The sequence below is a fragment of the Blastococcus sp. URHD0036 genome (assembly GCF_000701365.1).
Classification (GTDB): Bacteria; Actinomycetota; Actinomycetes; order Mycobacteriales; family Geodermatophilaceae; genus Trujillonella.
Window position 1 is genome coordinate 54,865 of sequence record NZ_JNIK01000017.1, and the last position, 115,343, is coordinate 170,207.

Genomic DNA, 115,343 nt, shown 5'->3' on the forward strand with positions numbered 1-115,343 from the left:
GAGCGGGCAGCCGCCGGCGTCGGCCTCGAACACCCTGCAGGCCCTGATCTCCCGGTTGCGCCGCGAACTGGAGCCCGACACCGCGCCCGGCGGCTGGACGCTGCTGCTGACCCGCGACCCCGGGTACCTGCTCGCCGTCGGTTCCGACGACGTGGACGCCGTCCGCTTCGCCCGGCTGCTGCGCTCGGCCCGGGAGCTGGACGCGCGCGGCGACGTCGAGGCCGCCCGCGCCGCCGTCGGGGAGGGTCTCGCGCTGTGGCGCGGCCCGGCCTACGCCGACGTGTCCGCCGCCTTCGCCGCCGAGGAGTCGGAGCGGCTGGAGCAGCTGCGGCTGGACGCCCGCGAGCTGGCCGCCGACCTGGACCTCCGCCTGGGCCGGCACGCCGAGATCGTCGACGACCTGAACGAGCTGGTGCGGGCCAAGCCGCTGCGCGAGGGTCTGCGCGCCTCGCTGATGCTCGCCCTCTACCGCAGCGGACGGCAGGCCGAGGCGCTGGAGTCCTACGCCGAGGGCCGCGCCCTGCTGGCCGACGAGCTCGGCGTCGACCCGGGCCGCGCCCTGCAGGACCTGTACGGCCGCATCCTCCGGCAGGACGGCGAGCTCGCCGCCCCGCCGCGGGCCGCCGTCCCCGCCCCCGCGGCGGCCGTCCCGGATCCCGCGCCGGCAGCCGTGCCGATCGCCCCCCTCCCGGTGCCGCTGACCGCGTTCGTCGGCCGCGGCGAGGAGCTCGGCGCGCTGGCCTCCGCCCTCGCCGGTCAGCGGCTGCTCACGCTGGTCGGGCCCGGCGGCAGCGGCAAGACCCGGCTCGCCCTCGAGGCCGCGCGCCGGCGCCCCTCCGGATCGCCACCGGCCGCCCTGGTCGAGCTGGCCGGGATCGAGGACCCGCAGCTCGTCGCCGCCGAGGTCGCCACGGTGCTCGGGGTCAGCCTGACCGCCGGCGACCCGCTCGGAGCCGTCGCCACCGCCGTCCAGGGGCGGCCGCTGCTGCTCCTGCTGGACAACTGCGAGCACGTCGTCGAGGCGGCCGCCGCCCTCGGGGCCGCGCTCCTCTCCCGCTGCCCGGATCTCCAGGTGCTCGCCACCTCCCGGGAGCCGCTGGGCGTCCCGGGCGAGACGGTGCAGCCGTGCGGGCCGATGCCCACCGGCGCCCCCGGCAGCGACGCCGAGCAGCTCTTCCTCGACCGCGCACGGCTCGCCGCGCCGCACCTGTCCACCCCGTCGGCCCAGGAGCTGCAGCAGGTGCGCGAGCTCTGCACCGCGCTCGACGGGCTGCCGCTGGCGGTGGAGCTGGCCGCCGCCTGCCTCACCACGCTGCCGCTGGCCGAGGTGGCCGCCCGGGTCGACGACCGGTTCGCGCTGCTGTCCGGCGGATGGCGGACCGCCGCGCCGCACCAGCGCACCCTCGCCGCCACAGTGCAGTGGAGCGTCGACCTGCTCACCCCGGCCGAGCTGGCCGTGTTCCGCGCGGTGTCGGTGCTGCCCGGCACCTTCGGGCCCGACGCCGTCGCCGCGGTCGCCGGCCCGGAGGTCGACGGCGCCACGCTGCCGCTGCTGCGGGTGCTCGTCGCCAAGTCCCTGGTCGAGCTGGACCACGGGACCGGCCGCTACCGGATGCTCGAGACCCTCCGGCAGTACGCCGAGCAGACGCTGACCCGGGAGGAGGGCCGGCGCCTGCGCGACCGGCACGCGGCGTTCGTCGTGGCGCTGACCGCCGAGCTCGAGACGACGCTGCGCGGGCCGCGGTGGAACGCCAGCGCCCGGCGGCTGGACGCCGAGCAGTCCGGCCTGCGCGCCGCGATGGCGCACGCCCTGGGCGCCGGCCAGGGCGAGGTGGCCCTGAGGATCGGCGGGGCGCTGAGCTGGTGGTGGTTCCGGCGCGGGCACGTCCAGGAGGGCCGCCGCTGGCTCGGCGCCGCCCTGGACGCCGCCCCCGACGCCCCGCGCGCCGTCCGCAACGCGGCGCTGCTCGGCGACGGCCTGCTCGCCTACCTCGTCGGCGACGTCCAGTCGATCCTGGCGCGCAGCGACGAGATCGCCGGCGACGGCACCGACCCCGGGGACCGGGCGCTCCCCCTTGCCCTGGTGCTGCGCGGCTTCGTGCACACCCTGTTCGGCGGGGACGACGCGGCGATCGCGGCCGACGTCGCCCGCGGGCAGGAGCTCGCGCGGCTGACCGGCCTGGAGTGGGTGCAGGCGGAGGTCGCGATGACGCTCGGGCAGCTGGCCCGCGTCACCGGGGACACCGACGGCGCCCTCGTCCAACTGGACCGCGCCGCCCGGCTGGCCGCGGACCTCGGACACACGTGGGCGCAGGTCTCCTCGCTGTGGATCGCCTCGAAGGTGCTCGTCGACACCGGCCGGCCACAGGAGGCCCTCACCTCGATGGTGGACATCCTGGCGCTGACGACCGAGGAGGAGGACGTCACCAGCACGATGGCCGGGCTGCTCACCTCGGTGGGCGCACTGGCCGCCGCCGGTCGGCCGCGCGACGCCGCCGTCCTGCTGGGCGCCGTCCGGACCAACGCGCGCCTCGTCGGATACGACCCGGTGCAGATGGACCTGCTGGACGGGCAGCGGTACGTCGCGTCGACCGAGGAGGCCCTCCAGGCCGACCAGCTGGCCGACGCGCTGGCCGAGGGGGCACCCCTGGACCTGGCCGGCGCCGTCGCGCTCGTGGGGCGGCTCGCCGCCGGCTGAACCCGGGACTCCCGACCCGCGCGTGTCGCTCCCCCGGTGGGGAACGCTGCTCGCATGGCCGAGAGCAGGGCGTCGCGGGGCGGCGATGCCCCGCCGTCCCCGCCCCGGCGCGGCACGGACGCGACGGGGCCGCACCACCTGCGGGCCGCCCAGTGGCGGCGGGTGCTGCGCCGGACCGTCCGGCACGTGCTGTCCGACCGGCTGCAGGTGGCCAGCGCCGGCATCTCCTTCTTCGCCGTCCTGTCGATCGCGCCGGTGCTGGTGACGGCGTTGTCGCTGTACGGCGCCCTGAACACGCCCGAGCAGGCCCTGGCCCAGTTGTCCGACATGGCCTCGTCGCTGCCCGACGACCTCGAGCCGATCGTGGCCGACCAGCTGACGACGATCACCACCGCCTCGGGCGACGTCCTGACGTGGCGCGGGATCAGCGGCCTGCTGGTGGCGCTGTGGACGGCGACGACCGCCGCGACCTACCTCGTCGACGCCCTCACGCTGGCCTACCACGAGACCGAGACGCGGGGCTTCCTGCGGCGCAGCGGCATCGGCCTGGTGCTGGTCCTCGGCGGGGCGCTGCTGGTGGGTGCCGTGATCGCCGGCGGCGGCCTCGTCTCGCGCGCGTTGTCCGGGGCGCCGGGTGCGGTCCGGACCACCGCGCACCTCCTCGCCTGGCCGGCCGCCGCCGCGGTGATGGCCGCCGCGCTGGCGGTCCTCTACCGGTACGCCCCGGACCGGCACGACGCGCGCTGGCGGTGGATCACCCCCGGGGCCGGGCTGGCCACGCTGCTGTGGCTGGTCACGTCGCTGGGGCTGTTCGCCTACGTGCAGAGCCTCGGCAACTACGAGTCGACCTACGGCTCCCTGGCCGGGGTGGCGATCAGCATGTTCTGGCTGTGGCTCAGCGTCTTCCTCGTCATCGCCGGGGCGGCGGTCAACGCCGAGGCGGAGAAGGAGACCGTCCGCGACTCGACCGTCGGCCCGGAGCGGCCGATCGGGCAGCGCGGCGCGGTCGTGGCCGACAGTGCTCCGCCCTACCCCGGCGAGCGGTAGCCGCCGCTAGGCTCGCCGACCCGGAACGACTCCTCCCACCGTCCTCGGGGGCGCGGGGGGTGCCAGCTGGAGGGACCCATGACGACCCCGACCGCCCTCGACGTCGGCGACCTGCGCCGGCTCGGCCTCTTCGACGGCACGACCGACGACCAGCTGCGGGAGCTCCTGGCGGTCGGTGCCGAGGTCCGCTTCTCCCCCGGTGACGTGCTCTTCTCGGAGAACCGCCCGGCCGACGACTGGCTGGTCCTCGTCGAGGGCAGCCTCGACCTCGTCCGCCACGTCGGGCGCGAGGAGCTGCTGCTCGGCGCCATGGACGTGCCGGGGCGCTGGGCCGGCGGGTTCCGCGCCTGGGACGAGCAGGGGGTCTACGTCGCCACCGGCCGGGCGACCTCCGCCGGGCGGGTCCTCCGGGTGCCGGCCACCGCCCTGCGGGCGTGGTCGAGCGACCGGTTCCCCCTCGGGGTGCACCTCATCGAGGGGTTCGTGCGCACGGCGCGCACCTTCGAGCTCGTGGCCCGGCAGCGCGAGTCGCTGGTCGCGCTCGGCACGCTGGCCGCCGGGCTCGCCCACGAGATCAACAACCCGGCGGCGGCCGCGTCGCAGGCGGTCGACGAGCTGTCGTCGGCCTGCGACGTCCTGCTGTCGACCCTCGGCCGGCTGGCCGCCGGGTCCGTCACGGCCGCCCAGTTCACCGCACTCGACGGCCTGCGCCGGGAGATCGAGGCGCCGGCGACCCCGCTGGGCGGCATCGCGCTGTCCGACCGCGAGGACGAAGTGGCGGACTGGCTGGCCGAGCACGGCGTCGGCCGGGAGTGGGAGCTCGCCCCGACGCTCGCCGGCGCCGGCGTCGACGTCCCGTGGTTGGACCGGGCGGCCGGCGCGCTCCCCGGCGCAGCCCTGGAGCCCGGCGTGGAGTGGGTGGCGAGCACGCTGGTGGCCGCCGGGCTGCTCACCGAGCTCAAGGAGTCCACCGGCCGGATCTCCGGTCTCGTGGGTGCGGTGCGCTCCTACTCGCAGCTGGACCGGGCGACGGTGCAGCAGACGGACGTCGCGGAGGGGCTGGAGAGCACGCTGACGATCCTCGCCTCCCGCATCCCGCCGGGGATCACGGTCGTCCGGGACCACGCCGACGACGTCCCGGCGATCGAGGCGGCGGCGGGCGAGCTCAACCAGGTCTGGACGAACCTGATCGCCAACGCCGTCGACGCCATGACCCGCGAGGACGCCGCCGACCGGGGGACGCTGCGGGTGTCGACCCGCCGGGTGCCGTCCGGCGTGCTGGTCGAGATCGGGGACACGGGCGGGGGGATGGACGCCGAGACGCAGAAGCACGCCTTCGACCCGTTCTTCACCACCAAGCCCGTCGGCGAGGGCATCGGGCTCGGCCTCGATATCTCCCACCGCATCGTCGCCCGGCACCACGGGCAGATCGAGATCGACGTCCGCCCGGAGGAGACGGTGCTCCGGGTGCGCCTGCCGTTGAGCCCCGGCCGCTGACCGCGCGCCTCCCGGGCACGGAGGTTACCGTCGAGTAGTAACCGGGGTCACACCCACCGACGGCACCGAGGACGGATCGACGCGATGCTCTACCAGGCCTACGAGCTGCAACGACGGGCCAGCACCCCGCTCCGGAGAGCCTCCGGGCTGACCGCCCGGGCGCTCGGTGCCCTGCCCGCGCCGGTGCCCGGCCGGCCGCCCCTGCGCCGCGTCCGCGCCGCCTGCGAGATCCTCGCGCACGCCGCTCCCACGCACACCCGGCCCGCGTGGGGCATCGACGAGGTCGTGGTCGGCGGCCGCCCGGTCGAGGTGCACCCGCGGGCGGCGCTGCGCACCCCGTTCGCCACCCTCCGGCACTTCGACCGGCCCGCGGTGACCGGGCAGCCCCGGGTGCTGCTGGTCGGACCGATGTCCGGGCACTTCACCACGCTGCTGCGGCCCACGGTCCGCACCCTGCTGGCCGACCACGACGTCTACGCGCTGGACTGGGAGAACGCCCGCGACGTCCCGGTCGGGCACGGGCCCTTCGGTCTCGACGAGTACGTCGACCACGTGCTCCAGGCGCTGCGGCACCTCGGCCCCGACACCCACGTGGTCGCCGTCTGCCAGCCCGCCGTCCCCGTCCTCGCGGCCGTGGCCCTGCTCGCCGCCGACGGCGACCCGGCCACCCCGCCCACGCTGACGCTGATGGCCGGCCCGGTCGACACGCGGGTCAACCCCGGGCCGGTCAACGACCTGGCGGCCCGCCGCTCGCTGGCGTCCTTCGAGCGGTGGGCGGTGCAGACGGTGCCCGCGCCCGCCCCCGGCGCCGGCCGCCGGGTCTACCCCGGCGTCACCCAGCTGTCGGCGTTCATGTCCCTCGACCCGCGGCGCCACCTCAAGGCCCACCTCGGGCTCTACCGCGCCCTCGTCGACGGCGACACGGAGGCCGCGGCCCGCACCCGGTCCTTCTACGACGAGTACGGCGCGGTCATGGACGTGCCCGCGGAGTTCTACCTGGAGACCCTCGAGCGCGTCTTCATGGACCAGCACCTGGCCACCGGCCGGTACACCCACCGCGGCCGGCCGGTCGACCCCGCGGCGATCACCCGGACGGCGCTGCTCACCGTCGAGGGCGGCAAGGACGAGATGTGCCCGCCCGGCCAGACCGCGGCGGCACACGACCTGTGCACCGGCATCCCGGCCGGCCGCAAGCGGCACCACCTCCAGCCCGGGGTCGGCCACTACGGCGTCTTCAGCGGCTCCGGGTGGACGACCGGCATCTACCCGGTGCTGCGCTCCTTCGTCGCGTCGCACGCCCGCACCGAGGTGGCCGCCGCCCGCTGACGACAGCGGGCACCTGTCGGTGCCCGCTGGGACGATGACGCGGTGCTGTTCGCCGAGGTCGTCGCCGCGTCGGGGGCCGTCGCGGCCACCCGCTCCCGCACCGCGAAGTCGGCGGCCCTCGCTGCACTGCTCCGGGTGGCCGGCCCGGGCGAGGTGGAGCCGGTCGCCGCGTGGCTCTCGGGGGAACCGCGCCAGGGCCGGCTCGGGCTCGGCTGGCGCACCCTCACCCGCGCCGCGTACGAGGCGGCCGCCGAGCCCGGGCTGACCGTCGACGCGGTCGACACCGCCCTCACCGAGCTGGCCGGGACCTCGGGCGCGGGGTCGGTCGCCCGCCGCGACGCCGTCCTGGCCGGGCTGCTGGGTGCCGCGACCGCCGACGAGCAGCGGTTCCTCATCCGGCTGCTCACCGGCGAGCTCCGCCAGGGTGCGCTGGAGGGGGTGCTGGCCGACGCCGTCGCCCTGGCCGCCGAGGTACCGGCCGCCGCCGTCCGGCGGGCCGCGATGCTGACCGGCAGCGTGCCCGCCACCGCGGCCACCGCGCTGAGCGGTGGCGTCGCCGCGCTGGAGGCGGAGACCCTGCGGGTCGGCCGGCCGGTGCGGCCGATGCTGGCCAGCCCGGGCTCGTCGCTGGACGCCGCGCTCGCCGACCTCAGCACCGACGTCACGGTCGAGCACAAGCTGGACGGCGCACGGATCCAGGTGCACCGCGACGGGGACGACGTCCGCGTCTGGACCCGCACGCTCCGCGAGGTCACCGACGGCGTGCCCGAGCTGGTCGAGCGCATCCGGGCGCTGCCGTGCCGCACCGCCGTCCTCGACGGGGAGACCCTCGCCCTGGACGACGACGGCCGCCCCCGCGCCTTCCAGGACACGATGAGCCGGTTCGGCAGCGACTCCCCGGATCCGGCCGTCGTCCTCTCGCCGTTCCTCTTCGACGTCCTGCACCTCGACGGCCGGGACCTGCTCGACGAGCCGCTGGCCGTGCGGCTCGACGCGCTGGCGGAGCTGCTGGCCGCCGAGGAGCACGCGCCGCTGCGGATGCCCGGCGTCCGCTCGCCCACCCCGGAGCAGGCGGCCGGCGTGCTGGACTCCGCGCTCGCGGCCGGGCACGAGGGCGTCGTCGTCAAGGCGCTGGACGCCCCCTACGCCGCCGGCCGGCGCGGGAAGGCGTGGCAGAAGGTCAAGCCGGTGCACACCCTCGACCTCGTGGTGATCGGCGCCGAGTGGGGGTACGGGCGGCGGACCGGGTCCCTGTCGAACATCCACCTGGCCGCGCGCGACCCCGACGGCGGGGAGCCGGTGATGGTCGGCAAGACGTTCAAGGGCATGACCGACGAGCTGCTGGCCTGGCAGACCGCGACCTTCCCGGAGTACGCCGTCGAGCGGCCCGACTGGGGCGTGCGGCTGCGGCCGGAGCTGGTGGTCGAGGTCGCCGTCGACGGGGCGCAGCGCAGCACCCGGTACCGCGGCGGCGTCGCGCTGCGCTTCGCGCGGGTGCTGCGCTACCGCCCGGACAAGACCACCGCCGAGGCCGACACGCTCGACGCCATCAGGGCACTGCTGGCCGGCGGCTGACGTCCGCGACGCGGCCGCCCCGCCCGGTCAGCGGGCGCTCGGGCTCCGGTCGCCGCCCGTGCGCCGCAACCGCGTGACCCGCCGCCGGACGACGGCCGGCCGACGTCGACGGCGGCCCGCCGACTCCCGCTCCCAGCGCGCGGTCGACCTCCGGCCCAGGGCGATCACCACCGCCGTGGCGGCCAGGAAACCGATGCTCGTGACGGCCAACCACTCCACGGCGACCACTCCCCCGGTCCGGCTGCGGGGCCCGGCCACGGTGCTCCGCCGCCGGTACCGGAACGGTCCCGGCGCGACTGTGGGAGCCGCAAGCGGGTGCGGCGCCGCTGCCCGAACCGTTACCGGACACGCCGACGCCGCGCCGTCGGGCGCTAGAGCAGCTCGGCGAGCAGCGCGGCCGCGCGAGCGGCGCCGTCGGTCTCCACCGGGCGGTAGTCGACCTCCCGGCCCAGCTCCGCCACGACCGCCGCCGCCAGCGCGTCGGGTTCGGCGGCCTGCTCGTAGGGCAGGCAGCGGCCGGCGCCGTACTGCTCCAGCCGGCGGCGGACGTGGAAGGCCTGCTCGAAGTGCCGGCGCAGCGGCACGAAGACGAACGGCTTGCGCAGTGCCGTCAGCTCCATGCACGTCGTCAGGCCACCCTGGACGACGGCGACGTCGCACGCGGCCAGGTACCGGTGCAGCTCCGGCAGGTAGCCCATCACCCGCGCGCCGTCCACCTCCGGTAGCGCGGCCGGGTCGATCCGGGGGCCGGCGACCAGCACGAAGCGGAGCGCGGGGGCCAGGCGCCGGGCCAGCGGGACGGCGTCCAGGACCCGCCGCAGGAGCGAGCCGCCCACGCCGGACCCACCGACGGTCACCAGGCACAGCCGTTCACCGGCCCGGACCCCCAGCTCCCGGCGCAGCTCCTCGGTGCCGCGCAGCCGTGCCGGGTCGAAGCCGGTGACGTACCCGGCGAAGTCATAGTTCTCCGCGGTCCAGTCGCGGATGCTCGGCAGGCCGGGTCCGAAGTCGCCGTCCACGACGTCGTCGGGGTTGCCGACGAACACCGACCGGTCGCGGACCCGCCGGAAGCGGGCCCGCTGCTCGATCATCTCGGCGTTGAGGTCCGCGGTCAGCGCCGCCTCCCGGCCGCCGCCCTCGGGCATGGGCAGCCAGCCGACGAAGTCGGTCATCCAGGCGAACGCGAACCGCTTCAGCTCCGGGTTCTCGTGCAGGAAGTGGTCGACGTCCCAGGCCTCGTCGGCGACGACCAGGTCGTAGCGCTGCTCGGCCACGACGTCGGTGAACACGGTGAAGTTCGCGACGAGGATCTCGTCCATCTGGCGGATCGCCTGGAACGCGTGCAGGTCGTGCTCCCCGGACTCTGCCTCGATGTGCCCGGACTCGTTCGCCAGCGCCGCCGACGCGGGGTGCACCGTCTCCCCGGCGTCGGCCAGTACCCGGGTGACCGGGTCCTGGGCCAGCCAGTCGATGGCGAGGTCGGGGTGCCGCAACCGCAGCTCCTGCGCGATGGCGACGTCCCGCCGGGCGTGCCCCAGCCCGATCGGCGAGGAGAGGTACAGGGCCCGCGGACCGCGCCGGGCGGCCCGCGTCCACGTCGTCCGCCGGGCCGGCGGGGGGACGACGCGGTCGACGAACTCCTCGATCAGCCGGTTGACCCGCACCGGGTCCCGCGCGGGCGGCCCGTGGCCGGACCCCTCCAGCAGCACCAGCGAGCCACCGGTCAGCGCGGCCAGCCGCTCCCCGATCTGCCAGGGGCGGACCCGGTCGTCGGTGCCGTGCAGCACCGTGACCGGGCAGCGCACCCGGGCGCAGAGCGGCTCCAGGGGCTCGGCGACCGCGCCGTCGAGACCGAGCCGGCCCGCGACGGTGTCGGCCAGGGTCTGCGGGGACACCTCGTGCCCCCATCCGACGCAGTCCTCGATCTGCTTCGTGGAGTGCGGCTCGGGGAACATCCGCCCGAAGAAGAAGTCGAGGAAGTCGGCGTAGCCGCCGTCGAGCCAGGCGTGCCGGTTGTAGGCCGCCCAGCCCTCGCGGGTGTCGTACCGGCCGTCGAACGCGTACCGCTCGCGGTCGGGCGCGGCGACCGACAGCCCGCACGAGGGCGAGATCGCCACCACGCCCTGGACCCGGTCCGGGTGCCCGGCGGCGACGTGCACCGACCAGGCGGCGCCGCAGGAGAAGCCCACCAGGACCGCGCGGTCGGTGCCCGTCGCGTCCAGGACGGCGACGGCGTCGGCGGCGTACTCGGCATCGGTGTAGGCCGCCGCCCCCTCCGGCCGCCCCGAGGCGCCGCTCCCCCGGCCGTCGAACGTGACGACCCGGAAGCGGCGGGCCAGGGGCGCGACCTGCGCCTTCCAGAACCGGGACGGGACGATGGACCAGGTGGGCAGCAGCAGCACCGTCGTCGCGTGCCCCTCCCCGACGACCTCGTAGGCCAGCGGGACACCGTCGCGCTCGACGACACCGGTGCGGTCGGCGTCGACCGCCCTGCCGGGGTGGTGGACCACCCCGGCAGTCTGCTCGTGCGGCGCCGTCCCGCGGGTGTCGTCGAGCGCCGTCACGGCCGGATCTCGAAGACGTTGTTGAACGGCGTCTGCGCGGCGGTGCGGAACCGGGTGAACCCCGCCGTGGTGGCGACGTCGCGGATCCGCGCCGGCCCGGCCTGCGTGCCCAGTGCCAGGCCGACGTCCTGCGACAGCGAGGCCGGGGTGCACAGCAGCGTCGAGAACCCGTAGTAGGCGCGGCCCACGGGGTTGAGGTTGTCCTCCACCCGGTCACCGGCCTGCGGCTCCACGACCAGCCAGGTGCCGTCGTCGGCCAGCGCCGCGCGGACCTGCCGCGCCGCCCCGACCGGGTCGCCCAGGTCGTGCAGGCAGTCGAACATGGTGATCAGGTCGTGGTCCCGGCCGGGGAAGCCGGTGGCCGGGGCGACCTCGAAGGTGACCCGGTCGCCGACGCCGGCCTCGGCCGCCCGGGCACGCGCGATCTCGATCGAGCCCGCGTGGTAGTCCGAGCCCACGAAGGTCGAGCGCGGGAAGGCCTGGGCCATGAGGACCGTGGAGGCGCCGTGGCCGCAGCCGACGTCGGCCACCCGCGCTCCTCGCTCCAGCTTCGCCGCCACGCCCTCGAGGGCCGGCAGCCACTCGCCGATCAGGTGGGCGTTGTACATCGTGCGGAAGAACCGCTCGCAGCCGTCGTGGACGTCGGCGTTGTGGGTGTGCCAGCCGCGGCCGTCGCCGCTCCGGGCCGCGGCGAGCACCTCGTGCGCGTCACGGGTCGTGCCGTGGGCGATCTGGAAGAAGCCGGGCAGGTAGGCGGGGCTGGCCGGGTCGGTGAGGGCGGCGGCCTGCTCGGCGGGCAGCGTGTAGCGGCCGGTCGCCGGGTCGTACGTCACGTACTCGCCGGCGGCCTGGGCGGCCAGCCACTCCCGCGTGTAGTGCTCGTCGGTGCCGGTGCGCTCGGCCAGCTCGGCGGGCGTCGTGGGCGTCCCGTCGGCCATCGCCCGGTAGTAGCCGAGCTGGTCGCCCATGACGACGAGCGCGGTGTTGAGCGTCGCGCCGACCTCGCCGACGGCCTTGAACACGAAGCCCATCAGCTTGTCGGGGTCGATGGCGCGGGCGGTGGGGATCTCGGTGGCGGTCATGCGACGGGCCTTCCGGTGAGGTGGTCTGGGAACGGCGACGACGCTCGTCCCCGGCACCGCGTCGTCGCATCCGGGCACCCCCCTGGGCTCTCCCTAGACTCGGCGGATGCTGGTCGGCCGCGACCGCGAGCGCGCCCTGCTGGGTGGGCTGCTGGCGGCCGCCCGCGTCGGCCAGGGCGGGGCGCTGGTGCTCGTCGGCGAGGCCGGGATCGGGAAGTCCACCCTGCTCGAGGACGCCGTCGCAGCCGCCCGCAGCGTCGAGCGACCGATGCGCGTGCTGCGCGCGGCCGGCACGGAGTCGGAGTCCGGGATCCCGTTCGGCGCGCTCCTGCAGCTGCTCCGGCCGGTGCTGGACCACCTGGACCGGATACCGGCACCGCAGGCAGACGTTCTGGCCGCGGCGCTCGCCCTGCGGCCCGGGCCGGCCGGGGACCGCTTCGCCGTGGGCGCGGCGACGCTGAGCCTGCTCAGCCGGGCGGCGGAGGACGCGCCGCTGGCCGTGGTCCTCGACGACGCGCACCTGCTGGACCAGCCGTCGGCGCAGGCGCTGGCGTTCGCGGCCCGGCGGCTCGCGGCCGATCCCGTGGCGCTCCTGGCCGCCGTCCGCCCCGACGAGCCGTGCGCCCTGACCGCCGCCGCACTGCCGCTGCTGCCGGTCGGCGGGCTCCCGCTGGAGGCGGTGGCGGCGCTGCTCGGCCCCGCCGGCTCCCGGCTGGACGGCGGGGTGGCCGAGCACCTGCACGCGGCCACCGGCGGCAACCCCCTGGCGCTGACGGAGCTGGCCGCCGGCGGGCTGGGCCTGCCGGCACTGCTGCCCGCCGCCCCGGTCCCCGTGCCCGCCTCACTGGCCCGGGTCTTCGCGCTGCGGGCCGACCGACTCCCCGCCGCGACGCGCACCGCGCTCCTGGTGGCCGCGACCGCCGGCGACGACGTGGACGCGGTCGACCGCGCGTGCCGGGCGCTGGGTACGTCGGCGGCCGCGCTCGAGGAGGCCGAGGCGGCCGGGCTGCTGACGATGTCCGCGGGGCGGCTGGCCTTCCGCCACAGCCTGGTGCGGTCCGCCGTGTACTCGGAGGCGACCCCGGGCGAGCGGCGCGCGGTGCACCGGGCGCTGGCGGACGCGCTCGACGCGGGCGACGCGGACCGGCGGGCCTGGCACCTGGCCGAGGCCGCACTCGGCCCGGACGAGCCGACGGCCGCCGCGCTGGCCGCCGCGGCGGGGCGGGCCCGCGACCGGAGCGCCTACGCCGTCGCCGCGGCCGCCGCCGAGCGGGCGGCCCGGCTCAGCCCGGACCCGGCCGACCGGGCCGAGCGGCTCGTCGCCGCCGCGGAGTCCGCGGAGCAGTCCGGAGCCGCCGGGGCTGCAGCAGCGCTGCTCGCCGAGGCCGACCGGCTGCCCCGCTCCCCCGCGCTGCGGATCCGGGTCGCCGCGCTGCGCGGCGCGGTCGCGACCCGCACCGGCGCGGTCGAGGAGGCCCGCGACGTCCTCCTGGCCGCGGGCGCGGAGGCGGAGGGGACCGATCCGGACGCGGCCGTGCTGCTGCTGGCCGACGCCGTCCTGGCCTGCTTCCTGCTGGGGGACGCGGCCGCGCTGGGCCCCACGGCGGACGCGCTGGACCGCCTGCTCGACGGCGGCGTCGGCCCGGCCGCGGCGTGGGTGGCCACCATGGCCAGCGGGGTCGCCGGGGTCCTGACCGGCCGGGGCGGCGCCGACCGGATCCGGACGGCGACCCTGGCCGCGACCGCGGACGGTGCGATCGCGCGGGACCCCCGGCTCGCGCCGCTGCTGGTGACCGGCCCGCTGTTCCTGCGCGAGCGGACGACCGGCCGGGACCTGGTGTCGGCCGTCGTCGAGGAGCTGCGCCGCCGGACCGACATCGGGCGCCTGCCGCTGCTGCTCTTCCTCGTGGCCCGCGACCGGGCCACCACCGACGCGTGGGACGAGGCCGAGGTCTCCTACAGCGAGGGCATCGCCCTGGCGCGCGAGGCGGGGCTGACGGCGGACCTGGCGATCTGCCTCGCCGGGCTGGCCTGGCTGGAGGCACGGCAGGGCCGCGACGCCGCCTGCCGGGCGCACGCGGAGGAGGCCCGGGTCCTCTGCGGGGAGCAGCACCTCGGCGTCTTCACCGCCTGGTCGCTGTGGGCCCTCGGCGAGCTCGACCTGGGCGCCGGCCGCACCGCTGCCGCGATCGACCGGCTGGAGGAGCTGGTCGCGCTGCTCGCCGAGCGGGGCGTCGACGACGTCGACCTCTCCCCCGTGCCGGAGCTGGTCGAGGCCCTGGTCGCGGCCGGCCGGCCGGATCGGGCGGCCGGGCTCGTCCCCGCGTACACGGCCCGCGCCGGGCGGAAGGGGCAGCCCTGGGCCATGGCCCGGGCCGCGCGGGCGGCGGGACTCACCTGTCCCGACGCCGAGATCGACGCCCGCTTCGCCGAGGCGCTGGCCCTGCACGTCCGGACCCCGGACGTCTTCGAGACCGCCCGCACGCGCCTCGCGCACGGCACCCGGTTGCGGCGCGCGCGGCGGCGGGCCGACGCCCGCGGGCCGCTGCGCGCCGCGCTGGCCGGCTTCGAGTCGCTGGGCGCCGGGCCGTGGGCCGACCGCGCCGCGGCCGAGCTGCGGGCCACCGGCGTGACCGCCGCCCGCCGGGCCGCCGGCCCGCTGCAGTCCCTCACCCCGCAGGAGCAGCAGATCGCCCGGCTGCTCGCCGCGGGGAGCACCACCCGGGAGGCCGCCGCGGCCCTCTTCCTCAGCCCGAAGACGATCGAGTACCACCTGCGGCACGTCTACACGAAGCTGGACGTCGGCTCCCGCGCCGAGCTCGCCGCTCGTCTCGCGCCCGAGGGGGGTGACCACGTGGTCAGCGCGCAGCGGCGGCGCCCATGATGGCCCCGATGTTCTCGGGTGCGAAGAAGTCCACCGGGGACACGGTCCCGGCGGTCACGCCCGCGAAGTCGTCCATCGCCCCCTGGTCCCGCGAGACCGCGGCCAGCAGCTGGGCCACCTCCGCCGCGGGCGGCTCCAGCGTCGCGAGCTGCGCGGTGAACTCGTAGATCGGCATCGCCCGGACGTCGCGCGCCAGCTGGTAGGCGGCCATCGCCTCGGCGAACGGCTGCACGCCCCGCAGGCTCTCGTCCACGGCGGCGGCACACAGCTCCGCGTCCCGGAAGGCGTCGCTGATGCCCTGGGCGGTGATCGGGTCCTTCGTGTACCCGGCGTCGCCGACGAGGCCCCAGCCCGGGCCGAAGGGCTTCCGGAAGGCGTTCGGCACGGCCGCGCCGAAGAACCGGTCCTCCCGGGTGGCACCGCGCACCCGCTCGGCGAACCCGGGGACCAGGTCCAGCGTGGCCAGGTAGTTCGCCTCGACGTCGGCCTTGTAGGCCGCGGCCTCGGCGACCGGCCAGCCGACGCCGACGAGGGTGAGCCCGTCGCTGGTGGGGATCGCGGCCCACCCGCGGCCCGGCCGGGACACCGTGCCGAAGTCCTCGACGGGCAGCCCGCTCCAGAAGGTATAGGCGGCCCACATGCCGGTGGGCCGGGTGAGGTACTCCTCCGCGCCGACCTCCCGGGCCACCCGCGAGTGACCGCCGTCGGCCCCGACCACGACCCGCGCCCGCTCGTGCAGCGGGCTACCTCCCGGCCCGTGCCCGCGGATGCCCACGACCGCGCCGTCGTCGTCCCGGAGGAGCTCGTCGACCGAGAACCGGTCCCGCACCTCCGCACCGGCCGCAGCGGCCGCCTCGGCCAGCACCCGGTCCAGGTGGGTGCGCCGGGGCGCGTAGGCGGTGGAGCCGCCCTCGTACGGCCGGGGGGTGCCGGCGATCGTGAACGGGCCGAAGTCGAAGGAGTAGGTGTCGATCGGCGGGCACCCGCCCGCGGTCACCGCATCCAGCAGTCCCCACCGCCGCAGCGCGGCGACCCCGGGCGCGTGGATCACCAGGGTGGACACGGTGTCGCTGCCCACGGCCGCCCGGTCCACCAGCAGCACTCGGTGCCCGGCCTGCGCCAGCAGCATCGCCGTCGGGGCGCCCGCGCACCGCGCCCCCACCACGATCACGTCGTACGGGTCGGTCCTGTCGGTGGCCATGTCGTCCTCCTCGCTCCGGTGGTGGGGACGACGGTGGCCCGCCGGGCGGGGGCCGGGATCGGTGAACTCGCCTATCTGTGCCCCGGGACCGTGCGCAGGGCGTGACCGGCGGCTTCCGCCCGGTTCCGCAGACCCAGCTTGGCGAGCACGGCGGCGACGTGGTGCTCGACGGTGCGCCGGCTGATGAACAGTCGCGCGGCGATCTCGGGGTTGGTCAGGCCGTGGCCGAGCATCTCCAACACCTCCTCCTCGCGCCTGGTCAGCCGGCCGTCGGCCCGTGCCGGCGTGGCGGGCCGGACCCCGAGCGAGCGCAGCAGGGCCGCGGCGGCCGCCGCGTCCCGCGACGCCTCCAGCAGGGAGAAGGCCGCCAGCGCCGCCCGGGCCTCGGCCAGCGCCACCGCCGGCCGGTCGGTCCGCAGGCTGCCGGCGAGCACCAGCCGGCACCGGGCCAGCTCCATCGGCATCTGCGCGCGGGAGAAGCCGGCCAGCGCCGCCCGCAGGCATGCCTGCGGGTCCCCGGTCCCCGCCGCGAGGCAGACCTGTGCCCTCGCCAGCGCCGCCGCGGCGCACAGGTGCGGGCTGCTGCCCGGTGGTGCGCACGCCGCCGCCCGCTCGGCCGCGGCAGCGGCCTCGGTCGGCCGGCCGGCGGCGAGGTGGACCTCGGCGAGCAGCGCCCACAGCAGGGTCGCCGAGGTGTGGGTGGGGTCGTCGGCCAGCGCTCGCTCGAGCACATCCGCCGCCAGCTCGGTCTCCCCCCGCGCCAGGTGCACCTCGGCGAGGGGACGCGCGGCGGCGGCGTCGACGCCCGGGTCGACCTCGGCGAGCAGTTCGGCGGCGTCGTCGATCCTGCCTTGCCGGACCCGCAGCTCGGCCAGCCGGACGAGGGCGCCGGTCCGCAGCCACGACCGTCGGCCGAGGCCCCAGAGGCGCACCGCCGCCGTCAGCGCGGCGTCGGCCTCCGGCCACCGGCCCGCCGCCGTGAGCACGCCGCCGTAGTGGGTCCGGCAGAAGGCGGAGACGGCGGGCAGCCGGCGCTGCTGGGCGATCTGCTCGCCGAGGCGTATCCACTCGTCGGCCCGGGCGACGTCGCCGGCGTACTCGCAGGCCGAGAAGAGCTGGCAGAAGACCTCCTCGACGACGAAGAAGTCGTCGACGTCGCGGCCGAGGACCGCGGCGAGCGCCTCGTCGAGCAGCGCCATGCCCGCACTCGTCCGGTCCGCGTGGACCTGCGAGGCGCCGAGGTAGGCGAGGGTCACCACCTCCAGGTCAGTGTCCTTCGTACGCCGGGCGATCGCGAGCGCCTCCCGGTAGCGGTCCTCTTTCCGGGTGCGGTCGCTCTCGAACATGCCCACGTCGAGGGCGACCCATCCGGCCTCGCGCGACCCCGGGGTGCCGGCCAGCAGGGTCTGCGCTCGGGCCAGCCAGCCGGCCGCGACCGACCGGTCCCCGAGCACCATGAAGTGCAGGCAGGACAGCGTCCGGGCCACCCGCACGGCGCCGACCGGGTCAGGGTCGCGCCGGTGCGCCGCGTACGCCCGCTCCCAGACCTCGACGGCGCGGGGGAAGTCGAGCTCGAGGTACGCGGCCCGCGCCAGGCCTTCGACGACGTCGCCGGAAGCGTCCTCGCCGTCGAACGGCTCCAGCGCCCGCCGCGCCCGCGCGGCGTCGCCGAGCCGCAGGGCGACCCGGCCCTCGGCGAGTGCGGCGGCTCCCGCGGTGGTCACCTCTGGGAGGGTCCTCGTCCGGTGCCGGGCTGCCCAGGGGCCGTCGTCCCTCCGCCGCTCCCGATGCCCGCGGCCCCGCGCGCGCCGACGCCTCCCGGGCGGCCTCGTCGTGTGCTGTGCTCGTGCCCTCCGGAGAGGAGCAGCCCATGCCCGTCCAGTTGAACCACACGATCGTCGGCGCCCGCGACAGGTGGGCCTCGGCGACCACCCTCGCCGAGCTGCTGGGGCGCCCGGCGCCCACCGCATTCGGGCCGTTCGCGGTCGTGGACCTCGACAACGGCGTCTCGCTCGACTTCCAGGACACCGAGAGCGTCCAGCCCCGCCACTACGCGTTCCTGGTGAGCGAGGAGGAGTTCGACCAGATCCTCGGCCGGATCCAGGAGCGCGGTCTGCAGTACTGGGCGGACCCCTTCCAGCACCGGCCGGGCGAGATCAACACGAACGACGGCGGCCGCGGCGTCTACTGGTGCGACCCCGACGGGCACTTCCTCGAGATCATCACCCGCCCGTACGGCGGCTGACTCCGCCGCGGGCGCGCGGACGCGACGCGGTCAGAAGGGCGGCGGGTCCTGCGCCCAGGGGCTGGGACTACCGGGCGGTCTCGGGCGCCATCGCCGGATCAGATCCAGGGTGCCCAGCCGCGGCCCGGGCCTCTCCGCCCCCTCGTCGGCGCCGGGCGGTTCGGGTGGCGCCTCGGGTTGGTCGGGTTCTGGTGGTGGTCGCATCCCGGGTGGTCGGGTGGTGCGGGTGACCCCGGACGGTGTGGTCACGGTGAGCACTCCGTCGTCGCTCATCTCGAAGCGCCAGCCGGGGGCGAAGGTCTTCAGCCGGTGGTGGCTGCGGCACAGGCAACAGAGGTTGCTGCAGTCGGTCGCCCCACCGCAGCCGTGCGGGATGACGTGGTCGGCGTCGGCCCACCCGACGCGCTGGCCGCAGTTGGGGAACCGGCAGGTGCGGTCACGCGTGTGCACGAACCGCTGCTGCGGCCGGCTCGGGCCGTAGGACTCGACCGCCGCCGGCCGGTCCAGCACCGCACACCCACAGTCCTCCTCGGGATGCGAGGGGCAGCCGCGCCGCGCCAGCTGCCGCAGCTGATCGAGCGTGCAGGTACCCAGCAGGACGCCGTCGTCGTCGGTGAGACCCAGCGTCACCGACCCGCCCCCCGGTGGCTGGACACCGAGGGCGTCCAGGCGGCGCAGCAGTTCGCGGAGGTGGCCGGCGGTGATCGCCAGCCCGCTCACCTCACCGGCCTCGGACGACGTGCCGGCGAGAGAGTTCAAGGACGCCATGACCTGCAGCTGCGCCGTCACCGGCGGCCGGGAGACGTCCCACGGCCGCAGCACCAGATCGGCGAACACCCGGGTCCGCAGCAGACCGATCGGCCGCACGTCACCATCGGACTTCTGCATCCCGGCATACCGGGTCAACGCGTCATGCACCGCCGCCGCCTCGTCCGCGGGCAACTCGACCGCGACCATCGCCATCCCCTGCCGCGTCGAGGGATAGATCCGCACATCCGCGGCCTTCTGCGTCTCCGCCCGCCGCTCATCGACCCCATCGGGATCGACCCCGGCCAGCAACGCCTCCGCCCGCTTCCGCAGCTTCCCCACCGACAACTCCACCGCCTGCGGCAACAGCTGCGCCTCCACCCGCCGCGCCACCTCCGGCGCCGCCTGCTCCAACACCTCGGCCAGGACCTTCGCCCGCGGCTCATCCAGCACCCCCGCGGCCAGCGCCGCGAACGTGCCCGGCAGCCCCTCGCGCCACGTGTGCGCCCGCACCGCCAGCTTCGCCGCCGTACCGCGACCGCAGTTCAGCACCATCGACAGCTCGGCAGGGAAGAACTCCGACACCCCCGGCAACCGCGTCTCCGCACCCCACGACGACCGCGCGCCCCGCGTGCCCGGTGGTGGATCGTCGTGCTCCGGGGACGCGTCGGCGAGGCTCAGGACCAGCTCCGCCTCGTACGCCGCGAGCATCGCCCGCTGGGACACGACCCGCTGCAACTCCGCCGCCGTCTGCACCCGGTCGAGAAGCTCCACCGGCAACCGCGGCAAGCTCACCGGCTTGCTGATCGACCAGTCGATCAGCGCTCCCTCAGCGAGGGAGGCGGTACCGGTCATCCGCGACATGGACCGAACATACGTTCGAGGTCTGACAGTTCTGCGGCCCGACGGGGAAGAACGTCAGGCGTTCGCGCCGCCGTCCACAACGGCCCGCCCCTCGAGACCGGTCACGGCGCGGCCCGGCGGGCGAACAGCCGCGCCGTCTGCTCGGCGGTCCCGACCAGCCGGCCGTCGGACCACATCGACACCCGGCCCACCCCCAGCCGCTCGTCCACCGCCACCAGCGACACCTCGAGCAGCACCCACTCCCCCAGCGGCACACCCGCCGACCGAAGCGTCGCCGCGACGGTCGCCACCCCGGCGACCTCCGGGAGCGCGCGCCGCAGCAGGTACGGCACGTGATCGCTCACCACCGCGAGCCGCACCTCGTCGGCGACCGGGCAGCGCAGGCTCGCCCACAGCAGCGCGCGGCCGCCGGCGCGCACGTCCAGCTGCTCGGCCGCCAGCCGGACGTCGAGCAGCACCGACGTCCCGGTGCCGGGCCCGGTCAGCCACGTCCGGGGCGGGCACTCCGCCGGCGGCGGGACCGACGGCGCGACGAGGCCCTCAGGAGTGGCAGCGACCGGCCCGGTGACCGCCGTGGCCACCAGCGCCGGGGAGCCGCCGGTCAGCGCCTCGATCCGCACCGACGCGAGCGATCCCGCCGGGCCCAGCACCTCGGCCCGCACGGTGAGGTCGCTCCCGGCCGGGGCGGGCCGCAGGTAGGTGAGCGAGAGGTCGCGCAGCCGGCGGCCGGTGACCTGCTGCGCCACCTCGGTGACCAGCCCGAGGCACCAGCCGCCGAACAGCGCGCCGCGCGAGTTCGACACCTCGGGGCCGATCCGGACCGTGACCGCGCCGTCCACGACGGCCGGCAGCGGGGACAACGGCCACGCTGCGGGCTCAGCCACCGAAGGCGGAGCGCAGCTCGCGCTTGAGCACCTTGCCGCTGGCGTTGCGCGGCAGGTCGTCGGCGAACTCGACCGACCTCGGCACCTTGAAGTTAGCCAGCCGCTCCTTGGCCCAGGCGATCAGCTCCTCGGCGGTGCCCTCGGCGCCGCGGCGGCGCACCACGTAGGCCTTCGGAACCTCTCCCAGCCGCTCGTCGGGGACGCCGACCACGGCCACCTCCGACACCAGCGGGTGGCGGGCCAGCACCTGCTCCACCTCGGCCGGGGAGACGTTGAACCCGCCGACGATGAACATGTCCTTGAGCCGGTCGGTGATCTTGAGGTTGCCGGCGGCGTCGAGGTGGCCGATGTCGCCGGAGTGCAACCAGCCGTCGGGGTCGATGGCGGCGGCCGTCGCGGCCGGGTCCTCCCAGTAGCCGGGGGTCACGTTGGCGCCGCGGATGAGAACCTCGCCGGACTCCCCCGGCGGCAGGTCCTGGCCGCCGGCGTCGACCACGCGCAGCTCGACACCGGGCACGGCGCGGCCGTTGGTGTTGGCGATGACGTCGTCGCCGTCGCCGTCCCGGCACATGGTCGCCGTCCCGATGCACTCGGTCATGCCGTACGCGGTGACGAGCCGCTCGAAGGGCAGGTCCACCCGCGACCGCTCGATGAGCGCGACCGGCACTACGGCCGCGCCGGTGGCCGCCCGCCGCAGCGACGACAGATCCGTCGACTCACGCTTCGGACTCTCCAGCAGCGCGTAGTAGATCGTCGGCGAGCCGTTCATGATCGACACCCGCTCGGTCTCGATCAGCCGCAGCGCCTCGTCGGCGTCGAACACCGCCATGGGGACGACGGTGAGCCCGTGCTGCAGGCTGACGATCATCCCGGCCTTGTTGCCACCGGTGTGGAAGAACGGCAGGACGACGAGGTACCGGTCGCCCTCCCGCAGGCCCCAGACCTGCGCGTACGTGGCGTAGAGGTCCAGCGCGGGGCCGTGCTGGATCAGCACGCCCTTGGGCCGGCCGGTCGTCCCCGAGGTGAAGATGATCTCGCTCGTGTCGTCGGGCTGCACCGCCTCCGCGGCGGCCCGGATGCGGTCCTCCGGAACCGTCGCGGCGCGCTCCCGCAGGTCCTCCCGGCCGAGCACCCGCCGGCCGGCGTCCCCGCGGTCGGCCGCCAGGTCGACGACGGTGAGGTCGGCGAGCACGTCGCCGGTCTCGTCCCCGTCGAGTGCCTCCAGCGCGGCGGTCGCGTAGTCGTAGCCCAGGAACCCCGACTGGACGACGACGAAGCGGGCGCGGACCCGGGCGAGGATCTCCCGCGCCTCCGACCCCCGGTAGCGGGTGTTCAGCGGCACGACGGTGGCGCCGGCCAGGTGCAGCCCGAGCGAGGCGACCATCCAGCGGTGCGTGTTGGGCGCCCACAGCCCGACCCGGTCGCCCCGCCGGACGCCCAGCGCGAGCGCGCCCCGGCCGAACTCCAGCGCCTGGTCGCGCAGCTGCGCGTAGGTCAGCCGGACGTCGCCGTCGGCCACCGCCACGGAGTCGGCGTACCGCTCCGCGCTGGCGAAGAGCATCGCCGGGATGGTCCGCTCCGTCGCCGTCAGCGCTTCCATGTCCGCCCTCTCAGCAGTGGTCATCGGCCGGTGAACTCCGGCGGGCGCTTGCCGACGAACGCGGCGAGGCCCTCCTTGAAGTCGGGGCTGCGCGAGGAGAGCTCCAGCGAGAAGCCCTCGGCCGCCAGCTGCGCGGCCAGCGTGGAGTCGGCGGCGGAGTTGATCAGGGCCTTGGTGAGCCCGAGCGCCACCGTCGGCCCGGCGGCGAGCTCGGCAGCCAGCGCCATGCCCCGGTCGACCGCCTCACCGGCCGGCACCGCCTCGTGCACGATCCCCCACTCGGCGGCGGTGCCGGCGTCCAGCCGGCGACCGAGCAGCAGCAGCTGGCGGGCCCGCAGCGGGCCGACGGCGCGCGTGGTGAGCCAGGTGGCGCCGGCGTCCGGCGTCATCCCCCGGCTGATGAACGGCTGCCAGAACGTGGCGGTCGCGTCGGCGACGACGAAGTCGCTGGCCAGCGCGAGCTGCATGCCGAGCCCCACCGCGTAGCCCGAGACCGCGCTGACCACGGGCACCTGCAGCGCACACAGCTGCGGGATCAGCCGGTGCGCCTGCGAGGGCAGCCGGCGCTGGATGGCACCCACCCGCGGCCGCTCACCGCCTCCGGAGTTCCGGCCGACGATGTCGAAGCCGCTGCAGAAGTCGCCGCCCTCGCCGCTGAGCAGCACCGCGCCGACCGACTCGTCGTTCTGCGTCGCCTCCAGCAGCTCGACGAGCCCCCGCATCGAGGTGTCGGTGAGCGCGTTGCGGCGCTTCGGGTTGCTCAGCTGCGCGTGCAGCACCCGGCCGTCGCGGGACACCACCAGGCCTTCGACGTCGGTCACGCAACGTATTAAAGATGAACGGATTACAGGAAGCCAGCGGCTCAGGTCATGTACGCGCCGCCGTTGAGGTGCAGCACCTGGCCGGTGATCCACGAGGCGCGGTCGGAGGCCAGGAAGCCGACCGCCCAGCCGACGTCCTCGGGCGTCCCGAGGCGGCCGACCGGGATCGCGGCGGCGTGCTCGGGCGGTGCCGGCTCCCCGCGCAGGTGCGACATCGTGCCCAGGGCGACCGCGTTCACCGTGACCCCGTGCGGCGCCGACTCCAGCGCGACGTGCCGGGTGAACGACTCGAGCCCCGCCTTGGCCGCGCCGTAGACCGCGAGCCCGTTGCGGCTGGCCGCCCGCGACGCGTACGAGGAGATCGAGAGCACCCGGCCCCACCCCCGCTCCCGCATGCCGGGCAGCACCGCGTGCGCCGTCTGCATCGGCGCGTAGAGGTTGAGGTCCACCCAGGCGTCCCAGTCGCCGCGGGCGGACTCCACGAACTGCGCCCCGTCGACGCCGACCGGGATGCCCGCGGCGTTGACGAGGACGTCGACCGGGCCGAGCCGCTCCGCCACCCCGGCCACCATCGCCCGGACGGCGGCGTCGTCGGTGACGTCCGCCGGCGCCGCGACCGCCTCGCCACCGGAACTGCCGATCCCCTCCGCGACCGCCTCGGCGGAGGCACCGTCGAGGTCGTTGACCGCCACCCGCGCACCGAGGCCGGCCAGGACCTCCGCGATCCCCCGCCCGACGGTCCGCCCGCCGCCGGTCACCAGCGCCACCCGCCCGGACAGGTCCAGGTTGTTCGTCGTCGCCACTCCGTGCCTCCCTTGACCGTCAATCATTAGGAGGATAGGCAGGGGTGTGCGCTCTTCCCGCGATGCCGAGCTCGACGCCCTGAGCCGGCGCTACGCCGCTGCCGCCGACGACGGGGACGCCGCGGCCTTCGCCGGGGTCTTCACCGCCGACGGCCGGCTGGCCGTGCACTACCCCGCCGACGGCGACCGGCCGTCGACCGACCTGCGGGGCGCCGAGGCGCTGGCCGCGGTGCCCGGGCGGCTCGCCGAGCGGTTCGACCGCACGTTCCACCTGCTCGGCCAGGTGGGTACCGAGCCGGACGGCGAGGAGGCGACCGGCCTCGTCTACTGCCTCGCCCACCACCTCTCGCGGGCCGACGGCACCGACACCGTCATGTTCCTGCGCTACCGGGACCGCTACCGCCGGGACGACGACGGGACCTGGCGGATCGCCGAGCGGATCGGCCGGGTCGAGTGGACCGAGACCCGCCCGGTCGACGCGCTCCCGGGCGGTGCCGCGTGACCGGCCCGCTGGACGGCCGGCGGGCGATCGTCGTCGGCGGAGGCAGCGGCCTCGGCCTGGCGAGCGCCCGGCTGCTCGCCCGCGACGGCGCGACCGTCACCCTCGCCGGCCGCACCGGGACGAAGCTCGAGGCCGCCCGCGAGGAGTTCGCCGCCGAGGGGCTGACCGTCTCCACCGCCGTCTGCGACGCCCTGGACGCCGGCTCGGTCCGGGACGCGGTCGCCGCGGCGGCCGACGACGAGGGCCGGCTGCACATCGCCGTCGTCGTCCCCGGGACGGCGCGGATGTCCTCGGTGCTCCTCTACGGCGACGATGACTTCAGCGCCGACGTCGACGGCAACGTGCGCCCGGTCTTCCTGCTGCTGAAGTACGCCGGCCAGGCGATGCTGCGCGCCGGCTCCGGGTCGTTCGTGGCCATCTCGTCGACCGCCGCCGCCTTCTCCGCGCGCTACCTGGCCGGGTACAGCGCCGGCAAGGCCGCCGTCGACCAGCTGGTGCGGGTCGCCGCCGACGAGCTGGGCCGGTACGGGATCCGGGTCAACTCGGTGCGGCCGGGGATGACGCGGACGCCGTCCACCGGACGGTCGTTCGCGAACGAGCCGCTGATGGCGGCGTTCCTGGAGGAGCAGCCGATCGCCCGGCACGGCGAGCCGGACGACGTCGCCGCCGCGGTCCGGTACTTCGCCGGCCCCGAGTCGTCGTGGACCACCGGCCAGCTGCTGGCCGTCGACGGCGGCAACACGCTGCGGTCGTTCGTCGACTACGAGGGGCTGATCCCGCTGGCCGATCCGCGCGTGGACATCCTGGGAGAGGCACCGTGACCGCCCAGCTCAGCCTGAACCTCCCCTCGTTCGCCGCCGAGCCGCCCGGCGACTGGGAGCACCTGTTCGACGTCGCCCGCGCGGCCGACGTCACCGGCGTCGACCGGGTGGTGCTGTCCGACCACGTCGTCTTCGGGGAGCACCTCGACGAGTACGGCCGCCCGGAGATCGGCGGTGCCGCGGGCGGGAAGCAGCCGACCGGGCCGGACGGGCTGTGGCTGGAGCCGCTGACCACGCTGTCGGTGGTCGCCGGGATGACGAGTCGCGTCCGGCTGGGCACGAACATCATCGTCGCGGCGCTGCGCCGGCCCGTGGTGCTGGCCAAGTCGACGTCGACGCTGGACGTGCTCTCCCGCGGCCGGCTGGACCTCGGGGTCGGGGCGGGCTGGCAGCGCGAGGAGTACGAGGCCGCCGGGCTGCCGTTCGAGGGCCGCGGGAAGCTGCTCGACTCCACCCTCGACGTCGTGCAGACCCTCTGGCGGGAGCAGCGGGCCTCGTACTCGTCGGAGTTCCTGTCGTTCGAGGGCATCCACCAGATGCCCAAGCCGGTCCAGGCCGGCGGCGTGCCGATCTGGGTCAGCGGCACCCTGCACGGCGCCGTGCTCCGCCGGATCGCCCGCTTCGGGTCCGGCTGGATCCCGTGGGGTCCGGACGCGGCCGACCCCGCCGCGATCGGCCGCATGCGGGAGGGGGTCGCCGCGCTCGGCCGCGACCCGTCCGGCCTGCAGGTGGTCGGTACGCTGCCCACCGTGACGACGCCCGACGGGCGGGTGGACGTCGCGGCCACCGTCGACGCGATCGGCCCGCTGGTCGAGGCCGGGTACACCGACCTGCGCGGCAAGGTGCCGTTCCCCACCGCCGGCCAGTCGGCGATCGAGGACGTCCTCGGCCCGCTGGTCACGGCGTTCCGGCAGGCGGTCGGCCGGTGACGTCAGCCGGTCGGGTCGTCGATCAGGGCCTGCAGGGCGCGGGCGTAGACCGCGAGGACCTCGGCCGTCGGTCGGCCGGCCAGCCCGGTGTCGGGCCGGCCGCGCAGGTCGAACAGCAGGCCGTTGACCTGCGTCGCGACGAGCCGCGCCCGCAGTTCCCGGTCGGGACCGGTCAGCCGCTCGGCCAGCGGTGCGACGACGTGCCGGTCGGCCGACGCCTCCAGGTAGCTGCGCACCTCCGGGCGGTCGATCGCCCCGATCAGCGCGGCGTAGGTGGAGATCGCAGCACCTCCGCGGACGGTGAGCAGCCGCTCGAGGATCAGCCGGCCGAGGTCCTCCAGCGGTCCCTCGGCCAGGCCGCGGAAGGCCTCGTCGACCGTCATGGTCTGCAGGAAGAGGGCCTCCTTGGAGCCGAAGTGCCGGATCACCAGGGAGGGGTCCACGCCGGCCGCCGCCGCGACCTCGCGCACCGACACGGCGTCGTAGCTCTTGGCCCCGAAGAGCCGCGCGGCGGCCGTCCGGATCGCCTCCTGGACGTGCGTGGAGGGCGGGCGTCCACGCCCGCGACGCACCACACCGGAATCGGTCACGGGGACGAGTATGCATTTCTGCCAACAGCGTTGACAGTTGTGTCCCCCGTCACGAGGATGAGCGCATGACCGCGACGATGGCCGGCACCGACCGGGTCGAGATCGACTTCTCCGTCTACAACCCGTTCACGCCGGAGTTCTCCGCCGACCCGTGGCCCACCCTCGACCGGCTGCTGCGCGAGTACCCGGTCGCCTACCACCGCGACATGGGCATGTGGTTCGTGACGCAGCACGACCTGGCCCAGGAGGTGCTGCGCAGCCCGCGGTTCAGCACCCGGATGTCGGACTGGAACAACGCCCCGGCGTCCAAGCCGGAGTCGGAGTGGACGCTGTACGAGGAGGTGCAGCAGTTCTCGATGCTCAACGTCGACCCGGGCGAGCACCAGCGGCTGCGCCGGCTCACCGCGCCGGCGTTCTCCCGCCGGGTGATGGACCAGATCGAGGCGCGCATCCGCGACAACATCTCCGAGGTCTTCGACGAGCTGCCCAGCCAGACGGAGTTCGACGCCTCCACCGGCATCGCGGACAAGATCCCGATCCGGGCCATCGCCCGCATGGTCGGCGTCCCCGCCGAGGCGGAGTCCCTGTTCGTGCACGGCCTGGGCTGGAACGCCGTCCGTGCCACCAACCCCATGTACGCCGCCGAGCGGGACACCTACATCCAGGGCACCCTCCCCGGGCTGGAGTACCTCTTCGAGAGCGTCGCCGAGCACCGCGCCGCCGCCGAGGCGGGCCGGGGCAGCGACGACTTCATCGGCACCCTGGTCGCCACCGAGGTCGACGGTCAGCGGCTGTCCGACGCGGAGATCGTGTCCGTGGTCATCGCCGTGGTGGTCGCCGGCGCCGACACCGCGGTCGACCTGCACACGCTGGCCCTGCAGGCCTTCCTGCAGCACCCCGACCAGTGGGCCCTGCTCGGTGAGCGCCCCGAGCTCATGGAGGACGCGATCCTCGAGATCCTGCGCTGGGGCGCGCACGGCAAGTTCGGCGGCATCCCGCGCTTCCCGTACGAGGACATCGAGATGGGCGGCCAGGTGTTCGAGAAGGGCTCCTTCGTGATGCCGCTGTTCGCCACCGCCTTCATCGACGAGAAGAAGTGGGCCGAGCCGCGCCGCTTCGACATCACCCGCAGCCACGCCGGCAACCTCGTGTTCGGCGCCGGGCCGCACCTGTGCATCGGCCTCAACCTGGTCAAGGTGCAGGGCAAGCTCATGCTCGAGGAGTTCCGCCGCCGCTTCGGCGACACCGCCCGCATCGACGGCGAGATCGAGTACGACGCCGGGCACTGGAACGCGCGGCGCATCACGAAGCTGCCGATCCGCACCGGCGCCTGACGGCACCGGCGACAACAGCAGAGGGAGGGCCAGATGCGGGTCGAGGTGCACCGTGACCGGTGCCTGGCGACGGCGGCGTGCGTCTACACCGCCCCGGGCGTCTTCGACGTCGGGGACGACGCGGTCGTCGTGGTGATCGGCGATCCGGAGAGCGACCCGGAGGCGGTCCGCAACGCCGTCCTCGAGTGCCCGGTGGCGGCGCTGGAGCTGATCGAGGACTGAGCGCCGCCGACCCCTCCGACGCCGTCCGGGAGCTGCTCATCCGGCTGGCCACGATCGGCGACCACGGCGATCCCGCCGACTACCGCGACGTCTACACGGACGACGTGGAGTGGCGGTGGGGCGCCGACGTGCAGCGCGGCGTCGACGCCGTCGTCGCGGCCGCCACGCAGCGGCGGGCCGAGGGCTCCAGCGGCCCGGGCAGCGGCACCCGGCACGAGGTCGCGCCGCGCGTCGTCCGGGTCGACGGCGACACGGCGACGGCGGCGTCGTCCTTCCGGTTCGTGCGGGCGGACGGCGAGGTGCTGGTGGCCGGCAGCTACGCCGACGACCTGGTGCGCACCCCCGCCGGCTGGCGGATCCGCCGGCGCGAGGTCCGGGTGCCGGCCCGCTCGGTGGCCGGACTGCTCGCCGCCGCGGCCGAGGACGCCCCCGATGTCATCGCACTCGTCGCGGGCGACCGGCGGCTCACCTACCGCGAGCTGGACACCGCGGTGCGCGACCGGGCGGCCGGGTGGTCGGCGGCCGGGCTGCGGAGGGCCGACCGGGTGGCCGTGCTGGCGGTCCCGACACTCGACCGCGCGGTGGAGATGCTCGCCGTCGTCGCGGCCGGCGGGGTGCTGGTGCCGCTCAACCCGCGGTACACCGATGCCGAGGTCCGCGGGATCCTCCAGCCGGCCCGCTGCCGCTTCCTGCTCGCGCCGCCGTCGGGAGCCGGGCACGACCTGCTCACCGACGTCGAGCACGCCGACGCCGGTCTCGCCGCGATCCAGTTCACCTCCGGCAGCACCGGCCGGCCCAAGGGCGCGATGCTCCGCGAGGAGCCGATGCTCCTCAGCGCCGCGGGCTGGGCCGCCACCGTCGGACTGCGCCGCGGCGACGTCTTCCCGGTCACCTATCCCCTGGCGCACGTCGGCGGGTTCAAGACCGCCCTGCTCTCGCCGTTCACCGCCCGCGCCACCGTCGTCCTGCTGCCCGAGGTCTCCCGGACCTCGCTGGTGGGGATGGCGCGCGAGCTCCCGATGAGCGTGCTGAGCGCGCCGCCGGCCGCACTGGGCTACCTGCTGGAGGCCGTCCGGTCCGGCGAGCTGCCCCGCCCGGCCGCGCTGCGGACCGTCGTCACCGGGTCCGCCGTGGTCTCCCCCGAGCTGGTGCGGGCGGTGGTCGACGAGCTGGGCGCGGCCGACGTCGTCGTCGCCTACGGGCTCACCGAGGCCACCGGCGTCGTCACGATGACCCGGCCCGGCGACCCGGTCGAGCTGGTCTGCGAGACGATCGGCGCCCCGGTGGAGGACGTCGCGGTGCGGGTCCGGCCCGACGGCCCGCCCGGCACGGTCGGCGACCTCGAGGTGCGCGGCCCGACCGTGATGGCCGGCTACCTGGACGACGCCGCGGCCACCGCTGCCGCCGTGGACGCCGACGGCTGGCTGCGCACCGGCGACCTCGCCCGGATCGGCGACGACGGCTACGTGCGGATCGTCGGCCGGTCCGCCGACACGGTCATCGTCGGGGGCTTCAACGTCCACCCGGCCGAGGTGGAGCGGGTGCTCGCGGCGCACCCGGCGGTACGCGAGGCCGCCGTCGTGGGCGCGCCCGACGAGCGGGTCGGCGAGGTGCCGGTCGCCTTCGTCGTCCTCCGCCCCGGGACCGCGGCGACCGGGGCGGAGCTGGGCGCCTGGTGCGCCGGCTCGCTGGCCGACTTCAAGGTGCCCCGCCGGCTGCGGCTGCTCGAGGACCTCCCCCGCACCGCCGGCGGCAAGGTCGCCCGCGAGGAACTGCGCCGGCTCGCGCCCGACGTCGGCTGACCTACCGGGCCCGCCGCACGACCCGCGGGCCGATGAGCTGCGCGGCCCGGTCGGTGAACTCCCGGACGAGCCGGCCGGTGGACTGCGCCGTCGTCCCGGAGGCCCGGTGCAGCGGATAGGTGACGCCCATCCCGACCAGCACGCCGCCCGGCAGCCCGGCCACGGCCGCGACCCCGCCGACGTCCAGGTGCGTCTCCTCGCGGACCTCGGCCCACCCGCGCTCGCGGACCAGCTCGACGTCGCGCCGGAGCAGCTCCGGATCGGTGAGCGTCCGCGGCGTCACCGCCGGCAGCGGGCCCGCCAGCAGCGCGGGCAGCGCGTCGGGGCGTGCGGCCAGGACGGCCCGGCCGATCGCGGTCGCGTGCAGGGGCGTCGAGCCGAGCTGGTCCTGCTCCACGGCGCGCACCGCGTGGCCACTCTCGGCCAGGTCGAGCAGCACGACGTCCAGCGACTCGACGAGGAAGCACCGGACCGTCTCCTGCGTCGCGTCCCGGAGCTCCAGCACGAGCGGGCGCACCACCTCGGTCAGCGTCGTCCGCTCCATCACCCGCTGGCCGACGACGGCGCAGCGCAGCGTCAGTCCCCACCGGGCGTCGGCGTCCCGGCGCACCCAGCCGGCGGCCTCCAGGGTGGCCAGCGTCCGCTGGACCGTCGACTTCGGCAGACCGAGCTGCCGGGCGAGTGCGCTGACACCCACGCCGTCGCTCAGGCTGAGCTCCTCCAGCACGGTCAGCGCGGTGACCGCGCTGCGGTTCCCCTCGTCCGCCACCGCTCAGCCCGCCGCGGGGTCAGGCAGGCCGGCGGCCCGGGCGGGCACGGTGGCGCCGGTCAGGTCGCGGACGGCGGCGATGCTCCCCGCGAGGCGGTCGGCGGTGAGCTCGGCGTCGAAGACCCCCGCGTTCCGGACCATCGCGTACCGGGCCACCCGGCCGCCACCGGCGGAGAAGATCTCGCCCGTCGCCTCGTTCTCCCGGCTGCAGAGGTAGACCACGGCCTCGGCCGCCAGCCGCGGCGGGTAGAGCCGCTTCAGGCGGTCGGCCACCTCCGGCGGGCCGCCCTTGGCCAGCCGCGAGTACGCGACCGGGCAGAGGCCGTTGACCCCGATCCCGTGCGCCGCACCGGTCAGCGCGGCGTCGGCGTCCAGGCCGATCAGGCCCGCCTTGCCCGCGGCGTAGGGCGCGTTGTGGCCCATGCCGAGCATGGCGCCGGACATGACGTTGACGATCCGGCCGTACCCCTGCGCCCGCATGTGCGGCCAGACCCGGCGCATGAGCATGTACGGCCCGATGAGGTTGGTCCGCAGCACGCCTTCGACCTGCTCGTCCTCGAAGGCGTCCAGCTCGCCGAGGATCGAGCCCCCGGCGTTGTTGACCAGGACGTCGATCCGGCCGAAGGCCTCCAGCGCGCGGTCCACGATGGCGCGCGCGGCCTCGCCGGTCCCCACCGTCGTGGCGTCGGCCACCGCCGTGCCGCCCTCGGCGACGATGCCGTCGGCCACGGAACGGGCGATGTCAGCCGACCCGGGCTCCAGCGTCGACGCCGCACCGCCGTAGTCGTTCACCACCACACTGGCGCCGCGGCGGGCGAGCAGCTGCGCGATGTCGCGCCCCATCCCACGGCCGGCGCCGGTGACGATCGCGACCTGGCCGTCGAAGCGGATGCTCACGCCGCGAACCTGCGCCGCACGGAGTCGCGCCGGCGGGCGATCTGCGCCGCCCGCTCGGCCGGGGACACCACCCCGGTCCCCGGCGAGAGGGAGTTCCGGATCCGGTCGTGCGGCACCACCGTGCACCGCGGCTCGGGCCCCCGGTCGGCGACGACCCAGCGCAGGACCATCGCCCCGGAGGGATGGCCCATCGTGTCCAGCCAGTTGGGGACGCCCGGGTCGCGGTGCGCCACCACGGCCCGGAAGACCCCGTCGTCGTCGACGGTGGCCTGGCTGTCGTTGATGCTCGTGTGGCCGACGGCGTAGTCCAGCGACTCCCGCCACGGGTTGGTGAGGGCCACGCTCCAGTAGCGGGCGGGAACGGGCTCCACCTCGATCACCAGCGCCTCGTCCGGCGCCAGGTCGAAGTGCCCGTGGCTCATGATGTTCTCCTGCGCGCCGGTGTCCTCGGTCCGGGTGCGCGCCGGCGCGAAGGCGTTGCGCCAGAGCTCCCGGTCGGTGGTCTCCCGGTCGAGGTAGTAGTCCGTGATCGTCTCGAACCAGGAGCCGACCGCGCCGACCAGCGCCGCGACCCGCTCCGGCCGCCCGGGGTGCGCCGCCGTCGGGGCGGGCCCGTCGACCGCCTCGATCGTGACGGTGGCCGCCCGCTCTCTCTCCCAGTCGGAGAAGAACTGGCGCACGAACAGCGAGTCGGTGTCGTCGGTGGTCGGCAGCCAGTTCCCCTCGCGCGGCTCCGGCCCGAGCCAGAGCTCGAAGCTGCCGTCGGGTCCGACGGACATCTGGTCGGCGCGCAGGTTGCCGACCGTCCCGTTGCGCCCCTCCGTCTGGAAGCCCAGGTACCGGACCGAACCGGTCGAGCCCCGGACGCGGTAGGTGGTGCCGCCCCGGATTCGCGCGCTGCGGTACAGGGCGTCGGGGCAGTCGTGGCCGTACTTGTAGACGTCGGTCCGCCAGGGGCTCAGCGCCGGGGAGGCGGGGTCGCACGCGGCCAGGGCCTGGTTCACCCCCACCTGCAGCATCGCCAGCAGGTGGCGGTATCCGGTGGACCGGTCGAGGTCGGTGTCCGGCAGGCCCGCGCCCCGGATCCGCTCCCCGGCCGCGCGCAGGGAGTCGCAGAAGCGGGCCCAGGCCTCCCCGTCGACGAGCTCGGCCACCGCCGCCGGGTCGGCGTCGGGGGCCTCGCTGATCGTGGCCGGCCGCCAGGTCAGGCCGGGCGCCGAGCCGCCAGGGCGGTCAGCCACGGGAGGTCCGGGTGAACGCGGGGAACCGCTCGGAGTAGAAGGCGAAGCGCCGCCGCAGGTCGTCCGCGGTCACGCCGTAGGTCTCCGGCTCGTGCCGGCGGGCCCCCTGCCGGTCGCGGGAGTTCGCGTCCCACCACGCCGTCATCCGCTCGGCGGCGACGTCCGACAGGTCCTCCCCCAGCCACGCGTACAGCGCGCGCACCTGGCCCATCGGGTCGGCCTGCATGTCGGCGAAGCCGATGTCGAAGAAGCGGTCCGCGTTGCCCGCGTCGCGGAAGGCCAGCAGCCGGCGCAGGCACTCGACCCGGACGTCGGCCAGGTGCCGGCCGAGGTAGGGCAGATCGGGCTCGGTGGTCAGCGGCGTCAGCAGCGAGGAGAACAGGGCCGCCTCCGACGGGATCATCGCCTCGACCGCCCGGTGGGTCTGGACGAAGCGGGCGTCGGGGTACACCGCGTCGAGCGCGGTCATGGCGTGCAGGTGCGGAGGGCTGCGCACGAACCAGTTCTTCGGCCCGCAGCGCCACTGCAGCATCTGCAGGACCCGGCGGTGGTAGCGGTAGGCCGGCGTCATGTCGCAGCCGAACAGCCACGCGCCGTAGGAGGGGATCCGGCCCCAGGACTCGAAGAGCTGGGAGCGGAAGTCGAAGGCGAGCAGGTAGACGCACTCGTTCGGGCCCTCGGCGTCGAGCGGGACCATCTCCCGGTAGCCGGGGAAGTCCCGCCACATCGCCTCGACGCGTTCCCGGGTGCGCGCGATGCGGGGGTCGGAGTGCTCGGTCGCCTTCTCCGGCGGCGGGCTGGGGAACCACGCCTCCCACGTGCGCAGCACCCGCCGGCCGGGGTCCTGGGCGAGGACGAACCCGAGTGCGGTCGAGCCCGTGCGGCCGAGGCCGAGCCCGACCAGCGGGGCGACGATCTGCTCGTCGGCGATCTCCGGGTGCTCGGCCCAGCTGCGCTCGAACTCCAGCCGTGCCGCGAGCTGGTCGACGATCTGCCCGGCGTGGAACGCCTCGCCCTGCGCGGTCAGCGCCGCCTCGGAGTTCAGCGAGTCGACCAGCGCGGTGAGCCCCTCCTGCCAGGTGTCGGGCCCGAGGTCGTCGAGGCCGGTGCGGCGCCGGGCCTCGGCCACCAGGGCGCCGACGTCGAGGGTCATCGGGCCGCTCCGTCGAAGACCCCGGGGTGGTAGTGCTCGATCGCCCGTCTCATGCCGTCCTGCCAGCGGTGCCGGCAGTCCCCGATGAGGCCCCGGCGCTTGGCCGGATCCCCGATCCGCGAGTCCCAGGTGACCTCGCGCTCCTCGAAGCGCACCTCCAGGCCCGCCAGGTCGGCGAAGTACTGGCAGTACTGGCGCTGGGAGACGGCGTCGTCGCCGTTCCAGTTCACGATGGTGGCCGGCACCGAGGCGATGTCGAACAGCGGCCCGCTCGCCTGCTCGGCGATGTCCCGCTCGTCGATCGGCGAGCACCAGTCGTCGTGCCCGATCGGGACCGCGATCGGCTCGCCGCGGAGCATCATGCCGAACTGCTCGACGGCGATCCCGCCCTTGCGGGAGGTGCCGTAGGCGGTGTTCATCCGCGCGATGGTGGTCGGCACGCCGAGGATCTGCGCCGCCGACTGGACCGCCGCCTCGGCCGCCAGCTTGCTCACCGTGTAGCTGGGCAGGGGGACGTAGGTGCCGCCGAGGGGGTCGGTCTCCACGTGCCAGTGGTCGGGCTCGAGGTGCGCGTAGACCGCGCTGGTGGAGACGTGGACGAACGCCTCGGCCGTGCGGCAGTGGGCCATCAGCATGGCGGCGCCCACGGCGTTGGTCTGCACGGCGACGTCGTGCCGCGGGTCGAAGTCCACCGCCGCGTGGAGGACGTGGGTGAAGTCGGTGGGCAGGCCGGGCATCTCCGGGTCGCCGAGCGTCCAGCGGACGGTGCGCAGGCCCTGCTGCTCCAGCTCCGCCCGGACCGCGGGACCGTCGTACTGCTTGGTGTCACCGCCGGCGGGACCGGTCGCCGGCGCGGCCACCGACGGATCGGAGAAGCGCGCGGCGCACCAGACCTCGTTGTCGGACGCCAGGGCCAGCGCGATCGACCGGGCGACGTTGCCCGTCGCCCCGGTGATGAGGACCTTCTTGTCCGTGAGCATCCAGCCGCCGTCCCCTCGAGCCACCGCCGTGCCGCTGTGCGGCACGACGTTCTCCATTTCGGAACGCTAGGGGTGATGCAGGCCACTCACAAGGCCATCTTCTATAAGATGAGCGGATGGACGTCGTCTACGGCACCCCGTACCACGGCACCCCGGTGCCGCCGTGGCTCTACGACGGAACGGCGATCGGCCGGCTGGCCGCGGTCGCCGAGGCCGCGGGCTTCAGCGGCTTCACGATGACCGACCACCCGGCGCCGTCCCAGGCCTGGCGGGAGAACGGCGGCCACGACACCGTCGACCCGTTCCTGGGCCTGGCGTTCGCCGCGGCGGCGACGTCCCGGATCCGGCTGATCACCTACCTCGTCGTCCTCCCCTACCGGAACCCGTTCCACCTGGCGAAGGTGACGGCGTCGCTGGACGCGTTGTCCGGCGGCCGGCTCGACCTCGGCGTCGGGGCCGGCTACCTCAAGGCGGAGTTCCACGCCCTCGGCGTCGACTGGGACGAGCGCAACGCGCTGTTCGACGAGGCGGTCACGGTGCTCCGGCAGGCGTGGACGGGCGAGCCGGTCACCCACTCCGGCCGGCACTTCTCCGCCCGCGGCACGGTCACCATGCCGCCGTCCCCGCAGCCCGGCGGGCCGCCGCTGTGGATCGGCGGCAACAGCAGGTTGAGCCTGCGCCGGGTGGTGGACCTCGGCGCCGGCTGGCTGCCGGTGCCCAACCCGACCGGGACCTCGGCGATGCTGCGCACCCGCTCGCTGGACGGCCTCGACGACTTCGCCGACTACGTGGGCCAGCTGCGCACGTACGCGGCCGAGCAGGGCCGGCCGGCGCCGGACCGGATCATGTACTCGATGCCGGGGGCCGGGACGGACGACGAGATGGGCGCGCACGTGCCGCTGGCCGCCGAGCTGGCCGAGCGAGGCGCGACCCAGCTGGTCGTCAACGCCCCGACGACGGCGACCCTCGACGGCGCCGAGGAGTGGATCGCCCGCTACGCCGAGCGGGTGCTCGCGCGGGTCTGAGCGACCAGCCCCCGGGCGGTGACCAGCGGCAGCCGGTCGGTGGTGACCAGCCCCGGCGCGGCCGCGACCACCGCGGGCACGGCGTTCACGGCCGGGTCGGCGGTGCTCGCCCCGTAGTCGGCCAGCTCGGCGCTCTCCGCCGACACCCGCAGGTGCACGTCCGGGACGCCGTCGACGTCGATCACGTAGCCGCGCTCGACCGGCCAGTCCGGCTCCATGGAGTAGCCCAGCCGCCAGAGCAGCCCGAGCTCGATGACCGGCCGCCCGGCGGCGATCCCCGACCAGCGGCCCTTCAGCCCGCAGACGGTGCCCTGCGGGAACTGCATCCAGCCGAGGTCGACGTCCTCGGTCGCGGTGGCGAACTCGACGTCGAAGCGCACGTCCTCGAGCTCGACGTCCAGGGCGCCGGCCATCATCTCCACGGCGTCGAGGAAGACGAGCATCCGCGCCTTGACCTTGTCGACCAGGCCGGGGGCGTCCGGCGGCCCGCCGAAGCCGAGGGAGACCCAGGTGTCCTTCGAGGCGTAGTTGGTGGCGTCGACGGACTCCAGCACCGAGATCCGGTCGACCCGGCGGCAGAACGCCGCGGCGGCCAGGCCGAGGGTGTTGGCCATGCCGGGGTTGGCACCGGTGCCGTGCAGCGACACCCCGCCGCGCCGGGCGGCAGCGTCGAGGCGGGCCATCTCCTCGTCGCCGTAGGACCGGCCGGTGATGAAGTTGGCCGTCGAGACGACGTTGATGCCGGCCTCCAGCAGCCGCACCATGTGGTCGGTCTCCCACTGCAGCGGCATGTAGAGGACGCAGTCCGGCCGCAGGGCGATCAGCGCATCGACGTCGTCGGTCGCGGTCACGCCGATCGGGTCGATGCCGGCGAGCACACCGACGTCCTGCCCGGACTTGTCGGCGCTCCAGGCGTAGGCGCCGACCAGCTCCATGTCGGGGTGGTCCAGCACCGCCTTGACCGCGTTGCGGCCGACGAGGCCCGTGGTCCACTGCACGATCCGGAGCGTCACGTGATGGGTGTCCGTCCTGTCCGGGCGTGGGCAGCCGGAGCGACTCCCGCGCGTAGGTAATCTTTAATACGATAGTCGGCACGACCCCGGTGGAGGAAGCGCATGCAGATCGGCCTGGACGCGGAACAGCGCGCGTTCGCGCAGTCCTCCGGCGCGCTCGCCGCGGACCTGGCCGCCGGCTGGGACCGGGGCCGCGGTCCGCACGACGTCGCGTCGCCCGAGCCGTCAGAGAAGGACTGGGCCCGCATCGTGGACGCCGGGTGGACGGCGCTGCGGCTGCGCGAGGAGAACGGCGGCCTCGGCGCCGGCACGGTCGACGTCGCCGTCCTCGTCGAGCAGCTGGGCCGGCACTCGGTGGCCGCGCCCGTCCTCGGCACGCTCGTCGCCGCGGAGCAGCTGCAGGCCCTCGGCGCGCCGGTCGCCACCCTCGAGGCGGTCGCGGCGGGCGAGCTCCGGGTGGCACCGCTGCTCGACGCCCGCCTCCTCGGCTTCGCCCCGTCCGCCGACGACGCACTCGCCTGGGACTCGGCCGGGGCCACGCTGGCCTACGCCCCCGACGGGTCGGCGCACGCGCTCGGCGAGCCGCTGCCCGCCACCGACGTCACGCGGTCCGTGCGGCGCCCGGCCGGGCGGGTGGGCGACGCCTCCCTGGAGCTGCGACCCCCCACCGACGACGACCGCGACCGGCTGCACGCGTTCACGCTCACCCTGCTCGTGGCCGACCTGCTCGGCACGATGGCGGCGGCGCTGGACGCCGCGGTCGAGCACGCGCGGTCGCGCACCCAGTTCGGCAAGCCGATCGGCTCGTTCCAGGCGGTGCAGCAGATCGCCGCCGAGGACCTGGTGTCGGTGGAGGCCACCCGCAGCGCCCTGTACTTCTCCGCGTGGGCGGTCGACGCGCTGCCCGCCACCGAGGCGCTGCGCGCGGCCCGGACCGCCAAGGCCTTCGCCTCCCGGGCGGGGGTCGCGGTGTGCCAGGACGTCGTCCAGCTCTTCGGCGGCATCGGCATGACCTGGGAGTCGCCGGTGCACGTGTGGCTGCGGCGGGCGCAGACCGACCGCACCTCCTTCGGCGACGAGCACGCCCACCAGGCCGTCCTGGCCGACCTCGACCTGACGGAGCGCTGACGTGGACTTCTCCGACTCCCCCGAGGTCGCGCGGTTCCGGGCCGGCCTGCGCGCCTGGCTGGCCGAGCACCTCGCCGAGTACGCCGACGGCGTCTCCTACGACAGCGCCGAGGGGGTCGAGGCGACCCACCGCTGGCACCGGGCGCTCGCCGCGGCGGGCTACGTCGCCGTGTCGCTGGACCCCGAGTACGGCGGGCGCGGGCTGTCGGACCTGTACGAGGCGGTCATCAACGAGGAACTCGCCGCCGCGGCCGCCCCTCCCCCGCCGCCGATCGGCCACATCGCGCACGCGGTCGCCGACTTCGCCTCCGCCGACCTCAAGGGCCGGGTGCTGCCGGGTCTGCTCGGCTGCACGGAGAGCTGGTGCCAGGGCTTCAGCGAGCCCGGCGCGGGCTCGGACCTCGCCGGCCTCTCCACCTCGGCGACCGCGACGGACGACGGCTTCGTGGTGAACGGGCAGAAGATCTGGACGAGCTGGGCCATGTGGGCCGACCGCTGCCTGCTGCTGTGCCGGACCGAGCCCGACCAGCCGCGCCACCGCGGGCTGTCGATGCTCGTCGTCGACATGGACACCCCGGGCATCACCCGCCGGGAGATCACGCTGGCCAACGGCAGCCGCGAGTTCGCCGAGGTCTTCTTCGACGACGTGCGGGTGCCCGCGGCGAACCTCGTCGGCGAGCGCGGGCAGGGCTGGAAGATCGCCCAGCACATGCTCACCTACGAGCGCGGCCCGGCCGACATGGGCTGGACGGGGAGGCTGGGGAACGTCCTCGCCGCGGCGCAGGAGGCCGTGCGCTCCGGGCACCTCCCGGCCGACGACGTGCTGCGCCGCCGACTGGCCGCCGTCGCCGTCGACGCCCAGGTGCTGTCGTGGCACGTGGCCCGCTCGCTGGTCGACCGCTCGTCGGCCGACCCCGGCTCCAGCGGCTCGGTCGACAAGCTGCTGACCACGCGGGTGGAGCAGGAGCTGTACTCGGTGGTCGACGACCTCACCGGAGCCGCGGTCGTCGTCGGCGACCAGCGGCCGTTCAACGAGTACCTGTGGTCGCGGGCGCAGTCGATCTACGGCGGCACCCAGCAGATCCAGCGGCAGATCGTCGCCCAGCGGCTGCTCGGCCTCCCCCGCGGCTGACCCGCTCCCCGCGCAGAATGGCGCTTCTGCACGGGGCAGAAGCGCCATTCTGCGCGGTCAGCGGGTGGTGAAGCCGCCGTCGGCGACGAACTCCGAGCCGGTGCAGTACGAGGACTCCGCCGAGGCGAGGAACAGCACCAGGTCGGCGATCTCGTCCGGCCGGCCCAGGCGGGCGATCGGCTGGGTGCGCACCTGCGCCGCGGACGGGGTGTCCGCCGGCGTCATCTCCGTCTCGATGAGACCGGGGTGCACCGAGTTGACCCGGATGCCGTCGGCGGCGAGTTCCTGGGCCGCCGCCTTGGTCATCCCACGCACCGCCCACTTCGCCGCGACGTAGCCCAGCACGTTCGGGAACGACACGATGCCGCCGATCGACGAGACGTTGACGATCGACCCGCCGCCGGCCCGCCGCATCGGGGGGACGACGGCGCGCATGCCGAGGAACACCCCGACCTGGTTGACGTCGACCACCCGCCGGTAGTCGTCCTCCGAGAGCTCCGCCAGCGGCCCGCCGTGCACGATCCCGGCGTTGTTCACCAGCACCGACACCGGCCCGAACCGCTCCTCGGCGAAAGCCAGGCACGCCGTCCACGCGTCGGCATCGGTGACGTCGAGCTCGACGAACGCGGCCCGCTCCCCGAGCCCGGAGGCCACCGCCCGACCCTGGTCGGTGCGGACGTCGGCCACGACGACCGCCGCCCCCTCGGCGTGCAGCCGCCGTGACGTGGCGGCGCCGATCCCTCCGGCGCCGCCCGTCACGACCGCGACGAGCCCCGCGACCCGCCCCTCAGACAGCCGCTGTCCCGTCGATGACGTCCAGCACGACCTCCGGGGTCAGCGGCTGCACGTTCGGCAACCCGCCGAAGGGCGCGAGCGCGTCCCGGACGGCGTTGATGAGCGCCGGCGGCGAGCAGATCGCCCCGCCCTCGCCCATCGGCTTGAACCCGCCGGGCGTGTTGGACGGCGTGACGACGTGCCCGATCTCGATGTCCGGGACGTCGGCCGCGGTGGGCAGCAGGTAGTCCAGGAACGTCGTCGTCAGCGGGTTGCCGTCGCCGTCGTAGACGAAGTGCTCGTAGAACACCCCGCCGATGCCCTGGACGACGCCGCCGGTGATCTGCCCCTCGACCACCATCGGGTTGATCATGTTCCCGCAGTCCTCGCTGACCACGTACCGCTTGATGTCCACCGCGCCGGTGTCCCGGTCGATCTCCACGATCGCGGCGTGGCAGGCGTTGGAGAACATCAGCGGGGGGTTCCGGATCCGGTGCTTGGCCTCCAGGCCCGGCTCCATCTCCGGCGGGAGCATCGTGTGCCCGGCGTAGGCCATGGCCGCGACCTGCTCGATGGTCACGGCCGCGCCCGGGGTGCCCTTGACCGACACCACGCCGTCGGAGACCTCCAGGTCGTCCGGGGACGCCTCGAGCGCCACCGCAGCGACGGCGAGGATCTTCTCCTTGAGCTTCTGCCCGGCGATGCGGGCGGCCCCGCCGAACGTGGTCGCCGTCCGGCTGCCCGCGGTGCCGGTTCCGTAGGGCGCCGACGTCGTGTCGCCCTGGATGATCCGGACGTCGTCGATGTCGATGCCGAGCTCCTCGGCGACGACCTGCGCCATCGTCGTCTCGACGCTCTGCCCGTGGCTGCCGCTGCCCATGAACACCAGCGCCTTGCCGGCCATGTCCATGCGGACGGTGACCTGCTCGGCCCCGGCCGCACCGAAGGCCGGGGAGCCCTCGATGTAGGAGGCGAACCCGATGCCGAGGATCCGGCCCTCCTCGCGAGCCGCGGCCTGCTCGCGGCGGAAGTCCTCGTAGCCGATGATCTCGGCCGCCTGGTCGAGGGTCTCGATCGGCGTGATCGTCTCCAGGACCAGCCCGGTGGGCGTGCTGAACGGCAGCTGCTCGGGCGTGATCATGTTCCGCCGGCGGAACTCCAGCGGGTCGATGCCCAGCTTCGCGGCGGCGATGTCGACCAGCTGCTCGCGGGCGACGGTCTCCATGAGGAACGGCCCCCGGTAGGGCGTCATCCCGCAGGTGTTGGAGAAGACCGCCTCGGCCGAGTAGAAGTACTGCCCGACGTCGTAGGGCCCGGGCAGCATCATCATCGCCAGGCCGGCGTTGCCGCCCACGCCGTAGGTCGGATAGGCGCCGACGTCCTCCACGTGGTGGCCCTTGATGCCGAGGATCTTCCCGTCGGCGTCGGTCGCCATGGTGACGGTCAGGTCCTCGGTGCGAGAGTGTCCGCCGGCCACGAGGTTCTCGTTGCGGTCCTCGATCCAGGCGACCGCGCACTGCTGGGAGTAGGCGGCCGCGGCGACGGCCAGCTCCTCCTTGTCGACGAAGCACTTGAGCCCGAACGCGCCGCCGACGTCCTCGGCGCGGGCCTGCACCTGCAGGTCGCTGAGCCCCAGCAGGCGGGCGACCATCGACCGGACCTCGTGCACGTTCTGCGTCGAGGAGACGATCTCCAGCATGTCGCGGGCCGGGTCCCAGCGGGCCTGCAGGCCCCGGGTCTCCATGGGCACGCAGATGTAGCGGTGCTGGTGGAACCGCTCCTCGAACACGTGCGCCGCCGAGGAGAGCACCTCCTCCAGCGCCGGGTTCTCCGTCGGCATCCCGGGATAGGGCAGCGTCGAGGCGACGTTCGACCCGTACTCGGGGTGCACCAGCTCCTCGTCCTTGGCCGCGCCCCACACCCCGCGGTGGTCGGAGACGACCGCCGGCTGCGCGTCGATGTCGAGGTCGATCAGCTCCAGGGCGTCCTCGGCGAGGTACCGGGAGTCGGCCAGCACCATCGCGATCGGCTCGCCGGCATAGCGGACGTCGTCGGCGGCCAGCAGCCGGCGCGGCGGCTGGGGCGAGTCCTTGCCCATGGCCGTCTGCCAGAACGACTTGGCCAGCGGGTTCAGCTCGGCGCCGGTCAGCACCGCACGGACGCCCGGGAGGGCCGCCGCCGCCGACACGTCCAGCGTGGTGATCCGGCCCCGGGCCACGGGGCTGCGGAGGAAGGCGACGTGCGCGGCGTCGGGCCACAGCACGTCCTCGAGGTAGCGGCCGTGCCCGGTGACGAGCCGGGCGTCCTCCCGGCGCTTGACCGACTGGCCGAGGAATCGGCCGACCCCGGAGTGGCTGCCCGACTGCGTGCCGGCGGCGGGGCCGGACTCGACGGCGGTCACGGGGCGCTCGGCAGCGTGGTCACGGCGTGCCCGGCGATGGTCGGCACACCCTGGGTCGGCGGGCCCTCCGTCGGCTGCTCGCCGTTCGGCGGGCTGCCGGCCGGTGCCCCGCCGGCCCGCTCGCGGACCACCTGGCGGACGGCGTTGACGATGCCGGTGTAGCCGGTGCAGCGGCACAGGTTCCCCGACAGCCCCGAGCGGATCTCCTCCTCGCTGGGCGAGGGGTTCTTCTCCAGGAACGCGTGGATCGAGACGACGAACCCCGGGGTGCAGAAGCCGCACTGCAGACCGTGGCAGTCGCGGAAGGCGGCCTGCACGTCGCTGAGCTCACCGGGCGCGGGCGCGATGCCCTCGACCGTGGTGACCTCGGCGCCGTCGGCCTGGACGCCGAACACGAGGCAGGAACGGACCGCCTCGCCGTCCAGCAGGACGGTGCAGGCGCCGCAGACGCCGTGCTCGCAGGCCAGGTGGGTGCCGGTGAGCCGCATGTCCTCGCGGAGGACGTCGGCGAGGGTCTTGCGCGGCTCGACGATCGCCGACCGCTCCTGGCCGTTGACGGTCATCGTGATGGGGTGCGGGTCGGTCACCGGTTCGCCTCCTGCAGAGCGGACTCCAGCGCGCGGGCCACGAGCCGGGAGGCCACGCGGGTGCGGTAGCGGCCCGACGCGTGGACGTCGGACGGCGGGTCGACGTCGGCGACGGCCGCCGCGCCGACCTCGGTCAGGTCGAGGCCGGACGCGTCCGCCCCGACCAGGTGCGCCTCGGCGGCGCGGGCACGCAGCGGCACCGGGCCCATGCCGAACAGCGAGATCGCCGCCCGGCTGATCTTCCCGTCGGCGACGGTGACGCCGACGACGGTGCCGGCGGTGGCGAAGTCGCCCTCGCGGCGGGCCATCTCCCGGACGGCGAACCCGCTGCCGGGCCCCCAGACCGGGAAGGAGACCGCGGCGAGGATCTCGTCGTCGGACAGCGTCGAGGTCATCGGCCCGTCGTAGAGGTCGGTCGCCGCGATCTGCCGCTGCCCGCCCGGCCCGGCCACGGTCACGGTGGCGTCGAGCGCGGTGACGACGGCGGGGTACTCGGCCGCCGGGTCGCCGTGCGCGATCGAGCCGCCGAGGGTGCCGCGGTTGCGGATCTGGAAGTGGCCGATCAGGCGGGTGGCCTCGGCGAGCACCGGGACCGACCGGGCGACCAGCGGGTCGGCCTCGACGGTGGCCTGCCGGGTCATGGCGCCGATGACGACCGCGCCGTCGTCCTCGCGGACGTAGGCCAGCTCGTCGACCCGGTTGAGGTCCACGAGGGCCTCGAACCGGGCGAGCCGCAGCGCGAGGACGGGCACGAGGCTCTGGCCGCCGGCGAGGACCTTGGCCTCGTCCCCGTAGCGGCCGAGCACGTCGACGGCCTCAGCGAGGGTCGTCGGCGCCTCGTAGGTGAACGGAGCAGGCTTCACTGACTCTCCAGTCCATCAAGTAAATGATTGACGTCATCCTGCGGCGGACGGGCAGCGGCGGCAAGACCCCGCGGCGGATCGGTGCGGATCCGCGCCCCGGCCCCCGGAGACGCAGCACGGCCCCGTGCGGACACGGGGCCGTGCGACGTGACGTGAGGGAACGGCCCCCTCCAGGGCACCGCCCCGAGCGTGCGAGGGATGGGGAGGAGGGGGTCCTTCAGGCGGTGGCCTCGACCTTGCTCGAGGCGGTCTCCGTGGTGCCGGTGCCCGGCCAGAAGTGGTCGGAGATGTCGAAGGCGACCGTGCCGTCGGGGGTCTTCATCTTGACCTCCCACGTGGCGCCGGCGAGTGCGGCCTCCTCGCGGGTCATGTTGCCCATCATGCTGACCGCACCGAGGGACTCCGCCCGCGCGACCGCCGCGTCGACGTCCTCCACGACGAAGCCGATGTGGTTGATGCCCTCGGGCTTGGCGTTCGGGAAGTCGGCGTGCACCTTGATCAGCGCGACGTTGACGACGCCGTCGCTGAGGTACACCGCACCCTGGCTGTCGTCGCCGGGCGGGCCGACCCGCGAGACGAAGTCCATCTCGAACAGCTCCGAGTAGAACTTCGCGCCCCAGTCGAGGTCGTCACACCTGATCGCCACGTGGCGCAGCTTGGCCATCGCACTCCCCTTACTCGCATCGACCGCACGGCCGGATCGCACTGAACGGCGCTCAGTCGCAGGCTATCAGTGCGAGGAGAGACGCTCAACACATCTGCAACGGGGTTTCTCGGAGGTCACCCCGCGTCGGCGAGACCGGGCACCATCCGGCGCAGGACGTCCAGCGCGGCGTCGACCACGACGTCGGCCTCGGCGCGGGTCGTGCAGGCGGCCACCGCGCGGCAGGCCCCGCCCATCGCCGCCGACGCCATCTCGACCAGCACCTGCGTGGCGGTGCCCGCCGGCAGGTCCAGCAACTGCTCGGCGTGCAGACGCAGCCACGAGCGGCTCAGCGCCCGGTCCTCGGCGGAGAAACCCGGCGGGAGGTCGCCGTTGAGCGCCATGTGCACGATGTCGCGGGCGTCCCAGCAGTGCGAGAGGTACGCCCGGGCCCCGACGAGGAACAGCGCCCGGCCGTCGTCCTGGCCCGACTCCCGCGCGCTCTCGAGCGCCTGGCGGGTGTCCTGCCACTGCCGCTGCTGGTAGTCGCTCCAGACGGCCCGGTACAGGCCCTCCTTGTTCGTGAAGTGGTAGTAGAGGAGCCCGACGCTGACGCCGGCCTCCTCGGCGATCCGCGCCACGCTGGCCTTGTGGAACCCCAGGCCCGCGAAGGTCGTGCGGGCCACCTGCAGGATCGTGCGGGCGGTGCCGTCGAGGACCGGCGGCGCCTCCGCGGGGTCTCCGGGAGCGGCGACGCCGGGCGTCTCGTCGTTCCGGACTCGTGTCACGCGGGCCGTCCTCGCTCGTTCGGGAGCGCCCAGACTAGGCGGCGCGTCCGGGCTGTCACACTCCTGAACGACGCTCAGCCGATCGAGGAGGACCCCCGCCCATGCGCATCACCGGGCTCGGGCACGCCGGCCTGCGCATCGACACCGCGGCGGCGAGCGTGCTCGTCGACCCGTGGACGACGCCGGCGTACCTGGGCGCGTGGACGCCGTTCCCGGACAACGCCCACCTCGACTGGGCGGCGCTGGCCGACGTCGACCTCCTCGTCGTCTCCTCCGTCGCCCCGGACCACCTCGACCTCGACCTGCTCGCCCGGTACGTGCGCCGCGACGTCCCCGTCCTGCTGCCCGACCTCCCGCTCCCCGAGCTCCGCGACCGGCTGGCCGGGATCGGCTTCACCCGCTTCGTGGAGACCCGCTCCGGCGAGGTCACGGAGGTCGGCGGGCTGCGGGTCGCCGTCCCGACGCTGACCCGGCCCATGGACGGCCCGTCGGGGACGGCGATGCTCTGGCTCTCCGACGGCGAGGCGACCGTGCTCGTGCAGGGCGACGCGCAGCCGCGCGACCTGGCGCTGGTGACCGCGCTCGGACCGGTCGACGTCCACCTGCTGCAGGTCGTGCCGGCCGGCTGGTCGCCGACGGCCTACGAGCTGCCCGAGGCCGCCAAGCAGGCGATCGCGGCGGACCAGCGCGCGCACGCCTTCCGCTCCGCTCGCCGCCACGTCAGCGAGGTCGGCGCGGCGCACGTCGTGCCCATCGGCGGTCCGCCCGCCGTCCGCGGCGAGGCGCCGGCGCACCCCGACCCGGCCGCCTTCCGCGACTGGATGGCCGAGCGCGGCTACGAGCACGTGCGCCTGCTGCCGCCCGGCTCGGTCGTCGACCCGCGGGAGCCGGGCATGCCGGTCCGGTCCGGCGGGGACGCCGGGACGGCGGCGCGGCCCCGCGCGGCCTGGACTCCCCCGCCGGCCCGTGACCTCGACCTGCTCGCCGAGCTGCGCGGCTGGGTGGAACCCCTGCTGGCCCGGGCCCCGGGCGTGGCCGACGGCGTGGCGGTGGCCGTCCGGCTGACCGGGACCGACCCGGTGCGCGGCGACGTCGACCTGCTGCTGGACTTCCCCGGCCGGTCGGTGCGCGCCTACGCCGGCGAGAAGGTCCGCTACGAGCTGAGAGTCGACCGGGCGGTGCTGGAGCACCTGGTCGCCGTCCGCGAGACCGACTGGGTGCACAGCCTGTTCCTGTCCGGCCGGTTCTCCGCCCGCCGAATCGGCCGGGAGAACGAGCTGGTGTTCCTCTTCCTGGGCAGCCTCGACCCCGCCCGGCTCGACCGGCTCGAGGCCTGGGTGACGCTCCGGCTGGCCGGTGGCGAGGACGTCACCGTGGACGGCTGGACCTTCCAGCGGCTCTGCCCGCACCAGCAGGCGGACCTGACCGCGGTGGGCAGCGTCGAGGACGGCGTCCTGACGTGCGGCGTGCACGGGTGGGAGTGGCGGCTGTCCGACGGGGTCTGCCTCACCGTCCGCGGGATGGACATCCGCAGCGCCCCGGCTACGACCTGACCGGCCCGCGGGGGGTCAGCCGGCAGACCACCCCGACGTCCGCGTCGTGGAACTCCACCCGGATCCCACCGGCTTCCTCCGGGTGGACGGCGAGCTCGGACGCCCGGACCGGCTCCCCCGCGGCAACCACCGCGTCCAGCCGGTCGCGCCGCCACATGAGGTTGAGCTGACGGGTCGGACCGGCCACCGGCTCGCCGACCAGGCTCCGCTCCCCCGCGAAGCGGCGGGTGTCGCCGCCCCGCTCCAGCGTCACGACCTCGCCGTCGTCGAACCGCAGCCGCAGCCCGCCCCTCCAGCAGCACGAGGTGGCGGTCGACACCCGCGAAGGCCGAGAAGGGTGCCGGGCGGTCGCTCTCGGCGATCGAGAGCCGCCACTCCCACGGGCCGGTCGCGGGCGACCGGGCGAGCTCGGTGGTCCAGCCCCGACCGTTGCGCCACCGCTCCCGGCGCCGGTCGGCGGCCGCGACCACGAGGACGTCAGACGGTGGCATCGGGGAAGGCGATGATCGACAGGAAGCGGATCGGCAGCTGCACGAGGCCGACCGGACCGTGCGCTCCCTCGCCGTCCATCTGCAGCGAGTCGCCGGCCTCCAGCCGGTACACCGCGCGGCTGTGCCCGTAGTCCATGGCGCCCTCGAGCACGTAGATGAACTCGGTGCCGGGGTGCTGGAAGAGCGGATAGGCCTCGCTCTCGTCGTTCAGCGTGACGAGGAGGCACTCCAGGCGCTTGTGCTCGCCGCGCAGCCCACCCAGGAGGTTGTACTCGTGCCCGGCCTGGGTGCCGTTGCGGACGATGGGGGTGCCCTGCCCGGCCTTGACGAAGGAGGCCGGCCGCTCGACGTCCGCCCCGCGGAACAGCGAGGTGACGGGCACGTCCAGGCCCTTGGACAGCGCGGCGAGGGTGGCCAGGCTGCACGAGGTGAGGGCGTTCTCGATCTTGGAGAGCATCGCCTTGGAGATCCCGGTGCGGCCGGCGAGGTCGGCGATCGACCAGCCGTGCCGGACCCGGAGCTCGCGCACGTTGCGGCCGATCGCCGCCTCCAGCTCGAGCTCCTCGATCGGCTCGTCCGGCGCCCGGTCGCGGGCGGTGCCCGAGGCGTTGCGGAGCAGCGAGGGGTCGGTCATCGGCGCGCCTCCCCGGCCAGGGAGCGCAGGACGGTCGCCAGCGCGCCGACCCCGGCCTCGCAGTCGTCGTCGCCGGCGTGCTCGGCCGGCGAGTGCGAGACCCCGGTCGGGTTCCGCACGAACAGCATCGCCGAGCGGATGCCGGCCGTGGAGAGGATCCCGGCGTCGTGCCCGGCGCCGGTGCCGATGACCGGCACGCCACCGAGGAGCCCGGCCAGGCCCGCGGCGAGGTCGGCGTCGAACCGGGTGTCGGCGGTGAACGACTCGGTCACCGCCGGGTGTCCCAGCGCGGCCTCGACGGCCGGGACCAGCCGCCGGACCGCCGCCTCGTCCGGGCCCCGGGCGTCCAGCCAGCCGCTGACCGCCGACGGGATGGCGTTCACGCCGTTGGGCAGCACCCGGACCTTGCCGACGGTGGCGACGCAGCCGAGCTCCTCGGCGGAGCGGCGCGCCTGCTGGATCAGTGCGGCCAGGTCGAGCATCGGGTCCCGCCGGTCGGCCAGCCGGGTCGTGCCGGCGTGGTTGGCCTCGCCGGCGAAGTCGAAGCGCCAGCGGCCGTGCGGCCAGATGGCCGAGCCCACCGCCACCGGCCACGGGGTGTCGCCGAGGTGGCGCCCCTGCTCGATGTGCAGCTCGACGAAGGTGCCGATCCGGGCGAGCGTCTCGTCGTCGCGGCCGACGGCCGCCGGATCCCGGCCGGCCGAGCGCAGTGCCTCGGCCATCGTCGTGCCCTCGGCGTCGGTCAGCCCCAGCGCGTGGTCGGCGGTCATGGCGCCGGTCAGCACGCGCGACCCCGCGCAGGCGACGCCGAAGCGCGCACCCTCCTCGTCGACGAAGTTGGCCACCCCCAGGGCCCGGCCGGGGACGAAGCCCTCGGCCTTCAGCGCCGCGACGGCGGCCAGCGAGGAGGCGACCCCGAGCGGCCCGTCGAAGGCGCCGCCGTCGGGCACCGAGTCCAGGTGCGAACCCGTCACCACGCCGGGCCGGCCCGCGGCCCGGCTCGCGTCCGGGTCCCCCCACCACGCCCACTGGTTGCCGACGCGGTCCTCGGTCACGTCCAGGCCCAGCGCCGTGGCCTGCCCGGCGAACCACTCCCGGAGGTCGGCGTCGGCCCGGGTCCACGCGAACCGGCGGTAGCCGCCGGAGTCCGCCGCCCGGCCGATCGCCGCGATCTCGGCGAGCAGGCCGACCGCGGTCGGCTGCGTGCGGGTCACCGCATCTCCCCGGCCCCGACGTACGGGTGCGCGCTGACCAGCGGCCGGCCCTCGGCGAACCGCTCCAGCCGGAAGTCCGCGGCGGGGACGTCGGGATCGGTGCTGTCGCCCTCCAGGACGAGGTCGGCCACGAGGTCGCCCACCGCGGGACTGATCTTGAAGCCGTGACCGGCGAACCCGGCGGCGAGCACCAGGCCCTCGACGCCGGCGACCGGCGCGATGACCGGGTTCCAGTCCGGCGGCACGTCGTACACGCCGGCGTAGGTGTGGGTGACCGACGGGTCGGGGAAGCCCGGGAAGCGGTGCAGCACCTTCTCCGCGTACTTCTCGACGCTGGCCGGGGCCGCGATGTTCGAGTAGTCGTCGGGGTCGACGAGCCCCTCCCGGAAGTCGGCGTGGTCGCTGTTGCCGACGAGGAACTGGCCGGCCCCCTCGACCCGGCAGTACTGCAGGCTCACCAGGTCGCTGATCACCGGCAGGTCCGGCAGCGGCTCCCCGGCGTCCACGACCAGCAGTTCGGAGCGGTAGGCCTCGACCGGGAAGTCGATCCCGAGGTCGGCCAGCAGCGTCGCCGACCACCAGCCGGAGGCGACCACGACGACGTCGGCCTCGACGACCTCCCCGCCCTCGAGCTCGACGCCGGTGACCCGCTCCCCCGTGGTGACGACGCGGGCGACCGGGGTGTTCTGCCGGATCCGCGCGCCGCCGTCGCGGGCGACCCGGCCGAAGTGCAGCGCGAGCTGGGTGGCGTCGGCGAACCCGCCGCGGGCCTCGTAGGAGGCGAGCGCGACGTCGTCGACGTTCAGCATCGGCCACATCGCCTGGAGCTCGGCGGGGTCGATGAGGTCGACCTCGATGCCCAGCGACTGGTGCATCGCCGTGTTGGCCTTGAGGGGCTCGGCGTTCTCGTCCCCCACGAGGACGGCGTAGCCCACCTGGCGGAACCCGACCTCCGCCCCGAGCTCCTCGAACACGGGGAGGCTGCGCAGCGCCATGGCGGCGATCGAGGGGACGCCGTAGTGCGCCCGCACGATGCCGCTGGACTTGCCGGTGCCCCCGCTGACGAGCGAGGAGCGCTCCAGCACGAGCACCTCACCGACGCCGCGGGCGGTGAGCGCGCGGGCGATGGACAGGCCGATCAGCCCGCCGCCGACGACGACGACCCTCACCAGGTCCCCTGACCGGGGATCCAGCCGGTGCCGGCGAGCGGGACGCGGGCCATGGCGGCGGCCTCGATGGAGAGCGCGACCAGGTCCTCGGGCTCGAGGTGGGTGACGTGCGCCTTGCCGCAGGCCCGGGCCACCGTCTGCGCCTCCATGGTCAGGACGCGGAGGAAGTTGGCGACCCGCCGCCCGCCGGCCACCGGGTCCAGGGCCTTCTGCAGCTCGGGGTCCTGGGTGGTGATGCCGGCCGGGTCCTGGCCCGCCTGGTACTGGTCGTAGAAGCCGGGTGCGGAGCCCAGCGCCTCGTACGCGGCCGCGTACTTCGGGTCGTTGTCCCCCAGCGCGATCAGCGCCGCGGTGCCGATCGCGACGGCGTCGGCCCCGAGCGCCAGGCACTTGGCGACGTCGGCCCCGTTGCGGATGCCGCCGGAGACGATCAACTGCACGCCGCCGGGCTGCTTGTGCACCCCGAGCTCCTGCAGCGCCTGCACCGCCTGCGGGATCGCCGCGATCGTCGGGATGCCGACGTGCTCGATGAAGACCTCCTGCGTGGCGGCGGTGCCGCCCTGCATCCCGTCGACCACCACGACGTCGGCGCCGGCGTGCACCGCCAGCTTCACGTCGTAGTAGGTCCGGCTGGCGCCGACCTTGACGTAGACCGGCTTCTCCCAGTCGGTGATCTCCCGGAGCTCGGCGATCTTGATGGTGAGGTCGTCGGGGCCGGTCCAGTCGGGATGGCGGGAGGCCGAGCGCTGGTCGATGCCCTGCGGCAGGTCGCGCATGCCGGCCACCCGCTCGGACACCTTCTGGCCCAGCAGCATCCCGCCGCCGCCGGGCTTGGCGCCCTGGCCGAGGACGATCTCGATGGCGTCGGCCCGGCGGAGGTCGTCGGGGTTCATGCCGTACCGGTTGGGGAGGTACTGGTAGACGAGGTGCTTGGAGTGCCCGCGCTCCTCCGGCGTCATCCCGCCGTCGCCGGTCGTGGTCGACGTGCCGGTCTCCGACGCGCCGCGGCCCAGCGCCTCCTTGGCCCGGCCCGACAGCGCCCCGAAGGACATCCCGGCGATGGTGACCGGGATGTCCAGGTGCAGCGGGAACCTGGCGTTCCGCGCACCGAGGACGACGTCCGTGCCGCACTTCTCCCGGTAGCCCTCCAGCGGGTAGCGGCTCATGCTCGCGCCGAGGAAGAGCAGGTCGTCGAAGTGCGGCAGCGCCCGCTTGGCGCCCCAGCCGCGGATGTCGTAGATCCCGGTCTCGGCGGCCCGCTGGATCGCGGCGATGGTGGTGCGGTCGAAGGTCGCGGACTCGCGCAGACCCCGCCGGGCCCGGTCCTCAGGAGTGGCGGTCATCGTCGTCGTCCTCAGTAGGTGTTGTCCGAGTGGAAGTGGTAGAGCGTCCGGGCCGACCCGTAGCGGGTGTAGTCCGCCGGGTCGTCGTCCTCGTAGCAGGCGGCCTTCAGCAGGCCGGCCAGCTCCTCGCGGTGCTCGGGGCGCATCTCCTTGGCCACGCAGTCCGCGCCGAGGCTCCGCACGCTGCCGCGCACGTAGAGGCGGGCCTCGTAGATCGAGTCGCCGAGCGCGTCACCGGCGTCCCCGCGGACGACGAGCCGGCCGCGCTGGGCCATGAAGGCGCTCATGTGGCCGATGGAGCCGCCCACCACGATGTCCAGGCCCTTGAGCGAGATGCCGCAGCGGGCCGCGGCGTCGCCGTCCACGACGAGCAGCCCACCGCGCCCGGTGGCGCCGGCCGACTGGGACGCGTTGCCGGTGACGTGCACCGTGCCGCTCATCATGTTCTCGGCGACCCCGGTGCCGGCGTTGCCCTCGATCGTCACGTCGGCCCGCTGGTTCATGCCCGCGGCGTAGTAGCCGACGTGGCCTCGGATCGTCACGGTCACCGGGGCGTCGAGGCCGACGGCGACGTTGTGCGCACCGCGCGGGTTCTCGACGACGTACTCCCCGGCGAGACCCTCGACGTGCAGCGCGGCGTTGACCTCGCGCAGCGGCGTGGTGGCCAGGTCGAAGGTGGTGCTCACGCGGCCACCTCCGCGGCCTGCGGCGACCGGGTCCAGGCGTAGACGACCTCGGGCTCGGGCTCCCAGATCCGGGCCCGCTCGACCCCCGGCAGGGAGGCCAGCGCCCGGTACTCGCTGGCCATCGCCACCCAGTCGTCGGTCTCGGCGATGACGGCGGGCTTGCAGGCGATGGCGTCGCGGACGACGGCGAAGGAGTCCCGGTTGGAGACCAGCAGCGTGTAGAAGCCGTCGAAGGTCGTGGTGAGGTCGGTGAGCGCGGTCGCGACATCCGCGCCGGCGGCCAGGGCGCGGGCCACGAAGCGGGCGCCGACCTCGGTGTCGTTCTCGGAGTCGAACTCGATGCCGGCCGCGCGCAGGTCGCGGCGGATCGTCGCGTGGTTGGCGAAGGACCCGTTGTGCACCAGGCACTGGTCGGGCCCGACCGCGTACGGGTGCGCGCCGGACGACGTCACGGCCGACTCGGTGGCCATGCGGGTGTGGCCCACCCCCTGCCACCCGGTGGCCTCGGCCAGACCCCACTGCTGCGCGAGCGCCCGCGGGGAGCCGACGCCCTTGAGGACGGCGACGTCGTTGCCGAACCCGCCGACGAGGACGTGCGGGTAGCAGGCCCGGGCGGCGGCCAGCAGGGCCTCGGGGGTTCCCGCGGCGCTGGCCAGCAGCACGTCGCCGACCGCGCGCGCCGACACCTCGGTGTGCAGCGCGGCGCCCAGGGCCGCGGCCACCTCGGCAGCCGGCGCCGCGAGGTCGACGAGGGAGATCGTGGCCAGGCCGGCCGGCGACCACCCGTCGTCGCCGTACACGGCGATGCCCGCGGAGTCGGCCCCGCGGTCCTCCATCTCGCAGAGCATCCCGGTGAGCAGCTCGCCCAGCCGGGCGTGGAGCTCGGGGTTGCGCAGGTGCAACCCGACGATCCCGCACATGTGGTGGTCCTCCCTCAGATCGCCGTCAGGTAGCGGTCGTGCTCCCAGGTGGAGACGGCCGAGTGGTAGGCGAAGAACTCGTCCTTCTTCAGCCCGGCGAAGTAGTCGGCGACGCCGGGGCCGACCGCGTCGAGGACGCCCTTGACGACGTCGTCGGCGTCGAACGCGTCGACCGCGTGCAGCAGGGTCGCGGGGAACGGCGTGCCGGGGCCGGTGCCCACGTCGCCGAGCGCGAGGCCGAGCGCGACGCCGTCCAGCCCGGCGCCGACCGCGGCCGCGATGGCCAGGTAGGGGTTGGCCGACCCGTCACCGCCGCGCAGCTCGATCCGCTGGTCGTCGGGGATGCGCACGTAGTGGGTGCGGTCGTTCCCGCCATAGGTCGGCAGGGTGGGCGCCCAGGTCGCCCCGCTGGCGCTCGAGGCCGACGACCCGGTGCGCTTGTAGGAGTTGACCGTCGGCGCGATCACCGCCTGCAGCGCGCAGGCGTGCTCGAGGAGGCCGGCGACGAAGCTGTACGCCGTCTTGGACAGGCCGAGCCCGATCGGGTCGGCGTCCTCCCCCGCCGGGAAGACGGCCGTCCCCGTGGCCGCGTCGCGCAGCGAGAGGTGCAGGTGCAGCCCCGAACCCGTCCGGTCGGCGAACGGCTTCGGCATGAAGGTCGCGATCATCCCGCGCTCGGCGGCCATCACGTTGAGCAGGTAGCGCAGGGTGACGACCCGGTCGGCCGTGGTCAGGGCGTCGGCGTACTCGAAGTTCTGCTCGAACTGCCCGTTGCCGTCCTCGTGGTCGTTGGCGTAGTTGCCCCAGCCGAGGCTGTTCATGGCGGTGCTGATGCCGGTGAGGTGGTCGTACATCCGGGTCACGCCGCGGGCGTCGTAGCAGGGCCGGTCGGCGGTGTCCTGCGCGTCGGCGGGCACGAGGGCGCCACTGCTGTCCCGGCGGAGCAGGAAGTACTCGACCTCGGCTCCGGCGAACGGCACGTAGCCGGCCGCGGCCGCCGCCGCGACGGCCGCCTTCAGGATGACCCGGGGCGCGTAGGGCCAGGGCTTCCCCTCGACGTGCGGGTCGCAGTGCACGAGCGCGAGCCCCTCCTTCACGAAGGGGATCGGGGTGAAGGAGGCGACGTCGGGGATCGCCATGAGGTCCGGGTCCCGGGGCTGCTGCCCGATCGCGCCGACGGCGTACCCGGCGAAGCCCACGCCCTCGGTCGCCAGCTGCTCGACTGCCTCGACCGGCACCAGCTTGGCGCACGGCTTGCCGGTGAGGTCGACGAACAGGGCCAGGATGAACTTCGTCCCGGCCTCCTCGGCCCGGACGGCCAACTCGCTCGGTCCAGCCATGCGGCACTCCTCGGTGATCACTGCTGGGAATCACTGTGTCACGACAGTGGACCGCAGCCGTGTTACGCACACCGCCGTGCCGCGTTTCGCGGAGGTAACCGGTGACCGTCGCGCTCCGGCTCTGTCCTGGCTATGTTTGTACTGATGGCGGGCCGCTGGTCGGCCCCGCGGGGACCTCGTCCGAGGAGACAGCGCATGACCCGATCCCTGGACCCCGAGTTGGCGCCGTTCGTGCCGCTGCTCCCCGACCTGGACGTCACCGACGCCGCCGCGGCGCGGGCGACGCTGGCGGCGATGCAGTCCGGCCGGCCGCCCTTCGCCCCGCCGCCCGGGGTGACCGTGGAGCGCCGGACCGTGCCGGGCACCGAGGTCCCCGTCGTGGTGTTCCGGCCGGACGCGGCCGGCCCGGCCCCGGCGCTGCTCTACGCGCACGGCGGCGGCTACGTGATGCACAGCGCGGAGACCGACCTCGCCTCGCCCGCGGGGCTCTGCGCGGAGGTCGGCGCGGTGGTGGCGTCGGTGGACTACCGGCTGGCGCCCGAGCACCGGTTCCCCGCGGCGTTCGACGACTGCTGGGCGGCCCTGTGCTGGCTGGCCGGGTCCGCAGCCGAGCTGGGCGTGGACCCGGCGCGGGTGGCCGTCGGCGGGGTCAGCGCGGGAGCCGGGCTGGCCGCGGCGCTCGCCCTGGCCGCGCGGGACCGCGGCGGACCGGCCGTGGCCTTCCAGCTGCTGGACATCCCGATGCTCGACGACCGGCTGGCGACGCCGTCCGTGCAGGCCTTCACCGACACCCCGCTGTGGGACCTGTCGAACGCCCGCACCGCCTGGCGGCACTACCTCGGGGACGGCTCGGCCACCCCCTACGCGGCGCCCGCCCGGTCCGACGACCTGGCCGGCCTGCCGCCGGCCTACCTCGCGGTGGCCGAGTTCGACCCGCTGCGCGACGAGGGCATCGAGTACGCCCAGCGGCTGATGGCGGCCGGGGTCCCGGTGGAGCTGCACGCCTTCCCCGGCACCTTCCACGGGTCGGCCGGGGCGTTCCCGCAGGCCGCGGTGTCCCGCCGCATGCGCGGCGAGCTGGTCGACGCGCTGCGCCGCGGGCTGGGTGTCGCGTGATGAGTACGGACGTCGACGTCGTCGTGATCGGCGCAGGCTTCGGTGGCATCTACGCGATCCACCGGCTGCGGGAGGCCGGGTTCGCGGTGCGTGCCTTCGAGGCAGGCAGCGACGTCGGCGGGGTGTGGTTCTGGAACCGCTACCCCGGCGCCCGCTGCGACGTGCCGAGCCTCAGCTACCAGTACTCCTTCTCCCCCGAGCTGGACCGCGACTGGAACTGGAGCGAGCGGTTCGCCACCCAACCGGAGATCCAGCGCTATGCCCGCTTCGTCGCCGAGCGGCTCGACGTCGTGGGTGCGATCACCTTCGACACCCGGGTGACCGCGGCGGCGTGGGACGAGGGGCTGACCGGCTGGCGGGTGACCACCTCCGCCGGCGAGACGGTGACCTGCCGCTTCCTGGTCTCGGCGGTCGGTGCCCTGTCCGCGGCGCAGACCCCGCCGTTCCCGGGCCTGGACTCGTTCGCCGGCCGGGCGCTGCACACCTCGCAGTGGCCGGACGAGGGCGTGGACCTGACCGGCAAGCGGGTCGCCGTCATCGGCACCGGATCCTCCGGCATCCAGGCCGTGCCCGAGATCGCCCGGTCGGCGGCGCACGTGACCGTCTTCCAGCGGACGGCGAACTTCAGCCTGCCCGCCCAGAACCGGCCGCTGTCGGACGACGAGCTGGCGCGGGCCAAGGCGGGGTACCCGGACCGGCGGGCGGCGACGTTCACCACCCGGGCCGGGCACGTCATCCCGACCACCGGCAAGCGGATCCTCGAGGTCTCCCCCGAGGAGCGCCGGGCCGAACTCGAGAAGGCCTGGGAGTTCGGCGGCAACGAGTTCCTCGCGACGTTCATCGACACCAGCAAGGACCTCGAGGCCAACGCGCTGCTGGCCGACTTCGTCCGCGACAAGATCCGCTCGATCGTCACGGATCCGGAGACCGCCGAGAAGCTCAGCCCGCGCGGGCACCCGATCGGCTCGAAGCGGATCTGCGTGGACACCGCCTACTACGAGACGTTCAACTCCCCGCACGTCGAGCTGGTCGACCTGCGCGACGAGACCATCGAGACGTTCACCCCGACCGGGCTGCGCACCACCGCCGGCGAGTACGCGTTTGACACCGTCGTCTTCGCCACCGGGTTCGACGCGCTCACCGGCGCGCTGACCCGGATCGACGTCCGCGGGGTCGGCGGCCGGTCACTCGCCGAGGAGTGGGCGCCGGGCGCGCAGACCTACCTCGGGCTCGCCGTCCCGGGCTTCCCGAACCTCTTCACGCTCACCGGGCCGGGCAGCCCGTCGGTGCTGGTCACGGTGGTGATCGCCATCGAGCAGCACGTCGACTGGGTGACCGACCACCTGGTGCACCTGTGCTCGGCCGGGCTGACGCGGACCGAGGCGGAGCCGGCCGCCCGCGACCAGTGGACCGAGGAGGTCCAGGCCGCGACGCAGCTGACGCTGCACCGGCACGCCCCGAGCTCCTGGTACCTCGGCACGAACGTGCCGGGCAAGCCGCGGCTGTTCCTGCCCTACGCCGGCGGGCTGGACGCCTACCGGCGGATCTGCGACGAGGTGGCCACCGACGGCTACCGCGGCTTCACCATGACCGGAGTGCGGGAAGAGGTGGCCTCGTGAGGCTGGACGGACGGCGGGTGCTGGTCACCGGGGCGGCCTCGGGCATGGGTGCGGCGATCGCGCGCCTGTTCGCCACCGAGGGCGCCCGGGTCGCGGTGCTCGACCGCGACGCCGACGGGGCGGCCCGGATCGCGGCAGAGGTCGGTGGCAGCGCGCACGCCGTCGACGTCTCCGACCCTGCGGCCGTCGGCCCGGCGGTGGCGGCCGCCGCCGCGGCGATGGGCGGCGTCGACGGCGTGGTGAACGCCGCCGGGATCCTGCTCGACCGCCCGGCCGCGGAGACGACACCGGCCGACGTCGCCCAGCTGGTCGGGGTGAACCTGGCCGGCCCGCTCTACGTCTGCCAGGCCGCGCTGCCCCATCTCCAGGCGGCCAGGCGCGCGACGATCGTGAACGTGGCCTCGATGGCGGCGCTGCGCCCCGTGGTGGGGATGGCCGTCTACTCCGCGACCAAGGCCGGGCTGCTGGCGATGAGCCACTCGCTGGCCTACGAGTGGGGGCCCGACATCCGGGTGAACACCGTCTGCCCGGGGATCATCCGCACGCCGATGACCGAGTACCTGTTCGACCCGGCGCACCCGGCCTACGAGACGATCCCCGGCCGGCACGCCCTCGGCCGGGCCGGCGAGCCCGAGGAGGTCGCGGCGGGGGTCCTGTTCCTCACCAGCGACGAGTCCTCGTTCATCTCCCGCACCGAGCTGGCGATCAACGGCGGCACCTACCGCTGACCCCACCGCGCCGCCGTCCCCATGCCGCGAGCCGGCACTGCCGTGGTGTGGACCCGACTGCCGCGCCACAGCGCGGCAGTCGGGTCCCTTCGGCGGCACCGCCGCGGGAGTCGGCGACCTATGGACGCCAGGCGGCGGCGATCTCGGCGGCGGAGGCCCCGCTGCGGGCGACCGCCATGACCCGCTGCTCGACCGCCTCGTGCGCGCGGATCGCCTCGGGCAGCCCGGCCGCCAGCTCCAGCGGGATCCGCGCCACGCCGTGCACGTCGGCGTGCAGCAGGTCGCCGTCAGCAACGCGCACCCCGCCGATCTCCACCGGCTCACCCACCGCGACGAGCTCGACGTGACCGCCCCCGACGTCGGCACCGGCGGCCCAGGTGGCGAACCCGGCAGCGGCCATCTCCGGCACGTCGCGGACCGGCCCGTTGGTGACGCCCGCGACCACGCCGGCGGCCAGGTTGATCGCCGCCCCGACGTCGCCCCAGATGCACACCGGCCCCTCCCACTCGCCGACGTTCTGCGCGACGAGGAAGCGCGGGGCCGGCAGGCCGGCCAGCTGGGCCTCCCCCGCCGCGGTCAGCGCCGCGGTCCGCGACGGGTCGGCCGGCGGGCCGCCGCGGCGGGTGCTGACCGTGCGGGTGGCCGCGAAGCCGACCCGGACGCCGAGCTCGGGCGAGGTGCAGCGGACGGCGGAGCGGCTCATCGTCTGCAGGTCGGCCGGGTCGACGCCCAGTCGCTTGAGCCCGTTGAGCGCCGCCGGCGTGCTGAACGTGGCGAGCTCGGCCAGCAGGGTGGCATCGACCGTCACGAGAGGAGGGTTGGTTCCCGGACGAGCTCGGCCCGGACGCTGGCCTCCCAGAAGCCCTTGAAGCGGTTGCCGTCGGCCTGGGCACTGCGCTCGAGGTACCAGTCCGGCAGGCGGGTGCCGGCGGTGCTGCCGCTGGCGCGGACCATCCAGGCGGTCCTGCAGCGCTGCTCGAGCGCGACCGCGCGCTGGTGCACAGCGCGGATGGTCGAGCCGAGGACGAAGACGCCGTGCCCGGCCAGCAGCGCGAGCTCGGCCTCGCCCATCGCCGCGACGGCCTTGGCTGCGGCCTGCGAGTTGTCGACCCCGCCGTCGTACTCGTCGACGAGGACCAGGTCCCCGCCACCGAGCGACGAGCTCTGGTCGTAGACCGGCGGGACCTCGCCCATGTCGGCCCAGACGGTGCCGAACTGGGAGTGGTTGTGCAGCGCGACCTGCACGCCGGGGCGGGCGCGGTGCAGCTCCAGGTGCAGCGGGATGCCCAGCGGCACCGGCCAGTCGCCCTCGACGAGGTTGCCCTCGAGATCGATCCGGATGACGTCCTGGGGTCGGAACTCCGCCCAGGTCAGCAGCCACGGATTGCACAGCAGGGTGCCGTCGCCGAGGTTGTAGGTGATGTGCCCGGCGAGGTGGTCGTTGTAGCCCTCGCGCCACAGGGTGCGGGCCAGCACCACGATCTCCTGCGCGGGCGTGAGCTCCGGGATCAGCTTGTCGGCGGTGGGGACGAACGACATCGGTCTCTCCTCGGTCGGCGCCGTCGGGGTGGGGGTCAGTCGAGCGGGAGGACGACGTCGGGCAGCGGGTGCCGGTAGAGGGCGGCCGCGTTCTGGCTGCACATCTTCCGCATCTCGGCGGCGGGGATGCCGGCCCAGGCCTTCTCGATCACGTCCTGCGTGTGCGGCCACGTGCCGTCACCGTGCGGGTAGTCGGTCTCCAGCATGATGTGGTCGACGCCGATGACGTCGCGCAGCGCGATCGTCGAGGGGTCGTCGATGGTGCAGAACCAGAAGTTGCGGCGCAGCACGTCGGCCGGTCGCTCGGCCCAGCCGCGGCCGTAGCCGGAGCGGTCGACGATGTTGTCCAGCCGGTCGACCAGCATCGGCACCCAGCCGATGCCGCCCTCGCTCATCGCGATCTTCAGGGTCGGGTAGTCGCGCGGGAAGCCCGACCAGAGCCACTCGCAGCAGGCACCCAGCGACATCTGGCCGAACAGGGTGGCGCCGAGCTCCAGGATCGGGGCGCCGGGCGGGAACGGGTGCATGCCGGAGCTGCCGACGTGCAGCGAGATCACCGTGTCGGTCTCCACGCACGCCCGGATGATCGGGTCCCAGTGGTCGCGGTCCCAGAGCGACGGCAGCCCGATCGCGTGCGGCCGCTCGGGGAAGGTCACCGAGGTGAAGCCGCGGGCGGCGTTGCGCTCGATCTCGCGCACGGCCTCGACCGGGTCGGCGAGGTAGGTGATGCCGCCGGGGATGATCCGCTCCGGGTAGGAGAGGTACCACTCGTTGTAGAGCCAGTCGTTCCACGCCCGGACGCAGGCGAGCCCGACCTCGGTGTCCTTGGCGGTGAAGAAGACGCGGCCGCTGAAGCCGGTGATCTGCGACGGGAAGTTCAGCATCGCCCAGATGCCGCCGGTGTCCATGTCCCGCACCCGGGCGTGCACGTCGTAGCAGCCGGCCCGCATCTGGTCGAGCCGGAAGGGCTCCATCGCGACCGTCTCGGGACGGCGTCCGGCGACGGCGTTCATGCCGACCTGCTTGAAGACCTTGCCCTCGAACTCCCAGACCAGGGCGCCGGTCTCGGTCTCCACCATCTGCGGGCCGCGGTCGACCAGGCCGGCCGGCAGCCAGGTCGAGAACAGGTGCGGCGGCTCGACGACGTGGTCGTCGACCGAGATCACCGTGTAGCGCACCTGCGCCGGCTCGGGCTCGGGGAGGAAGAGCTCGGGGTCCAGGGCGATCGTCATGAGGTGGTCTCCAAGGGGTGGAACGACCCCGCTGTGAGGCAGGGCACAGGCAGACTGAGGCTAGTTCAGTGCCGGACAGCAGGTCAACGCCGGATTGGAACGACGTTTCAGCTGGGCAGGAGGGCCGCGATCTCGGGACGGCGCAGCTTGCCCACCCCGGTCCGGGGCAGCGACGGCACGTGGTGGAACGCCACCGGGACCTTGTAGGGCACCAGGTGCTGGCGGCACAGCGCGACCAGCTCGTCGTCCGCCGCCGGGGGCACGCCCGGCGCGTCGACGACGAAGGCGACCGGGACCTCGCCCAGCCGCTCGTCGGGCGCGCCGACGACCGCGGCCTCGGCCACCGCCGGCGAGAGCTCCAGGACCTCCTCGACCTGCTCGGGGAAGACCTTGTTCCCGCCGCGGTTGATGAGGATCCCGGCGCGGCCCTCGATCCAGACGAAGCCGTCGTCGTCGACCCGGCCGAGGTCGCCGGTGTCCAGGTAGCCGTCGGCGTCGATCCGGGCCGAGAGCTGCTCGCCCGTCGCGTAGCCGGCCGCCATCCGCGCGCTCTTCACCCGCAGCGAGCCCACCTCGCCGGCCGGCAGCTCGCGGCCGTCGGGCCCGACGATCCGGATGGAGATCCCGGCGTGCGGCCGCCCCGCCGCGCCGACCTTCTCGGGGTGCTCCTTGGCGTCCGCGGCGGTCCAGCCGACGACCTCGCCGACCTCGGCCTGGCCGTAGCTGTTCAGCACGAAGACGCCGAACCGCTCGCGGAACAGGCGCGCCTGGGTGGGCGACAGCGGCGCGGTGATGCTGCGGACGTAGCGCAGCGGCGCCAGGCTCTCGACGTCGGAGGCGTTGAGCATCGCGATCGCGGCCGGCGGCAGGACGACGGAGCGGACGCCGAAGCGGGTGACCAGCTCGGCGAACCGGTCCGGGCGGAACCGCTCCATGATCACCAGCGGCGCACCGGCGCGGAGGCCGAAGAGCGAGTTGTAGATGCCGGAGTTCAGCGACAGCGAGACCGGGATGAGGTTCGGCGAGGGCTGCCGGGTCGGATCGGAGCCGCCGCCCCGCAGCGGGCCGAGGACCCGGTCGAGGAGCTCCAGGTAGCCGCTGTGGGTGTGCAGGATCGCCTTCGGCGGCCCGGTCGTGCCCGACGTCCAGGTGATGAAGGCCGTGCCGTCGTCGTAGCGGCGGTGCTCGCCGTCCAGGGTCCGGATGCGCACCGAGGCGCTGTCGGCTCCGGGGTCGATGATCGCGGCGGGGAGCGTCGCGGCGAGCGCGTGCTCGATCTCGGCCGGCGGCGAGGCCGGGTTGAGCGGCACGAACACCGCGTCGGCGGCCCAGATCGCCATCATCGCCAGGACACCCTCGGGCGCGTTGTCCAGCCGGACGGCGACGGCGTCCCCGGAGACCACGCCCAGCGCCCGCAGCTCCGCCGCCCACGCCCGGCAGGTCGCCCGGGCCTCACCGGCGGTGAGCGACCGGGAGGCGGTGAGCAGCAGCGGCTGGTCGTCGGCGGCCGGATGTCCCAGCAGGAGGGTGGCGAGGGAGCCCTCGGCCAGTCCGGCGGCCGTCACCGGCGCCCGCTCGGGTCGTCCCCGCGGACCGCCAACCGTCCCCGCATGCGGCGCTCTCCTGTCGGCGGTTGGCGACCTCAACGCGTCGCCGTCATCACTATCATTACAACTATAGCGCCCGCGTCGTCCGGGCGGAACCACGACGAACGACGGCGGGGCCGGTCACGGTCCGACCGTGACCGGCCCCGCGGTCTGGAGGCTGGTGCAGCTGGCGCCCGGCCGGCGGCCGGGCCCGGCTCACTGGGGCATGGAGGCGAAGTACTCCGCGGCGGTCTGCAGGCTGTCCAGCGGGACGGTGTAGCCCTGCTCGAGGCCGATGCGGGTGATCCGCCAGCCCTCGGGGGTGCGGCGGTAGGTGTTGCTGTACCGGGACATGCTGAAGGCCGCGTTCCCGTTGTTGTAGCCGGTCAGGATGATCAGGTTCGACTCCTGGACGGCGGTGTCGCCGGTGACCGTGACGCCGTAGTCCACGCCGGTCTGGAAGACGCGGGGCAGCAGCCCCTCGGTGCCGTGGTAGGGCTTGAAGTAGGCCAGCAGCGCCTCGCGGCCGGTGGGGCCCTCGCCCGGCTGGTGCAGGCCCTGGACCTCGATCGTCGCGTCGTCGGTGAGCAGGTCGATGCCCTCGAGCGTGCGGTGGGTCGGGATGCCGTTGAAGCCACCGGTGCAGGCGCGGTGCCAGCGGCGGAACACGTCGTTGATCTCGCGGACGTCCTCCAGCTCGCGGACCCGGCCCTCGAGGGCCTCCAGTCGCGCGATGAGGTCGGTGCTGGCGGGGGCGGTCATCGGTACTCCTCCACTACTGGGCCGCGTCCGCGGCGGTGCGAGCGGACGCTAACACCCGCCCAGGACCCCATCAATACAAAGATGGAGGTCCGACCGGGTGTCATGATGGGCGTCCACGACGTCGGGGAGGGCACCGGTGGCCGAGCACCCGTCCGGTCTGGCCGAGGTCGCCCGGCGGCACCCCGACCGCCCCGCCGTGGTCCGCGCCGACGGCGGGGTGCTGCGCTTCGCGGCCCTCGCGGCGCGGGTGAACGCGATCTCCCGCCACCTGCGCGCGCTGGGTCTCCGGACGGGGGACGCCGTCGCCGCGGTCGTGCCCAACGGCCCGGAGTACCTCGAGCTCGTGCTGGCCACGTCCCAGGTCGGGATGTACTTCGTGCCGGTCAACCGGCACCTGTCCGCACCCGAGGTGGCCTTCGTCGTCGGCGACAGCGGGGCGCGGGTACTGGTCGCCGGCGCCGGATCGGCGGCCGCCCTGCCCGCCGACGTCCTGCCGACGCACCGGTTCACGGTCGGCGGCACGGCCGCGGGCTGGCGGCCCTACGCGGAGCTCGGTGCCGGGCACCCCTCCGCCGAGCCGGAGGACCGCACCGCCGGGCAGGTCATGGCCTACACGTCGGGGACCACCGGCCGGCCCAAGGGCGTGCGCCGCGCGCTCCCCGGCGTACCGCCGGAAGCCGCCCTGACCCGTGGTCAGGCGCTCATCCGGCACTACGGCGCCCGGCCGGGCGAGGGCGTGCACCTCGTGTGCTCACCGCTGTACCACTCCGCGCCCGGGAGCCACGCCGTCGGGTTCCTCCAGCTCGGGCACACGGTGGTGCTCGAGGACTCCTTCGACGCGGAGACGTTCCTCCGCGACGTCGAGGAGCACCGGGTGTCGAGCACGCACATGGTCCCGACGCACTTCCACCGGCTGCTCGCGCTCCCGGAGGAGACCCGCCGCCGGTCCGACACCTCGAGCCTGCGGATCGTCGCCCACGCCGGCGCACCCTGCCCGGTCGAGGTCAAGCGCCGCATGCTCGCCTGGTGGGGACCGGTCCTGTGGGAGTACCTGGGGTCGACCGAGGGCGTGGCCACGCTGGTGTCGCCGCAGGAGTGGGCGGCGCGGCCCGGCACGGTGGGGCGGCCGCTGCCCGGGACCGTGGTGCGGGTCGTCCGGGACGACGGCACGGAGGCCGCGCCCGGCGAGCCCGGCACGATCTACTCCGGCGTCGAGGGGACGCCGCCGTCCTTCGAGTACCACGGCGACCCGGAGAAGACGGCGCGCAGCCGCCGCGGGGACCTCGTGACGGCCGGCGACTCCGGCTACGTGGACGACGACGGCTACGTCTTCGTGCTCGACCGCCGGACCGACCTGGTCATCACCGGCGGGGTCAACGTCTACCCCGCCGAGGTGGAGCAGCACCTGCTCACGCACCCGGCAGTGCGCGACGTCGCCGTGATCGGACTGCCCGATCCGGAGTGGGGGCAGTCGGTGGTGGCCGTCGTCCAGCCCGCGCCGGGGAGCGAGGGGGACGACGGCCTGCGCGCGGAGCTCGACTCCCACTGCCGCACCGGGCTCGCGGCGTTCAAGCGGCCGCGGCGGATCGAGTTCCTGGCCGACTTCCCGCGCACGGAGTCGGGCAAGCTGCAGCGGCGACGGATCCGCGATCTGTTCGACGGCGACGCCGCTCCCCGGTGAGCCGCCGGTGGCACGGCACACGACCAGGAGGACGGCAGTGGATCGGATCTGCGAGGGCCGCGTGGCCGTCGTCACCGGAGCAGGGCGCGGCCTCGGCCGCTCGCACGCCCTCGAGCTGGCCCGGCGCGGCGCCCGCGTCGTGGTCAACGACCTGGGCGGGGAGCCCGACGGCACCGGCAGCGACCCCGCGGTGGCCGAGGCCGTCGCCGAGGAGATCCGCGCGGCCGGTGGGGAGGCCGTCGCCAGCGGGCACGACGTGTCCGACTCCGAGGCCGCCCGGGAACGGGTCCAGCTGGCGGTCGACACCTTCGGCGGCCTCGACGTCCTGGTGGCCAACGCCGGGATCCTGCGCGACCGCACCCTGGCCGGGATGACCGACGAGGACTGGGACACCGTGGTGCGGGTGCACCTGCGCGGCACCTTCGCGCCGTCGCGCGCGGCGGCCGCCTACTGGCGGGACCGCGCCAAAGCCACCGGCGCCGGCGTCGACGGCCGGCTCATCTGCACGACCTCGCCGGTCGGGCTCTACGGCAACTTCGGCCAGACCAACTACATCGCGGCGAAGGGCGGGATCGCCTCGTTCACCCTCGGCGCCGCCCAGGAGCTCGCCCGCTACGGCGTCACGGCCAACACGATCGCGCCGACGGCGGCCACCCGGCTGGTCCTGGCGCTGATGACCGACGAACCGCCCCAGGAGTTCCTCGAGAAGTTCGACCCCGGCTTCGTCTCCCCCGTCGTCGCCTGGCTGGCCAGCCCGCAGAGCTCGGCGGTGACCGGGCGGGTGTTCGACGTCCGCGGCAACCGGGTCGCGCTGGTCGAGTCGTGGCGGGTCGGCGCCGAGATCCTGCGCGACGAGCCCTGGGACGCCGCGGACCTGGGCGACGTCGTCGCGGACCTCGTCGCGAAGGCGGCCCCCAACCCCGACATCAGCGGCTACGTGCACGACTGACCCCCCGGAGGAGATCCGTCGGCGTCACGCCGACGGATCTCCTCCACGCTCGGTCAGCGCCCGGAACTCCCGGGTCTCCGCGGCGTGCGCGTCGGCGAGCGAGCCGCGCATGGTCTCCGCCACCACCCGCTTGACCGCGGCGACCGCCCGCGGGTCGTTGGCCGCGATCTGCCCGGCGACCTCCAGCGCCCGCGCCAGCGCCGTCCCGTCGGGGACCACCTCGCTGACGAAGCCGCGGTCCCGCATCTCCACGGCCGAGAAGCGGGCGCCGGTCAGCAGCACCTGCATCGCCGCGGCGTACCCGATCTGCCGGGGCAGCCGGGCGACCGAGCCGCCACCGGCGATGAAGCCGTGCGTCACCTCCGGCAGCGCGAACACCGCCGACTCCCCCGCGATCCGGACGTCGGTGGCGCCGACCAGCTCCATCCCGGCCCCCATGCAGAAGCCCTCGACGGCGGCCACCACCGGGACGGCGAGGTCGGTGTCCCGGAGGACCGCCGCGTGCACCGCCGCCCACACCTCCCGGCCACCCTCCCGGCCCGCGGCCGCCCGGAGGTCGTCGGCGAAGCTCGCGAGGTCCGCGCCGGAGGAGAAGTCGGCCCCGCCGGTGACCACGCAGACCCGCGCCCCGCTGCCGGCGACCTCGTGCCAGGCGGCGGCCAGCTCGCGGAAGCCGGCGACCGTGAGGGCGTTGCGCCGCTCCGGCCGGTGCAGGGTCACCTGGATGACGCCGGGCAGCGGCCGGCTCGTCTCGATCACCCGCAGATGAGATCACCGAAGGGATAGTGATCACTATCCATCCTCGCTAAGTTTGTCAGGACAGCGTCGTCGTGCCGCATGAGCGGCTGAGCAAGAGGAGACCTCGGTGGACGAGTTCAGCGGGAGGACCGCCGTCGTCACGGGCGGCGCCGCCGGGATCGGGCGGGCCGTCGGCCGGCGCCTGGCCCGCGAGGGCATGAAGGTGGTGCTCGCCGACCGCGACGCCGAGGCGCTCGAGGCCACCGTCGGCGAGCTCCGCGCCGAGGGCGCTGAGGTCACCGGGGTGCCGACCGACGTGTCGAAGCCCGAGGAGAACCAGCGGCTGGCCGACGCGGCGTTCGACGCCTACGGCGCCGTGCACCTGCTGCACCTGAACGCCGGCATCGGCGGCACGGTGCCGCTGCTGGACCCCGACCCGGCGGTCTGGCAGCGCGTCGTCGGCGTGAACCTGCTGGGCGTCGTCTACGGGATCAAGGCGTTCGGGGCGCGGATGGTCGAGTCCGGCGAGGAGGGCGTGATCATCGCGACCAGCTCCGGCGCCGGGGCCGAGGGCACCTCGTACCAGTCCGGCCCCTACGCCGCGACGAAGAACGCCGTCGTGTCGGTGGTCGAGAGCCTGTACGGCGAGCTCCGCGACCGGAAGGCGAACGTCCGCGCGGCGCTGCTCTTCCCGCCGCTGACCGAGAGCAGCATGGGCAACCCCCGGGTCGAGCAGTGGTTGCGCGACAACGGCGTCCCGACCACGCTCATGCAGCCCGAGGACGTCGCCGAGCTGCTGCTCGACGGGGTGAAGCGCGGGCGCTTCTACATCCGCATCAACGAGACGGAGAACGACACGTTGTTCGACGGTCGGCTCGACCAGGCGTTCTTCGAGTGGAACGAACGCGTCACCCGCGGCCGCGCCGAGGCGCAGATCGCCGACACCGCCCCGGACGGCCACCTGTGGTGACCCGCCGGTGAAGCCCGCTGCGTTCGAGCACCACGCCGCCGGCTCGGTCGAGGAGGCGGTCTCCCTCCTCGCCGAGCTCGCCGACGAGGACGTCAAGGTGCTCGCCGGCGGCCAGAGCCTGGTGCCGCTGCTGGCCCTGCGGCTGGCCAGCGTCGGGCACCTGGTCGACGTCAACGGCGTCGCCGAGCTCACCTCGATCTCCAACGGCGACGGCCTGCGCTTCGGTGCCGTCGTCCGCCACCGGCAGGTGGAGCGCTCGCCCGAGGTGGCGGCCGCCAACCCGCTGCTGGCCGCCGCGGTGCGGCGGATCGGGCACACCGCGATCCGCAACCGCGGCACGATCGGCGGCACGGTGGCGCACGCGGACCCGGCCGCGGAGATCCCCGCGGTGCTCGCCCTGCTCGACGGGTCGGTGGAGGTCCGCGGGGTCGACGGCACGCGCAGCATCGCCGCGGCGGAGCTGTTCGACGGCTACTTCACGACCACGCTGGAGCCGGAGGAGCTGCTGACGTCGGTGCACGTGCCGGCGCTGCCGGCCGGCACCGGCTGGTCGGTGCAGCAGTTCAGCCGGCGCAGCGGCGACTACGGGATCGTCACGGTCCTCGCGACGCTGGCACGGGACGGCGACGGTCGGATCTCCGCGGCCCGGGTCGCCTACGCCGGCGTCGACGCGGTGCCGCTGCGCTCGTCGGTCGCCGAGACCGCACTGGTCGGGCAGACCGCGTCGCCGGAGCTGTGGACGGCGGTCGGGCACGACGCCGCCGCCGTCCTCGAGCCGTCCAGCGACCTCAACGGCTCGGCGGAGTACCGGCGGCACCTCGCCGCCACGCTCACCGCCCGGGCCCTGCAGCAGGCATCCGAGCGAGCGGGGGGACGGGCATGAGCGAGCGGACCGTGCAGGTGACGGTGAACGGGGTGCCGCACGAGGCGAGCGTCGAGGCGCGGCGCACCCTCACCGACTTCATCCGCGAGGACCTGAGGCTCACCGGCACCCACGTGGGCTGCGAGCACGGCGTCTGCGGCGCGTGCACCGTGCTGCTGGACGGCGAGGCGGTGCGCGCCTGCCTGCTGCTGGCGGTGCAGGTCGACGGGCGGGAGATCCGCACCATCGAGGGTCTGGCCACCGGCGAGCAGCTGCACCCCCTGCAGGAGGCGCTGCGCGACTGCCACAGCTTCCAGTGCGGGTTCTGCACGCCGGGGTTCGTGATGACGGCGGTGGCGCTGCTCGAGGAGGGGGCGACGCCGAACGAGGAGGAGCTCCGCGAGGAGCTGTCGGGGAACCTGTGCCGCTGCACCGGCTACCAGTCGATCGTGGCCGGCGTGGCCGAGGCGGTCCAGCGCGTGAACGGCTCCGGCGGCACCGCCGGCAGCAGTGTCGGCAGTGATGCCCAGCGGGTCGAGGAGATCTCCCGATGAGGATGGTCGGAGCCAAGGTCCGCCGCGTGGAGGACCGCCGGATCCTGACCGGCAACGGCCACTACGTGGACGACCTGCAGCTGCCCCGGATGGTGCACGCGGCGTTCCTGCGCAGCCCGATCGCGCACGGCCGGATCACCCACCTGGACGTCGCCGACGCCCTGGCGCTGCCCGGCGTGCACGCGGTCTACACCGGCGCGGACATGCAGGAGCTGTGCAAGCCGATCCGCAGCCCGCTGGCCCAGGGCGCGGTCCCCGAGGTGTTCCCCCTGGTCACCGACACGGTCCGCTTCGTGGGCGACCTGGTCGCGATGGTCGTCGCCGACTCGCGGTACCTGGCCGAGGACGCCGTCGGGATGATCGACGTCGAGTACGACCAGCTGCCGGTGGTCATCGACTACGAGACGGCGCTGGACCCGTCGGTGCCGCCGCTGTTCGCCGATCTGGAGAGCAACGTCATCCACACGGCGACCAAGGAGGCCGGCGACGTCGACGCCGCGTTCGCCGAGGCCGACCGGGTGATCGAGGTGGAGTTCAGCCAGCACCGGATCGCGAACGTGCCGATCGAGACCCGGGGCCTGGTGGCCGACTACGACCGGGGCTCCGGCGAGCTGACCGTGCACGCCGCGACCCAGTCGCCGCAGGGCCTGCGGCTGCAGCTGGCCCAGACGCTGGACCAGCCCATGGACCGGCTCCGGGTACTGACCCAGGACGTCGGCGGCGCCTTCGGGCTCAAGGGCAACATCTTCCGCGAGGACTTCTGCGTGCCGATCGCCAGCCGGCAGCTCGGCCGGCCGGTGAAGTGGATCGAGGACCGCAACGAGCACCTCATGGCCTCCGGCCATGCCCGCGAGGAGCGGATCACCGCGCAGGTGGCGGTCACCGAGGCCGGCGACATCCTCGGGCTGAAGGCGGCCCTGGACATGGACGCCGGCGCCTACCCCGGTCTGCCGTTCTCCGCGGTGGCGTTCACCGGGGTCATCTCGCTGCTGATGCCCGGCCCGTACAAGATCAAGGGCTACCGCTGCGACAGCCGCGTCGTCGCCACCAACAAGGCGACCTACGTGGCCTACCGCGGCCCGTGGGCCATGGAGACCTGGACCCGCGAGCGGCTGATCGACATGGTCGCCACCGAGCTCGGGCTGGACCCGGCCGAGGTGCGCCGGCGCAACCTGTTCGAGGGTGCTCCCGAGGACCGGCTGATCACCGGCCCGACGCTGGCCGGCATCACCACCCGCGAGTGCCTGGACAAGGCCCTCGAGCGGATCGACTACGCCGGTTTCCGCAAGGAGCAGGAGGCGGCCCGCGCCGAGGGCCGCTACCTCGGCATCGGGATGGCCGCGTTCATCGAGAACGCGCCCGGCCCCAAGGAGATGCGCCCGGGCGGCGGCTTCACCGGCGGCGAGACGGCGAAGGTGCGGCTGGAGATGGACGGCCGGCTGACCGTCATCACCGCGCAGTCGCCGCACGGGCAGGGGCACGAGACGACGCTGGCCCAGCTCGCCGCCGACGAGATGGGCGTGCCCTTCGACTCCGTCCGGGTCGTGCACGGCGACACCCGGCTCACCCCGTTCAACATCATCGGCACCGGCGGCAGCCGCGCCGCGACGTGGGGCAGCGGCGCGACGATGGTCGCGACCAGGAAGCTGCGCGAGAAGGTGCTGGCGATCGCCGCGGGGCAGCTGGAGATCGACCCGGCCGACCTGCAGATCGTCGACGGCGTGGTGAGCCCCAAGGGCGTGCCCGGCAAGGACATCCCGCTGGCCCGGCTCGCCGGGCAGATGACGCTCATGCCGCAGACCGCCCCTCCCGGCACCGACCCGAACCTGATGGCCGAGGAGCGGTTCACCGGCGAGGAGACCACCGGCAGCGGCTGGTCCGGCGGCGTGCACGCCTGCATCGTCGAGGTCGACCTCGGCACCGGCGGGGTGCGGATCAACCGCTGGGTCGTCGTCGAGGACTGCGGCCGGATCATCAACCCGGCGATCGTCGACGGGCAGATCCGGGGCGGCGTCGCGCAGGGCATCGGCCAGGTCCTGTACGAGCGGATCCCCTACGACGCCGAGGGCACGTTCATGGCGGGCACGTTCATGGACTACCTGCTGCCCACCTCGGCGGAGATCCCGGCCATCGAGATCGTCCACATCGAGGCGCCGGACGACGACGGTGTCGGGTTCCGGGGTGTCGGCGAGGGGGGCATGATCGTCGCCCCCGCGACCCTGACCAACGCGATCTCCGACGCGCTCGCGCCGTTCGGGGCGAAGGTCACCGAGCAGTACCTGCCGCCGTCCGAGGTGCTCCGCCTCGCCGGCGTCGTCCCCGCCGGGGCCTGACCTCGGGACTGTGCACCTGTCCACCTCTCGATCGGATCGAGAGGTGGACAGGTGCACGACGGCTCACCAGACGAGGGGCCGGGCTCCCCCGCCGGTCACCCGCACGACCTGGCCGCTGACGTAGCCCGCGGCGTCCGAGGCGAGGAACGCGACCACCTGGGCGACGTCCTCCGGCGTGCACACCCGTCCGGCCGCGGCGCCCTCGGCGAACCGCGCCACCGCGGCGTCGTCGAAGACCTCCCGCACACCCTCGGTCAGCACGAACCCCGGCGCGACGACGTTGCTGCGGATCCCCCGCGTGCCGTAGTTCGCGGCCGTGTACGCCGACAGGGTCTCCAGCCCCGCCTTGGCCACGCCGTAGGCGACGTGCGAGCCGGTCGGGTTCACCGCCGCGCCGGACGAGGTGCTGACGATCGACCCGCCGCCGGACTCGAGCATCGCCGGGATGGCGTGGCGGCAGCCGTAGACCGCGGCCATCACGACGACGTCGAACGCGCCGCGCCAGGCCTCGTCCGGCGTCCCGACGGTGTCGGTGTCCAGCGGCGACTGGCCGACCGCGTTGTTGTGCAGCACGTCGAGCCGGCCGAACGTCTCCACCGCCGTGGTCACCAGGGCGGCGACGGCGGCCTCGTCGGTGACGTCGGTGCGGCGGGCGACGGCGACGTCACCGAGGTCCGCGGCGACCCGCTCGACGCCGGCGCCGTCGAGATCGGCGAGCACGAGCCGGGCCCCCTGCGCGGCCAGGACCCGGGCGGTGGCCGCGCCGATGCCGCGGGCCGCGCCGGTGACGATCGCGACCTTCCCCGCGAGGGCGCCGTCGCTCACTGCGACGTCGCTCACTGGGCGACGAACACGTCGTAGGAGTGCAGCGAGTCCTGGTACTCGACCATGCGGCGGATGCGGCCGTCGCCGTCGAACTCGAAGAGCTGGTGGTAGCGGTTGGCGTAGGTGCGGCCGGTCGCGGCGATGACGGCGGCGCTGGAGGAGACGGCGGCGACCCGGTCGCCCTCGGCGGTCGTGGAGTGCACCTCCAGGCCGAACCGCCGGTCGACCGCACCGTCCACCAGGGCCCGCAGGACCGCCAGCGTGGTGGCCCGGTCGCGCTGCCCGCCGGCGAGGGTCGGGGCGCCGGCGAGCGCGGCGGACTGCGGCGGGCCGGCGAACGGCATCTCCCACACGAAGTCCGGCGCGAGCAGCCGGTCCAGCGCGTCGAGGTCGCCGGCGGTGAGCGCGGCGGCGAAGTCGAGCACCGCCTGCCTGTTGCGGTCCACCGTGCTCGGCGGCGGGGCGAAGCGGCGCATCAGCGTGACGTTGAAGCCGAACCACTGCTCGGGGTCCAGGTGCAGCTGGTGCACCGCCATCTCCGCCTCGTCGGCGTTGCCCTGCCGACTGTCGTACTCGTAGCGGATCCGGAAGCCCCGCCCCTCCAGCCAGCTCCGCGCCTCCTCGACGTCGCGGATCTCGAAGACCAGCGGGCCCAGCTGGCCCTCGCCGAACTCCGCGAGCCGGCGGCCGACGCTGCTCGTGGTGTCGTCGGGGTGCGGGGCGATGAACTCCAGCCCGCGCTCGAAGTCGGTCGCCGAGAGCGCGCCGTGCCCGGAGATGGGGATGGGGTCGGGCAGCCGCAGCCCGAACGCCTCGTTGAACTGCTGGACGGCGTCGTGGATCCGCGCCTGGTCGATCACCAGCTCGACGCGGTTGAGGCCGACGACGTCCACGGGCAGCTCCTGGGGTTCGGGGGTGAGGGGGGTCATACGGTGGCGGGTGGCCGGGCGGTGCGGACGACGCGGCCGGGCCGCTCGCCGGTGGGCTCGCCGTGCGACCAGGTCATCCGGCCGGCGAGGAAGGTCGCGTCGTAGCCCTCGACGTCCTGCAGCAGGCGCCGTCCGCCGGCGGGCAGGTCGGCCGTCCAGCGGGGCGGGAGCAGCCGCAGCGCGTCGAGGTCGACGACGTTGAGGTCGGCCCGCATCCCGGGCGCCAGCACCCCGCGGTCGGCCAGCCCCCAGAGCGCCGCCGTCCGGCCGGTCTGCAGGTGCACCGCCTCCTCCAGGCCCAGCCGCTCGCCGCGGTCGCGATCGCGCACCCAGTGGGTGAGCTGGAAGGTCGGGGCGGTGGCGTCGCAGATGAGACCGCAGTGCGCGCCGCCGTCGGCCAGGCTGAGCACGGTCGCCGGGTGGCGCATCATCTGCAGCTGGGCGTCGAGGCTGCCGTCGGAGTAGTTGATGAACGGGAAGTAGAGCCAGCCGGTGCCCTCGGTCATGAGGTCGTAGGCAACCTCGTCCGGGGTCCGGCCGTTCGCCAGCGCCTCGACCGATCGGGAGGCCGGCGGCTCGTAGTCGGGCGGGTCGCCGAGCGGGTACATGTTCGCGAAGTCCCGCATCCGGGGCGCCCAGAACCGGCCGAGCCCCTCGCTCTCCTCGGCCAGGACCGCCGTCCGCACCTGCGGGTCGCGCATCCGCCGCCGGCGCTCGTCGACCGGGAGCTCGGCCAGTGCCCGGTAGGTGGGGCGGTGCGAGAACGGGTGGATGCGGCTCTCCAGGTCGATGAGCATCCCGACCGGCCGCGAGCCCACCCCCGCGTGCATGGCGACGCCGTCGGCGCGGGCCTCGGCGAGCAGCGAGAGCAGCCGCTCGTGGTGCCGCGGGGTCTCGTCGAACTGGGCGAGGGAGAACGACAGCGGCTGCCCGCTCTCCTCCGCCAGCCGGCGCATCCAGGCGAACTCGCGGGCCGGGTCGTCGCGCGACCAGTCGGTGACCAGCTGCAGCATGCCGCCGCCGCCGGCCGCCACCCCGTGCGCCAGCGCGAGGAGCTCGTCGATCTCCACGAAGCTGCCGGGCACCGGGCTGCCGTCCGCGGCGAGGTGCAGCTTGGTGCGGGAGGTCGACAGCCCGATCGCCCCGGCCGCGACGGACTGCGCCACGATCTGCGCCATCTCCGCGGTCTGCGCCTCGGTGGCCACCCCGCGGACCGACTCCTCCGCGCCCATGACGTAGGCGCGGACGGCGCTGTGCGGCAGCAGCGCGGCGACGTCCAGCACCCGGGGCATCGCGGCGAGGGAGTCCAGGTACTCGGGGAAGGTCTCCCACGTCCAGGGCAGGCCCTCCCACAGCGCCGTCCCGGGGACGTCCTCGACGCCCTCCATCAGCGTGATGAGCGCCTGGTGGTCGGCCGGGCGGACCGGGGCGAAGCCGACGCCGCAGTTGCCCATCACCGTCGTCGTGACCCCGCCCGGGCCGCTCGGCGCGAGCAGCGGGTCCCAGGTCGCCTGGCCGTCGTAGTGCGAGTGGACGTCGACCCAGCCGGGCAGGACGTGCCGCCCCTCGGCGTCGACCTCCCGCCGCCCGCGCCCGACGTCCGCCCCGACGGCCACGACGCGCTCTCCGTCGACGGCGACGTCGGCACGGACCGCCGGCGCACCCGTGCCGTCGACGACCGTCCCGCCTCGGATCACCAGGTCGTGCACCCGCTGACCATAGCGACTGCAATGCGACCTGCGACACAACCGTCAGCGGACGGTGCGGAAGAAGGCGCGCACCTCCTCGACGAACACCTGCGGCTGCTCGAAGGCGGCGAAGTGCCCACCGGAGGGCAGTTCGCTCCAGCGGCGGATGTCGGTGAACGCCTTCTCGGCCCAGCGCCGGGAGGGCGTGAAGATCTCGTGCGGGAAGATCGCCGCCCCCATCGGCACCGCGGTCGGCGGCCACGCCTCGCGACGGAAGCTCTCCCAGTAGAGCCGGGCCGACGACGCCGCCGTCCCGGGCACCCAGTAGAGCATCGCGTTGTCCAGCAGCCGGTCGGCGCCGAGCACCCCGACCGGGTCGCCGCCGCAGTCGGCCCAGGTGGCGAACTTCTCCAGGATCCAGCCCAGCTGCCCGGCGGGTGAGTCGGTCAGGCCGTAGCCGAGGGTCTGCGGGCGGGTGGCCTGCTGGGTGGAGTAGCCGGTGCCCTGCTCGCGGTGCTCGGCGAGGCGGTCCAGCGCCCGCTGCTCGGCGTCGGTGAGGTCGCCGTCACGGTCGGGCCGGACGGTGACCATGTTGAGGTGGATGCCGGTCAGCCGGTCGGGAAAGGCGTCGGCCAGCGCGCGGGTGACCGTGGAGCCCCAGTCGCCGCCCTGGGCGCCGAACCGGTCGTAGCCGAGCCGCGACATGAGCTCCACCCACGCGGCGGCGATCGCGTCCACGCCCCAGCCGGTCCGGGTCGGCCGGTCGCTCCAGCCGTAACCGGGCAGCGACGGCACGACGACGGAGAACGCGTCGCGGGCGTCGCCGCCGTGCGCGACCGGGTCGGTGAGCGGCTCGATCACGTCGAGGAACTCGACCACCGAGCCGGGCCAGCCGTGGGTGAGCACCAGCGGCATCGCGTCCGGGTGCGGCGAGGGCACGTGCAGGAAGTGGACGCCTAGCCCGTCGATCGTCGTCCGGTACTGGGGGAAGCGGTTGAGCAGCCGCTGCCGCGCCGGCCAGTCGTAGCTCTCGGCCCAGTAGGTGCAGAGGTCGCGCAGGTAGGCCAGCGGCACGCCCTGCGACCAGTCGGCGACCGGTTCGGCGTCCGGCCAGCGGGTGCGCCGGAGCCGGTCGCGCAGGTCGTCCAGCAGGGCGGGCGGCACCTGCACGGTGAACGGCTCGATCGTCTCGGTCACGGGACCTCCTGGGGGAGCACGCTGCCGGCCCACCGCAGCAGGCGGTCGACCAGCAGGGCACGGTTCGGGCTGACGACGTGGTGGTGGCCGGAGTCGGGGACCCGGAACAGCGTGAGGTCGCCGGTGCCGACGAACTCGGGGGCGATCTCGTCCAGCGGCGCGCCGATCTCGCGGTCGCCGTGCGCGAGGAACACCGGGACGTCGAGTGCGGCGATCTCGTCGCGGGCGTTGCCGGGCACCATCGAGGCGAGCCCGACCAGCGCGAGCAGCGGGGCACTCGCCCGGGCCAGCGCCCCCTTCACCCCGTCGTCGGCGGCGTGGCTCCGCCCGTGCCGGCGGTCGAGATCGGGCAGCGGTGTACCGAACCGCTCGCGGACGAGGTCCGGCAACGCGCGGCGCAGGCCGTCCGGGTCGTCGGCGTACCGGGCGGCGTCCGCGTCCAGCTTCTCCGGCATGCCGCGGCCGCCGTAGCCGAGCAGGGCGAGGGCGTCGCAGCCGCCGTGCCGCGACTGCTGGGTCACGAGCAGTCCGGCGCCGGCCGAGTGGCCGAGGCCGAGCACGGTCCCCGGGCGGCCGGGGACCAGCTCGCCGTCCCGCAGCCGCGCCAGCACGTAGGCGTTCACGTCGGCGACGGTGTGCGCGGTGAGCTCGTACGGGTCGTCGGGGACGCTGCTCTCCCCCACCCCGAGGTGGTCGACGGTCACCGCGACGTGGCCGCGGGCGGCGAGGGCGCGCGCCAGGCTGTGCCCCGGCACGTCGAGGTCCCAGTAGCGCCGGGACATGCCCCCACCGGGCAGCAGCCACCACAGCACCCCCGTCGGCGCGGTGCCCGGCGGCGGGGCGAAGACGTCGACCACGACGCACTCCCCGCCCGCCGGAGCCACCTCCCGGACGTCGACGACCACCCGCACCGGCTCGCTCACGCCTCCAGCACCGCCCAGCCGCCGGCCGGCAGCGTGACCCGGCCCTCGCGGAGCTCCGCTTCCCCAGCCGCTACCGCACGGGCCCCGGGTGCGGTCAGCGTCGTGGGATTCCCGGCGGTCGAGAGGGCGACGAGCAGCCGGCTCCCCTCCCCCGTGGACGCGTAGACCAGCGTCTCGTTGGCGACGTCGACCACCTCGGTGCGAGCGGCGTGCAGCCAGGCGTGCCGGCGGCGGAGGCCGAGCAGTTCCTGGTGCAGCGCGAAGGTCGGCAGCCCCAGCGGGGAGAGCTTCTGCGGTGTCGCGGGGAACGGCGGGCGGACGGCGTCGTCCCCACCGGCGCGGTCCTCCTTGACGCCGGTGAAGCCGTGGTCGTCGCCGGCGTAGACCGCCGGGGTGCCGGCGACGGTGGCGAGCACCACCAGGGCGTGCGCCAGGTGCGCGGGGTCGGTGAGCCTGCTGGCGATGCGGGTGACGTCGTGGTTGCCGAGGAACGTGTAGGGGACGAACCGCTGCACGAACTCGTCGTGCCGGCGCAGGGCGTGGGCGAGCTCGTGCAGGTTGGCGTCGTTCAGCGAGCTCCAGACGGCCTTCCACAGCTCGTACTGGGTGACCGAGTCGAGCCCGCTCTCGGCGACGAAGCGCGGGTAGTCGCCGTGGATCACCTCGCCCATCAGGTAGGCGCCCGGGTGGCGGGCCCGCACCCGCTCGGCGACCTGGGCCCAGAACGCCGTCGGCACGGCGTAGGCGGCGTCCAGGCGCCAGCCGTCCGCGCCACGGTCGAGCCAGTGGCACATGACGTCGACGACGTGGTCGACGACCGCGGGGCTGCCGTGGTCGAGCGCGACGAGGTGATGGTGGCCCTCGAAGTCGTCGTACCCGGGCTCGACGCCGGGCCGCCACGCCTCGGGCCACCGCAACCGGAACCAGCTCGCGGTGGGCGCCGACGGGCCCTGCTCGAGCACCGCCCGGAACGCCGGGTGGCTGCGGCCGACGTGGTTGAAGACGCCGTCGAGGAGCACCCGGATGCCCCGCTCGCGCGCGGCGGCGACCAGGGCGTCGAAGTCGGCGTCGTCGCCCAGCCGCGGGTCGATGCGCAGGTGGTCGGTGGTGTCGTAGCCGTGGGTCTCGGAGTCGAAGACCGGGCCGAGAGCGAGGCCGTTCGCGCCGAGCTGCGTGACGTGGTCCAGCCAGGCGGTCAGGTGCCCGAGCCGGTGGACGACGGGGCCCTCGGGGTCGCGCTCCTTCTCCGCGCCGACGAACCCGAGCGGGTAGACGTGCCACCAGATGACGTGCTCGACCCAGTCCGGTTCGGTGCCCACACCGCCCACCCTGGCACCCGGGTGACTGGTTCCGCGCCCGGGTGATGCGGTCCCGCCTGCGACCCAGAGGGGTCCTCCCGTCAGGAGACAGGTAGACGCCCGGCTTCCTGTCTCATGTCCGCGAGATGGTGCCCTGGTGCCACACCTCGACCTCCGGCTCCCGGCGCACGCGTACTTCTTCGGGTTCGCGCAGACGGACGGCTGTTCTTACGCGGGCTCCGGTCAGAAGGGGCGCTTCTCGATCGAACTGTCCGTGCGGGACGAGGCCGTGCTGCATTCGTTCGCCGCGCTGTTCGATGTCTATTCGCGGGTGTCATATCGCGATCGGACGACCAACTTCGGGCCGCATCGTTCGGCCGTGTGGACGGTGTCAGACCTCGCTTTCCGCCGGGAGCTGGTCGATCTAGGGCTGCCGAGCGGGCGCAAGGCGACGACGGTGGCACCACCCGCATCTCCGGTCAGTCTCCCGGACTACGTACGTGGCCTCGTCGACGGCGACGGCAGTGTGGGCCTCACTCGCACGGGACGACCGTTCATCAGCTTCGTGACCGCCAGTCAGTCGCTCGCCGAGTTCTTCTGCGCCCAGGCACTGGCGGTGGCTGGGGCTCATCGGGTGCCCCGTCGGAATTCTCGCGACGGTGTCTACAACCCGATGGTGGCAGGTGATCCCGCCGCTCCGTTCGCCGCGTGGCTGTATCCGGAAGGGTGCCTCGCGTTGGACCGCAAGCGGGAGTCGGCCGCGCGCGTGGCCTCGTGGACGAGGCCGGTGGACATGCGAGCGCGACCGGTCTGCGGTTCGCGCCGATGGACGGCCGCAGAGGACGCTGACGTGTTCACCGGCTCGATCCGAGAGGCCGCCAGGCGGCTCGGTCGGAGCGAGAAGTCCGTGACCATCCGCCGTTCCCGGCTGCGGAGCGCGAGTCCCGTGCAGGAGCGTGTGGCCCGCGCCTGACGGATGGGCCTGCGCCAGGGGTCAACGCCTCTTTGTGCTCTGAGTCGCCCGAGAACTCAGAGCACAGGGACACGACGGATCCCCCTGCGGACGCTCGTGCTCTGCCCACCATCGTGGGCAGAGCACGAGCGTGCCGGGACCGACCTGGTCAGGCAGCGAAGTCCGACAGCTGGGCGAGGACGTCGCCGGTGCGGCCGTCGGCCTCGGCGAAGCGGAGGAACCGCACCCGCTCGACCAGGACCTCGTCGGCGTCGGGCCGCTCGGCCAGCAGAGCCATGACCTCGTCGAGGAACTCCTCGAGCGGCATGGCGTGCGAGGAGTCGCGCTGGCCCATGAGCTCGGTCCGCACCGCCGGCGGCACCAGCTCGGTGACCTGCACGGGCCCGCCGGCGAGCTGGACGCGCAGCGCCTGGGTGTAGGAGTGCACGGCCGCCTTGGTGGCGCTGTAGGTCGGGGTGAGCGGCATCGGCACGAAGCCGAGGCCCGACGACACGGTCATCACCGTGGCGGCCGGCCGGCGCAGCAGCGCGGGCAGGAACGCGTCGATGCTGCGGATGGTCCCCAGCAGGTTCGTGGCGACGGTGCGCTCGGCGACCTCGACGTGGGCCGGGTCGGCGAGGTCTTCGGGCAGCATGATCCCGGCGGTCGTGATCACCGTGTCCAGGTCCGGGTGGGCGGCCAGGACCGCCTCGGCCGCGGCGGCGATCGACGCGGGATCGGTGACGTCGATCTGCTGGGTGCCCAGCCCCGGGTGCTCGGCCGCGAGGGAGGCGAGCCGGTCGGTCCGCCGTCCGCCGACGACGACGGTGCTGCCGGCGGCCATCAGCCGCAGCGCGAGGCCCAGGCCGATGCCGGAGGTGCCGCCGGTGATGAAGACGGTGCTGCGTGTGGTGTCCATGCCCCGACCCTCCGCCGCCGCCCGAGCGCCGGGCAGAGAGCGGTCATCCAGGGATCGGCGGTCCCTGGATGGCGCCACGGCGGGCGGGGAGGATGGCGGCGTGGACCGAACGGGGCTGGCCGGCTTCCTGCGCGCCCGGCGGGAGCGGCTGCAGCCGGGTGACGTCGGGCTGCCCGCGGGAGCGCGCCGCCGCACCGCCGGGCTGCGCCGCGAGGAGGTGGCGGCACTGGCCACGATGTCGACCGATTACTACACGCGGCTGGAGCAGCAGCGCGGGCCGCAGCCGTCTGAGCAGATGCTCTCGGCGATCGCCCGGGCACTGCGGCTGACGCTCGACGAGCGCGACCACCTGTTCCGCCTCGCCGGGCACAACGCGCCGCTGCGGATGCGCGCCACCGATCACGTCGCACCCGCGCTGCAGCGGGTGTTCGACCGGCTGGACGACACCCCCGCGCTGGTGCTCTCGGACCTCGCCGAGACGCTGCTGCAGAACCGCCTGGCGACCGCGCTGCTCGGCGACGAGACCCGCCACACCGGCCTGGCCCGCAGCGCCTTCTACCGCTGGTTCACCGACCCGGACGCCCGCAGTCGCTACCCGGAGGCCGACCACCCGCGGCAGAGCCGGCTGCAGGCCGCGGGGCTGAGGGCGGCCCTGAGCGCCGGCGCCTCGACGGCGCGGGCCACCGAGATCGTCGACCGCCTGTTGGCGGTGAGTCCCGAGTTCGCGCAGGTGTGGGGGCGCCACGACGTCGGCAAGCGGTTCGAGGACGCGAAGACGCTCGTGCACCCGGAGCTCGGCCCGATCGACGTCGACTGCCAGGCGCTGTTCACCGAGAACCAGGGCCAGGTGCTGCTCGTGCTGACCGCCGCCCCGGGCACCGAGGCCGCCGAGAAGCTGGCGCTGCTGTCGGTGATCGGCGAGCAGCAGTTCAGCGTCTGAGGCAGCCCCTACGGTTCCCTCGTGGAGACACTGCCGCGGATCGACGAGCACGAGGTGGTCATCGCCGCGCCGCCCGCCGTCACGTGGGCCGCCGTGCTCTCGACGCTGCGCGGCACCTTCGCCGCACCCGGCGCGGCGGCCGTCGCCCGGGTGCTCGGCTGCGAACCGCGGGGGACGTCCGGCTGGGCGCGGCCCGCCGTCGGCTCCACCGTCCCGGGCTTCGCGATCGTCACGGCGGAGGAACCGCGGCTGCTCGTGGTGGCCGGCCGGCACCGGTTCTCCCGCTACGGGATCGTGGCCCGGCTGTCGCCGTCCGGCAGCGGCACGCGGGTGGTGCTGGAGAGCCGGGCGGAGTTCCCCGCGCTGGCCGGGCGGGCCTACCGGCTGGCCGTGATCGGCAGCGGTGGGCACGTCGTCGCGGTCCGGCGGCTGCTCTCCGGGATCCGCCGGGCCGCGGAGAGCTCGCCGTCCTAGTGTCCGGTCCATGGCGGAACGAGAGCTGCGGACGGTCCTGACGGGTGGCGGGTTCTTCGAGGGCCCGCGCTGGCACGACGGCACCTGGTGGGTGTCGGACTTCTACCGCCACACGGTCAGCCGGGTGACGGCCGACGGTCAGGAGACCGTCCTGTTCGAGGTGGAGAACCAGCCCTCCGGGCTCGGCTGGCTGCCCGACGGCTCGCTGGTGATCGTGTCGATGAAGGACCAGAAGCTGCTGCGGTTCGCCGACGGCGAGCTGTCCACCTACGCGGACCTGGCCGCGCACTGCGGCGGGCACCTCAACGACCTCGTGGTCGACGCCCACGGCCGGGTGTTCGTGGGCGACTTCGGCTTCGACCTGATGGGCGGCGGTGACGCGCGGCCGGCGACGCTCAAGCGGGTCGACCCCGACGGCTCGGTGCACGTCGTCGCCGACGGCCTGCGGTTCCCGAACGGCTCGGTGATCACCCCGGACGGCGGCACGCTCGTGGTCGGCGAGACGCTCGGCAACCGCTACACCGCCTTCGACCTGGCCGACGACGGGACGCTGTCCAACCGGCGGATCTGGGCGTCGCTGGGCGACGAGGTCACGGGGACGACGACCGAGGAGGTGCTCGGCCAGGTCGTCGTCGCCCCGGACGGGTGCGCGCTCGACGCCGAGGGGCACATCTGGGCAGCCGACGCGGTGGGCGGCCGGGTCGCGCGGATCGCCCCGGGCGGGTCGATCGTGGAGTCGGTGTCCGCACCGGAGGGGCTGGGCGTGTTCGCCTGCATGCTCGGCGGCGAGGACGGGACGACGCTGCTGATGTGCTGCGCGCCGGACTTCTACGAGCACAACCGGGCGCCGGTGCGCGAGGCCGTGCTCGTGGCGACCGAGGTGGGCGTCGCCCACGCCGGACGCCCCTGAGCACCTCCCGTCGCCCGCCGTTCGCGGGTCCGTTCGACGTTCGTGAGGGAGCCGTCACACCTGTGACACATCCCCTCCCCAGACTGGGTCCTAAGGCCCGGGACGAGGGTGGGCCGCCCTCCCTAGCGTCAGCGGAACCGACGAATGGAGACGGCGTGACGGCAGTCCAGCACCCATCGACCGGCACCACCCCCTCGACCCCGCTGCCGCGGCTGCAGGCCGCGCCGGAGCCCGAGCGGCGCCGGCGCGGCCCGGCGGTCGTCGCTGGATCGCTGGCCGTCGGGGAGGAGACCGTCCGGCTCGGCCGCGAGCTCGCCGCCATCACCCTCGGCGTCGAACGCGAGCTCGCGGGGACCGCCGACAAGCGGTTCGCCGACCCGGCCTGGAGCGGCCATCCCGGCTACCGCCGCCTCGGGCAGGGCTACCTGGCGTGGTCGGCGTCGCTGGACCGGCTGGTCGACCGCTACGAGGCCGGCGGTGCCGGCTGGCGGGAGGTGGAGCGCGCCCGGTTCGCGGTGCGCGCCCTGGCCGCCGCCGCGTCGCCCACCAACACGCTGGCCGGCAACCCGGCGGCGCTGAAGAAGGCCCTCGAGACCGGCGGGCGCAGCGTCGTCCGCGGGGTGGGCCAGATGCTCACCGACGTCCGGACCAACGGCGGCCTGCCGGCCCTCTGCGACCCGACGGCGTTCGGCGTCGGGCGGAACCTGGCGACCACCCGGGGCGCCGTCGTCTACCGGGACGACGTCATCGAGCTCATCCAGTACGCCCCGGCGACGCCCGACGTGCACGCGCGGCCGCTGCTCGTCGTCCCCCCGGTGATCAACCGCTACTACCTGCTCGACCTGCGGGCGGGACGCAGCTTCATCGAGCACGCCGTCGGCAAGGGGTTCCAGACCTTCGTCGTCAGCTGGCGCAACCCCAGCAAGCAGAACGCGCACTGGGACCTGGACACGTACACCGAGCGGCTGCGCCGGGCCGTGGCGGTCATGAAGGAGGTGACCGGCTCCCCCGACGTCAACATGGTCGGGTTCTGCGCCGGAGGCATCCTGCAGACCCTGCTGCTCAACCACCTGGCCGCAGTGGACGACCGCAGCGTGCACAGCGCCGCGTACGGCGTGACGCTGCTGGACTTCGGCGAGCGGGCGCCCATCGGCGCGTTCGCCGGGAAGTGGGTGACCGGCGTGGCCCGGCGGCTGTCGCGGGCGCGCGGCGTGCTCGGCGGGAAGTCGCTGGGCTCGGTGTTCAGCTTCATGAAGCCCAACGACCTGGTCTTCGACGGCCTGGTGTCGCAGTGGCTGCAGGGCGAGCCCGTGCCGGCGTTCGACGTCCTGGCGTGGAACGCGGACGCGCCGAACCTGCCGGCCCGGCTGCACGACCAGTTCCTCGGCTTCTTCCGGGACAACTCGCTCGTCCAGCCCGGCGCGCTGACCGTCCTGGGGTCACCGGTCGACCTGGGCGAGATCACCGTCCCGACGTTCGTGACCGGTGCCATCACCGACCACCTCACGCCCTGGCGGGGCTGCTACCGGACCTCGCGGCTGCTGTCGGGGCCGAGCACCTTCGTACTGAGCAACGGCGGGCACATCCAGAGCCTGGTCAACCCGCCCGGCAACCCCAAGGCGAAGCACTGGGTCGGCGGGGAGGCGGTCGCCGATCCCGAGGAGTGGCGGGCCGCCGCCGAGGAGCGGACCGGCAGCTGGTGGGAGACGTGGGCGGACTGGACGGCGGTGCGATCCGGTCCGCAGGTGCCGGCCCCGGAGACGCTGGGCAGCGACCGGCACCCGGCACTCACGCCGGCCCCCGGTCTGTACGTGCTGGACAAGACGCCGGCCTGACCCCCGAACCACAGCGACCCCCGTCCGGCGGCTGCCGGGCGGGGGTCGCTGCGTGGGCCGTGGCGCGGATCAGGGACAGCGCTCCTCGCGCTTGACCACGCCGAAGTCGATGGAGCCCTCGACGTCGCCGGTCACCTGCTGGCCGGCCGGGATGTTCTGCGTGCAGACCATCCAGTTCGAGTCGACGACCTGGTTGCGGCTGCCGAGCAAGTCGTGAGAGACGCTCAGGAACACGCCGTTGGTCTGGACCTGGTTCTGCGCCGTCTGCAGGTCGAGGCCGACGAGGTCGGGCATGACGAAGTCCACGCCCGGGTCCACGGCGGACGACGGTGCGGGAGCCGGCGCCGGGGCGGTCGCGGTGTCACTCGTGACCGGCGGGGCGGCCGCGGCGGAGGTGCTGGATCCCTCGGCGGCCGAGGCAGAGCTCACGACGGGGTCGTCGTCTTCCTTGCTGCAGGCGGAACCGGCGGCCGCGACGAGGACGAGGAGCGCCCCCGCGACGAAGCGGGTGCGGCGCGAGGCGGGCCGGGTGGCGGGGATGTGCGGCTCGTTGGCCGGGTCGAACTCGAGTGTGGTGGATGCCTGGTACATGAGCTCCCCGTGAGGTGGTGCGGTGCGCCGGGGCGTCGGAGTCAGCGCGACCCACCGCCCCCGCACGTGGTCGACCGACCCTCACACGCCGTCGGCCCGCACTCGGGGAGGTGCGGCCCCATTGAGTACCGGAACACCACCGCAGTCCCAATGGCCCCTCGGAGGGACAGCGACCCCCGTCCGGCGGCTGCCGGGCGGGGGTCGCTGCATGCGGAGCGCGGGAGGTCAGCGGACGGGGCCGCGACCCTTTCCGCCATTGCTGCGCTTCTGCTGCCACTGGGCGAACATCTGCTTCGCCTTCTCCTGGTTCTGCGGCTTGCGGGCCTCCTGCAGGACCTTCGCAGCGATGCCAGAGGCCACGAGCTTGCGGAACATGCCGGGCACAGGGCCCTCCTTCTCTCCGTGGACTGTCTGTCCGTCCCCCTCAAGATGCCCACCGGCCGGTTGGGTCAACCGCCCGCCGTGCAGCCGGGACGTCCTGCCAACGCGCGACGACTCTCCGTGGTGCCGTGCCGGAACACGAGGATTACAGCGATCGATGGGCCACCGGTCGCGCCTCGAGGCGCCGGCGAGGCGTCGTACCGGCTGGTCAACGCTTCGACAGGCCTCCGCGACACGCCGACCGCCTGGCGACGTCGTCTCGGCGAGTCTGGTGCGGCGCCCGTCAGCCGCGATCCGCGGACCCACCTACGTTCATGCCGTCCGTCGGGGCCTCACCCGTCGCCCAGAAGTCGGCGACACCCGTCGGACACCGCCGAACCGGGCAGCGACAGAGCTCGCCGCCCGGACCGGGGACCCACCGAACCAGTGGGGTGAAGCGCTGCGCCGGGACGTCGACGTCCCGGGCAGGCCGGGCGATTCCCGCGTCCGAACCCGTCAGCTAACCCGGTAGGCGGTACACGGAGAAACAAGGAGAACCCGTCGTCCATGACGACTACACGCACGTCCTCGTACCGCCTGCCCCGCTCCGCCCGTGCCGCCGCCATCGCGCTCGTCGCGGGCGCCGGCATCGCCCTCACCCCGACCGCGGCGCTGGCGAGCCCCGGCGCCCCGGTCGCCTCCGTCCCCGTCGTGCAGCAGGTCACGGCGCCGAACCACGCCGCCCAGGTCGCCGTCGACCGGGCGCTGGCCCAGGTCGGCAAGCCGTACGTGTGGGGCGGTGCGGGGCCGTCGGGCTTCGACTGCTCCGGGCTGACCCAGTACGCCTACCGGGCGGCCGGCGTGAACCTGCCGCACTCCTCGCGGATGCAGTCGAGGACCGGCTTCCCCATCGACCTGTGGCACCTGCAGCCCGGTGACCTGATGTTCTTCTACAGCCCGGTGGGCCACGTCGCGATGTACATCGGCAACGGGCTGATGGTGCACGCGTCGACCCCGGGCCAGCCCGTGAAGGTCGTGCCGGCCGGCTCGATGCGCGGCTTCGTCGGGGCGACCCGGGTCGCCTGACCCGAACTCCGGAGCCCCGGTCGCCACGCTGCGACCGGGGCTCCAGGCTCAGCTGCAGCTGATCGTGCCGGAGAGCGTGATGGTCACCTTGCGGTTCTGAGCAGCGGCACCCGGGATCAGGTCGCCGTTCGCGTCGTGGTCGGGAACGTACTCGGGGAAGTCGCTCCCGAGTCCCTCGACCGTGAGGTCACCCGGCTGCACGCCGAGGTCGGCGAGTACGTCGGCGACGGCCTGGGCGCGGTCGCGGCTGAGAACCAACTGACCGTCGATCTCCCCGACGTCCGCCGTCGTCCCGGTCACCCGGGCTGTCATCCCACCGGCGACCATCTGCTCCGCGATGGGGGCAATCACCGCCTCCGCCGCCTGCGCGTCCCGGAAGACCGCCGTGTCAGCTTCGAAGGCGACGTCGCCGCCGCCGAGCTCCACCCGGCCGGGCGTGCAGATGTACGGCAACGGCAGGGGCACCGGAGAGACGTCCGGGAGATCCTCCTCCGGCTCCCCTTCCAGCGGCGCGTCCTCGAAGTCGACGCTGGACGCGCCGGCAGCCTTGATGACGGCCTCCCAGGTCGCGAGGAGGCTGGCGCGCTGCGCGATCGAGAGGCGCTCCTGTGGCTCGGCAGTGTCGCCGATCCCCTGAAGGACGACGACCGTGCCGTCCAGCTCGGGCAGCGCCCCGGCGTTCCGGAGCTGATCCACCACCTCCTGCGGGTCTGCCTCGAGCATCCCGGGCTGAGTGAAGTCCAGGGGGGCGACCGTGGACAGACCTGAGTCGACGACGACGATGGTGTGCGGACCCGTTTCCGACCGGATGCTGCGGGCGGCGAGGTCGAGCGCGGTGAGCAGATCCGCTTGGGGGTCATCGGCCGCTGCGGCGACGAGGCCATCGGCGAGAGCCTGCCGGTTCCGCTGGCGGCTTTGTTCGCGAGCCGTCTCGTTCTCCCCCTCGGTCTTCAGCCGGCTGGAGGCGACCACCGAGGGATCCCCGTCCGCCACGACGATGGAGGCCAGCGACTGGTTCTCGACCGCCTCATCCAGCACCGCCATGGCGCGACCGTCGAGTTGTATCGGCGGCATGTTGCTGCGCCCGCCGACGGCGAACGAGACCGCACCGGTGGCCGGGGCGGCCGACGCGCTGCTGCAGCCGGCGAGCCCGCACGCGAGAGCCGCCACTGCGGCGGCCGCCAGGACGCGGCGCGGGAGAAGGGACGTGGCCAAGGGGTTGTGCTCCGTTCGGCTTGTCGAGTGGTCAGGCGTGGCGCTCGGGATCACACGGGCTCAGTCGTCGGCCCCTGGCCGCTCGGAGAGTGGCCGTTGAGCGCGTGGCCGTTGGCCGACGGACCGGGACCCGGGTGGCCGTTGGCTGACCAGAGCCCCGCGCCAGCGAGGGCGGCCTCACTCGTCTCGCCGAGCTGCTCGTCCGTGTCGCGCGGAACCGATGAGCCGCTGGGCTCCGGACGTGGCTGAGGTACGACCTGGCGACGAGGGATCTCCGGCCGCGGCGGTGTAGCGGACTCGACCGTGGTCAAGCCGTTCGTCGCCTCGGGCAGGCCCATGTGGCGGGCCATCTCGACGCGGGCGAGCTCGCGCAGTTCGGTGATGATCGCGTCCGCGGCCGCAACGGCATCGGCCGCGCCGTGGTCGATGCGGGACTCCTGGGCTTGTACAAACTCCAGCTGGCGTCCGAGCTTCCCGGCCTCGGCGGCCACCGTTTCGGCCTTTCGCACCTGCTTGTCCAGCCGCTTGCGGAGCGCGAGGTAGGCCCTGGCCTGGGGGTGGTGCTCCGAAAAGCCGGCGTAGAAGGCGAGCACGCCGGACGCGAGGAACAGCCCGGCCAGAAGCACGGCGGACAGGATCGCCTCGTGGCTGGCCTCTGCCGCCTCGACGACAGCGTCCCCGCCGAAGGCGGACTGCGGGCCGGACGTGGGGCTGGCGACCTGGGTTCGAAAGAAGGTGGCGACGCCGCCGAGCGCGACCCACGCGCCGAGCATGATGCCGATGGCGATGCGTCCGGAGCCGCCGCGCGCCTCCCGAAGGTCCTTGAGCGCGCGCCCGGCCCCATGCATGAGACCGACGGACGCCGCCGCGAAGGCGATGGTGAGCACCCACACGATCCAGTCCGCCTGGCCGGTGAAGGCGGCGAGCGTGAGCCGGAAGGTGACCAGGTCACCGCCCGCGGCGAGCAGGAGCAGCACCGTGATGAGGATCTTGTGTGGCAGGGAGGGCACAAGTCCTTCGACAGGGTCCAGGGTCGGCCGCGGACGCCTCCGCCGCTCCCGGCGATCGGCGGGCTCGTTCTCGGCGGGTCGGAAGATCCGCTTCTCGAGGATGGCCATCTCTCGTTCGGTGCGCTGACATTCAGCCGTGGCGACGACGTCGCGCCGTGACGCCGCCTCCTCGGCGGCCTCCAGGTGGGTCAGCTCGCGGTGGGCTGCGGCGACGCGCACGGTTCGCTCCGACGCGATGTCCGCATGCCACTGCCCCCTGAGGCCCTCCAGGTAGGCGTCGAGGACGTCGCCGTTTCCCGCGTCGAGCGAGCCTGCCTGCGAGAGCTGGGCGACCTGTCTGACAACGAACTCGCGGGCCGACCGAGCCTCGCGCTGCGGCGCCCACGGCATTGGCGCTGACACCGCCTCGAGTGCCGGCGACGACGGCCGTCGTCGGAATCTCAACATGCTCATGCTCGTGCTCCAGCCAGCTCGTCGAAGGGCAGCGGGTTCTCCTCCGTCGCCCAGGCGGGGATCACGCAGACCTGCGTATTCCAGCCGTCGATCAACTCGGTCCGCTGCGGGTGGCGGCGCACCAGCGCGTGGCGGTACACAGCCGCCTTCTGGTCGATCAGGTCGCGATAGCGCAGCACGCGGGAACGGGCGGCGTCCGCTCGCGCCCGGACCTGTGCGATCGCGTGGGCCTGCTCGGCTAGCAGGGCGTCGAGCTGCTCTTGGACGGCGCGCTGTGCGGCACGGGCCGACTCGTGCGCACGCATGTGCGCCACCGTGCGCCGTTCTCGGGTAGCAGTAGTTGAGAGGTGTTCCTCCCGGGGGTAGCGGAGGGTCAGCCATGCCTCGGCCGGCGGCTCGCCGCGGCGCTCCGCGTCCTGGGCGCGGGCGGACAGCTCCTGCTGGAGGGACGCGATCTCACTCTCCAGGGTCCCCAGCCGCACGACCAGGTGGTGGACGTCATCGTGGTGACCGGCCCGCTCCCGCTCGCAGACACCGGCGAACTCCGCGGCAAGGCGCTGAAGGGCGGGGGTCGTCGCGACGCTCGAGCCGACGGGCAAGCCCGCGCGTCGGTCACGGCGGGCAGCCCAGCGCAGCCGTGCAACGTCCCGCCAGGAGACGCGGAGAGTGCGGTAGGACCTGTTGGCGTATCCGGCGTGCGTCGTCGGCACAGAAGCCCCGTCCCCCATGCGGCGCGGAGCCGCTCGCTGATCCGTGACGAACGCCGATGGGCGTTCGTCGCACCGCGTCCCGGCAGTCCAGCCGCTCAGCGGAGCAGGTTAGATCGGGACGAAAGCGTCTCGGATATTAGGGATCAGCGGGAGTCGCAAGTGCGTTCGCCGGAAGCCCCTCATCCCAAGGAGGGAGCTCGCCCGACGACACCCGCCGCTGCCGTGGACTTCTGAACGCCGTGCGCGTCGAGGAGTCCGGCGCGAGCGACGAACCTCAGCCGCAAGGCGGGCAGGGCCGATCGGCGGGACACAGGGAGAAGACGGCCTCGGGGTCGCGCGGCCACGAGGCGAGGAAGAGATAGCCGAACCGGGTGTTCACGTGGGCCTCCGCGCCGCCCTCGGCCACCGCCGCGGCCAGCGCCTCGGGGGCGTGGTTGCGGAAGCGCTGGAGCTCGTCGCCGACCGCGAGGGTGACCACGCCGTCGTCCACTCCCATGACGTGCACCGGCTGCCACTCGGCCAGCGCGCCGGTGTGGCACAGCAGGATGGTGGTGCGGTGCGGGGTGTGACCCGCGGTCCGGCGGGTGCAGACCTCGGAGGTGTGCGGCCCCCGGTCGACCTGTGATGCGGCGTCGCTCGACATGGTGTCCTCCCCGGCTCGGCACTGGCTGTGCCGGTCCCTGTCCCCAGGTTCGGGCCCGGGATGCGCGTGGAGGCTCCGGTGAGCCCGGGACGGGTGACTTCCTCCCCCGGCCGGGTGGCCAGCACCCGGCGTCGGTCACGCGGCGCTACGGCGGCCTCCGGAAGACTGCCCGGCGTGTATCAGCTGCCCGAGTCCCTGAACCCCGGCAACGAGGCCGACGCCCTTGCCTTCCTCCGCCGCTACTACGGCAAGGAGTCCGGGAAGGGCCGCTACACCGGCTCCCACTTCGACGGCTGGGGCCGCGACAACGACCCCTACCGCTTCACGGCCGAAGACCTCGTGGCCGTCACGTTCCTGTCGGTGGTCGTCAAGCCGTTGGCGGCGCACGCCGTGCTGGAGGCGCGGGCCGACGACTTCTCCGCCCTTCTCCGCGACGTCGACCCCGATCAGCACCTGGTCGACGTCGACCAGGAGTTCACGGACGCGCATCCCGCATGGCGGCTCGACAGCGCACTCCGGGCCCTGAAGCTGGGGATCGGCCGGACGATCTCCAGCAAGCTGCTCGCCCGCAAGCGGCCGCACTTGGTCCCCATCTACGACTCCGTCGTCGGCCAGCTCACCGGCTGCGAGTCGGGCGCCCAGTGGGAGCCGCTGCGTCGCCTGCTCCGGAGCGACGACAGCCGGCTCTACCGCCGACTCCTGGACCTCCGGGACGCGGCCGACCTGAACGACACCGTCCCCGCCCTCCGGGTCTACGACGTTGTCTGCTGGATGGAGGGCAAGGAGACCAAGAAGCTGTCCCCCACCGCGGAGGACGAGCTGATCGGCGCTCAGCTCACCGACGACTGACCTCCTGCGGCCGGGGCGCCCTCACCGGACTCGCTGCGGGCGGGCGGACCGCCCTGGATGACGAAGTCCTTCTGCCGGATGAGGAAGAAGCAGGCGACCGCGGCGGCGTAGGCGAGCACGGCCCCGATCAGCACGATGTGGTTGAGCGCGTCGACGACCGCCGACGTGCCGACGTCGGTGATCAGGTCGTAGGCGGCGGTGCCCGCGCCGTCGCCGCCCTGCCCGACGGCCGTCTCCTGCGCCCGCTCGGCCGCGGCCTGGACCTGGCCGTTGGAGAGCGCTGCGGTGAGTCCGCCGACGGCGTCGCCGGGCACCTGACCGGCCAGGCCGTCGCGCACGGCCGAGGCCACCTGGTGGCTGAAGATCGACCCGAGGGCCGCGATGCCGGTGGCGACGCCGACCTGGCGGAACGTCGAGTTGACGCCCGACGCCATGCCGGAGCGCTCCGGGGCGACCACGCCGACGGCGGTGGAGGCCAGCGGGGTGTTGATCAGGCCGATGCCGGCGCCGGTGACGATCAGGCCCGGGATGAGGTGCGTCCAGCCGGAGTCGGTCTGGATGCCGGTCATCAGGAGCAGGCCCGTGCCGAGGACGACGAAGCCCGGCGCGATCAGCCACTTCGCCGGCACGAACGAGGTGAGCCGACCGGCGACGGCGGCGACGACGAACGCCGCGGCCGACAGGAAGAGGAAGCGGACGCCGGTCTCGACCGCGCTGTAGCCGAGCACGTTCTGCACGTAGATGACGAGGTAGGTCAGCAGCGAGAACGCCGACGCCGAGATGGCGAACGCCGCGATCAGGCCACCGGTGAAGGTGGGCTTGCGCAGCAGGCCGAGGTCGAACATCGGGTGGCGCTGCCGCAGCTGGCTGACGACGAAGACCGCCAGCAGGACGGCGGAGGCGACCAGGCAGACCACGACGCGGGTCTCGCCCCAGCTGGTCTGGCCGGCCTCGATCAGGCCGTAGACCAGGGCGGCGAGCGCGAGGCTGAAGGTGACGAAGCCGAACCAGTCGGGCCGGCCGGCGCGCGGGTCCTGCGACTCGCGGACCTTCAGCCAGGTGATCGCGACGGCCACCGCGCAGATCGGGATGTTGACGAAGAAGATCCACCGCCAGGAGAGCCCGCTGGTCAGCACGCCGCCGAGCACCGGTCCGATCGCGACGGCCACACCGGTGGTGGCCCCGAAGGCGCCGAAGGCGGTGCCGCGCTCGCGGCCGCTGAAGGCGCTGGAGAGCAGCGCCAGGGCGGTGGCGAACATCGCCGCGCCGCCGATGCCCTGGAACGCGCGGGCCAGGCAGAGGAAGAGGATGTCCTGCGCCAGGCCGCAGGCCAGCGAGCCGAGGGTGAACAGCCCCAGGCCGATCAGGAACACCTTGCGGCGGCCGAAGAGGTCGGCCAGCGAGCCTGCGGTGAGCAGCAGCGCGGCGAGCGAGAGCGCGTAGGCGTCGATGACCCACTGCAGGCCCGACAGCGATGCGTCGAGCTCCGTGGCGATGTCCGGCAGCGCGACGTTCACGATCGTCACGTCGAGCAGCAGCATGAAGACGCCGGTGCAGACCGCGGCCAGCGTCCACCACCGGGCGGGTTCCGCCGGGGGCGCGGCGCCGGGCGCGGCGGAGGCGGGCTGAGCGGTCGGTGCGTCGGTCACCAGGAGATGGTGGCCCAGACCAACGACAGATGCGGCAGCCACCCCGGACGAGTGCGCCGCGAAGACGAACGGCAGATGAACACGAAACCCGAACGGGGTAAGAACTTGTACTCCGTTCAGTTTTAGGTCTAGCTTCATGCCCGTGGCGATCAAGGACGGCTCGGCGACGGGGCAGCACTGCGCCATCTCCGCCGTCATGGGGCTGCGGGAGCGCAAGAAGCTCGCGGCCTGGCGCACCATCCGGTCGACCGCGCTCCGCCTGATCGGCGAGCGCGGGTTCGAGGCCGTGAGCGTGGAGGACATCGCCGCCGAGGCCGGTGTCTCCCGGACGACGTTCTTCAGCTACTTCGCCAGCAAGGAAGCCGTCGTCTTCGATCTCGATCCCGACGAGGTACGCCAGTGGCGAAATGCGCTGGAGAACTGTCGTACCGACTTGCCACTCTGGGACGCGTTGACCGACCTGGCGCTGACCCTGGCGCCACTCCTGGCCGAGCGGCTGCCGCTGCAGAAGCGGCTGCTCGAGCAGTCGCCAGGTCTGTGCCGGTCGGCACGCGGTGCCTGTGACGGGTTCGAGCCCGAGCTGCGCGAGTGGCTCGGCCGGCGATGTCCGGACGCCGACGACGTACGCACTGCCCTCGTCCTCAACACCGCGATGGCCGCGATCTCCACGGCGGTCGACGCATGGGATCCCGACCAGCCGGTCGAGCGGTTCCTCGAGCTCGTGAGCGACTGCCTGCGCTGGGCCGGCGCAGGACTGGCGGCCGCTCCCAGCTGACCTCCGTCCGACCTCTCTCCCCCGTCCGGCACCGACCCGCCGGGCTCGATCTCCGGGCTCACCGCGACGAAGCGCGCCCTGCCCACCCGCGCGATGTCACATCCCCGCGACTCGCGTCGTCTCACCTGCATGAAGGAGCACCTCGTCATGTCCGCAGAAGGACTCGTCGTCCCGCCCGGGGACACCGTCCCCGAGGACCCGACGCCGGCGCCCGCCGTCGACGGGCCCGACCCGAAGCGCTGGCTCGCGCTGGCGGTCATCGCCATCGCGCAGCTGATGATCATCCTCGACGCCTCGATCGTGAACGTCGCCCTGCCGGCCATCCAGACCGACCTCGGCATCACCGACGCGAACCTGCAGTGGGTCATCACGGCGTACACGCTGGCCTTCGGCGGTCTGCTGCTGTTCGGCGGCCGGATCGCCGACTTCATGGGCCGCAAGCGGTCGTTCATCTTCGCGCTCGTCGGCTTCGCGATCGCCTCGGGTCTGGGCGGCATCGCCCCGAACGAGGGGCTGCTGTTCGCCGCCCGGGCCCTGCAGGGCGCGTTCGCCGCACTGATGGCCCCCGCGGCGCTGTCGATCCTGACGCTCACGTTCACCGAGCCCAAGGAGCGGGCGCGGGCGTTCGGCGTCTTCGGCGCCATCTCCGGCGGTGGCGCGGCCATCGGCCTGATCCTGGGCGGCGTCCTCACCGAGTACGCCTCGTGGCGCTGGACGCTCGGCGTCAACGTGCCGATCGCGCTGGCCGCGGCCTTCTTCGCCATCTCCCTGGTCCGGGAGAGCCGCGCCGAGGGTGACCGCCACTTCGACATCCCGGGCGTGCTGCTCTCCGCGGTCGGCCTGGTCAGCCTGGTCTACGGCTTCACCAAGGCCGCCGAGCAGGGCGTCGGCTGGGGCGACCCGCTGACCATCACGCTGCTGGTCGTCGCCGTCGTCCTGCTGGCCGCCTTCGTCGTCTGGGAGACCCGCACGGAGCACCCGCTGCTGCCGACGCGCGTCATCCTGGACCGCGTCCGCGGTGGCTCCTACCTGCTGTTCCTGCTGGTGGGCGCCGGCCTGTTCGCGATGTTCCTGTTCCTGACGCTCTACTTCCAGCGGACCCTCGGGTACACGCCGCTCGAGGCCGGCTTCGCGTTCCTGCCCTTCAGCGGCGGGATCATCCTGGGTGCCGGCGTCGTGTCGCAGCTGCTGCCCCGGGTCGGCCCGCGGCCGCTGATGATCACCGGCCTGGCCATGGCCGTGGTCGGCATGCTCCTGCTCACCCGGATCGGCGTGGAGAGCTCCTACGTCACCCAGGTGCTGCCGTCGGAGATCCTGATCAGCCTCGGCATGGCGGCGACGTTCGTGCCGACGTCGAGCACCGCGCTGATCGGGGTGGAGCCGCGGGACGCCGGCATCGCGTCCGCCGTCCTGAACACCGCACAGCAGGTCGGCGGCTCGCTCGGGCTGGCCATCCTGACGACGATCTTCGCGTCGTCGGTGACCGGCTGGTTCGAGGACAACGCCGCGAAGCTGGCCGACCCGGCGTTCGCCGCCACGGCCGAGGCGCAGGCCAACGTGAGCGCCTACCACGTGGCGTTCGCGTCGGCGGCGGGCATCCTCGCGCTGGGGCTGCTGCTGGCGATCTTCCTGATCAAGGCGAAGAAGGAGGACCTGCCGACCGAGGCCGCGGTCGCGGCCTGACCGGTAGTTCCTGCGCGACGGCGCCGGTGGTCCTCCGGGACCGCCGGCGCCGTCTCGTTCCTACGGGTTCCGGTCGGCGGCGCGCGGGTGCACGCTCTTCTGTACAGCGGGGGACGTCGACCGAGGGGGTTGTCGATGACGACGACCGAGATGCGAGATCCGAAGCAGATCGAGGACGCGGCGATCGACTTCGTGGTGGAGCGGGAGCGCGCGGAGGGCCGGGAGGCCCGCGACACCCGCGGTGAGCCGGGCGCGGTCGCCGACCTCGTGAGCGGCGGCCGGGTCATCGAGGTGAAGGCGTGCGGGACGTCGTCCCGGGGCTACGAGCTGTGGCTGGGCTGCTGCCAGTACGTGGCCGCGCGGGACGACCCGGCGCACTTCTGGCTGTACCTGGTGGAGAACGTGGCCCAGGGGGACCCGGCGAGGTTCCAGCTGCTCCGCCTCGGTGGGCATCGGCTGCAGGAGCTGCTGGAGCGGGCGAAGGAGCAGCGCTACTGGACGGTGCCCGTGCCGGTGCGGGTCTACGACCAGCTGGCCGCCGAGCAGGGCTGAGCCCCTGCGACCCCCGTCCGCCGAGCCGGCGCGGTCGGGGTTCGTACTGACGTCGCGGGTGACGGTCAGCCCGCCGGGGTGTGGAACGTGCACCGGGGGCCCAACGCGGCGGCAAGCCGCCGGTCGAGGGTCCACAGCGGTACGTCGAGCACCTCGGCCAGGGCGACGTAGGCGGCGTCGTAGGCAGTGACCGTCGGGTGCAACGCCCAGACGCGGTCGGCCAGCGGCTCGAAGGGGAACGTCGAGACCGTCAGGGCGGCCAGGTCGCGGTGCGCCAGCGCCGCGACGTCCCGTCCCACACGTCTTGCCAGGACGGCGCGGCGGGGCACGCCTGGGCATCGACGACGACCGTCACCGCCGGTCGTCGTCGCGCAATCGCACGACCTCCTCAGCCGGGAGCTCGGTCCCGGTCGCCTGGACCCGGTGCTGCACGCGGTCCCAGATATCGGCCCGAGCGGGCCGGCGCGCGAGCTCGACGAGCCGGGCACGCACGTACTCCTGGAGCGACTGCCCCTCGCGCGCAGCCCGCGCGGCCAGCTCGTCCCGGATCTCGTCCGGGACGTCACGGATGGTCATGGAGACGCTCACGCATGCAGTAGAGCAGCCCTGCATGCGTGAGCGCCTGCCCATGACCGCTAGGCCATCCCCACCATCGAGTCGTCGATGCGCCGCGGGTCGTCGTAGGCGAGCTGCTCGTCGCGCCAGCGGGCGACCTGGCGCCGGGTGACGTCGAGCTGCGCCTCGAGCACCATGCCCGTGGCCCGCGACTCGGCCTCCAGCGTCCGGGCGGCCCGCGCCTCGGCGGCGGCAAGTCCGGACCGGGCGACCGCGTCGGCCTCCTCGTACTCCGCCTGGAGCCGCAGCCGGATCCGCTCCTCGGTCTGCTCCTCGTCGAGCTTGACCAGCCGCTCGTAGAGCGACGGCGGGGCCAGCGAGAGCATCGTCTTGAAGATGATCGGCAGGCACTCGAGCGCCGTCATGAAGGCGAAGAGCATCCAGTGCGCCGTCCCGGCCATCGGGTCCTCCTGGCCGAGGCGCTCGAGCGCGGTCAGCCGGGCGAGGATGCCGTCACTGTTGTCCACCTCCGCCTCGTGCGCGGCGACCGCAGCGTCACGCCCCTCCTGGGCATCGGCCACCTCGGCTTGGAGCGCAGCGAGGTCGACCTGCTGGTCGGCCGTCTCCTGCGTCTCCTGGGCGGTCAGGTCGGTCAGCGTCTGCGCCTTGAGCGCGACAAGCTCGGCCATCAGCGAGTTCCGCTCGGCCTCGGCCTGGTCCATCTCCTGCCGCTTCGACTGGGTGACGGGGCCCTCGCCCCGGTCACCCGTCCCGCCCGAGCCGTCGAGCTCGGCGAGGTAGGCCGCCTTGGCCGCCTCGTACCGGGCCGCGGCCTCGTCGACGCGGCGCTGCAGGTCGACGACGGCCGGGTCCTGGTCGACGTCGGCCTGGGTGACGCCGTCGGCGATGTCGGTCTGCAGGTCGACGATCTGCTGGCGCATCGCCGGGATCTCCGCGTACCGGCTGTCGGCCTCAAGCTGCTGGGTGAAGGCGTCCTCGTCCTCGGCGGCGATCTCCTGGACCTTCACGTCGATCTCGGACTCGAAGACGGCCAGCGTGAGCGGCGTCGAGACGACGGCGCCGATGAGCAGCGCCAGGACGACGCGCGGCACCGCCATCAGGAGGGTGCCGAACTTGGTCTTCAGCCGGGGCGTGGAGACGACGAGCCAGCGGTCGAGGTTGAGGATCACCAGCCCCCAGGCCAGCCCGCCGAGCAGGGCGAACGGCAGCCAGAGGTGCAGCGCCAGGTGCAGCGCATAGGTCGCCGCGACGACCGCGATGGCCGAGACCGAGACCAGGACCGCGCCCATGGCGATCTGCTTGGTGCGCTCCTTGGGCGCCTGCCGCAGGACGTCGCGGTTGGCGCCGGCGACGGTCAGGAAGAACTCGCCCAGGCGCGCCCTCATCGGGAGATCTCCCCGAGACGGCCGCGCAGGGTGGACGGCAGGCCGACGAGGCCGCCGGGCAGCACCGCTGCGCTGCGGCGCCGGCGGTCCGCGGCCTGGTAGAGCGCGTCGAGCCGCGCCGCGACAGGCGCGCCGGCCCCGACGGTGGCGGCGACGTCGACGCGCAGGGCGACGGACGGCGCCGGGGTGTCGCGCGGCGGCTGCAACGGCGGCACCGCGGTGGCGACCACCGTCGAGGTGGACGCAGGGGCCTCGACGGTCCGGTTGCGACCGATGACCTCGACGGACCGGGTGCTGCGGATGCGCACCGGCGCCTCGCCGCAGGCGGGGTAGCCGCGCAGGCCGTCGACGACGACGTCGTCCGCGTGCTCGAAGCACCAGGTGACGCTCACGGCCGAGCCCGGCTGGACGATGTGGTGACTCACCGAGAGGGCACGCAGGACGGGCGGCTGCCCGACCGGGGTCTCGGCGCCGGCGCGGACGCCGTGCCGGCAGACGACGACCGGCGCCTCCGCGGGCAGCGGGGACTCGACGGTCGAGGGTGCGCGGCGCTCGGCCTCGGCCTGCCGTCCGTCGCTGATCCAGCGATCGGTCCAGGGCAGCGCGGACTCGCGGCCGTCGTCCTTGCGCTTGGGGTGGCGCGGCACGAGCTCGTGCCAGTGCGCACGCACATAGGCCAGGAAGAACAGCACGCAGACCGACCAGACGAGGACCAGGAACATCTCGCCCAGGAAGGTCTGGACACGGTCGGCCTCTAGGCGGCCGCGCCACTCGGTGTTGCCGGACAGCGCGATGGTGGCGCCGAGCAGCAGGCACAGAGCCCAGCCGACGACGAGCGGATCACGACGCAGTGGTTCCTTGAACATGACTCCCCCGACGCGCGGCTCTCACCGCACGGTCTGTTGCAACGGAACTCGACCGGCTCGGTCGCTCCAGTCGTTAGGTAACCCTGCGTGATCGTCGAGGGGAATCACCTTCACCCATTCGGGAGCTCACCCGCGGGGCTGGCCACGGTGCGTGATCACCCGGCAGGCTGTTCGGGTGCCTCCACCCTCATGGCCTCGCCCCGCGGGCGCCGGTCCCGTCGTCGTGGTCGGGAAGCTGGTGGCCGACCAGGTGCTGGAGCTGTCGGGTCCGCTGGTGATCGGCGGGCAGCAGCGGGTGGCGCGGACGACGTCGGCGGGCGGTGCGGCGGCGAACGTGACGGCAGGGCTGGCCCGGCTCGGTGTGCCGGCGCAGCTGGCGGGGTGGGCGGGGGCGGATCCCGTGGCGGACGGGCTGCTGGCCGGCCTCTCGGCGCGTGGCATCTCACTGGCCGTGGTGCGGCGAGGACGGGCGCCGCTGACGACCGTGCTGGTGCACCCGGACGGCGAGCGCACGATGCTGACCGACCGCGGCGAGGGCGGGCTGGCGGTCTCCGACGTGCCGCCCGCCTGGGTGGCCGGTGCGGCCGTCGTCCACCTGGACGGCTACGACCTTTTGCGCTCCCCCGCGGCGCTGGCCGCCGCGGCCGGGCTGGCGCGGGAGGCCGGCGTGCCGGTGAGCGTGGATGTCGCGGCGGCGGCGCGGATCGCGCTGCTCGGGGTGGAGCGGTACGTGGAGCTGCTGACGGCGCTCGCGGCGGACGTGCTCTTCTGCAACCTGGACGAGGCGCGGGTGCTGGGTCTCCTCGACTCGGTGCCGTCGTGGGCGCCGGGGTTGGTGCTGGTGCACGCCGGGCCCTCGCCGACGCGGGTGGTCACGCGGGCGGGGTCGTGGTCGGTGCCGGTGCCGCCGGTCGCGTCGGTGCGGGACACGACCGGCTGCGGGGACGCCTTCGCCGCGGGGGTCTTGGCCGGCTGGCGGGGCGGGCTGCCCGTGCTGGCGGCCGTTGAGTCAGGTCACGCGGCGGCCGCGGTCGTCGCCGGCGTGCTCGGAGCTCAGCCGCCGTCCTGAGACGAATCGGGTGGAGCGAACCGTCGCCCGCCAACGCTCGCAGTAGTGAGGGATTCAAGGCGTTGAGCGGCGACGGGGTCTCCATCTGTGAGAGTCCAACGACGCTCACGCCACTCATCCACACCAGTCGCCACTTACGGCACGATGTGGAACCCAATCTCCTGAGCAGCCGCTCTCCGTGCGCTTACCGTTCCCGCGACCGCTCGACCGCTTCACATCATCTACGGGGAACGTCCACCATGCGCCTGAAGCCCTTGACCCGCTGCCGCTGCCGCTGCCGTTCTCGCCCTCACCGGTTGCAACCAGACCGACGGCTCCGTTTCCGACGCGACCGCCGGGAGCAACCGCCCCAGTGACTCTGTCAGCTCGGAAGAGGCAGCTGCCCCCGCGGCCGAGACTCCCACCAATCCGGTCTTCGGCCAGACGTACACCTTCGAAGACGGGCTCGCCGTCACGATCAGTGCGCCGCGGCCTTACACCCCGTCCGAGTACGCGTACGTCGACGAAGGCGTGACGACTTTCCTCGCCTTCGACGTGACCGTCGTCAACGGAACTGACGCGAACTACGAGCCCGCCATGTTCTCGACCACCATGCAGAGTGGGAACGCCGAGGAGCAGGAGGTCTTCGACTCCGAAGGCGGCCTCGAGGGTTCCCCGAGCACGCCGATCCTCCCTGGCCGCGAGACCGCCTTCACCGTCGGCTACGGCGCCTCCAACCCGGCAGACCTCGTCATGCAGGTCCGTCCCGGCTTCGAGTACGAATCGGTCATCTACACGCTCTGACCGCCACCGACTCCTGATTGGGCTCCGGCGCAACGCGCCGGGGCCCAATCCGTGTCGTCCCGCAGGGCGTACCGGTCACCCCCGGGCAATGCGACTCGCGCGGTCTCGTCGAGCATGCGCCTGGGCACGAGTCCGTCCGTTCTACGTCGGTCGTCCGCGCGCCGACGGAGCGACAGCTACCGCCGCCGTGGTGGCCCTCAGGCGGCGCAGTTCGGGCACCGGCCGCTGGGCGGCAGCTGCAGGTAGCAGGAGGTGCAGATGACGGCGGCCCGCGGTTCCCGCTTCGCTGCCCGTTCGCGTGCGGCGGCGACCTTGCGGGTCAGTGCAGGTCGCCCGCCGGCCGGCGGCAGATCGGCACCGAAGAACTCGTAGCACCGGAGCCGGGATACCGCGGCATGCTTGTCGAGGTCGGCGGGCATCTGCTCGTCGGCGAGCTCGATGACCAGCCGGTAGGCCGGGCCGATCTCCTCCCCCGTCTGCCGCACGCACAGCGCCGTCAGCGGTGGTTCGCCGCGCTGGTGGCCGTCCTGCGCGACGGGTCCGAGGATCTTCGGCATCAGGTTGGACAGCAGCATGCTGGTCTCGACCCCGGTCACCTCGAACATCCGGTCCGCCAGCTGCCGGTAGGTGACGTACGCGCCGTACCGGCCGGCCGTCTCGAGGAGCTCCTGCCGTGCTGCCGCGATCCATGCGGCCTCGGCGTCGGCGAATTCGACGGGCTCGCCGTCACTGCGTCGCCACGTGCCTCGGGGACCGTCCTTCGTCATTGCCATAGGGGGACCCTAGGCGCGAATCCTGGCGGTCCCGACCACCGCGCTCGACAGGTCGACCCACGGCCCGCCCCGCACCGGCGGACCCTGTGGGTCCGGCACGGGCGTTCGCCGTCTCAGCGGGCGCGGTACTCCTGGCGCGGGTCGGGCTTCGGCTGCGACGGCCGGAAGCCGGCATCGAAGCGCAGCGTGGGCTCGACGGTGTGGTCGTCGTCCGGACGTGCGTGCCGGCCGCCCCGGGGCAGCGCGAACTCCGCGGTCTCGTCGAGCAGGTGCCTGGCCATGACGCCGTCCTTCCGTAGTCGGTCGGGAGCGAAAGCTACGTGGAGTCGGCGCGCGGCGGGCGGCTGCTGGGCCACGCGGGAGCCGTGGGACGACCCTGTGAAGGCGGTCACTCTCCCGGGCCGTGACCGACGTGATGAGCCGGATCACACGTCGTCGCTGCGGTCCTGCTCACCGGCCGCCCCGCCGATGAAGTTACGGAAGAACCGAAGGGGAGGACACATGGACATCGACGAAGCAGCGGTGCTGCTCCTGCGGCATCTGGACGCCAGCGGCATCACGGTGACCGAGCGGACGCGCGGGTGGAACCACATGGGTGCGCTCATCTGTGACGCCGCTCTGCAGCCACGGACGCGCTACCGCACCGTCGTCGAGCCGCGGGTCCGGGCGTTGCGCGCGGCCTGGCCGGACGCGGACACGGTGTCGCGGTTTGCCGACCGCCTGCGGACCTCCGACATCGGTACGGCCCTGAATTGGCGCGGTCCACGGAAGCTGCGGGTGATCCACGAGCTCACCGCCGCGCTGCAGCACGAAGGGGTCGAGACCGTCTCCGACCTGCGTCAGCGCCTCGCGGCCGAGGACGGTCTGCTGCGCGCCAGGCTGCGCGAGGTGCGCCGGGTCGGCCCCAAGACGGTCGACTACCTCTCCATCCTGGCCGGGTCGCCTGATCACGTCGCGGTCGACGTCCACATCAACGGCTTCGTCCTCGATGCCGGGATCCCCTCGCTGACCTACAGCGAGTGCGTGGCCGTCGTGCGGAGCGCCGCCGCGATGCGCGGATGGGCAGCCGGCGACCTGGACGCGGCCATCTGGGACCACATGAGCCGGAGCCCCTCGATGGCGTGATCCGGCCGCGCCTGCGCCGCTACGACGGGACGGCCGAACACGGGGCGGCTACTGCGAGCTGCGGTCCTGCGGCGCGGGCGGGGCCGGCTTCGGCCGCTCGCGGAAGCCCGGGTCGAAGCGCTTCGTGGCCTCGGCCTGCTCGGCGTCGTCGTGCTCCGGACCGTCGTCCTCGGCCGAGTGCTTGCCGGGCCGCGGCATCTTGAACTCGGCCGTCTCGTCGTTCAGGTGCCTCGCCACGATGGGTCCTCCCCCTGCTCGTCTGGCCACAGACTACGGAGGCACGCGCCGGACCGCGGAAACGGCCGGACCTGCAGCCGGCCCGCCGCCTACTCCACCCGCACGAACTGGCGCCCGTCCCAGTGCCAGCGCACGGTGATCGGGACCGAGGGGCCGCTGGCATGAGAGTCCTCCGGCCCGTAGGCCGTCATCGCGGCCACGATGTCGCCGCCCTCGACGGTCAGCCCAGCGGGGTCGTAGAGCGGAGCGAGGATCGACTCCTCCCGGAGCATGCGCGGGCTCGGCAGCACACCGAGCCGGTCGCCGTCGGCCGTGAAGACCTGGGCCTCCTCGAGGATGCCGTTCGACGGCTGCGGCGAGCACTGCAGCAGCACCACCACGTCGCGGTCGCCGTCTCCGTCGACGTCCCCGCTCGCCGAGGTCTCGAACCCGATCTCGTAGTGGTCGTAATACGGCGGGCGACTCGGGTCGGCGGACACCCAGGCGGCTCCGTCAGTGAGCGTCGCGGGGAAACCGTCCGGGACGATGCCGTCGCAGGTGACGCTGTAGGTGGCGTTGCGCCAGTCGTGCAGTGTCGTCGCCGCGGCGGCCTCGCCACGGACGTCGGTGGCGCAGCCGGCCAGGAGACCCATCGCGACCCCGGCAGCGGCCAGCCCTCGGATGCGCCGGTGCTGGGAAGAGCCGGTCGTCACGGGCACCTCCGCCGTCCTCGGGAAGGCGGGTTGGAGGTGCGGAGCGTACGAGCGTTCGCGGGGCACCGGCACGGCCGTCGCGGCCGTGGGCAGTGGCGGGTGCGCCGTACGGGTGTCGACCACGGAGGGTGGCCGCGGCCCTGCACGGCGACATCTGCGGTCAGCCGGCGATCAGCCGGTGCACCTGCTGGATCGCGATCGACCCCTCGCCCACGGCGGAGGCCACCCGCTTGACCGACCCGTGCCGGACGTCGCCCGCCGCGAGCACGCCCGGGATGCTGGTCTCCAGCGGGAGCGGAGGCCGTCCGAAGGCCCGGACCGCGTCGTCGCTGAGGTCGGCACCGGTGAGGACGAAGCCGGCCTCGTCCCGTTCCACGGTCGGTGGCAGCCACGCGCTGTGCGGCTGGGCGCCGATCATCAGGAACAGCCCGTAGGCGCTGACGGTCTCGCGCTCGCCGGTCGCGCGGTCGCGCAGCACCAGGTGCTCCAGCCAGCCGTCGCCGTCCCCGTCGACGACCTCGGTGCCGCAGCGGACGTCGATGTTCGGCGTCTCCTCGATCTGGTGGACCAGGTAGTGCGACATCCCGGCGGTCAGGCTCGCGGCGCGCACCACGAGCGTGACCCGCTTGGCGTAGCCGGCGAGGTGGATGGCGGCTTGGCCGGCGGAGTTCGCGCCCCCGACGATGAACACCTCCTCGCCGGAGATGAGCGGCGACTCGGACATCGCGGCGCCGTAGAAGACCCCAGCTCCGCGCAGCGCCTCGAGCGACTGGACGCCGAGCAGCCGGTAGCTCGCGCCCATCGCGAGGACGACGGCGCCGGCCACCACCACTCCCCCGGTGTCCAGCGTGAGGACGATCCCGTCGCGCTCGCGGGCCAGGGTGGTGACCTCCTGCATGAAGGCGTACCGGGCGCCGAACACCCATGCCTGCTGGAACGCCCGCCGGGCAAGGTCGGCACCGCTCAGGCCGCGGGGGAAGCCGAGGTAGTTGCGGATCGACGAGCTCGTCGTGGCCTGCCCGCCGATGGCGGCGGCGTCGATGACGAGGGTGCGCAGACCCTCGGAGGCGCCGTAGACGCCACCGGACAGCCCGGCCGGCCCGCAGCCGACGATGACCAGGTCGAACCGCTCACCGGACGGGTCGATCGTCCGTCCGGAGCTTCGGGCGATGTCCCCGTCGGTGGGGTTCTCCAGGACCCGGCCGTCCGGGAGGACGAGCATCGGGAGTCTCCGATCGGGACCCGTGCCGGCGAGGATGGCCCGCCCCTCGTCGGAGCCGGCGAGGTGGAACCGGTGCGGCAGCGCGCAGCGGCCGAGGACGTCGCGCAGCTCGTACGCCCGCCCGGACCAGGTCTCCCCCACCACGTCGATCGTGTGCGGCGCGCGCCGCTTCGCCTCGGCCCACAGCAGCAGGAAGCCCGAGACGGAGTGGTGGAACTCCTCGTCCGGTGGCGGCGCGGGGCGCACCAGGTACTGGTCGATGCGGCCGCGGGCGACCGCCTCGAAGATGGCGTCACCGGTGTCCGGCTGGCCCAGGCGGCCCCAGCTGATCAGCAGCGCGCGCTGGGCGTGCGGGAACAGCGGGCGGACCGCCCCGAGGAGGTCCAGCCCCGATGACTCCTCGCCGGCCATGACCAGGGCGACGTCGTCACCGGCGTCGGCGAGGCGGGTGAGCGCGGCTAGCCCCTCGTCCACCGTGCTGAAACAGCAGACTCGGTAGTCGGCGGCGTACCGGGCGCTCAGCTCCCGCTCGACGTCGGCGAGCAGGGCCGGATCGTCGTCGATGGCGACCAGCAGCGGCGCATGCAGGGCAGACATGCCCCCTGATCGTAGGGACGGCGCGGCGTCCGCGGAACCGAATTCAAGTCCCCGACCCGCTCAGATCAGGCCAGGGCAACCGTTCTCCAGGTGCACCGGTCGGTGGCGCATCCAGAGGACGACGTCGAGGGCGCGGAGCGTCGAGATCCGGTCGGGGACGCCTGCCGCCCGGCGAGCAGCGGCGAGACGATCAGCGACTCCAGCCTCGCCCGCGAAGACGTCGAGGTGCCATCCCCAAGACTCGTCGGGCAGTCCGGTCAGGCACCGCGCGACCCGGTCGTAGGCCGGGATGAGACGCGGGCGCTTGCGCGCGAGCAGGGTGTGCGCGATGAACCAGTCCATGCCGTGCGGTTCCTCGAGCAGATCCCGTGCCAGCCGGACGGGGGAGCCCGCAGCGAAGAACAGGTCGTGCGCCGCCGGGTCTTCGATGCCGACGTCGACCGGGATGCGCCCGAGGCACCCGGCGACGTCCCCTCCGGGGTCGCCCTCGAGGAGTTGCAGCGCCACGTCGCCGGGGACGCTCATCGACAGCAGGGTCACCGCGACGAGGTCGTCGGGGGTGATCCGGTTCGCCGTCTCGGGTCGGTCACCGCCGCCGAGGAACTCGAAGCGGCTGCCGGCGAAGCGAGGCGGCGCGTCAGCCGCACGGTCCGGCTCGAAGTAGGCCGCCAGGTCCTCGACCGCACGGGGCGACTCGACGACCTCGAGCAGGCGACTCAGGGTGGCGGGAGGCACGGGGCGGACGCTCGCAGCAAGAGCTGACAGTCCCGCCGATCAATCGTCTTCCTCAGCCATCGACTCCCACCGCCGGACCTCGTCGCCGTCGACCTCGTCCACGGTCGACCAAAACTCGGCGACGTCGAATGGGTACGCGAGGCAGATGGCGCCGATGCCTGCGCCGATCTCGACCCCGTCATCGGTCTCCTCGAGCCAGATGTCGGCGTCACAGTCCCCGTCGACCAGGTCAGCGAGCTCCTCGATCGTCCTGGCCCCTGTCGCCGCGAGCAGGTTCGGCAGATCGAGGACGATCGACCGAACCAGGGGCTGCGCAGTGGCATCCATCGGACTTCGCATCTCCGCTGCCGATGGGCTCGAGCAGGGTCCCGGTTCCCGGCCTCGTCATCCCGCGAGGCGCGACGTTCGGGGTGATCATCTCGCGAGGCTGCGACATCTCAGGCCCAGAGCGGGGCCGGCGCCGAGGGGTGGATCCGCCGGGGTGGCTACGACGAGGCCGCCAGCTCGGACCGCAACCGGCTGAGCGTCCGCCGCAGTGGTGTGGCCGGCATTCCGCTCAGGTTGAGCGGCGGGTCGGTGAGCTCGAGCAGCTTCTCCTCCGCCGCGAACACGCCATCAGCAGGGAGCGGCAGCACAGCAACGCGCAGGTGCGCATGCATCCATCGGCTGAGCTCGGCCTCGTCGGCCACCGGCGTGCCGGAGTGGCGGAGCGCGGCGGTCAAGGTCAGCCGGAACGTCGAGAAGTCGCGGTTGCCCTGCAGGTGCATGCCACCGACGCGGCCCCAGAGCGTGTTCGACGAGACCTTGCCGTTCGGCCGCTGCCCGCCGGCCCGACCGGCATAGGCGAGGCCCGGCTGGACGAGGTGCCCGAGGCCCGCGGACAACCCTGTCGCGCCCGGGTCGTCAACCCACCAGCTGTACAGCCCGGGCTCTCCGTACGTCGCCCGCCCTCCGGCGAGGAAGGCCGCTGGTGCGATCGCGTTCTGCCCGTCGAGCAGGGAGGAAAGGTCAGCGTGCTCCGGCTGCTCCGGCCGCTCCGGCGTCCGGTCGGAGCCGTACCAGGCGAGGCGTTTCCCGAGGCCGAGCCCGGCTAGCGGTTCGGTCAGCGTGGCGCCTGCCGCGGCCAGCGGGGCAGCGAGCGGCTCGCAGTACGCGCGGCCGGCGTGCACCTCGACGACCGCGCGAGCGAGGTCGTGGCGCGTGGCCAGCTGCGCGACCACCCAGGCACCCCAGGCCGTCCGATAGGTCCGCGGCTGGTCGGCCAGGTAGACGTCGTAGGGCGCGACGACCTCGGTCGGGTCGAGCAGCCCGAACTTCGCGCTCAGCACGTACCAGGGCGCGCTCCCCCGACGGGCCAGCTCGCTGGCCTTGGTGAAGGCGGCGCCGGTGAACAGCTCCGCGGCCTGGCGGGCTGACGGCGCCTTCGAGCTGGAGCACCCGATGAGGACCACGTTCGCGGCGGACGACCGCGCGGGCGTGGACGGTTTCGCGGACGCTGGTCGAGCTAGAGTCACCGTCGGCGCTGAGCCGCGGTAACGGCGGTACTCCCCGCGCCCGACCCGCTCCAGCAGCGGCGTCCGACCGCGGAAGGGGTTGCTCGCGTTCGTCGCGTTCGCCGTGGCGTACTGGATGTGCGTGCCGATCGAGGACTCCTCGACGTCCGGGCGGAGCTGTCGCACCCGCGCCAGGAGGGCGGACCGGCTGAACGGCTCGGGCAGCGATTCCGACGCCTGCCTCACCAGGTCCCAGATCGAGTCGTTGCTCACCGCGCGCCGTCCGCCTGCAGTAGGCGCTGGACGACGCTCTCCCCACCGACCTGCCGGATCAGCTCGAGATCACCGCAGACCACGAGCAGGTCACGGGCCCGGGAGAGGCCGACGTAGAGCATCTCCCGGGCGCGAGCGGCGTCCCGGAAGCCGTTGACCGCCAGGACGACAGCAGGCCGCTCGAGGCCCTTGAAGCCGAGGACGTGGCCGTAGAAGAGGTCGTCGTCATCCCAATAGGTGGCCCAGTACGCGTCCGGGCCCTTGGCCTGCCTTTCGGCCTGGACCGGATGCCGCCGGTGCGTCGTCAGTAGCGCGACTGCCTGCGGTGGCCAGTCCTCCTTCTCGAGAAGTGTGCTGGCCATGTCGTCAGCGACGTCGACGGCGTCCTCGGTGGCGCACTGCACGAAGCGGACCGGCATGCCGCTGTGCCCACGGATCTTCATCTGCGAGGGCGCGAGGGTCCGGAAGGTGTTGGCGATCTGCTTGGTGTTGCGCAGGTTCTCGTTCAGGTTGATCGGCACGAGGTCGACGGTCGGCCGGCCCTGGCGGGCGAACACCCGCTGCCCCTCGTCGGCGAAGACGTACAGGCTGCCCCGCTCGGGGTCGCGCAGCGCGGCGAGCACCGCCGGCCACCACGAGGCGGCGAAGTCCTGCGCCTCGTCGATGACGATCGCGTCGAAGCGCTCGTTCTCCGGCAGCGCGGCCGCGAGCGTCTCCATCTCGCCGGGGAGGAACTCCTCCCAGTACCGGCTGTCGTCGTCGGTCCCCTCGGGGACGCCCCAGCCGATGCCGAGGTAGTGGAAGGTCCCGACGTAGGCCGGTCGCTCCCGACGGCGCAGCGTGCCGACCCGACGCTTCAGAAACTCGGCCAGGCCGCGGGAGTAGCACATGAGCGCGACGCGCTGACCGTCCGCTGCGAGCCGTCGGGCCTTCTCCACGGCCAGCCAGGTCTTACCCGAGCCGGCGCCGCCGCGGATCTCCACGCGCGGCACGAGCGCCAGCTGGTCGAGGACATCGGCCTGGTCGCGGGTGAGGAGCTCGCACGCCGCCTCGCTCTCGCCGAGGTCGGCGACGAGGGCCTGCTGCGGAATCGAGGCGCCGAGCAGGCAGTCGACCAGGTCGTCGATGTCCTGCGGCAGCGGCGGGTCGGGCTGCTCCTCCACCTTGTGCAGAGCCGCCTCGATCCGCGACGCCGCGAACGGCAGGTCGGTCTTGTCGAGCACCATCCACCTGGGCGCGTCCGGGGCGCGGAAGTCATCGGGCAGCGTCGTCGTCGGCAGGGCGACGAGGTGGACCAGCCGCGGGTTCCCGGCGGTCCAGCGAGGGTGCTTGTCCAGGTAGCCGCGGAGCAGGTACCGGCAGATGCGCGCCTGGTCGACGGGGTGGATCACCTTGTCGACGCCGCCGCCGACCTGACGCCACTCGCCGTCGGCGAGGTAGACGCTGCCGCCCTTGACCTCGATGACGGCTACGCCGACGCCAGGCCAGGCGACGATGACGTCGGCCTCGCGGTCCTGTCCGCGATCGCTGAACCGCCGGCCGCAGATGAGGACGGCGTCGTCGGGCAGGTTCTCCTGCAGCGCCTCGACGAACAACTGCTCGGACGGCGCCGCGAAGACCGGCTCCTCCGGATACCGACGCGCGGTCACACCCGCACCCCTGCCGCGCTGCCTGCCATGGTCACGACGACTCCTCCCCGTTGCCGGGCCCCAGAACACCGCGGCCCGCGTGGACCATGGCATGTGCGAGCGAGAGGGCCACAGGTTTCGGGACCGAGGCGTCCCCAGATGCCCCACCCATCCCGCGACGGAACTCGGTGTCGGGTCAGGGTCACTCGTCGAATCGCTCGCACACCGCCAGACAGGAGGCGCACATCCCCTCGCTCCGGTCGAACTCCTCGGGGGCGGCGGGTCGCCGGCACGTGGCGCACCAGCGGAACGATCGGCGTCGGCGGGAGACGATGGCCTCGGCGGCCCGAGCGACCTCAGAGGAGAACCACTGCAGGTCCTCACGGGTGAACCGGTGGCCGTCGGGTGGGACGACGTCCTGCCGCGGGCCCCAGTCGACGAGCGGCCGAGCCAGCACGAACCTGCCGGCCTCGACGCCGACCGCGAGCTGCGCCGGCTCGCCACTCACGAACCACTGCAGGCCGTCGTTCCCGCCGTGGTCCTCGCGCCGCCAGCCGGCGCCGAGGACGCGGACGACGTCCGGCCAGCCGACGCCGAGCAGGTCAGCGAGCGCCTGCTCGTCCGCGGTGGGATCGCCCTCGCGCCCCCATGAGAGTCCGCACGCACCGCATGCCCACTCCGGGTTGCCCGCCGGGTCGAGCAGGCACCCGCCCAGCGCGACCAGGCCCCGTTCCGCGAGCTCGAACAGGTCGCCGGACGGCATCCCCCACACGATCGGGACCGACTCCTCGCGCCCGCACTCCGGGCACACCCGCCCGGCCTGGATCCCCAGCGATCTACTCACGCAACTCCCCGTGTCCCGGCCGTTCCTCCGACGGCGGAGCAGGAGAGTGGCATCGAGCACCGACAAGAACCGGAACGGCGCCCAGCCGGTTCACCTGATCGGGTTGTCGCTAGGGCAGCCCGCGGTCCCACCGATCAGTCGGCGCAGTATCGCCGCCGGAACGACCTTGCCCAGTCGGTGACCCCGGGCCGGCGCTCAGCCGCGGTGGCGAACTCCCCGTGTCCGAGGAAGCGCACGTCTGTCGGCATCGCGCCACGGTCAGCCTGCAAAGCCGCGACTGCCGTGCGGGCCCCGGCATCGTCATCCCGGGCAAGCACCAGAGTGAGTGCGACGTCGAAAGGCGCGGTCGCTCCGCTCCCGCCTCGGCGGACGCTCTCGGTGAGCAGGACGTTGCGCAGGAGCTGCCGGGTGGCGTGACCGCGGAGCCGGTCGAAAGCACCCGGTGCCATGCCGAAGTCGCGACAGAACTGCTCGTACCGCCGGTCGGCCTCCGCGTTGTCCGGGTCGCGACTGAAGCTGTCGACGTACTTGGTCTCGACGGCAACGAGGAGGCTGCGGCCGTCGGCGAGGGTCGCAGAGACCACCGCGTCGAATGCCGACCGGTCCCCCGTGTGCTGGCGGCGGTCGGGCGCCCACTCGCACTCGATGCCGTCGATCGTGCGTTCACCGATCTGCACGAGAGCCAACGCCGCGATGTCGAGTCCCAGGAGGTCGCTCAGCAGCGGCACCGCGATCTCGGGGTGCGCTCGCAGGTGGCCGAAGACGCTGAAGCACAGCGGCATCGAGCTGAGCATGTTGGTACGCAGCCGGGTCTTCTCCAGCTGCCCGCCCTCACGCGGCACCTGCTCCGCGCGCACCTCCGCGTAGTCCGCAGCCTCGGGGCTGAGGAAGTTGGCACGCCAGTCGTCAGGACGGAGGTAGTTGCCGAGCACACGGTCGCCCCGGGTACCTGCGGGGAGCCTCAGAACCTCCTCGCGGTACAGCGACTGCCGACGCCGTTCGCGGCGAGTGACAGCGTCGTCGGAGGAGACGTCCAGCGGGTCGGCGGCACCGGCGTAGCGGCTGTCATCGTGAGGAGCCATGCCGTGACGGTAGGTACGTGTACGGCTCGGTCCGCGGTGCCGCGCCACATCCCGCCCCGCCCATGCGATCCCGGACGCCACGGACGGCCTTCTCGCGACGAGTGAATGACAACCCGACTCTCGAAAATCCGGAACTCTGCGGTTCGCTCCTGCCACAGAGGCAGCAACCACTCCCTCGGGCTACACGGCACCGTCGGAGCCAGCCGGTAGGAAGGGGCGGTGAACGACTCCGGGGACGACGTGCAGCTGCCGGCCGATCAGGAATCCGCGACAACCACGCCGTCGGTGTCGATCGAGGTCTCCGGCACCAGCGTCCTGAGCTACGCGTTGGCGCACAACGGGATACCGATCCTCTCCCGCCTCGCCATCACGAACAGTGGAGCTCCCGTGCCGGGCGCCACGCTCCGGTTGTCCGTCCGGGATGCGGAGGGGCCGATCGGCGCCTCCGTGATCACTCACGTCGACCTGGGCGCGTCCGCCACCACCGTGCAGTCCGATCTGCCGCTACGGCTGGACCCGTCGGCCATGCTCCAGGTGGAGGAAGAGCGACCTGGCTCGATAGACGTCGAGGTCCTGGTCGACGATCTCCTTGTCGCCCGGCAGTCGCTACCCGTCCGGGTCCTGTCGGCTCAGCAGTGGCGTGGCCTGCCCCGACTGCTGGCCATGGAGATGCTGGCCGCGCACGTGATGCCGAACCACCCATCGATCACGAACCTGGTCGCGGAGGCCGGGGACATCCTTCTGGAGCGCACCGGCAGTTCGGCGGTCCAGGGCTACCAGTCCGGGCCCGAACGGGTTGACCAGATCGCGGCCGCGCTCACCGAGGCCATGCACCGCAGAGCTGTCCGGTACAGCGAGCCGCCCGCCAGCTGGGGCATCGGACAGAAGGTCCGTACCCCGGGTGACGTCCTCGACGGTCGCCTCGGTACGTGCCTCGACACCGTCGTCGTCCTTGCCGCCGCATTCGAGCAGGCTGGGCTCCGACCGCTGCTCTGGATGGTCGAGGGGCACGCCTTCATGGGGTACTGGCGAGAGGAGCGCGCCGTCGACAGCGCGGCGACCACCGACATCGCGCCGCTGGTGAACCTCGTGGACCTCGGTCTCATCCGACTCGTCGAGACGACAGCGCTGACCGAGCGCGCCGATGCCGGCCCGCTGCCCGACCTCCATAGAGCCGCCTACGCGCCGTGGCTCACGGGCGACCTGGACAGGGTCGAGGCCGTCGTGGACGTCCATCAGGCCCGCCAGGACCAGATCCTGCCTCTGCCGGCCCGGGCACGGGACGACGACGGCGTGGTCCAGGTGGTGGAGTACCGGCCGAACGTGCACAGCGCGCCGGCCCGGCCGGTGGAGCGGGAGACCGCGCCGACCACGCGGCCAGGGCAGCCCGAGGTGCCCGCCCGTGTGCAGCAGTGGAAGAACGCGCTGCTGGACCTCAGCCTGCGCAACCGGCTGATCAACTACACCGAGCGCGCCGGGATGGCCCTGACAGTCCCGGACGACTCGCTCGCCGAGCTCGAGGACATGGTCAACGGCGGCACCGCGATCACCTTGCTGCCGTCGGACCAGATCGCCGCGGTCCAACGGGAACGAGGTCTCCGGTCGGCGCGCGAGCTGCCGCAGGACCAGCTCGCCGACATCCTGCGCGACCGCCGATCGCTGTTCGCCGATGTCACCGAGGCGGCCTACCTCACGAAGCTGCGCGCGCTCGCCTACAAGGCGAAGACCGTGGTGGAGGAGACCGGTGCGAACAACCTCTACCTGGCGCTGGGGAGCCTCGCCTGGGAGCTCGACGGTCGCGCGTTGCGCTCCCCCCTCGTCCTCGTGCCGGTGAATCTGAGCCCAGCGGCCCGCAACACCGCCTACCGGATCACTCTGGACGAAGCCGGCGCGAGCACACCGAACTACTGCCTCCTGGAGAAGCTGCGACAGGTGCACGGCCTGTCCGTCCCCGGCCTGGCCGAGCCGGCCGAGGACGGTGCGGGCATCGACCTCGACGCCGCGTTGGAGGCGATGCGCATCGCCCTCGCCGAGCGGGGCCTCCCCTTCCGAGTGGAGCCGACGGCCGACCTCGCCCTCCTCCAGTTCGCGAAGTTCCGCCTCTGGAAGGACCTGGATGAGCGCTGGGCAGACCTCGCGGAGAACTCGCTCGTCGCGCACCTGATCCACGCGCCGACCGATCCGTACCTGGACCCGGTCGGAGCCGACGCGGACGGGGCCGACCTCGACGACCTCGCGTCCCGCTGTCCCGTTCCGGGGGACGCGTCGCAGCTGCGCGCGGTCGCCGAGGCCGCAGCCGGACGGACGTTCGTGCTGGAGGGGCCGCCCGGCACGGGCAAGTCGCAGACCATCACGAACCTGCTGACCCGCGCCGTCGCCGACGGAAAGCGAGTGCTCTTCGTCGCCGAGAAGCGAGCTGCGCTGGACGTGGTCGCCCGGCGCCTGGAGGCGGTCGGCATGGGCCCGTTCGCGCTGGACCTCCATGACAAGGGGAGCAAGCCGGCAGTCGTCCGGGCGCAGATCAGGCAGGCGCTCGACCACGCCGTCGAGGTCGACACCCAGGGGTTGGCGGCCGACCGGGAGGACCTCCGGTCCGCCCGCCGCAGCCTCGGCCGCTATGCCCAGCGGCTGCACGAGGCGAACGGCGCCGGCCTTTCCCTCTACTCGGCACGGACCGCCCTCCTGAGCGTCGGTACCGAGATCCCCGCAGCGCCTGTGCCGGTCACCTTCGTTGCGAGCACGACGGTCGAGGCCACCTCCACCCTCCGTGAGCTGCTCGCCGGGCTGCCGGACGTCGCCGACCAGGCGCGACCCCGCGAGTTCCACCCGTGGGCCTTCGTCGACGTGGCCAGCATCGATCCGGGGGCTGCACAGCAGGCCGCGATCGCGGTGGACCGTGCCGTGGCCGCGCTGCCGAGAGAAGGGCGCCTGTCGATCGCACTGCGAGCGGCGCGGACACCCGGCGATCTGGCCACCTTGGCCACGCTCCTGGGTGGTCCCCCCGTCGGCCTGGACGTCCTCGACGAGACGCGGTCCTCCCGGTGGAACGAGGCGACGGGCGCCGTGGCCGGCGAGGTCGCGGCCTTCGTCGCGGCGGCGCACCCGGGACTGGATGTGGCGACCCCGGCGGCGCTGGACCTGCCCCTGGTCGACATCCATGCAGCGGCCATCGGCGCGGCGCAGTCCAGCTGGTTCGGCCGCAAGAAGCGGCTGATCGCCGTGCGTGAACAGTTGGCAGCGGTGCTGCGTCCGGGTGCGGTCGTGGAGCCGAAGGCGGTCCCCGCGCTCACGGGGGCACTCGTCCAGGTCCAGTCCGCCGTCCGGGCCTTGGGAGAACGGGCGTCGGCCATGCCGGGCCTGATCGTTCCGCCGGCGTGGAACCCGCTCACCGAGGTCGGCCGGGATGTCTTGGACCGGCAGATGGAGTGGCTGCGCCACGCCGGCGCGGCATTGGACGCGGCCGACGGATTCCCCGGCGCGCTTCGAACCCTCCTCTCCGGCGGCCCGATCTCCGATCCACGGGCCGCGGAGGCAGTGCACCGCGCCCGGGATGCCTTCGACGCCCTGCGGAGCGCGTGCGGGGCGACGGACGACCGCCTGGGCGCGTGGGCCGGGGCCGAGGGGCTCCTCGCCCGGTGGCAGATGTCGAGCGCAGAGCGGGCATCCGAACAGCCCGGTCTCCCGTCGCTGCGCCGCTGGCTCGATCTGCTCGAGTCCGTCGAGCCCTTCCGTGCCGCCGGTCTCCCCGAGCTGCGCGCGGCGTTGTTGACGGGCGTCCTGCCAACGGACGACGTCGTCCGGGCCTTCGACCGGGGCCTTGCGGAGACGTCGATGCAGGAGCGTCGCCAGGCGACGGGATTGGACGCCTTCGATCCGGTCACGCACGAGCGCGCCATCATGCGGTTCACCGGGGCCTCGCGGGCAGTGCGGGAACACCTGCGGTCCGCCGTACCGGCCGAGGTGGTGGGCAGCCGCCCGTTCGACGCGGCGACGGGCCTCGGCCAGGTCGGTGCGCTCCAGCGCGAGCTCGCCAAGCAGCGCCGTGG

At 74.0% G+C, this 115,343-nt stretch carries 105 protein-coding genes, 1 pseudogene and 1 riboswitch (2 of these 107 only partly in view); of the genes and pseudogenes, 40 read left to right on the plus strand and 66 right to left on the minus strand.

What is annotated here, in order from left to right; all coding sequences use genetic code 11:
• The 5 genes from N555_RS0118725 to N555_RS0118745 form a co-directional block, all read left to right on the plus strand.
• A protein-coding gene (locus N555_RS0118725; RefSeq protein ID WP_051684232.1) for an AfsR/SARP family transcriptional regulator crosses the window boundary here: on the plus strand, positions 1-2,698 show its 3' portion. It extends 158 nt beyond the left edge of the window; the window shows 2,698 of its 2,856 coding nt (coding positions 159-2,856); the start codon falls outside the window, past its left edge; its stop codon occupies positions 2,696-2,698.
• Positions 2,699-2,752: 54 nt separating this feature from the next.
• On the plus strand, positions 2,753-3,745 hold the full coding sequence (locus N555_RS0118730; protein WP_029433025.1) for a YihY/virulence factor BrkB family protein: 993 nt from the start codon (positions 2,753-2,755) through the stop codon (positions 3,743-3,745).
• Between the two features lie 78 nt (positions 3,746-3,823).
• Positions 3,824-5,242 (plus strand): sensor histidine kinase, encoded by a 1,419-nt coding sequence (locus tag N555_RS0118735; RefSeq protein WP_029433026.1) that lies wholly within the window; start codon positions 3,824-3,826, stop codon positions 5,240-5,242.
• Between the two features lie 84 nt (positions 5,243-5,326).
• Entirely contained in the window at positions 5,327-6,568 is a 1,242-nt protein-coding gene (gene phaZ, locus N555_RS0118740; protein ID WP_029433027.1) for a polyhydroxyalkanoate depolymerase, read from the plus strand.
• 42 nt (positions 6,569-6,610) lie between these two features.
• Entirely contained in the window at positions 6,611-8,143 is a 1,533-nt protein-coding gene (locus N555_RS0118745; RefSeq protein WP_029433028.1) for an ATP-dependent DNA ligase, read from the plus strand.
• Between the two features lie 27 nt (positions 8,144-8,170).
• Here N555_RS0118745 and N555_RS0118750 read toward each other — a convergent pair whose 3' ends face one another.
• The 3 genes from N555_RS0118750 to N555_RS0118760 all read right to left on the minus strand — a co-directional run bounded on the left by N555_RS0118750 (position 8,171) and on the right by N555_RS0118760 (position 11,789).
• Complete coding sequence (locus N555_RS0118750; RefSeq protein WP_156036426.1) at positions 8,171-8,401, minus strand: hypothetical protein; 231 nt, start codon at positions 8,399-8,401, stop codon at positions 8,171-8,173.
• 113 nt (positions 8,402-8,514) lie between these two features.
• Complete coding sequence (locus tag N555_RS0118755; RefSeq protein ID WP_197029079.1) at positions 8,515-10,707, minus strand: alpha/beta fold hydrolase; 2,193 nt, start codon at positions 10,705-10,707, stop codon at positions 8,515-8,517.
• Positions 10,704-11,789 carry a class I SAM-dependent methyltransferase gene (locus N555_RS0118760; protein ID WP_029433031.1) on the minus strand — a complete coding sequence of 362 codons (1,086 nt, stop codon included), beginning with the start codon at positions 11,787-11,789 and terminating at the stop codon, positions 10,704-10,706. Before N555_RS0118760 ends, N555_RS0118755 begins: the two co-directional genes overlap by 4 nt.
• Before the next feature lie 106 nt (positions 11,790-11,895).
• Here N555_RS0118760 and N555_RS0118765 point away from each other — a divergent pair, with 106 nt between their 5' ends.
• On the plus strand, positions 11,896-14,673 hold the full coding sequence (locus tag N555_RS0118765; protein WP_029433032.1) for an ATP-binding protein: 2,778 nt from the start codon (positions 11,896-11,898) through the stop codon (positions 14,671-14,673).
• Here the strand turns inward: N555_RS0118765 and N555_RS0118770 are convergent.
• Positions 14,648-15,874: an NAD(P)/FAD-dependent oxidoreductase gene (locus N555_RS0118770; RefSeq protein WP_029433033.1), complete on the minus strand. Its 1,227-nt coding sequence runs from the start codon at positions 15,872-15,874 to the stop codon at positions 14,648-14,650. The two genes, N555_RS0118765 and N555_RS0118770, sit on opposite strands and share 26 nt — an antisense overlap.
• 71 nt (positions 15,875-15,945) lie before the next feature.
• A complete protein-coding gene (locus tag N555_RS26210; protein ID WP_051684233.1) occupies positions 15,946-17,598 on the minus strand; it encodes a helix-turn-helix transcriptional regulator in 1,653 nt (550 codons plus the stop codon).
• A gap of 146 nt (positions 17,599-17,744) precedes the next feature.
• On the opposite strand from N555_RS26210, the gene N555_RS0118780 reads away from it, so the two are divergent.
• On the plus strand, positions 17,745-18,119 hold the full coding sequence (locus N555_RS0118780) for a VOC family protein (protein ID WP_029433035.1): 375 nt from the start codon (positions 17,745-17,747) through the stop codon (positions 18,117-18,119).
• Between the two features lie 30 nt (positions 18,120-18,149).
• On the opposite strand, the gene N555_RS0118785 is transcribed toward N555_RS0118780, so the two are convergent.
• From N555_RS0118785 to N555_RS0118805, 5 genes are all read right to left on the minus strand, one after another.
• Positions 18,150-19,730, minus strand: coding sequence for an HNH endonuclease signature motif containing protein (locus N555_RS0118785; RefSeq protein ID WP_156036427.1), 1,581 nt, complete (start codon positions 19,728-19,730; stop codon positions 18,150-18,152).
• 101 nt (positions 19,731-19,831) lie between these two features.
• Positions 19,832-20,614, minus strand: a complete 783-nt coding sequence (locus tag N555_RS26215) for an acyl-CoA thioesterase domain-containing protein (RefSeq protein WP_081866351.1) — start codon at positions 20,612-20,614, stop codon at positions 19,832-19,834.
• A complete protein-coding gene (locus N555_RS0118795) occupies positions 20,607-22,238 on the minus strand; it encodes a FadD3 family acyl-CoA ligase (protein ID WP_081866352.1) in 1,632 nt (543 codons plus the stop codon). Before N555_RS0118795 ends, N555_RS26215 begins: the two co-directional genes overlap by 8 nt.
• A complete protein-coding gene (locus tag N555_RS0118800) occupies positions 22,235-23,035 on the minus strand; it encodes an enoyl-CoA hydratase/isomerase family protein (protein ID WP_029433038.1) in 801 nt (266 codons plus the stop codon). The genes N555_RS0118795 and N555_RS0118800 overlap by 4 nt, the downstream gene beginning before the upstream one ends.
• Before the next feature lie 41 nt (positions 23,036-23,076).
• Positions 23,077-23,838, minus strand: coding sequence for an SDR family NAD(P)-dependent oxidoreductase (locus tag N555_RS0118805; RefSeq protein ID WP_197029080.1), 762 nt, complete (start codon positions 23,836-23,838; stop codon positions 23,077-23,079).
• 46 nt (positions 23,839-23,884) lie between these two features.
• On the opposite strand from N555_RS0118805, the gene N555_RS0118810 reads away from it, so the two are divergent.
• Genes N555_RS0118810 through N555_RS0118820 form a run of 3 tightly spaced genes read left to right on the plus strand, consistent with a single transcriptional unit; the run spans position 23,885 to position 26,090 of the window.
• Entirely contained in the window at positions 23,885-24,340 is a 456-nt protein-coding gene (locus N555_RS0118810) for a nuclear transport factor 2 family protein (RefSeq protein WP_034511487.1), read from the plus strand.
• The gene (locus N555_RS0118815) at positions 24,337-25,161 is read left to right on the plus strand and encodes an SDR family NAD(P)-dependent oxidoreductase (protein WP_081866354.1); all 825 of its coding nucleotides are present in this window, start codon (positions 24,337-24,339) and stop codon (positions 25,159-25,161) included. The genes N555_RS0118810 and N555_RS0118815 overlap by 4 nt, the downstream gene beginning before the upstream one ends.
• On the plus strand, positions 25,158-26,090 hold the full coding sequence (locus N555_RS0118820; protein ID WP_029433042.1) for a TIGR03619 family F420-dependent LLM class oxidoreductase: 933 nt from the start codon (positions 25,158-25,160) through the stop codon (positions 26,088-26,090). The genes N555_RS0118815 and N555_RS0118820 overlap by 4 nt, the downstream gene beginning before the upstream one ends.
• Positions 26,091-26,092: 2 nt before the next feature.
• Here N555_RS0118820 and N555_RS0118825 read toward each other — a convergent pair whose 3' ends face one another.
• A complete protein-coding gene (locus N555_RS0118825; RefSeq protein WP_197029081.1) occupies positions 26,093-26,680 on the minus strand; it encodes a TetR/AcrR family transcriptional regulator in 588 nt (195 codons plus the stop codon).
• Positions 26,681-26,745: 65 nt separating this feature from the next.
• Between N555_RS0118825 and N555_RS0118830 the strand changes: the two genes are divergently transcribed.
• The 3 genes from N555_RS0118830 to N555_RS0118840 are packed head-to-tail and all read left to right on the plus strand — an operon-like array spanning position 26,746 to position 30,038.
• Positions 26,746-28,014, plus strand: coding sequence for a cytochrome P450 (locus N555_RS0118830; RefSeq protein ID WP_029433044.1), 1,269 nt, complete (start codon positions 26,746-26,748; stop codon positions 28,012-28,014).
• Between the two features lie 33 nt (positions 28,015-28,047).
• Entirely contained in the window at positions 28,048-28,236 is a 189-nt protein-coding gene (locus N555_RS0118835) for a ferredoxin (RefSeq protein ID WP_029433045.1), read from the plus strand.
• On the plus strand, positions 28,200-30,038 hold the full coding sequence (locus N555_RS0118840) for an AMP-binding protein (RefSeq protein WP_051684235.1): 1,839 nt from the start codon (positions 28,200-28,202) through the stop codon (positions 30,036-30,038). Before N555_RS0118835 ends, N555_RS0118840 begins: the two co-directional genes overlap by 37 nt.
• A 1-nt stretch (position 30,039) precedes the next feature.
• Here the strand turns inward: N555_RS0118840 and N555_RS0118845 are convergent, their stop codons facing one another.
• Genes N555_RS0118845 through N555_RS0118865 form a run of 5 tightly spaced genes read right to left on the minus strand, consistent with a single transcriptional unit; the run spans position 30,040 to position 35,135 of the window.
• Positions 30,040-30,807 (minus strand): IclR family transcriptional regulator, encoded by a 768-nt coding sequence (locus N555_RS0118845; RefSeq protein ID WP_051684236.1) that lies wholly within the window; start codon positions 30,805-30,807, stop codon positions 30,040-30,042.
• Positions 30,808-30,810: 3 nt separating this feature from the next.
• Positions 30,811-31,704, minus strand: a complete 894-nt coding sequence (locus tag N555_RS0118850; RefSeq protein WP_051684237.1) for an SDR family NAD(P)-dependent oxidoreductase — start codon at positions 31,702-31,704, stop codon at positions 30,811-30,813.
• Entirely contained in the window at positions 31,701-32,945 is a 1,245-nt protein-coding gene (locus tag N555_RS0118855; RefSeq protein ID WP_029433049.1) for a DUF1214 domain-containing protein, read from the minus strand. Before N555_RS0118855 ends, N555_RS0118850 begins: the two co-directional genes overlap by 4 nt.
• Complete coding sequence (locus tag N555_RS0118860) at positions 32,938-34,098, minus strand: sulfotransferase family protein (protein ID WP_029433050.1); 1,161 nt, start codon at positions 34,096-34,098, stop codon at positions 32,938-32,940. The genes N555_RS0118855 and N555_RS0118860 overlap by 8 nt, the downstream gene beginning before the upstream one ends.
• Positions 34,095-35,135, minus strand: a complete 1,041-nt coding sequence (locus N555_RS0118865) for an NAD-dependent epimerase/dehydratase family protein (RefSeq protein ID WP_051684238.1) — start codon at positions 35,133-35,135, stop codon at positions 34,095-34,097. The genes N555_RS0118860 and N555_RS0118865 overlap by 4 nt, the downstream gene beginning before the upstream one ends.
• Positions 35,136-35,194: 59 nt before the next feature.
• Here N555_RS0118865 and N555_RS0118870 point away from each other — a divergent pair, with 59 nt between their 5' ends.
• Entirely contained in the window at positions 35,195-36,103 is a 909-nt protein-coding gene (locus N555_RS0118870) for a TIGR03619 family F420-dependent LLM class oxidoreductase (RefSeq protein ID WP_051684239.1), read from the plus strand.
• Here the strand turns inward: N555_RS0118870 and N555_RS0118875 are convergent.
• Positions 36,073-37,101, minus strand: coding sequence for an NAD(P)H-dependent amine dehydrogenase family protein (locus N555_RS0118875; RefSeq protein WP_197029082.1), 1,029 nt, complete (start codon positions 37,099-37,101; stop codon positions 36,073-36,075). The two genes, N555_RS0118870 and N555_RS0118875, sit on opposite strands and share 31 nt — an antisense overlap.
• 117 nt (positions 37,102-37,218) lie before the next feature.
• Here N555_RS0118875 and N555_RS0118880 point away from each other — a divergent pair, with 117 nt between their 5' ends.
• Both N555_RS0118880 and N555_RS0118885 read left to right on the plus strand, forming a co-directional pair.
• The gene (locus tag N555_RS0118880; RefSeq protein ID WP_029433054.1) at positions 37,219-38,244 is read left to right on the plus strand and encodes an acyl-CoA dehydrogenase family protein; all 1,026 of its coding nucleotides are present in this window, start codon (positions 37,219-37,221) and stop codon (positions 38,242-38,244) included.
• A 1-nt stretch (position 38,245) separates the two neighbouring features.
• Positions 38,246-39,376: an acyl-CoA dehydrogenase family protein gene (locus tag N555_RS0118885; protein ID WP_029433055.1), complete on the plus strand. Its 1,131-nt coding sequence runs from the start codon at positions 38,246-38,248 to the stop codon at positions 39,374-39,376.
• Positions 39,377-39,433: 57 nt separating this feature from the next.
• Here the strand turns inward: N555_RS0118885 and N555_RS0118890 are convergent, their stop codons facing one another.
• From N555_RS0118890 to N555_RS28435, 6 genes are all read right to left on the minus strand, one after another.
• Positions 39,434-40,171: a glucose 1-dehydrogenase gene (locus tag N555_RS0118890; protein WP_029433056.1), complete on the minus strand. Its 738-nt coding sequence runs from the start codon at positions 40,169-40,171 to the stop codon at positions 39,434-39,436.
• Positions 40,164-42,551: a xanthine dehydrogenase family protein molybdopterin-binding subunit gene (locus N555_RS0118895; protein ID WP_034511489.1), complete on the minus strand. Its 2,388-nt coding sequence runs from the start codon at positions 42,549-42,551 to the stop codon at positions 40,164-40,166. The genes N555_RS0118890 and N555_RS0118895 overlap by 8 nt, the downstream gene beginning before the upstream one ends.
• Positions 42,548-43,138, minus strand: coding sequence for a (2Fe-2S)-binding protein (locus N555_RS0118900; protein WP_197029083.1), 591 nt, complete (start codon positions 43,136-43,138; stop codon positions 42,548-42,550). The genes N555_RS0118895 and N555_RS0118900 overlap by 4 nt, the downstream gene beginning before the upstream one ends.
• The gene (locus tag N555_RS0118905) at positions 43,135-44,001 is read right to left on the minus strand and encodes an FAD binding domain-containing protein (RefSeq protein WP_029433059.1); all 867 of its coding nucleotides are present in this window, start codon (positions 43,999-44,001) and stop codon (positions 43,135-43,137) included. The genes N555_RS0118900 and N555_RS0118905 overlap by 4 nt, the downstream gene beginning before the upstream one ends.
• 217 nt (positions 44,002-44,218) lie before the next feature.
• Complete coding sequence (locus N555_RS0118910; protein WP_029433060.1) at positions 44,219-44,665, minus strand: VOC family protein; 447 nt, start codon at positions 44,663-44,665, stop codon at positions 44,219-44,221.
• Positions 44,666-44,781: 116 nt separating this feature from the next.
• On the minus strand, positions 44,782-45,432 hold the full coding sequence (locus tag N555_RS28435) for a TetR/AcrR family transcriptional regulator (RefSeq protein WP_051684240.1): 651 nt from the start codon (positions 45,430-45,432) through the stop codon (positions 44,782-44,784).
• Between the two features lie 101 nt (positions 45,433-45,533).
• Here N555_RS28435 and N555_RS0118920 point away from each other — a divergent pair, with 101 nt between their 5' ends.
• Positions 45,534-46,985, plus strand: a complete 1,452-nt coding sequence (locus N555_RS0118920; RefSeq protein WP_034511491.1) for a Rieske 2Fe-2S domain-containing protein — start codon at positions 45,534-45,536, stop codon at positions 46,983-46,985.
• Here N555_RS0118920 and N555_RS27015 read toward each other — a convergent pair.
• The 8 genes and pseudogenes from N555_RS27015 to glnT form a co-directional block, all read right to left on the minus strand.
• Positions 46,975-47,476, minus strand: a pseudogene (locus tag N555_RS27015) (HutD family protein). The gene N555_RS0118920 and the pseudogene N555_RS27015 overlap by 11 nt on opposite strands.
• Complete coding sequence (locus N555_RS0118930; RefSeq protein WP_029433063.1) at positions 47,463-48,110, minus strand: helix-turn-helix domain-containing protein; 648 nt, start codon at positions 48,108-48,110, stop codon at positions 47,463-47,465. Before N555_RS0118930 ends, N555_RS27015 begins: the two are co-directional and overlap by 14 nt.
• Positions 48,107-49,324, minus strand: coding sequence for an allantoate amidohydrolase (locus N555_RS0118935; protein ID WP_051684242.1), 1,218 nt, complete (start codon positions 49,322-49,324; stop codon positions 48,107-48,109). The genes N555_RS0118930 and N555_RS0118935 overlap by 4 nt, the downstream gene beginning before the upstream one ends.
• Positions 49,321-50,493 (minus strand): NAD(P)/FAD-dependent oxidoreductase, encoded by a 1,173-nt coding sequence (locus tag N555_RS0118940; protein WP_231503012.1) that lies wholly within the window; start codon positions 50,491-50,493, stop codon positions 49,321-49,323. The genes N555_RS0118935 and N555_RS0118940 overlap by 4 nt, the downstream gene beginning before the upstream one ends.
• Entirely contained in the window at positions 50,490-51,836 is a 1,347-nt protein-coding gene (locus N555_RS0118945) for an FMN-binding glutamate synthase family protein (protein ID WP_029433066.1), read from the minus strand. Before N555_RS0118945 ends, N555_RS0118940 begins: the two co-directional genes overlap by 4 nt.
• A gap of 11 nt (positions 51,837-51,847) precedes the next feature.
• On the minus strand, positions 51,848-52,522 hold the full coding sequence (locus N555_RS0118950; protein ID WP_029433067.1) for a protein glxC: 675 nt from the start codon (positions 52,520-52,522) through the stop codon (positions 51,848-51,850).
• Positions 52,519-53,442 (minus strand): class II glutamine amidotransferase domain-containing protein, encoded by a 924-nt coding sequence (locus N555_RS0118955; RefSeq protein ID WP_029433068.1) that lies wholly within the window; start codon positions 53,440-53,442, stop codon positions 52,519-52,521. The genes N555_RS0118950 and N555_RS0118955 overlap by 4 nt, the downstream gene beginning before the upstream one ends.
• Positions 53,443-53,456: 14 nt before the next feature.
• Positions 53,457-54,782 carry a type III glutamate--ammonia ligase gene (gene glnT, locus N555_RS0118960; RefSeq protein WP_029433069.1) on the minus strand — a complete coding sequence of 442 codons (1,326 nt, stop codon included), beginning with the start codon at positions 54,780-54,782 and terminating at the stop codon, positions 53,457-53,459.
• A 195-nt stretch (positions 54,783-54,977) separates the two neighbouring features.
• Between glnT and N555_RS0118965 the strand changes: the two genes are divergently transcribed.
• The 3 genes from N555_RS0118965 to N555_RS0118975 are packed head-to-tail and all read left to right on the plus strand — an operon-like array spanning position 54,978 to position 58,245.
• Positions 54,978-55,898, plus strand: coding sequence for an alpha/beta hydrolase (locus N555_RS0118965; RefSeq protein ID WP_029433070.1), 921 nt, complete (start codon positions 54,978-54,980; stop codon positions 55,896-55,898).
• On the plus strand, positions 55,898-57,517 hold the full coding sequence (locus tag N555_RS0118970; protein WP_029433071.1) for a flavin-containing monooxygenase: 1,620 nt from the start codon (positions 55,898-55,900) through the stop codon (positions 57,515-57,517). Before N555_RS0118965 ends, N555_RS0118970 begins: the two co-directional genes overlap by 1 nt.
• The gene (locus N555_RS0118975) at positions 57,514-58,245 is read left to right on the plus strand and encodes an SDR family NAD(P)-dependent oxidoreductase (RefSeq protein ID WP_029433072.1); all 732 of its coding nucleotides are present in this window, start codon (positions 57,514-57,516) and stop codon (positions 58,243-58,245) included. The genes N555_RS0118970 and N555_RS0118975 overlap by 4 nt, the downstream gene beginning before the upstream one ends.
• Before the next feature lie 118 nt (positions 58,246-58,363).
• Here the strand turns inward: N555_RS0118975 and N555_RS0118980 are convergent, their stop codons facing one another.
• From N555_RS0118980 to N555_RS0119000, 5 genes are all read right to left on the minus strand, one after another.
• On the minus strand, positions 58,364-59,053 hold the full coding sequence (locus N555_RS0118980; RefSeq protein WP_029433073.1) for an RraA family protein: 690 nt from the start codon (positions 59,051-59,053) through the stop codon (positions 58,364-58,366).
• A complete protein-coding gene (locus N555_RS0118985) occupies positions 59,050-59,784 on the minus strand; it encodes a class II aldolase/adducin family protein (RefSeq protein ID WP_029433074.1) in 735 nt (244 codons plus the stop codon). The genes N555_RS0118980 and N555_RS0118985 overlap by 4 nt, the downstream gene beginning before the upstream one ends.
• A gap of 35 nt (positions 59,785-59,819) precedes the next feature.
• Positions 59,820-61,016: an amidohydrolase family protein gene (locus N555_RS0118990; protein WP_029433075.1), complete on the minus strand. Its 1,197-nt coding sequence runs from the start codon at positions 61,014-61,016 to the stop codon at positions 59,820-59,822.
• A gap of 107 nt (positions 61,017-61,123) precedes the next feature.
• On the minus strand, positions 61,124-62,581 hold the full coding sequence (locus N555_RS0118995) for a class I adenylate-forming enzyme family protein (protein ID WP_051684243.1): 1,458 nt from the start codon (positions 62,579-62,581) through the stop codon (positions 61,124-61,126).
• Between the two features lie 237 nt (positions 62,582-62,818).
• Complete coding sequence (locus N555_RS0119000) at positions 62,819-63,364, minus strand: nuclear transport factor 2 family protein (protein ID WP_029433077.1); 546 nt, start codon at positions 63,362-63,364, stop codon at positions 62,819-62,821.
• Between the two features lie 136 nt (positions 63,365-63,500).
• Here N555_RS0119000 and N555_RS0119005 point away from each other — a divergent pair, with 136 nt between their 5' ends.
• Together N555_RS0119005 and N555_RS0119010 are read left to right on the plus strand one after the other, a co-directional pair.
• Complete coding sequence (locus tag N555_RS0119005) at positions 63,501-65,045, plus strand: AMP-binding protein (protein WP_029433078.1); 1,545 nt, start codon at positions 63,501-63,503, stop codon at positions 65,043-65,045.
• Between the two features lie 37 nt (positions 65,046-65,082).
• Positions 65,083-65,994, plus strand: a complete 912-nt coding sequence (locus N555_RS0119010; protein WP_029433079.1) for an SDR family NAD(P)-dependent oxidoreductase — start codon at positions 65,083-65,085, stop codon at positions 65,992-65,994.
• A 24-nt stretch (positions 65,995-66,018) separates the two neighbouring features.
• Here the strand turns inward: N555_RS0119010 and N555_RS0119015 are convergent, their stop codons facing one another.
• Positions 66,019-66,753 carry an enoyl-CoA hydratase/isomerase family protein gene (locus N555_RS0119015; protein ID WP_051684244.1) on the minus strand — a complete coding sequence of 245 codons (735 nt, stop codon included), beginning with the start codon at positions 66,751-66,753 and terminating at the stop codon, positions 66,019-66,021.
• A gap of 106 nt (positions 66,754-66,859) precedes the next feature.
• Here N555_RS0119015 and N555_RS0119020 point away from each other — a divergent pair, with 106 nt between their 5' ends.
• From N555_RS0119020 to N555_RS0119035, 4 genes are read left to right on the plus strand one after another with little or no spacing between them, the layout of a single operon-like run.
• The gene (locus tag N555_RS0119020) at positions 66,860-67,702 is read left to right on the plus strand and encodes an SDR family NAD(P)-dependent oxidoreductase (RefSeq protein ID WP_051684245.1); all 843 of its coding nucleotides are present in this window, start codon (positions 66,860-66,862) and stop codon (positions 67,700-67,702) included.
• Positions 67,703-67,709: 7 nt separating this feature from the next.
• Positions 67,710-68,585, plus strand: a complete 876-nt coding sequence (locus tag N555_RS0119025; RefSeq protein ID WP_029433082.1) for an FAD binding domain-containing protein — start codon at positions 67,710-67,712, stop codon at positions 68,583-68,585.
• Positions 68,582-69,118, plus strand: a complete 537-nt coding sequence (locus tag N555_RS0119030) for a (2Fe-2S)-binding protein (protein WP_197029084.1) — start codon at positions 68,582-68,584, stop codon at positions 69,116-69,118. The genes N555_RS0119025 and N555_RS0119030 overlap by 4 nt, the downstream gene beginning before the upstream one ends.
• On the plus strand, positions 69,115-71,451 hold the full coding sequence (locus tag N555_RS0119035; RefSeq protein ID WP_029433084.1) for a xanthine dehydrogenase family protein molybdopterin-binding subunit: 2,337 nt from the start codon (positions 69,115-69,117) through the stop codon (positions 71,449-71,451). Before N555_RS0119030 ends, N555_RS0119035 begins: the two co-directional genes overlap by 4 nt.
• Positions 71,452-71,514: 63 nt before the next feature.
• Here the strand turns inward: N555_RS0119035 and N555_RS0119040 are convergent, their stop codons facing one another.
• Genes N555_RS0119040 through N555_RS0119070 form a run of 6 tightly spaced genes read right to left on the minus strand, consistent with a single transcriptional unit; the run spans position 71,515 to position 78,332 of the window.
• Positions 71,515-72,291, minus strand: a complete 777-nt coding sequence (locus N555_RS0119040) for an SDR family NAD(P)-dependent oxidoreductase (RefSeq protein ID WP_051684246.1) — start codon at positions 72,289-72,291, stop codon at positions 71,515-71,517.
• On the minus strand, positions 72,288-73,205 hold the full coding sequence (locus N555_RS27020; RefSeq protein WP_156036428.1) for a nuclear transport factor 2 family protein: 918 nt from the start codon (positions 73,203-73,205) through the stop codon (positions 72,288-72,290). The genes N555_RS0119040 and N555_RS27020 overlap by 4 nt, the downstream gene beginning before the upstream one ends.
• Complete coding sequence (locus tag N555_RS0119055; RefSeq protein WP_029433086.1) at positions 73,202-74,914, minus strand: N-acyl-D-amino-acid deacylase family protein; 1,713 nt, start codon at positions 74,912-74,914, stop codon at positions 73,202-73,204. The genes N555_RS27020 and N555_RS0119055 overlap by 4 nt, the downstream gene beginning before the upstream one ends.
• 42 nt (positions 74,915-74,956) lie before the next feature.
• Positions 74,957-76,090: an epoxide hydrolase family protein gene (locus N555_RS0119060; protein WP_029433087.1), complete on the minus strand. Its 1,134-nt coding sequence runs from the start codon at positions 76,088-76,090 to the stop codon at positions 74,957-74,959.
• Positions 76,087-77,013: an alpha/beta hydrolase gene (locus N555_RS0119065; RefSeq protein ID WP_029433088.1), complete on the minus strand. Its 927-nt coding sequence runs from the start codon at positions 77,011-77,013 to the stop codon at positions 76,087-76,089. Before N555_RS0119065 ends, N555_RS0119060 begins: the two co-directional genes overlap by 4 nt.
• A complete protein-coding gene (locus N555_RS0119070) occupies positions 77,010-78,332 on the minus strand; it encodes an alpha-amylase family protein (RefSeq protein ID WP_029433089.1) in 1,323 nt (440 codons plus the stop codon). The genes N555_RS0119065 and N555_RS0119070 overlap by 4 nt, the downstream gene beginning before the upstream one ends.
• A 136-nt stretch (positions 78,333-78,468) precedes the next feature.
• On the opposite strand from N555_RS0119070, the gene N555_RS0119075 reads away from it, so the two are divergent.
• Entirely contained in the window at positions 78,469-79,284 is an 816-nt protein-coding gene (locus tag N555_RS0119075; protein WP_034511498.1) for an LAGLIDADG family homing endonuclease, read from the plus strand.
• A gap of 148 nt (positions 79,285-79,432) precedes the next feature.
• Here the strand turns inward: N555_RS0119075 and N555_RS0119080 are convergent, their stop codons facing one another.
• Positions 79,433-80,182, minus strand: coding sequence for an SDR family oxidoreductase (locus tag N555_RS0119080; protein ID WP_029433091.1), 750 nt, complete (start codon positions 80,180-80,182; stop codon positions 79,433-79,435).
• Between the two features lie 100 nt (positions 80,183-80,282).
• On the opposite strand from N555_RS0119080, the gene N555_RS0119085 reads away from it, so the two are divergent.
• From N555_RS0119085 to N555_RS0119100, 4 genes are all read left to right on the plus strand, one after another.
• Positions 80,283-81,122, plus strand: a complete 840-nt coding sequence (locus N555_RS0119085) for a helix-turn-helix transcriptional regulator (RefSeq protein ID WP_029433092.1) — start codon at positions 80,283-80,285, stop codon at positions 81,120-81,122.
• Positions 81,123-81,143: 21 nt separating this feature from the next.
• Positions 81,144-81,596, plus strand: coding sequence for a hypothetical protein (locus N555_RS0119090; protein WP_029433093.1), 453 nt, complete (start codon positions 81,144-81,146; stop codon positions 81,594-81,596).
• Positions 81,597-81,606: 10 nt separating this feature from the next.
• Positions 81,607-82,506, plus strand: a complete 900-nt coding sequence (locus N555_RS0119095; protein ID WP_029433094.1) for an SMP-30/gluconolactonase/LRE family protein — start codon at positions 81,607-81,609, stop codon at positions 82,504-82,506.
• Positions 82,507-82,661: 155 nt separating this feature from the next.
• Positions 82,662-84,341: a PHA/PHB synthase family protein gene (locus tag N555_RS0119100; RefSeq protein ID WP_231503013.1), complete on the plus strand. Its 1,680-nt coding sequence runs from the start codon at positions 82,662-82,664 to the stop codon at positions 84,339-84,341.
• Between the two features lie 69 nt (positions 84,342-84,410).
• On the opposite strand, the gene N555_RS27025 is transcribed toward N555_RS0119100, so the two are convergent.
• Both N555_RS27025 and N555_RS28000 read right to left on the minus strand, forming a co-directional pair.
• Positions 84,411-84,932 (minus strand): PASTA domain-containing protein, encoded by a 522-nt coding sequence (locus N555_RS27025; protein ID WP_051684248.1) that lies wholly within the window; start codon positions 84,930-84,932, stop codon positions 84,411-84,413.
• Positions 84,933-85,157: 225 nt separating this feature from the next.
• Entirely contained in the window at positions 85,158-85,316 is a 159-nt protein-coding gene (locus N555_RS28000; protein WP_156036429.1) for a hypothetical protein, read from the minus strand.
• Positions 85,317-85,674: 358 nt separating this feature from the next.
• Positions 85,675-85,842: riboswitch (cyclic di-AMP (ydaO/yuaA leader) on the plus strand.
• A gap of 17 nt (positions 85,843-85,859) precedes the next feature.
• Here N555_RS28000 and N555_RS26230 point away from each other — a divergent pair.
• The gene (locus N555_RS26230) at positions 85,860-86,378 is read left to right on the plus strand and encodes a C40 family peptidase (RefSeq protein ID WP_029433097.1); all 519 of its coding nucleotides are present in this window, start codon (positions 85,860-85,862) and stop codon (positions 86,376-86,378) included.
• Positions 86,379-86,426: 48 nt separating this feature from the next.
• On the opposite strand, the gene N555_RS27030 is transcribed toward N555_RS26230, so the two are convergent.
• The 4 genes from N555_RS27030 to N555_RS0119135 form a co-directional block, all read right to left on the minus strand.
• Positions 86,427-87,548, minus strand: a complete 1,122-nt coding sequence (locus N555_RS27030; RefSeq protein ID WP_156036430.1) for an OmpA family protein — start codon at positions 87,546-87,548, stop codon at positions 86,427-86,429.
• 95 nt (positions 87,549-87,643) lie between these two features.
• On the minus strand, positions 87,644-89,056 hold the full coding sequence (locus tag N555_RS0119125; protein WP_156036431.1) for a hypothetical protein: 1,413 nt from the start codon (positions 89,054-89,056) through the stop codon (positions 87,644-87,646).
• Positions 89,053-89,655, minus strand: a complete 603-nt coding sequence (locus N555_RS0119130; protein WP_156036432.1) for a hypothetical protein — start codon at positions 89,653-89,655, stop codon at positions 89,053-89,055. Before N555_RS0119130 ends, N555_RS0119125 begins: the two co-directional genes overlap by 4 nt.
• Before the next feature lie 385 nt (positions 89,656-90,040).
• Positions 90,041-90,409, minus strand: a complete 369-nt coding sequence (locus N555_RS0119135) for a hypothetical protein (RefSeq protein ID WP_029433101.1) — start codon at positions 90,407-90,409, stop codon at positions 90,041-90,043.
• A gap of 174 nt (positions 90,410-90,583) precedes the next feature.
• On the opposite strand from N555_RS0119135, the gene N555_RS0119140 reads away from it, so the two are divergent.
• The gene (locus N555_RS0119140) at positions 90,584-91,258 is read left to right on the plus strand and encodes a DUF6308 family protein (RefSeq protein ID WP_051684249.1); all 675 of its coding nucleotides are present in this window, start codon (positions 90,584-90,586) and stop codon (positions 91,256-91,258) included.
• Here N555_RS0119140 and N555_RS0119145 read toward each other — a convergent pair.
• A complete protein-coding gene (locus N555_RS0119145) occupies positions 91,240-92,907 on the minus strand; it encodes an MFS transporter (protein WP_197029085.1) in 1,668 nt (555 codons plus the stop codon). The genes N555_RS0119140 and N555_RS0119145 overlap by 19 nt on opposite strands.
• Before the next feature lie 142 nt (positions 92,908-93,049).
• On the opposite strand from N555_RS0119145, the gene N555_RS0119150 reads away from it, so the two are divergent.
• From N555_RS0119150 to N555_RS27035, 3 genes are all read left to right on the plus strand, one after another.
• A complete protein-coding gene (locus N555_RS0119150) occupies positions 93,050-93,682 on the plus strand; it encodes a TetR family transcriptional regulator (protein WP_231503015.1) in 633 nt (210 codons plus the stop codon).
• Between the two features lie 147 nt (positions 93,683-93,829).
• On the plus strand, positions 93,830-95,365 hold the full coding sequence (locus N555_RS0119155; RefSeq protein ID WP_029433105.1) for an MFS transporter: 1,536 nt from the start codon (positions 93,830-93,832) through the stop codon (positions 95,363-95,365).
• Positions 95,366-95,500: 135 nt separating this feature from the next.
• Positions 95,501-95,917: a protein NO VEIN domain-containing protein gene (locus N555_RS27035; RefSeq protein ID WP_051684251.1), complete on the plus strand. Its 417-nt coding sequence runs from the start codon at positions 95,501-95,503 to the stop codon at positions 95,915-95,917.
• Positions 95,918-95,982: 65 nt separating this feature from the next.
• On the opposite strand, the gene N555_RS29160 is transcribed toward N555_RS27035, so the two are convergent.
• The 4 genes from N555_RS29160 to N555_RS0119180 are packed head-to-tail and all read right to left on the minus strand — an operon-like array spanning position 95,983 to position 98,744.
• Positions 95,983-96,216 (minus strand): type II toxin-antitoxin system VapC family toxin, encoded by a 234-nt coding sequence (locus tag N555_RS29160; RefSeq protein ID WP_051684252.1) that lies wholly within the window; start codon positions 96,214-96,216, stop codon positions 95,983-95,985.
• Between the two features lie 52 nt (positions 96,217-96,268).
• Positions 96,269-96,505, minus strand: coding sequence for a FitA-like ribbon-helix-helix domain-containing protein (locus N555_RS0119170; protein ID WP_029433108.1), 237 nt, complete (start codon positions 96,503-96,505; stop codon positions 96,269-96,271).
• 47 nt (positions 96,506-96,552) lie between these two features.
• Complete coding sequence (locus N555_RS0119175; protein ID WP_051684253.1) at positions 96,553-97,878, minus strand: DUF4407 domain-containing protein; 1,326 nt, start codon at positions 97,876-97,878, stop codon at positions 96,553-96,555.
• On the minus strand, positions 97,875-98,744 hold the full coding sequence (locus N555_RS0119180; RefSeq protein WP_029433110.1) for a hypothetical protein: 870 nt from the start codon (positions 98,742-98,744) through the stop codon (positions 97,875-97,877). The genes N555_RS0119175 and N555_RS0119180 overlap by 4 nt, the downstream gene beginning before the upstream one ends.
• Before the next feature lie 175 nt (positions 98,745-98,919).
• On the opposite strand from N555_RS0119180, the gene N555_RS0119185 reads away from it, so the two are divergent.
• Both N555_RS0119185 and N555_RS0119190 read left to right on the plus strand, forming a co-directional pair.
• The gene (locus N555_RS0119185) at positions 98,920-99,813 is read left to right on the plus strand and encodes a carbohydrate kinase family protein (RefSeq protein WP_197029086.1); all 894 of its coding nucleotides are present in this window, start codon (positions 98,920-98,922) and stop codon (positions 99,811-99,813) included.
• A gap of 510 nt (positions 99,814-100,323) precedes the next feature.
• On the plus strand, positions 100,324-100,596 hold the full coding sequence (locus N555_RS0119190) for a hypothetical protein (RefSeq protein ID WP_029433112.1): 273 nt from the start codon (positions 100,324-100,326) through the stop codon (positions 100,594-100,596).
• Between the two features lie 197 nt (positions 100,597-100,793).
• On the opposite strand, the gene N555_RS0119195 is transcribed toward N555_RS0119190, so the two are convergent.
• Together N555_RS0119195 and N555_RS28005 are read right to left on the minus strand one after the other, a co-directional pair.
• Entirely contained in the window at positions 100,794-101,369 is a 576-nt protein-coding gene (locus N555_RS0119195; RefSeq protein ID WP_156036433.1) for a hypothetical protein, read from the minus strand.
• Positions 101,370-101,482: 113 nt separating this feature from the next.
• A complete protein-coding gene (locus N555_RS28005; protein ID WP_156036435.1) occupies positions 101,483-101,650 on the minus strand; it encodes a hypothetical protein in 168 nt (55 codons plus the stop codon).
• A 220-nt stretch (positions 101,651-101,870) separates the two neighbouring features.
• Here N555_RS28005 and N555_RS0119205 point away from each other — a divergent pair, with 220 nt between their 5' ends.
• Positions 101,871-102,494 (plus strand): HhH-GDP family DNA glycosylase, encoded by a 624-nt coding sequence (locus tag N555_RS0119205; RefSeq protein WP_051684255.1) that lies wholly within the window; start codon positions 101,871-101,873, stop codon positions 102,492-102,494.
• Between the two features lie 48 nt (positions 102,495-102,542).
• Here N555_RS0119205 and N555_RS0119210 read toward each other — a convergent pair whose 3' ends face one another.
• The 9 genes from N555_RS0119210 to N555_RS0119250 all read right to left on the minus strand — a co-directional run bounded on the left by N555_RS0119210 (position 102,543) and on the right by N555_RS0119250 (position 111,378).
• Positions 102,543-102,731 carry a hypothetical protein gene (locus N555_RS0119210; protein ID WP_029433115.1) on the minus strand — a complete coding sequence of 63 codons (189 nt, stop codon included), beginning with the start codon at positions 102,729-102,731 and terminating at the stop codon, positions 102,543-102,545.
• A gap of 89 nt (positions 102,732-102,820) precedes the next feature.
• Complete coding sequence (locus N555_RS0119215; protein ID WP_156036437.1) at positions 102,821-103,423, minus strand: hypothetical protein; 603 nt, start codon at positions 103,421-103,423, stop codon at positions 102,821-102,823.
• Positions 103,424-103,583: 160 nt separating this feature from the next.
• Positions 103,584-105,242 (minus strand): NAD(P)/FAD-dependent oxidoreductase, encoded by a 1,659-nt coding sequence (locus N555_RS0119220; protein ID WP_029433117.1) that lies wholly within the window; start codon positions 105,240-105,242, stop codon positions 103,584-103,586.
• A 60-nt stretch (positions 105,243-105,302) separates the two neighbouring features.
• The gene (locus N555_RS0119225) at positions 105,303-105,977 is read right to left on the minus strand and encodes a DUF6308 family protein (RefSeq protein WP_051684256.1); all 675 of its coding nucleotides are present in this window, start codon (positions 105,975-105,977) and stop codon (positions 105,303-105,305) included.
• Between the two features lie 39 nt (positions 105,978-106,016).
• A complete protein-coding gene (locus N555_RS0119230; protein WP_029433119.1) occupies positions 106,017-106,304 on the minus strand; it encodes a hypothetical protein in 288 nt (95 codons plus the stop codon).
• Between the two features lie 158 nt (positions 106,305-106,462).
• Complete coding sequence (locus N555_RS0119235) at positions 106,463-107,743, minus strand: DUF6884 domain-containing protein (protein WP_051684257.1); 1,281 nt, start codon at positions 107,741-107,743, stop codon at positions 106,463-106,465.
• Positions 107,740-109,392 carry an NERD domain-containing protein gene (locus N555_RS0119240; protein WP_034511503.1) on the minus strand — a complete coding sequence of 551 codons (1,653 nt, stop codon included), beginning with the start codon at positions 109,390-109,392 and terminating at the stop codon, positions 107,740-107,742. Before N555_RS0119240 ends, N555_RS0119235 begins: the two co-directional genes overlap by 4 nt.
• Before the next feature lie 181 nt (positions 109,393-109,573).
• On the minus strand, positions 109,574-110,215 hold the full coding sequence (locus N555_RS0119245) for a hypothetical protein (protein WP_029433122.1): 642 nt from the start codon (positions 110,213-110,215) through the stop codon (positions 109,574-109,576).
• Positions 110,216-110,349: 134 nt separating this feature from the next.
• Positions 110,350-111,378: a PGN_0703 family putative restriction endonuclease gene (locus tag N555_RS0119250; protein WP_156036439.1), complete on the minus strand. Its 1,029-nt coding sequence runs from the start codon at positions 111,376-111,378 to the stop codon at positions 110,350-110,352.
• Between the two features lie 138 nt (positions 111,379-111,516).
• Between N555_RS0119250 and N555_RS0119255 the strand changes: the two genes are divergently transcribed.
• Positions 111,517-115,343: the 5' portion of a DUF4011 domain-containing protein gene (locus N555_RS0119255; protein ID WP_231503016.1), read on the plus strand. Its footprint extends 2,080 nt past the window's final position; the window shows 3,827 of its 5,907 coding nt (coding positions 1-3,827); it begins with the start codon at positions 111,517-111,519; its stop codon lies beyond the right edge, outside the window.

Coding starts and splice junctions, on each gene's coding strand:
- N555_RS0118730 (WP_029433025.1), top strand. CDS start 2,753: ATGGCCGAGAGCAGGGCGTCGCGGGGCGGCGATGCCCCGCCGTCCCCG.
- N555_RS0118735 (WP_029433026.1), top strand. CDS start 3,824: ATGACGACCCCGACCGCCCTCGACGTCGGCGACCTGCGCCGGCTCGGC.
- phaZ (WP_029433027.1), top strand. CDS start 5,327: ATGCTCTACCAGGCCTACGAGCTGCAACGACGGGCCAGCACCCCGCTC.
- N555_RS0118760 (WP_029433031.1), bottom strand. CDS start 11,789: ATGACCGCCACCGAGATCCCCACCGCCCGCGCCATCGACCCCGACAAG.
- N555_RS0118765 (WP_029433032.1), top strand. CDS start 11,896: ATGCTGGTCGGCCGCGACCGCGAGCGCGCCCTGCTGGGTGGGCTGCTG.
- N555_RS0118770 (WP_029433033.1), bottom strand. CDS start 15,874: ATGGCCACCGACAGGACCGACCCGTACGACGTGATCGTGGTGGGGGCG.
- N555_RS0118780 (WP_029433035.1), top strand. CDS start 17,745: ATGCCCGTCCAGTTGAACCACACGATCGTCGGCGCCCGCGACAGGTGG.
- N555_RS0118785 (WP_156036427.1), bottom strand. CDS start 19,730: ATGTCGCGGATGACCGGTACCGCCTCCCTCGCTGAGGGAGCGCTGATC.
- N555_RS0118795 (WP_081866352.1), bottom strand. CDS start 22,238: ATGACCACTGCTGAGAGGGCGGACATGGAAGCGCTGACGGCGACGGAG.
- N555_RS0118830 (WP_029433044.1), top strand. CDS start 26,746: ATGACCGCGACGATGGCCGGCACCGACCGGGTCGAGATCGACTTCTCC.
- N555_RS0118835 (WP_029433045.1), top strand. CDS start 28,048: ATGCGGGTCGAGGTGCACCGTGACCGGTGCCTGGCGACGGCGGCGTGC.
- N555_RS0118860 (WP_029433050.1), bottom strand. CDS start 34,098: ATGACCCTCGACGTCGGCGCCCTGGTGGCCGAGGCCCGGCGCCGCACC.
- N555_RS0118865 (WP_051684238.1), bottom strand. CDS start 35,135: ATGGAGAACGTCGTGCCGCACAGCGGCACGGCGGTGGCTCGAGGGGAC.
- N555_RS0118870 (WP_051684239.1), top strand. CDS start 35,195: ATGGACGTCGTCTACGGCACCCCGTACCACGGCACCCCGGTGCCGCCG.
- N555_RS0118880 (WP_029433054.1), top strand. CDS start 37,219: ATGCAGATCGGCCTGGACGCGGAACAGCGCGCGTTCGCGCAGTCCTCC.
- N555_RS0118910 (WP_029433060.1), bottom strand. CDS start 44,665: ATGGCCAAGCTGCGCCACGTGGCGATCAGGTGTGACGACCTCGACTGG.
- N555_RS0118920 (WP_034511491.1), top strand. CDS start 45,534: ATGCGCATCACCGGGCTCGGGCACGCCGGCCTGCGCATCGACACCGCG.
- N555_RS0118930 (WP_029433063.1), bottom strand. CDS start 48,110: ATGACCGACCCCTCGCTGCTCCGCAACGCCTCGGGCACCGCCCGCGAC.
- N555_RS0118945 (WP_029433066.1), bottom strand. CDS start 51,836: ATGACCGCCACTCCTGAGGACCGGGCCCGGCGGGGTCTGCGCGAGTCC.
- N555_RS0118955 (WP_029433068.1), bottom strand. CDS start 53,442: ATGTGCGGGATCGTCGGGTTGCACCTGCGCAACCCCGAGCTCCACGCC.
- glnT (WP_029433069.1), bottom strand. CDS start 54,782: ATGGCTGGACCGAGCGAGTTGGCCGTCCGGGCCGAGGAGGCCGGGACG.
- N555_RS0118965 (WP_029433070.1), top strand. CDS start 54,978: ATGACCCGATCCCTGGACCCCGAGTTGGCGCCGTTCGTGCCGCTGCTC.
- N555_RS0118970 (WP_029433071.1), top strand. CDS start 55,898: ATGAGTACGGACGTCGACGTCGTCGTGATCGGCGCAGGCTTCGGTGGC.
- N555_RS0118985 (WP_029433074.1), bottom strand. CDS start 59,784: ATGTCGTTCGTCCCCACCGCCGACAAGCTGATCCCGGAGCTCACGCCC.
- N555_RS0118990 (WP_029433075.1), bottom strand. CDS start 61,016: ATGACGATCGCCCTGGACCCCGAGCTCTTCCTCCCCGAGCCCGAGCCG.
- N555_RS0119000 (WP_029433077.1), bottom strand. CDS start 63,364: ATGACCGCCCCCGCCAGCACCGACCTCATCGCGCGACTGGAGGCCCTC.
- N555_RS0119030 (WP_197029084.1), top strand. CDS start 68,582: ATGAGCGAGCGGACCGTGCAGGTGACGGTGAACGGGGTGCCGCACGAG.
- N555_RS0119035 (WP_029433084.1), top strand. CDS start 69,115: ATGAGGATGGTCGGAGCCAAGGTCCGCCGCGTGGAGGACCGCCGGATC.
- N555_RS27020 (WP_156036428.1), bottom strand. CDS start 73,205: ATGACCCCCCTCACCCCCGAACCCCAGGAGCTGCCCGTGGACGTCGTC.
- N555_RS0119080 (WP_029433091.1), bottom strand. CDS start 80,182: ATGGACACCACACGCAGCACCGTCTTCATCACCGGCGGCACCTCCGGC.
- N555_RS0119095 (WP_029433094.1), top strand. CDS start 81,607: ATGGCGGAACGAGAGCTGCGGACGGTCCTGACGGGTGGCGGGTTCTTC.
- N555_RS27025 (WP_051684248.1), bottom strand. CDS start 84,932: ATGTACCAGGCATCCACCACACTCGAGTTCGACCCGGCCAACGAGCCG.
- N555_RS26230 (WP_029433097.1), top strand. CDS start 85,860: ATGACGACTACACGCACGTCCTCGTACCGCCTGCCCCGCTCCGCCCGT.
- N555_RS0119125 (WP_156036431.1), bottom strand. CDS start 89,056: ATGAGCATGTTGAGATTCCGACGACGGCCGTCGTCGCCGGCACTCGAG.
- N555_RS0119135 (WP_029433101.1), bottom strand. CDS start 90,409: ATGTCGAGCGACGCCGCATCACAGGTCGACCGGGGGCCGCACACCTCC.
- N555_RS0119155 (WP_029433105.1), top strand. CDS start 93,830: ATGTCCGCAGAAGGACTCGTCGTCCCGCCCGGGGACACCGTCCCCGAG.
- N555_RS27035 (WP_051684251.1), top strand. CDS start 95,501: ATGACGACGACCGAGATGCGAGATCCGAAGCAGATCGAGGACGCGGCG.
- N555_RS0119175 (WP_051684253.1), bottom strand. CDS start 97,878: ATGAGGGCGCGCCTGGGCGAGTTCTTCCTGACCGTCGCCGGCGCCAAC.
- N555_RS0119180 (WP_029433110.1), bottom strand. CDS start 98,744: ATGTTCAAGGAACCACTGCGTCGTGATCCGCTCGTCGTCGGCTGGGCT.
- N555_RS0119195 (WP_156036433.1), bottom strand. CDS start 101,369: ATGGCAATGACGAAGGACGGTCCCCGAGGCACGTGGCGACGCAGTGAC.
- N555_RS28005 (WP_156036435.1), bottom strand. CDS start 101,650: ATGGCCAGGCACCTGCTCGACGAGACCGCGGAGTTCGCGCTGCCCCGG.
- N555_RS0119205 (WP_051684255.1), top strand. CDS start 101,871: ATGGACATCGACGAAGCAGCGGTGCTGCTCCTGCGGCATCTGGACGCC.
- N555_RS0119220 (WP_029433117.1), bottom strand. CDS start 105,242: ATGTCTGCCCTGCATGCGCCGCTGCTGGTCGCCATCGACGACGATCCG.
- N555_RS0119230 (WP_029433119.1), bottom strand. CDS start 106,304: ATGGATGCCACTGCGCAGCCCCTGGTTCGGTCGATCGTCCTCGATCTG.